102 protein-coding genes and 3 tRNA genes (2 of these 105 only partly in view) are annotated in these 115,343 nt (G+C 43.7%); 54 read left to right on the top strand and 51 right to left on the bottom strand.

Annotated elements, in window-relative coordinates; genetic code table 11:
* Positions 1 to 645, top strand: the 3' end of a protein-coding gene (locus tag NCI00_RS07330) for a Na+/H+ antiporter (RefSeq protein WP_253526347.1). It extends 939 nt beyond the left edge of the window; the window shows 645 of its 1,584 coding nt (coding positions 940–1,584); its start codon lies beyond the left edge, outside the window; it ends in the stop codon at positions 643 to 645.
* Positions 646 to 655: 10 nt separating this feature from the next.
* On the opposite strand, the gene NCI00_RS07325 is transcribed toward NCI00_RS07330, so the two are convergent.
* The 6 genes from NCI00_RS07325 to NCI00_RS07300 all read right to left on the bottom strand — a co-directional run bounded on the left by NCI00_RS07325 (position 656) and on the right by NCI00_RS07300 (position 8,584).
* Entirely contained in the window at positions 656 to 2,416 is a 1,761-nt protein-coding gene (locus tag NCI00_RS07325) for a TIM-barrel domain-containing protein (RefSeq protein ID WP_253526345.1), read from the bottom strand.
* 82 nt (positions 2,417 to 2,498) lie between these two features.
* Positions 2,499 to 3,668, bottom strand: coding sequence for a CPBP family intramembrane glutamic endopeptidase (locus NCI00_RS07320; RefSeq protein ID WP_253526343.1), 1,170 nt, complete (start codon positions 3,666 to 3,668; stop codon positions 2,499 to 2,501).
* 73 nt (positions 3,669 to 3,741) lie between these two features.
* Positions 3,742 to 4,842, bottom strand: coding sequence for a type III polyketide synthase (locus tag NCI00_RS07315; RefSeq protein ID WP_253526340.1), 1,101 nt, complete (start codon positions 4,840 to 4,842; stop codon positions 3,742 to 3,744).
* Between the two features lie 503 nt (positions 4,843 to 5,345).
* The gene (locus tag NCI00_RS07310) at positions 5,346 to 6,431 is read right to left on the bottom strand and encodes a mevalonate kinase family protein (protein ID WP_253526337.1); all 1,086 of its coding nucleotides are present in this window, start codon (positions 6,429 to 6,431) and stop codon (positions 5,346 to 5,348) included.
* 63 nt (positions 6,432 to 6,494) lie between these two features.
* Entirely contained in the window at positions 6,495 to 7,715 is a 1,221-nt protein-coding gene (locus NCI00_RS07305; protein WP_166557485.1) for a sugar MFS transporter, read from the bottom strand.
* A gap of 104 nt (positions 7,716 to 7,819) precedes the next feature.
* Positions 7,820 to 8,584 (bottom strand): SDR family oxidoreductase, encoded by a 765-nt coding sequence (locus tag NCI00_RS07300; protein ID WP_253526334.1) that lies wholly within the window; start codon positions 8,582 to 8,584, stop codon positions 7,820 to 7,822.
* A 73-nt stretch (positions 8,585 to 8,657) separates the two neighbouring features.
* Between NCI00_RS07300 and msrB the strand changes: the two genes are divergently transcribed.
* Positions 8,658 to 9,134 (top strand): peptide-methionine (R)-S-oxide reductase MsrB, encoded by a 477-nt coding sequence (msrB, locus tag NCI00_RS07295; protein ID WP_162793536.1) that lies wholly within the window; start codon positions 8,658 to 8,660, stop codon positions 9,132 to 9,134.
* 20 nt (positions 9,135 to 9,154) lie between these two features.
* Here msrB and NCI00_RS07290 read toward each other — a convergent pair whose 3' ends face one another.
* Complete coding sequence (locus NCI00_RS07290; protein WP_253526331.1) at positions 9,155 to 9,538, bottom strand: VOC family protein; 384 nt, start codon at positions 9,536 to 9,538, stop codon at positions 9,155 to 9,157.
* Positions 9,539 to 9,636: 98 nt separating this feature from the next.
* Here NCI00_RS07290 and NCI00_RS07285 point away from each other — a divergent pair, with 98 nt between their 5' ends.
* Positions 9,637 to 10,092 (top strand): hypothetical protein, encoded by a 456-nt coding sequence (locus tag NCI00_RS07285; RefSeq protein WP_253526328.1) that lies wholly within the window; start codon positions 9,637 to 9,639, stop codon positions 10,090 to 10,092.
* A 52-nt stretch (positions 10,093 to 10,144) separates the two neighbouring features.
* Here the strand turns inward: NCI00_RS07285 and NCI00_RS07280 are convergent, their stop codons facing one another.
* The gene (locus NCI00_RS07280) at positions 10,145 to 10,618 is read right to left on the bottom strand and encodes a single-stranded DNA-binding protein (RefSeq protein ID WP_253526326.1); all 474 of its coding nucleotides are present in this window, start codon (positions 10,616 to 10,618) and stop codon (positions 10,145 to 10,147) included.
* Between the two features lie 136 nt (positions 10,619 to 10,754).
* Positions 10,755 to 11,816, bottom strand: coding sequence for an A/G-specific adenine glycosylase (mutY, locus tag NCI00_RS07275; RefSeq protein WP_253526324.1), 1,062 nt, complete (start codon positions 11,814 to 11,816; stop codon positions 10,755 to 10,757).
* A 173-nt stretch (positions 11,817 to 11,989) separates the two neighbouring features.
* Between mutY and NCI00_RS07270 the strand changes: the two genes are divergently transcribed.
* From NCI00_RS07270 to NCI00_RS07250, 5 genes are all read left to right on the top strand, one after another.
* Positions 11,990 to 12,274, top strand: a complete 285-nt coding sequence (locus NCI00_RS07270) for an HU family DNA-binding protein (RefSeq protein WP_114070131.1) — start codon at positions 11,990 to 11,992, stop codon at positions 12,272 to 12,274.
* Positions 12,275 to 12,308: 34 nt separating this feature from the next.
* Positions 12,309 to 13,154, top strand: a complete 846-nt coding sequence (locus tag NCI00_RS07265) for a tetratricopeptide repeat protein (protein ID WP_253526321.1) — start codon at positions 12,309 to 12,311, stop codon at positions 13,152 to 13,154.
* Between the two features lie 314 nt (positions 13,155 to 13,468).
* A complete protein-coding gene (locus NCI00_RS07260) occupies positions 13,469 to 15,028 on the top strand; it encodes an Rne/Rng family ribonuclease (RefSeq protein ID WP_206023212.1) in 1,560 nt (519 codons plus the stop codon).
* Positions 15,029 to 15,121: 93 nt separating this feature from the next.
* On the top strand, positions 15,122 to 15,631 hold the full coding sequence (locus NCI00_RS07255; protein ID WP_114463625.1) for a hypothetical protein: 510 nt from the start codon (positions 15,122 to 15,124) through the stop codon (positions 15,629 to 15,631).
* 17 nt (positions 15,632 to 15,648) lie between these two features.
* Entirely contained in the window at positions 15,649 to 16,881 is a 1,233-nt protein-coding gene (locus tag NCI00_RS07250; protein WP_253526319.1) for an S-adenosylmethionine:tRNA ribosyltransferase-isomerase, read from the top strand.
* A gap of 83 nt (positions 16,882 to 16,964) precedes the next feature.
* Here NCI00_RS07250 and NCI00_RS07245 read toward each other — a convergent pair whose 3' ends face one another.
* The 5 genes from NCI00_RS07245 to NCI00_RS07225 all read right to left on the bottom strand — a co-directional run bounded on the left by NCI00_RS07245 (position 16,965) and on the right by NCI00_RS07225 (position 20,940).
* Positions 16,965 to 17,813, bottom strand: a complete 849-nt coding sequence (locus tag NCI00_RS07245; protein WP_253526318.1) for a DUF2911 domain-containing protein — start codon at positions 17,811 to 17,813, stop codon at positions 16,965 to 16,967.
* Positions 17,814 to 17,917: 104 nt separating this feature from the next.
* Positions 17,918 to 18,202: an osmoprotectant transporter permease gene (locus NCI00_RS07240; protein WP_253526316.1), complete on the bottom strand. Its 285-nt coding sequence runs from the start codon at positions 18,200 to 18,202 to the stop codon at positions 17,918 to 17,920.
* A gap of 101 nt (positions 18,203 to 18,303) precedes the next feature.
* Positions 18,304 to 18,762, bottom strand: coding sequence for a type II toxin-antitoxin system VapC family toxin (locus NCI00_RS07235; protein ID WP_253526314.1), 459 nt, complete (start codon positions 18,760 to 18,762; stop codon positions 18,304 to 18,306).
* Positions 18,759 to 19,700, bottom strand: a complete 942-nt coding sequence (locus NCI00_RS07230; protein ID WP_253526312.1) for a hypothetical protein — start codon at positions 19,698 to 19,700, stop codon at positions 18,759 to 18,761. The genes NCI00_RS07235 and NCI00_RS07230 overlap by 4 nt, the downstream gene beginning before the upstream one ends.
* A 208-nt stretch (positions 19,701 to 19,908) precedes the next feature.
* The gene (locus tag NCI00_RS07225; protein WP_253526310.1) at positions 19,909 to 20,940 is read right to left on the bottom strand and encodes a DUF6807 domain-containing protein; all 1,032 of its coding nucleotides are present in this window, start codon (positions 20,938 to 20,940) and stop codon (positions 19,909 to 19,911) included.
* Between the two features lie 124 nt (positions 20,941 to 21,064).
* Here NCI00_RS07225 and NCI00_RS07220 point away from each other — a divergent pair, with 124 nt between their 5' ends.
* The 5 genes from NCI00_RS07220 to NCI00_RS07200 all read left to right on the top strand — a co-directional run bounded on the left by NCI00_RS07220 (position 21,065) and on the right by NCI00_RS07200 (position 26,839).
* A complete protein-coding gene (locus tag NCI00_RS07220; RefSeq protein WP_114065649.1) occupies positions 21,065 to 21,697 on the top strand; it encodes a ribonuclease H1 domain-containing protein in 633 nt (210 codons plus the stop codon).
* A gap of 14 nt (positions 21,698 to 21,711) precedes the next feature.
* A complete protein-coding gene (locus tag NCI00_RS07215; RefSeq protein WP_253526309.1) occupies positions 21,712 to 22,452 on the top strand; it encodes a tRNA1(Val) (adenine(37)-N6)-methyltransferase in 741 nt (246 codons plus the stop codon).
* A 33-nt stretch (positions 22,453 to 22,485) separates the two neighbouring features.
* Positions 22,486 to 23,367, top strand: coding sequence for an oxygen-dependent coproporphyrinogen oxidase (gene hemF / locus NCI00_RS07210; protein ID WP_253526306.1), 882 nt, complete (start codon positions 22,486 to 22,488; stop codon positions 23,365 to 23,367).
* Between the two features lie 137 nt (positions 23,368 to 23,504).
* Entirely contained in the window at positions 23,505 to 26,132 is a 2,628-nt protein-coding gene (locus NCI00_RS07205; protein ID WP_256498208.1) for a DNA gyrase/topoisomerase IV subunit A, read from the top strand.
* Positions 26,133 to 26,140: 8 nt separating this feature from the next.
* The gene (locus NCI00_RS07200) at positions 26,141 to 26,839 is read left to right on the top strand and encodes a SanA/YdcF family protein (RefSeq protein ID WP_253526304.1); all 699 of its coding nucleotides are present in this window, start codon (positions 26,141 to 26,143) and stop codon (positions 26,837 to 26,839) included.
* Between the two features lie 93 nt (positions 26,840 to 26,932).
* Here NCI00_RS07200 and NCI00_RS07195 read toward each other — a convergent pair whose 3' ends face one another.
* Positions 26,933 to 27,769, bottom strand: a complete 837-nt coding sequence (locus NCI00_RS07195; protein WP_114463615.1) for a sugar phosphate isomerase/epimerase family protein — start codon at positions 27,767 to 27,769, stop codon at positions 26,933 to 26,935.
* Positions 27,770 to 27,964: 195 nt separating this feature from the next.
* Between NCI00_RS07195 and NCI00_RS07190 the strand changes: the two genes are divergently transcribed.
* Complete coding sequence (locus NCI00_RS07190) at positions 27,965 to 29,155, top strand: class I SAM-dependent rRNA methyltransferase (protein ID WP_253526302.1); 1,191 nt, start codon at positions 27,965 to 27,967, stop codon at positions 29,153 to 29,155.
* A gap of 107 nt (positions 29,156 to 29,262) precedes the next feature.
* On the opposite strand, the gene NCI00_RS07185 is transcribed toward NCI00_RS07190, so the two are convergent.
* Together NCI00_RS07185 and NCI00_RS07180 are read right to left on the bottom strand one after the other, a co-directional pair.
* A complete protein-coding gene (locus tag NCI00_RS07185; protein ID WP_114065655.1) occupies positions 29,263 to 29,727 on the bottom strand; it encodes a group I truncated hemoglobin in 465 nt (154 codons plus the stop codon).
* A 91-nt stretch (positions 29,728 to 29,818) separates the two neighbouring features.
* On the bottom strand, positions 29,819 to 30,250 hold the full coding sequence (locus NCI00_RS07180; protein WP_114463612.1) for a heavy-metal-associated domain-containing protein: 432 nt from the start codon (positions 30,248 to 30,250) through the stop codon (positions 29,819 to 29,821).
* A gap of 167 nt (positions 30,251 to 30,417) precedes the next feature.
* On the opposite strand from NCI00_RS07180, the gene NCI00_RS07175 reads away from it, so the two are divergent.
* Complete coding sequence (locus NCI00_RS07175; protein WP_114065657.1) at positions 30,418 to 30,957, top strand: RNA polymerase sigma factor; 540 nt, start codon at positions 30,418 to 30,420, stop codon at positions 30,955 to 30,957.
* Positions 30,954 to 31,760 (top strand): anti-sigma factor, encoded by an 807-nt coding sequence (locus tag NCI00_RS07170; protein WP_253526299.1) that lies wholly within the window; start codon positions 30,954 to 30,956, stop codon positions 31,758 to 31,760. Before NCI00_RS07175 ends, NCI00_RS07170 begins: the two co-directional genes overlap by 4 nt.
* Positions 31,761 to 31,828: 68 nt before the next feature.
* Here NCI00_RS07170 and NCI00_RS07165 read toward each other — a convergent pair whose 3' ends face one another.
* A complete protein-coding gene (locus tag NCI00_RS07165) occupies positions 31,829 to 32,227 on the bottom strand; it encodes a Dabb family protein (RefSeq protein ID WP_253526298.1) in 399 nt (132 codons plus the stop codon).
* Between the two features lie 425 nt (positions 32,228 to 32,652).
* Between NCI00_RS07165 and NCI00_RS07160 the strand changes: the two genes are divergently transcribed.
* Together NCI00_RS07160 and NCI00_RS07155 are read left to right on the top strand one after the other, a co-directional pair.
* Positions 32,653 to 33,609, top strand: coding sequence for a zinc dependent phospholipase C family protein (locus tag NCI00_RS07160; protein WP_253526295.1), 957 nt, complete (start codon positions 32,653 to 32,655; stop codon positions 33,607 to 33,609).
* Between the two features lie 68 nt (positions 33,610 to 33,677).
* Entirely contained in the window at positions 33,678 to 34,850 is a 1,173-nt protein-coding gene (locus NCI00_RS07155) for an AGE family epimerase/isomerase (protein WP_253526292.1), read from the top strand.
* Positions 34,851 to 34,891: 41 nt separating this feature from the next.
* On the opposite strand, the gene NCI00_RS07150 is transcribed toward NCI00_RS07155, so the two are convergent.
* Complete coding sequence (locus NCI00_RS07150) at positions 34,892 to 35,839, bottom strand: NYN domain-containing protein (RefSeq protein WP_253526289.1); 948 nt, start codon at positions 35,837 to 35,839, stop codon at positions 34,892 to 34,894.
* Positions 35,840 to 35,961: 122 nt separating this feature from the next.
* Positions 35,962 to 36,609 carry a pyridoxamine 5'-phosphate oxidase gene (gene pdxH, locus NCI00_RS07145; RefSeq protein WP_253526286.1) on the bottom strand — a complete coding sequence of 216 codons (648 nt, stop codon included), beginning with the start codon at positions 36,607 to 36,609 and terminating at the stop codon, positions 35,962 to 35,964.
* Positions 36,610 to 36,695: 86 nt separating this feature from the next.
* On the opposite strand from pdxH, the gene NCI00_RS07140 reads away from it, so the two are divergent.
* From NCI00_RS07140 to NCI00_RS07130, 3 genes are all read left to right on the top strand, one after another.
* Entirely contained in the window at positions 36,696 to 38,573 is a 1,878-nt protein-coding gene (locus NCI00_RS07140) for a DUF349 domain-containing protein (protein WP_253526285.1), read from the top strand.
* A 117-nt stretch (positions 38,574 to 38,690) separates the two neighbouring features.
* Positions 38,691 to 38,766, top strand: a tRNA-Thr gene (locus NCI00_RS07135).
* Positions 38,767 to 38,802: 36 nt separating this feature from the next.
* Positions 38,803 to 38,875: transfer RNA gene (locus tag NCI00_RS07130), tRNA-Thr, on the top strand.
* A 204-nt stretch (positions 38,876 to 39,079) separates the two neighbouring features.
* Here the strand turns inward: NCI00_RS07130 and NCI00_RS07125 are convergent.
* Positions 39,080 to 39,277: a hypothetical protein gene (locus NCI00_RS07125; RefSeq protein WP_253526284.1), complete on the bottom strand. Its 198-nt coding sequence runs from the start codon at positions 39,275 to 39,277 to the stop codon at positions 39,080 to 39,082.
* A 48-nt stretch (positions 39,278 to 39,325) separates the two neighbouring features.
* Here NCI00_RS07125 and gyrA point away from each other — a divergent pair, with 48 nt between their 5' ends.
* The 3 genes from gyrA to NCI00_RS07110 all read left to right on the top strand — a co-directional run bounded on the left by gyrA (position 39,326) and on the right by NCI00_RS07110 (position 44,261).
* Positions 39,326 to 41,839: a DNA gyrase subunit A gene (gyrA, locus tag NCI00_RS07120; RefSeq protein WP_253526283.1), complete on the top strand. Its 2,514-nt coding sequence runs from the start codon at positions 39,326 to 39,328 to the stop codon at positions 41,837 to 41,839.
* A gap of 165 nt (positions 41,840 to 42,004) precedes the next feature.
* A complete protein-coding gene (locus NCI00_RS07115) occupies positions 42,005 to 43,444 on the top strand; it encodes a tetratricopeptide repeat protein (protein WP_253526282.1) in 1,440 nt (479 codons plus the stop codon).
* Positions 43,445 to 43,628: 184 nt separating this feature from the next.
* Positions 43,629 to 44,261, top strand: coding sequence for a hypothetical protein (locus NCI00_RS07110; RefSeq protein ID WP_253526281.1), 633 nt, complete (start codon positions 43,629 to 43,631; stop codon positions 44,259 to 44,261).
* A 499-nt stretch (positions 44,262 to 44,760) separates the two neighbouring features.
* Here NCI00_RS07110 and NCI00_RS07105 read toward each other — a convergent pair whose 3' ends face one another.
* Both NCI00_RS07105 and NCI00_RS07100 read right to left on the bottom strand, forming a co-directional pair.
* The gene (locus tag NCI00_RS07105) at positions 44,761 to 45,288 is read right to left on the bottom strand and encodes a helix-turn-helix transcriptional regulator (RefSeq protein WP_253526280.1); all 528 of its coding nucleotides are present in this window, start codon (positions 45,286 to 45,288) and stop codon (positions 44,761 to 44,763) included.
* Between the two features lie 509 nt (positions 45,289 to 45,797).
* The gene (locus NCI00_RS07100; protein ID WP_253526278.1) at positions 45,798 to 46,610 is read right to left on the bottom strand and encodes a 2,3,4,5-tetrahydropyridine-2,6-dicarboxylate N-succinyltransferase; all 813 of its coding nucleotides are present in this window, start codon (positions 46,608 to 46,610) and stop codon (positions 45,798 to 45,800) included.
* A 589-nt stretch (positions 46,611 to 47,199) separates the two neighbouring features.
* On the opposite strand from NCI00_RS07100, the gene gap reads away from it, so the two are divergent.
* A complete protein-coding gene (gene gap, locus NCI00_RS07095) occupies positions 47,200 to 48,213 on the top strand; it encodes a type I glyceraldehyde-3-phosphate dehydrogenase (protein WP_166557454.1) in 1,014 nt (337 codons plus the stop codon).
* Positions 48,214 to 48,387: 174 nt separating this feature from the next.
* Here the strand turns inward: gap and trmB are convergent, their stop codons facing one another.
* The 6 genes from trmB to NCI00_RS07065 form a co-directional block, all read right to left on the bottom strand.
* Positions 48,388 to 49,044 carry a tRNA (guanosine(46)-N7)-methyltransferase TrmB gene (gene trmB / locus NCI00_RS07090; RefSeq protein WP_166557453.1) on the bottom strand — a complete coding sequence of 219 codons (657 nt, stop codon included), beginning with the start codon at positions 49,042 to 49,044 and terminating at the stop codon, positions 48,388 to 48,390.
* 43 nt (positions 49,045 to 49,087) lie between these two features.
* Entirely contained in the window at positions 49,088 to 50,386 is a 1,299-nt protein-coding gene (locus tag NCI00_RS07085; RefSeq protein WP_253526276.1) for a bifunctional folylpolyglutamate synthase/dihydrofolate synthase, read from the bottom strand.
* Between the two features lie 98 nt (positions 50,387 to 50,484).
* The gene (locus tag NCI00_RS07080; protein ID WP_253526274.1) at positions 50,485 to 51,411 is read right to left on the bottom strand and encodes a hypothetical protein; all 927 of its coding nucleotides are present in this window, start codon (positions 51,409 to 51,411) and stop codon (positions 50,485 to 50,487) included.
* 113 nt (positions 51,412 to 51,524) lie between these two features.
* Positions 51,525 to 52,646, bottom strand: coding sequence for an HU domain-containing protein (locus NCI00_RS07075; protein WP_253526273.1), 1,122 nt, complete (start codon positions 52,644 to 52,646; stop codon positions 51,525 to 51,527).
* A 155-nt stretch (positions 52,647 to 52,801) separates the two neighbouring features.
* The gene (locus NCI00_RS07070) at positions 52,802 to 54,466 is read right to left on the bottom strand and encodes a TonB-dependent receptor (protein ID WP_253526272.1); all 1,665 of its coding nucleotides are present in this window, start codon (positions 54,464 to 54,466) and stop codon (positions 52,802 to 52,804) included.
* A gap of 50 nt (positions 54,467 to 54,516) precedes the next feature.
* Complete coding sequence (locus NCI00_RS07065; protein ID WP_253526271.1) at positions 54,517 to 57,534, bottom strand: tetratricopeptide repeat protein; 3,018 nt, start codon at positions 57,532 to 57,534, stop codon at positions 54,517 to 54,519.
* Between the two features lie 453 nt (positions 57,535 to 57,987).
* On the opposite strand from NCI00_RS07065, the gene rpsT reads away from it, so the two are divergent.
* The 4 genes from rpsT to NCI00_RS07045 all read left to right on the top strand — a co-directional run bounded on the left by rpsT (position 57,988) and on the right by NCI00_RS07045 (position 61,327).
* Entirely contained in the window at positions 57,988 to 58,251 is a 264-nt protein-coding gene (rpsT, locus tag NCI00_RS07060) for a 30S ribosomal protein S20 (protein ID WP_114065675.1), read from the top strand.
* A gap of 117 nt (positions 58,252 to 58,368) precedes the next feature.
* A complete protein-coding gene (locus NCI00_RS07055; protein ID WP_253526270.1) occupies positions 58,369 to 59,631 on the top strand; it encodes a lactonase family protein in 1,263 nt (420 codons plus the stop codon).
* Positions 59,632 to 59,720: 89 nt separating this feature from the next.
* Positions 59,721 to 60,533, top strand: a complete 813-nt coding sequence (locus tag NCI00_RS07050) for a purine-nucleoside phosphorylase (protein WP_253526269.1) — start codon at positions 59,721 to 59,723, stop codon at positions 60,531 to 60,533.
* Between the two features lie 230 nt (positions 60,534 to 60,763).
* A complete protein-coding gene (locus NCI00_RS07045; protein WP_310586767.1) occupies positions 60,764 to 61,327 on the top strand; it encodes a DUF6580 family putative transport protein in 564 nt (187 codons plus the stop codon).
* A gap of 55 nt (positions 61,328 to 61,382) precedes the next feature.
* On the opposite strand, the gene NCI00_RS07040 is transcribed toward NCI00_RS07045, so the two are convergent.
* On the bottom strand, positions 61,383 to 62,300 hold the full coding sequence (locus NCI00_RS07040) for a 1-aminocyclopropane-1-carboxylate deaminase/D-cysteine desulfhydrase (RefSeq protein WP_253526268.1): 918 nt from the start codon (positions 62,298 to 62,300) through the stop codon (positions 61,383 to 61,385).
* Between the two features lie 52 nt (positions 62,301 to 62,352).
* Here NCI00_RS07040 and NCI00_RS07035 point away from each other — a divergent pair, with 52 nt between their 5' ends.
* Positions 62,353 to 63,186 carry a hypothetical protein gene (locus NCI00_RS07035; protein WP_253526267.1) on the top strand — a complete coding sequence of 278 codons (834 nt, stop codon included), beginning with the start codon at positions 62,353 to 62,355 and terminating at the stop codon, positions 63,184 to 63,186.
* Positions 63,187 to 63,265: 79 nt separating this feature from the next.
* Here the strand turns inward: NCI00_RS07035 and NCI00_RS07030 are convergent, their stop codons facing one another.
* On the bottom strand, positions 63,266 to 63,682 hold the full coding sequence (locus tag NCI00_RS07030; RefSeq protein WP_253526265.1) for a DUF4783 domain-containing protein: 417 nt from the start codon (positions 63,680 to 63,682) through the stop codon (positions 63,266 to 63,268).
* A gap of 98 nt (positions 63,683 to 63,780) precedes the next feature.
* Here NCI00_RS07030 and NCI00_RS07025 point away from each other — a divergent pair, with 98 nt between their 5' ends.
* Positions 63,781 to 64,278, top strand: a complete 498-nt coding sequence (locus tag NCI00_RS07025) for a phosphoribosyltransferase family protein (protein WP_205319198.1) — start codon at positions 63,781 to 63,783, stop codon at positions 64,276 to 64,278.
* A gap of 84 nt (positions 64,279 to 64,362) precedes the next feature.
* Here NCI00_RS07025 and NCI00_RS07020 read toward each other — a convergent pair whose 3' ends face one another.
* The 3 genes from NCI00_RS07020 to galK form a co-directional block, all read right to left on the bottom strand.
* A complete protein-coding gene (locus NCI00_RS07020; RefSeq protein ID WP_114065682.1) occupies positions 64,363 to 64,683 on the bottom strand; it encodes a heavy metal-binding domain-containing protein in 321 nt (106 codons plus the stop codon).
* 136 nt (positions 64,684 to 64,819) lie between these two features.
* The gene (locus tag NCI00_RS07015; protein ID WP_253526264.1) at positions 64,820 to 66,460 is read right to left on the bottom strand and encodes a glycerol-3-phosphate dehydrogenase/oxidase; all 1,641 of its coding nucleotides are present in this window, start codon (positions 66,458 to 66,460) and stop codon (positions 64,820 to 64,822) included.
* Positions 66,461 to 66,520: 60 nt separating this feature from the next.
* The gene (galK, locus tag NCI00_RS07010) at positions 66,521 to 67,690 is read right to left on the bottom strand and encodes a galactokinase (protein ID WP_310586766.1); all 1,170 of its coding nucleotides are present in this window, start codon (positions 67,688 to 67,690) and stop codon (positions 66,521 to 66,523) included.
* Between the two features lie 132 nt (positions 67,691 to 67,822).
* On the opposite strand from galK, the gene NCI00_RS07005 reads away from it, so the two are divergent.
* The 5 genes from NCI00_RS07005 (at position 67,823) to NCI00_RS06985 (ending at position 73,870) form a co-directional block, all read left to right on the top strand.
* A tRNA-Arg gene (locus NCI00_RS07005) sits at positions 67,823 to 67,896 on the top strand.
* A 253-nt stretch (positions 67,897 to 68,149) separates the two neighbouring features.
* Positions 68,150 to 69,904, top strand: coding sequence for a tetratricopeptide repeat protein (locus NCI00_RS07000; RefSeq protein WP_253526261.1), 1,755 nt, complete (start codon positions 68,150 to 68,152; stop codon positions 69,902 to 69,904).
* 977 nt (positions 69,905 to 70,881) lie between these two features.
* Entirely contained in the window at positions 70,882 to 71,826 is a 945-nt protein-coding gene (locus tag NCI00_RS06995; protein WP_253526260.1) for a hypothetical protein, read from the top strand.
* Between the two features lie 432 nt (positions 71,827 to 72,258).
* Positions 72,259 to 73,479 (top strand): alginate export family protein, encoded by a 1,221-nt coding sequence (locus NCI00_RS06990; protein WP_253526259.1) that lies wholly within the window; start codon positions 72,259 to 72,261, stop codon positions 73,477 to 73,479.
* Between the two features lie 19 nt (positions 73,480 to 73,498).
* Positions 73,499 to 73,870 (top strand): hypothetical protein, encoded by a 372-nt coding sequence (locus NCI00_RS06985; protein WP_253526258.1) that lies wholly within the window; start codon positions 73,499 to 73,501, stop codon positions 73,868 to 73,870.
* A gap of 31 nt (positions 73,871 to 73,901) precedes the next feature.
* Here the strand turns inward: NCI00_RS06985 and NCI00_RS06980 are convergent, their stop codons facing one another.
* Entirely contained in the window at positions 73,902 to 75,479 is a 1,578-nt protein-coding gene (locus NCI00_RS06980; RefSeq protein ID WP_253526257.1) for a bifunctional aminoglycoside phosphotransferase/ATP-binding protein, read from the bottom strand.
* Between the two features lie 240 nt (positions 75,480 to 75,719).
* Here NCI00_RS06980 and NCI00_RS06975 point away from each other — a divergent pair, with 240 nt between their 5' ends.
* Positions 75,720 to 78,476: a 3-coathanger stack domain-containing protein gene (locus NCI00_RS06975; protein ID WP_253526256.1), complete on the top strand. Its 2,757-nt coding sequence runs from the start codon at positions 75,720 to 75,722 to the stop codon at positions 78,474 to 78,476.
* 11 nt (positions 78,477 to 78,487) lie between these two features.
* Here the strand turns inward: NCI00_RS06975 and NCI00_RS06970 are convergent, their stop codons facing one another.
* Together NCI00_RS06970 and NCI00_RS06965 are read right to left on the bottom strand one after the other, a co-directional pair.
* Positions 78,488 to 79,537: a response regulator gene (locus NCI00_RS06970; RefSeq protein WP_253526254.1), complete on the bottom strand. Its 1,050-nt coding sequence runs from the start codon at positions 79,535 to 79,537 to the stop codon at positions 78,488 to 78,490.
* A gap of 1,218 nt (positions 79,538 to 80,755) precedes the next feature.
* Positions 80,756 to 81,988, bottom strand: a complete 1,233-nt coding sequence (locus NCI00_RS06965) for a DUF819 family protein (protein WP_253526253.1) — start codon at positions 81,986 to 81,988, stop codon at positions 80,756 to 80,758.
* A gap of 634 nt (positions 81,989 to 82,622) precedes the next feature.
* Between NCI00_RS06965 and NCI00_RS06960 the strand changes: the two genes are divergently transcribed.
* The 6 genes from NCI00_RS06960 to NCI00_RS06935 all read left to right on the top strand — a co-directional run bounded on the left by NCI00_RS06960 (position 82,623) and on the right by NCI00_RS06935 (position 88,790).
* A complete protein-coding gene (locus tag NCI00_RS06960; protein ID WP_114070137.1) occupies positions 82,623 to 83,099 on the top strand; it encodes an Lrp/AsnC ligand binding domain-containing protein in 477 nt (158 codons plus the stop codon).
* A 246-nt stretch (positions 83,100 to 83,345) separates the two neighbouring features.
* Positions 83,346 to 84,788, top strand: a complete 1,443-nt coding sequence (locus tag NCI00_RS06955; RefSeq protein WP_253526252.1) for an MBL fold metallo-hydrolase RNA specificity domain-containing protein — start codon at positions 83,346 to 83,348, stop codon at positions 84,786 to 84,788.
* Between the two features lie 8 nt (positions 84,789 to 84,796).
* A complete protein-coding gene (locus NCI00_RS06950; protein ID WP_166557371.1) occupies positions 84,797 to 85,750 on the top strand; it encodes an acetyl-CoA carboxylase carboxyltransferase subunit alpha in 954 nt (317 codons plus the stop codon).
* A gap of 13 nt (positions 85,751 to 85,763) precedes the next feature.
* Positions 85,764 to 86,384, top strand: coding sequence for an HAD family hydrolase (locus NCI00_RS06945; protein WP_253526251.1), 621 nt, complete (start codon positions 85,764 to 85,766; stop codon positions 86,382 to 86,384).
* Positions 86,385 to 86,417: 33 nt separating this feature from the next.
* On the top strand, positions 86,418 to 87,575 hold the full coding sequence (locus tag NCI00_RS06940; RefSeq protein ID WP_166557369.1) for a site-2 protease family protein: 1,158 nt from the start codon (positions 86,418 to 86,420) through the stop codon (positions 87,573 to 87,575).
* Positions 87,576 to 87,632: 57 nt separating this feature from the next.
* Positions 87,633 to 88,790, top strand: a complete 1,158-nt coding sequence (locus NCI00_RS06935) for a pyridoxal phosphate-dependent aminotransferase (protein ID WP_253526250.1) — start codon at positions 87,633 to 87,635, stop codon at positions 88,788 to 88,790.
* Here NCI00_RS06935 and NCI00_RS06930 read toward each other — a convergent pair.
* Positions 88,780 to 89,433: a hypothetical protein gene (locus NCI00_RS06930; protein WP_253526249.1), complete on the bottom strand. Its 654-nt coding sequence runs from the start codon at positions 89,431 to 89,433 to the stop codon at positions 88,780 to 88,782. The two genes, NCI00_RS06935 and NCI00_RS06930, sit on opposite strands and share 11 nt — an antisense overlap.
* A 506-nt stretch (positions 89,434 to 89,939) precedes the next feature.
* Between NCI00_RS06930 and eno the strand changes: the two genes are divergently transcribed.
* The 5 genes from eno to NCI00_RS06905 all read left to right on the top strand — a co-directional run bounded on the left by eno (position 89,940) and on the right by NCI00_RS06905 (position 94,372).
* Positions 89,940 to 91,217 (top strand): phosphopyruvate hydratase, encoded by a 1,278-nt coding sequence (gene eno / locus NCI00_RS06925; RefSeq protein WP_114065697.1) that lies wholly within the window; start codon positions 89,940 to 89,942, stop codon positions 91,215 to 91,217.
* 67 nt (positions 91,218 to 91,284) lie between these two features.
* Entirely contained in the window at positions 91,285 to 91,599 is a 315-nt protein-coding gene (locus NCI00_RS06920; protein WP_166557366.1) for an FtsB family cell division protein, read from the top strand.
* Between the two features lie 94 nt (positions 91,600 to 91,693).
* Entirely contained in the window at positions 91,694 to 92,185 is a 492-nt protein-coding gene (locus NCI00_RS06915) for a low molecular weight protein-tyrosine-phosphatase (RefSeq protein WP_253526248.1), read from the top strand.
* 17 nt (positions 92,186 to 92,202) lie between these two features.
* Complete coding sequence (gpmI, locus tag NCI00_RS06910; protein ID WP_253526247.1) at positions 92,203 to 93,741, top strand: 2,3-bisphosphoglycerate-independent phosphoglycerate mutase; 1,539 nt, start codon at positions 92,203 to 92,205, stop codon at positions 93,739 to 93,741.
* A 67-nt stretch (positions 93,742 to 93,808) separates the two neighbouring features.
* The gene (locus NCI00_RS06905; RefSeq protein ID WP_253526245.1) at positions 93,809 to 94,372 is read left to right on the top strand and encodes a hypothetical protein; all 564 of its coding nucleotides are present in this window, start codon (positions 93,809 to 93,811) and stop codon (positions 94,370 to 94,372) included.
* Positions 94,373 to 94,384: 12 nt separating this feature from the next.
* Here NCI00_RS06905 and NCI00_RS06900 read toward each other — a convergent pair whose 3' ends face one another.
* The 3 genes from NCI00_RS06900 to NCI00_RS06890 form a co-directional block, all read right to left on the bottom strand.
* Positions 94,385 to 95,209 carry a lysophospholipid acyltransferase family protein gene (locus NCI00_RS06900; RefSeq protein WP_114065702.1) on the bottom strand — a complete coding sequence of 275 codons (825 nt, stop codon included), beginning with the start codon at positions 95,207 to 95,209 and terminating at the stop codon, positions 94,385 to 94,387.
* Positions 95,210 to 95,347: 138 nt separating this feature from the next.
* A complete protein-coding gene (locus NCI00_RS06895) occupies positions 95,348 to 96,121 on the bottom strand; it encodes an alpha/beta fold hydrolase (RefSeq protein WP_166557362.1) in 774 nt (257 codons plus the stop codon).
* Between the two features lie 419 nt (positions 96,122 to 96,540).
* On the bottom strand, positions 96,541 to 97,110 hold the full coding sequence (locus NCI00_RS06890; protein WP_199563288.1) for a YcxB family protein: 570 nt from the start codon (positions 97,108 to 97,110) through the stop codon (positions 96,541 to 96,543).
* Between the two features lie 160 nt (positions 97,111 to 97,270).
* On the opposite strand from NCI00_RS06890, the gene NCI00_RS06885 reads away from it, so the two are divergent.
* The gene (locus tag NCI00_RS06885; RefSeq protein WP_253526244.1) at positions 97,271 to 98,149 is read left to right on the top strand and encodes a phosphodiester glycosidase family protein; all 879 of its coding nucleotides are present in this window, start codon (positions 97,271 to 97,273) and stop codon (positions 98,147 to 98,149) included.
* A 342-nt stretch (positions 98,150 to 98,491) separates the two neighbouring features.
* The gene (locus tag NCI00_RS06880) at positions 98,492 to 99,592 is read left to right on the top strand and encodes a right-handed parallel beta-helix repeat-containing protein (RefSeq protein ID WP_253526243.1); all 1,101 of its coding nucleotides are present in this window, start codon (positions 98,492 to 98,494) and stop codon (positions 99,590 to 99,592) included.
* Between the two features lie 118 nt (positions 99,593 to 99,710).
* On the opposite strand, the gene NCI00_RS06875 is transcribed toward NCI00_RS06880, so the two are convergent.
* Entirely contained in the window at positions 99,711 to 100,220 is a 510-nt protein-coding gene (locus tag NCI00_RS06875) for a DUF6265 family protein (protein ID WP_253526242.1), read from the bottom strand.
* A 90-nt stretch (positions 100,221 to 100,310) separates the two neighbouring features.
* On the opposite strand from NCI00_RS06875, the gene NCI00_RS06870 reads away from it, so the two are divergent.
* Positions 100,311 to 101,105: a hypothetical protein gene (locus NCI00_RS06870; RefSeq protein WP_253526241.1), complete on the top strand. Its 795-nt coding sequence runs from the start codon at positions 100,311 to 100,313 to the stop codon at positions 101,103 to 101,105.
* Positions 101,106 to 101,228: 123 nt separating this feature from the next.
* On the opposite strand, the gene mfd is transcribed toward NCI00_RS06870, so the two are convergent.
* The 3 genes from mfd to NCI00_RS06855 all read right to left on the bottom strand — a co-directional run bounded on the left by mfd (position 101,229) and on the right by NCI00_RS06855 (position 106,127).
* A complete protein-coding gene (mfd, locus tag NCI00_RS06865; RefSeq protein WP_253526240.1) occupies positions 101,229 to 104,618 on the bottom strand; it encodes a transcription-repair coupling factor in 3,390 nt (1,129 codons plus the stop codon).
* 220 nt (positions 104,619 to 104,838) lie between these two features.
* Positions 104,839 to 105,564, bottom strand: a complete 726-nt coding sequence (locus NCI00_RS06860) for a hypothetical protein (RefSeq protein WP_166557357.1) — start codon at positions 105,562 to 105,564, stop codon at positions 104,839 to 104,841.
* A 110-nt stretch (positions 105,565 to 105,674) separates the two neighbouring features.
* Positions 105,675 to 106,127: a hypothetical protein gene (locus NCI00_RS06855; protein WP_253526239.1), complete on the bottom strand. Its 453-nt coding sequence runs from the start codon at positions 106,125 to 106,127 to the stop codon at positions 105,675 to 105,677.
* Between the two features lie 267 nt (positions 106,128 to 106,394).
* Here NCI00_RS06855 and NCI00_RS06850 point away from each other — a divergent pair, with 267 nt between their 5' ends.
* Positions 106,395 to 106,847 carry an NUDIX domain-containing protein gene (locus NCI00_RS06850; RefSeq protein ID WP_253526238.1) on the top strand — a complete coding sequence of 151 codons (453 nt, stop codon included), beginning with the start codon at positions 106,395 to 106,397 and terminating at the stop codon, positions 106,845 to 106,847.
* A 69-nt stretch (positions 106,848 to 106,916) separates the two neighbouring features.
* On the opposite strand, the gene NCI00_RS06845 is transcribed toward NCI00_RS06850, so the two are convergent.
* A complete protein-coding gene (locus NCI00_RS06845) occupies positions 106,917 to 108,578 on the bottom strand; it encodes an ArnT family glycosyltransferase (RefSeq protein WP_253526236.1) in 1,662 nt (553 codons plus the stop codon).
* A 63-nt stretch (positions 108,579 to 108,641) separates the two neighbouring features.
* A complete protein-coding gene (locus NCI00_RS06840; protein WP_253526234.1) occupies positions 108,642 to 109,829 on the bottom strand; it encodes an acyl-CoA dehydrogenase family protein in 1,188 nt (395 codons plus the stop codon).
* Positions 109,830 to 109,995: 166 nt separating this feature from the next.
* Here NCI00_RS06840 and NCI00_RS06835 point away from each other — a divergent pair, with 166 nt between their 5' ends.
* Positions 109,996 to 110,544 carry a tetratricopeptide repeat protein gene (locus tag NCI00_RS06835; RefSeq protein WP_253526232.1) on the top strand — a complete coding sequence of 183 codons (549 nt, stop codon included), beginning with the start codon at positions 109,996 to 109,998 and terminating at the stop codon, positions 110,542 to 110,544.
* A gap of 76 nt (positions 110,545 to 110,620) precedes the next feature.
* Positions 110,621 to 111,001, top strand: a complete 381-nt coding sequence (locus tag NCI00_RS06830; protein ID WP_114065725.1) for a co-chaperone GroES — start codon at positions 110,621 to 110,623, stop codon at positions 110,999 to 111,001.
* A gap of 87 nt (positions 111,002 to 111,088) precedes the next feature.
* On the opposite strand, the gene NCI00_RS06825 is transcribed toward NCI00_RS06830, so the two are convergent.
* The 4 genes from NCI00_RS06825 to NCI00_RS06810 form a co-directional block, all read right to left on the bottom strand.
* A complete protein-coding gene (locus tag NCI00_RS06825; RefSeq protein WP_114065726.1) occupies positions 111,089 to 111,658 on the bottom strand; it encodes a DUF4136 domain-containing protein in 570 nt (189 codons plus the stop codon).
* Between the two features lie 101 nt (positions 111,659 to 111,759).
* Positions 111,760 to 112,788, bottom strand: a complete 1,029-nt coding sequence (aroB, locus tag NCI00_RS06820; RefSeq protein ID WP_253526231.1) for a 3-dehydroquinate synthase — start codon at positions 112,786 to 112,788, stop codon at positions 111,760 to 111,762.
* 191 nt (positions 112,789 to 112,979) lie between these two features.
* Positions 112,980 to 114,932 carry a threonine--tRNA ligase gene (gene thrS / locus NCI00_RS06815; RefSeq protein WP_114065728.1) on the bottom strand — a complete coding sequence of 651 codons (1,953 nt, stop codon included), beginning with the start codon at positions 114,930 to 114,932 and terminating at the stop codon, positions 112,980 to 112,982.
* A gap of 108 nt (positions 114,933 to 115,040) precedes the next feature.
* Positions 115,041 to 115,343 carry the end of a tetratricopeptide repeat protein gene (locus NCI00_RS06810; protein WP_253526230.1) on the bottom strand. The gene runs 915 nt beyond the window's last position, so 303 of the gene's 1,218 nt are visible here — the last part of the coding sequence; its start codon lies off the right edge, out of view — the gene reads right to left on this strand; the stop codon is at positions 115,041 to 115,043.

The raw sequence follows: 115,343 nt of genomic DNA, 5'->3' as shown, positions 1-115,343 counted from the left end.
ACCGTCATCGTGCGGATAGTTTGGGTGTTTTCTGGGGCTTATCTATCTTGTCGTTTGTCTAAAAAAGAGAAAAGGATGAAGTGGGAAAACGAATTTCTGATTGCTTGGAGTGGGATGCGAGGAGTGGTTTCTCTGGCGTCGGCGCTGGCGGTGCCGTTGACATTGACCAATGGATTAGCGTTTCCCCACCGTGACTTGCTCCTGTTTATCACCTTTGTGGTTATTTTGTTTACGTTGGTGTTTCAGGGGTTAAGTCTCACTTCCATTATTAAATGGCTGGATATTAAGGAGGAAGAAGGTGATGATAAAGAGCAAGAGATCGTGATACGTTTGCGTTTGGCCGAAGCCGCGTTAAACCATCTTCAAACCAATTACCCCGACGAGCTCAATTCCATTGACGCCTACACCCGCATCAAAGACCGCTACGAACGCATGGTCGATATTGCCAACCGCAAGCTGTTGAAGGAAGAAAAAGAAGTAGCAACTCCGCACTTTTTGCCCAAATACCGTCGGATGTTACTGGAGCTGGTCGCCATCCGCAGAAGCGAACTCTACAAACTACGCAACGAAAAACACTACTCTGATGAGTTGCTCAGGAACAAAGAATACGAACTAGATTTGGAAGAAGCGCGGTTGAATGAGTGAAGTGGATAGGCTACCACCAAACTTTTGCTTCGTTGATTATGTCTGTTTTGAAACTTAGTTTTTGTTTTTTTAAATCATATTGAAAGGAGGCTTTTTTTCCACCTACGGTTATCTTTTTAGGTCGTTCAGGAGCGTGTATTGTTAGGATTGAAGGAAGCTTTTTGCCCTTAAATTGTATTTTTAATAGGTTGGCTTGTTGGTCAACCATCAGCGTCGTAGGCGTCTGGTCTCTGGTATCGTAAACCGTAAATTCGCTTTTTCCTTTGGGATAAATGAGCCATGTGAGGTGATTGGCCGAGGTAGAGTCTCCTTTGCCTGTATAGGCGCGTTGGATGTGGAGGGGAACAATGGCCCCTTCTTTTACGTATACAGGAAATTCTTCAAGGGGGAATTTTTTAGTAAAGGTTTTTGGTCCTGTTATAACCTCTTTGTCGTCAAACCAATACCGCCATTGTCCTTCTGGCAAATGGATTTCATTTTCTAATTCATCTTTGTAAATCGGTGCGACAAACAGATTGTCGCCGAATAGGTAGTGATATTTTCCCTCAATTGGTCGCTGAAGTCGTGTGCCGCCGCGATGCGCGGAGACTACGTAGCTGTACATGTAGGGGACCAATTCGGTATGCAGCCATGAAAAACGACGGATGATTTCGAGTTCTTGGGGGCTTCTTTTCCAAAGCGCTCGTTCGCCATGCCCACCATTGAGAAACAACCCACAAAAGGTGGAAAATTGCGCCCAGCGAATGTACAAGCGGGCGGGGATAGAATCTCCCGAAAAGCCCGCCACGTCGGACCCAATAACACTGTAGCCTAATTTGGCACTTTTTAAAATACTTTCAATTGCCGATTCAAAACCCTGTACTCCTTCCAACGCAATGTCTTTTTGAGCTTCGCCCTGGGCGGGTGTTTGACTTTTACTTTGCCAATAATGTTTTTGGTCGCCTACCCAATTGACGGGCGAAGCATCAATAGGAGCAAATCCTTCGGGATGAAACCCCCGATCCATGGCACGGGCCAAGGTCACAAATTCAGGGTTGGTTAGTAGGCCGTTGGCGTATTCTTCGCGGTAGTACAAATCCATATACTGGCGCGTAGTCAGCCAACCAGAATGGGCTTTTTGGTATAAAAAAGGAATGGGGCCGAGTTGTTTCCGAAAGAGGGTAGCGGTGCCGTCCAATTTCCAACCGTCGATGCCGTATTTTAGGACTTTTTGCTGCATGTTTTGCCACCATTGTTTAGCCTCAGGGTGGGTGTAATCAATAAACCCGCCTTTTCCCTTCCACCATTTGATTTCGTTGCCATTCCCCACCAAGTAGCCCTTCTCTTTAGCCGCTCGGTAAAATTCTCCTGATTCTTGAATTTTAGAGTCTTTGCTGTAACTGTCGACCATTGAGGTCATCCATAACACCACTCGATAGCCTTGGTCTTGCAAGCCCATGAACCATTTTTCGTGATTTGGATAACGGCTCGTGTCGGTTTCAAAATCATTGTATCGGAGGCTCCAAGGGCTATCAATCAACAAGGTACGGACTGGAATATCGTATTGTCGGTAGCCCGCTAGTAGCGAATCGGCGTAGGCGGCCGTGTTTTGGTCATCCTCCCACAACCAACATTCCAACGCCCATGCGGGTGTCAGAGGTGGGTTGCCGTGCCGTTGGGCATTGAAAGGCATTCCCCAAAAAGGGAGAATAAAATAGAAATAGCCAAAGACCGCTAAAAAGACCAATGTATAGGCCAAAATTTTGGCGACTTTTTTTAGTGTTCGTCTCATTATTTATTTGTTGTCACGCAAAGGCCCAAAGAGATTAGCAACACCGCGTCTTCGCCCCTTTGCTTCCTGCGTGAATTGTAATTTAAATATGAAAAAGGAATTCTGAAGAATTGACCAGTGCATGTACCAACGCCGCATAAAATACACTGTTGGTTTTCATGTAGGTATACCCATAAGCCCAACCTGCGATGCTGGCCAAGCCCACAAAAAGCAGAGAACCCGAATGAAAATGAACTAAGCCAAAAAAAATGCTCGTAATGGCCAATGCAGTGAAAGAACCCTGAATACCAGTCTGTTGCTTCTCGACAAAATACGCTGGTATAAAAACTAACACCGTTATAAGTACGGGAAACCAAGCCATTTTGAGTTGAACAAAATAGCCCGTTATGAATGATAGCCCGATAAAAATGGCAAATCCCCACTTCCAGTAAACGGGCCATTTTCCGCTTTGAGTTATCTTTTTCGAAAGGATATTTTGAAGTAAACCACGCAGAAACAACTCTTCAAACAATGCCGTACCCACAAAAATACGCACGAAATCTTTGACCCATTCGTAAGCAAATTCAGTGGAGAGAATGTTGTGTCCCTTGAGATTTAGGAAATTTCCAAAATATCCCAAAAGCGCGACCAACCCCACAAAAGCTAACCATACCCAAAGTGCCGTAAAGAGATATTGCCAACGGAAGCTCGGATAAAAGCCCACATCGGGGAGGTTTCGGATGTAATTGAAACTATACACGGTCGAAATCATAATCACTAAACGCATGGCGTTGCTGAACCCCGAGCCATTGAAAGGCAGCGACGTGCCCACCCCAAAGGACATACTTGTGGCGGGGATAACAATCAACAATACAAATACAATGTCTGACCATGTAACGGGCAGAGCTGTTTTTGGGAAAGCTAAAAACCCCAGCGTTGGAAACAACAAATAGAAAATGAACAAACCCGCCGAACCTTTAAAAGGAGTATGCCCATGAACCATTAAATAAGTGTAGAGCACCCCAATTAAAATCAGCGGAAAAATAACCGCCTTTTCGGGGTTGCCTTGGAGAGATTCTTTCCAGTGCGCTACAACATTCGGCTTGCCTACGGTAAAAAGCAGAAAAAAAATGACCAGAAAGTAGGGACTTGAGAGTATCAGTTCCCTCACAGGAAGTTGCCAATTGGTCAATAAAAATAGCCCGAAAAATAGCAGTGTTAAGGCAGCACTACGCAAGAGGGCTTTGGGGTAGGAAGTAGAGGTTTCTTTCATGAAATGATTTTCAGATAGTACTAGTACTACTGGAAAATCAATTGGGCTATTGGTTGCCTAAAAATTCTCACCTTTAGCTGATTGCTATTTTGAAGATACCCGTTTCGAGCGTTAGCCCTGGCCCAAAAGCACAGCTGAAAATATGTTTGTTCACATCTTTTGGTGTGCGTTCTTGAAGCAATTTTTGCAAAACAAATAAAACCGTACACGACGACATATTGCCGTAATCGCTCAAAACCTCGTAGGCATAGCGATTGTCTTCTGGGGTGAGGCCGAGCTGGTTTTCGGCGGCTTCTAGGATGGCCCTTCCCCCTGGATGAATAGCGTAAAAATCAAAGGCGGGTAATGTGGTATTTTGTTGCAGGTGACTCATTAGTTCCCCAAGTCCTCCTTTGACCAAACGCGGTATGTACGAACTCAGCACCATTTCAAACCCAAAATCACCGACGTGCCAAGCCATATCGTTGCGGCCTTCAAATAGTAAATCACAATGGAAAGACTGCATCTCAAGCGACAGTCGTTTTGGCTGCCCTTCAATGATAACCGCGGCGGCCCCGTCGGCAAATAGGGCATTGGAAAGCAGGTAGTTATCGTCGATTTTTTTCTGAAAATGCAGCGTACACAATTCAATACAGACCAATAAAACTTTGGCTTGCGGGTCGGCCTGTACAATGGTGTTGGCCATTTTGAGCCCGTTAAATGCACCGTAGCAGCCCATGAAATTGATGGATGTTCGCTGGACTTGACGAGATAACCCCAACGCTTCAACCAATTCGATGTCCAATCCCGGAGCGTATAACCCTGTGCAACTGACGGTAATGAGGTGTGTAAAATTAGGGATTTTTGAAACGTCGTTGTTGTGCGTTAATGCGGCTTTTACGGCATTTAGCGCCAGCGGCAGGGCGTGTTGTCGATAGGCCAACATCCGTTGAGATACACTCGGAAATGGCTCTAAGTCAACGGTGTTGGGGTAAAATTCAAAGTTTTCTGTTTTGCTGTAGTCATTCAATACGGAATAGCGTTTCCTGATTTTAGTGCTTCGATACAGTACCCGGAGTTTACGTGCCTCATTTGCATCTAACTGCGAAGCCCGAACCATAAAGTCGGCAATGGAAGATTGTTCTATGCAGTTTTCAGGGACAGCTGTTCCGATTGATGTGATGTATGATGGCATTCGTAAAAGTGATAATTGTACAAATAAAAAGTAATAATTCCGTTCCAAAAGTCAGCTGACCGACCGTTTGATAACTTTTCAGTAGAACACGTAGTTTTACGCTAAAGAATGTAAAAAAAAGGTAGCTCCTTTGCAGTGCAAAACCCCCAAAAAAACCATTCCACAGGTTATGAAAACTCAGAAAATCTACCGCATGCCCTCTAATGAGAGGAGAACTCCATTATTTCGGGACCAGAGTCTTTGGTTAGCCGCTTTAACGCTCCTTGTCATGGTGTACATCGTATTTTACTTTATTTATCCAATGTTCAGCAAAGGACTTTTGTTCTAACTTACTAACAGCCGTGAAACTATTCTTAAGAGAGCAGGTGTAAGCCTGCTCTTTTTTATGATTGAAATTTTATTTGTAAATAAAAGAAGGTGTTAGAATCGTTTCGAAAACATAATAAACGACTCAAACACCCCAAAAGATTTTTGCAACCTATCAATAAAACCACCGAATGGCTTTATTGTTCTAATTTCGTTCCTTCATCAACCGTAATAATGTACGGGATTCCTCCTTCCCGTCGTATGGCATCGGCTACTTCTTCGGCACAATTGGGCGCGTACATAAACATGCAGCCACCACCACCAGAGCCATTTATTTTTCCTCCCAATGCACCAGCTTTCATGGAGGCTTCCACCATGCGATTTATTTTTTCGGTAGAGGTGCGTTTGTGGTCACGGAGGTTTTGGAAATGCCGGTAAAGTAATTGACCAAAAGCCGCATCAATGTCGTTGGTTTCTTGGGTAGAAGTGGCCGATTGTTGGAGTAACTTTTTTCCTTTAATCAACAGGTCACGGTCTTCTAGATTGGCTTTCAACAATCCAAGTTCATCCGTTGATAGCAAAGAAGCGTAGTCGGAAGCCTGAGCGAAAGGCGTATGGAAAATCGAAAAAGACGGGTCGTATTCCGTTACTTTATTGATGATGGCTTCCATACCAAACCGACAGCGGGCCAAAATGCCGAGGGTATCTTTGGGTTGCTGTGAGTCTCCCAAAACGAAGGTGCCCAACGTGGGGTGCAATGCTTCTACGTAAATTTTGGGCGTGGATTCGAGGTAAATCACATGACCGATAGCCGTTGAATAATGGTCCATCATGCCGCCGGGTTCCCCAAATTCCAAGACTTCGGCTTCGTTGGCGATTTCTCCAAGTTCTTTGGAAGAAATAACGGCGGGATTGTCGGCGTTTCGACTTAAGAAATTGGCCCATGAAACGATGAGCGCCGACGAACTCGATGTACCCGAATTGATGGGAATATTGCCGTGAACTTCACATTCTAGCCCTCGGCTGAACTCAAATCCACGCCGGCGTAATACATTGAATGTACTGCGAAAATAATCCCGGTCTTTGACGTACGTCGATGCGTTGGAGAGCGTAAAAGTTTCCTGCGCATTGATGTCTGGCAAGTGGATGATGATGTGCTCATCTGCACGATGACTCCCTTCGATGCTGATTCGGCGCGAAATAGCGGCGGCTACCGTTGGCAATCCTAAATAATCCTGATGTTCGCCAAACAAACATATTCGGCCGGGTGTACTGATTTTCATATCTAAAAAAATTCCCTCTCTTTTTGGGAAAGAGAGGGCGGCAAAAGGCCTGTTTAAATGAAATTACCAACTGCGTTTTTTGTAGCCAATAAAAGCATAATAAAGGATAAATAAATAAAGAGGCATCATTATCCAATAAGCTTGTTGGGTGCTGTGGATGGAATCGGCTATGTTACCATAAATCAACGGTAAAACGGCACCTCCTGAAATCCCCATAATGAGCAAAGCCGAGCCAATTTTGGTGAATTTGCCCAGCCCGTCCAAAGCCAAAGGCCACATTGCCGGCCACACAAGGGCGTTGGCGAAGCCTAAAAAAGCAATAAACAAAACGGAAGTGAAACCACCCGTGGTAACGGCAATGACCGTGCCCACAATACCAAGAATGGCAGAAACACGCAAACATGTAACTTGAGAAACATATTTTGGAATAAGGACGATGCCCAAGCCGTAAGCAGCGAGCATTGACCAAAGAGTGTAGGTGCCAAAGGTACTGGCTTCACTTTCGGGAAAGCCCAGAGAGACACCATAACTGATAATTGTATCTCCTGCTATCACCTCAACTCCAACGTAACAAAACAACGCAATGACCCCCAATACTAAGTTTGGAAAAGAAAAAACGCTGTTACGTGTCACTTTAACTGCGTTTCCAGGCACTTCTTCTTGTTCTTCGCTTACCTCTGGTAGCCCTTTTGAAAACCAAATGACCCCCGCTAACACGACCAAAATTGCCGTTAAAATCAAATAAGGCGTTTCTACTTTTTGAAGTTCTTCTTGGGGGGTAGTGGCGGCACCACCTGCCAATAAAAGCCCACCGAAAAGGCGTTGGCTGAATATTCCCGCTAATTTGTTGGCAATTCCTAAAAAACTAATCCGTTGGGCGGCGCTTTCGCGGGGGCCAAGGATGGTTGCGTAGGGATTGGAAGCCGTTTGCAACAGGGTCAAACCGATACCAATGGTAAAAAGACCGACCAAAAACAAAGGATACGAAGCGATTTGTGCGGCAGGTATAAAAATCAGCGTTCCAACGGCCATAATTCCCAGTCCAAGTGACATTCCTCGCTTAAAACCTGTACGTTTTAGCACTTCCGAAGAAGGAATGGCCATGACCGTATATGAGATAAAAAAGGCAAACGTAACGAGGTAGGAGCTGGTGTTGTCGAGGTTAAAGGCTTTCTTGAAAAAAGTAATGAGCGTGCCGTTTACCCACGTGACAAATCCGAATACGAAAAATAATAAACCAATGATAATCAATGGTCCAACGTAGCTTTGTTTAGGTTTTGACATGGTTAGTGTTAGGAGTTAGTAGGTCATTTAGAAGCCGAAAAAATGAATTTTTTTTCGCACTTGAAAGTTTTGGGACGTATTTTTTAAATTTTTTTAAAATTAGCTTAAAATCCATAAACGGCAAAACCGCCATCGACGGTTACGATGTTACCTGTAATGTAGCTGGCAGCGGGCAAACAAAGAAAGGCGATGGCCGAAGCGACCTCTTCGGGCTGCCCGACGCGTTTCATGGGCGTACGCGATAGGATGTAATCGAGGCTTTCTTTGTTGGAAAGTACTGACTCGGTCAAAGGAGTCTCGATGTACCACGGAGCCACGGCGTTGACACGAATACCGTCGGTGGCCCATTCGCAGGCCAAATTACGGGTCAATTGATTGAGAGCGGCCTTGGTCATGCCGTAAATAGAGCCGCTTTTAAGGGAGGTTAATCCCGCTACCGAGGTAACGTTGACAATGCATCCCTGGGCATTTTTTAACAACGGATACAATGCCTGCGACAATGAAAACGCCGAGGTTAAGTTGGTGGATATGATTAAATTAAATTCTTCAGCTGTGTAACTTGTGGTGGGTTTTCGGATGTTAGTCCCTACATTATTGACCAAAATGTCTAATTTCCCCCAACGTAGACTAATGTGTTTGACGAGTTCAGGAATGGTCTCATGGTTGCTCAAATCGGCCACAAAACCCGTTGCTTTAAAACCCTGAGCTTCATAATCGGCAAGTTGACGCTCAATCTCACCTTCATTGCGGGCAACGATGATTACTTCGGCACCCAGTTGCAGTAATGTTTGGGTTGTGGCCTGTCCAATTCCTTTGGTTCCCCCCGTCACCAGCGCAACTTTACCCGCTAAATCCCACTTTGGAAGCATATTTTTGATAATTAAAACTATACAATAAAAGAATACGTTAATATAAGCACAAAACAAGCATAACCTAACAAAGATGAATCGCCGTATTTTCATTCGCTCACTTGGAGGAGTAGTATTGGCCGGACTGCCGGCGCTGGCCCAACAGCAAAGCCAGGAATTGAAACGGGTTGTAAAAACGGACGCGGAGTGGAAAAAACTACTGACTCCGATGCAGTACTACGTGACCCGCCAGAAAGGAACAGAACGCGCTTTTACGGGACCTTACTGGAACAACAAAGAAAAGGGAACGTATAAGTGTGTATGTTGCAACACTCCGCTTTTTAGTTCCGATACAAAATTTGAATCGGGTACTGGCTGGCCAAGTTTTTACGCTCCGCTCAATAAAAAAGTCTTGAAAGACGAAAAAGACAAAAGCTTTGGCATGGAACGCGATGAGGTCATTTGCGCCGTTTGCGACGCCCATTTAGGGCACGTATTTGACGATGGCCCGCGCCCTACGGGCTTACGGTACTGCATGAACGGTGCAGCTTTGGCTTTTGAAAAAAAATAAAGCAAGAAAGGACAACCAACCTAAATCAATTGGTTGCCCTTTCTTGAAAAGAATTCTATCCAATATCCATCGGGGTCTTGGAGAAATATCTGTCGTACACCATCGGGCCGAAATTTGGGAGGGCGGTAGGTTGTATTTGTTGCCTTAAAATGCGCCTCCCACGCGTCCAAATCACTTACTTCCAGCGCAAAATGATTGCTTCGAGAGCCTGATACAACAGGCTCGGTGCGTATGCCTATGATGTGCAACTCTTGCGCGTCTCCGATTTTAAACCAGGCGCCTGGAAAGTCGAATGCTGGCCGGGCCAAGGGAGTTAATCCTACAATTTTTTCGTAAAATTCAACACTTTGGGCTACTTCTGCTACGTAGAGGGCTACGTGGTTAATTCCAATGATTGATAACATTTTTTTACAAAAGATTACAACTAATAAAAAAAAGACTGCGTCTTGTCATTGTTGACAAACACGGTGTTTGTCGGATAAATGTATTATTTATTCTTGCCATGAAAAAAGTAATCTTATTTGCATTTCTAACAGCCATGGGTTGCCAGTCTGAAAAAATTGACGCTGAGCAACAAAAAAACAACGAAAAAGCGGGAGTAAAAGAAGAAATCAGCTTAAGAATCAAACAAAATACGCAAGTGGAGGGGATTAAACTTTCATTTGACGCAGTCGCTGATAGTCGTTGTCCTGCCAACGCGATTTGTATTCGTACGGGGGAAGTAGTCGTTGATTTGGCCGTAAACGACACCCAAAAAATTCAAATGTGTTTGGGAGATTGTCAACAAGTACAACCCACCAAATACAAAAGCCCTGTGAGCCAGGACTCTCTGGAAGTGATGGTGAAAAACGAGAAATATCTGTTTGTTTTGAAGCAGGTATCGCCTTACCCAGGAACTGAGGCTGATGCAGATGCCCAAAAGAACTACGAAGTAAAAATGGAAGTAGTAAAGAAGTAAACAAATGGTGTTGTTGAAACCTGACAGGAATTCCTGTCAGGTTTTTTTGTTGTTAAAACGGTAAATCATCGTCACCACTACCGCCAAGATCTGACGAAATTGGCTCGGCGGGTTTGGGAGCAGGTGCGGGGCGGCTTGCTTGGGTAGCCGCAGCGGGTTGTGCGTGTTGTTCGTTGTTATCTCCTCCTCCGCTGTTTCTGCCTCCTACCAACTGCATCGTATTGGCCCGTACGGTTTTTCCTTCACGCTGTTTTCCTTCTTTATCCGTCCAAGTTTCGGTGCGCAGTTTCCCTTCAATATAGACGGTATTGCCTTTGCGAAGGTATTGCTCGGCGATTTTGGCCAAATTGTCCCAAAGTTCAATTCGGTGCCACTCCGTTTGCTCTACCCGCTCTCCACTGCGATTGGTGTAGGCTTCTGAAGTTGCAATGTTGAAGCGTGCCACCGCCGAACCATTTTCGAGATGGCGTACTTCTGGGTCGCTGCCCAAATTGCCCAGTAGAATTACTTTGTTTACTCCTGCCATTGTATTATATAGATGTTTAAAGTTACGAAGTTTGAATAAGCACCTGACTAAAATCGGGTAAAGACGCTAACGAAAAATGAGCATTTTAATTCCCGATTTTGGGCTTTTTTTGCAGTATTTTCAATCACAAAAATACTCAAAAAAAATGCTCTTTCCAATAAGACGTAACCAGCACGGGTTTGGGTACATTTTCTATTTCTTCTTCGGTTAGAAAAGTCAGTTCAGGGGGTAAATTCAACGTAATTTCGGGGGGAGCTTCAAGTACCCAAAACTGCGCCTGAATACGTTGATGGGTGAGGATATGCGTAAAAATACGGCTTGGTGGCCTAATTGTTGTTTGAGAGAAAATGGCATTAATTGTTTGATTTTCAGTGAATTCGTCTATACTTTGGACGATTGCCTCGGTTTCAATCAGGTAAAAGTCAAACAACTTTTGCCAGACATCTTTGTCGGTTCGTTGTCGCATGGCAATCCGTCCATTTTGGACAATGACAAAATAGTTGAAAAAACGCTCTCGCACCTTGGTTTTCTTGACTTTGACGGGCAATAAATCAATCCTTCCAGTGGCAAAAGCAACACAATGGGGCTGTACAGGACACAACAGGCAGTCGGGGGATGAAGGAGTGCATTGAACGGCCCCAAACTCCATGATGGCCTGATTGTAGGTGGCGGGTTGCTCGCGAGAAATCAGTTCATTGGCCAAATTGGCAAATTGCCGTTGTCCTTCGCCGCTGGTAATATCAGTATCAATCCCAAATACCCTCGACAGTACCCTGTATACGTTGCCGTCTACTACCGCCACGGGTTCATCGTAGGCAAAAGACGCAATGGCGGCGGCAGTGTAAGGGCCGATTCCTTTTAGTTTAAGCAATCCTGCATAGGTGGTCGGAAATGCACCGTTGAGCTCTTCTACAATGTATTTGGCCGTTTGGTGCAGGTTGCGCGCCCGAGAATAGTAACCTAGGCCCTGCCAGAGTCGAATGACCTCTTGCTCAGGAGCATTGGCTAAATCAATGACGGTGGGGTAGGCTTCTATAAAACGTTCATAATAAGGTAATCCCTGAGCGATACGGGTTTGTTGAAGAATAATTTCTGAGAGCCAGATATAGTAGGCGTTGCGGGTGTGTCGCCAGGGTAAATCTCGGTGGTGATACTCATACCATTTAATGAGCTCGTTGGCAAAAAACTTGTTATTCAATGGTTTTCGAATGTTTGTTTTGAAATTAAGGCGTAAAAGATTTTCGCATTTTGTCGAAATTATACTACTTTTGTGCGCTCAAAATAAGCCGATTGTAAAATAGATTGGCTCCGCAGGATTTTGAAACTAATATTACAAAGAATAACAGTTTTATAACCTTAAAGTTTAAAAAAGTGACGAAAGCAGACTTAATTGCAGCAGTTGCCGATCAAACCGGCATCGAAAAAGCACACGTTTCTGAAACAGTTGAAGCGTTTTTCACAGTAGTAAAAGACTCATTGGCCAAAGGTGAGAACATTTATGTTCGTGGTTTTGGCAGTTTTGTTAACAAAAAACGCGCTAAAAAAGTAGCTCGTAACATTTCTAAGAACACTGCTATCGTCATTGACGAGCATTATGTTCCAAGTTTTAAGCCTGCTAAAGTGTTTGTTGAGCAAGTAAAAGGCTCAGAAAAGTAATTCCAACGGCACGAAGGAGCTGCCTGAAAATGTTATGAACCGTTCAATCCTGATTGTTATTTTATTGGCTACTGTACTCATTGGTGGGCTTTATAGTCTGCCAAAAGTTGTTGTTAAAAGTCAAGAGCGAGAACTTTCGGAGGGTAAAGACAGTACTCAGGCATCTGCATCGGGCCAAACCGAAACAACTTCGACCGCTGCGGAAACTCATATTGAGCCATTGACTGCCGAACAGCAAAATTCGGTCGCGGCGCTATCTCAGCAGCTGGTTTCTGCTCGGGATTCAAAGCAAAAAGGAGGAGCGGCTCTAAAACTTTCTGATTTTTATCTGAACATCAGAAAATTTGACAGCGCCGCAAAGTATGCAGAAACGCTTGCTTTGTTGGAGCCTGCCGAGCCTAACTTGCTTCGTGCTGGCGACCGTTATTATGATGCATTTAGTTTTGCTGTTGACACCAAAAAGTCCTCAGCATTAGGTGCTAAGGCGAGAGAATGGTACCAGAAAGCGCTTGATAAGAACCCTGCTCTTCTCAACGCCAAAGCCAACATGGCGATGACCTACGTTTCTACGGAAACACCCATGCAGGGAATCTTGTTGTTGAGAGAAGTTTTGGCAAATGACCCAACCAATGAAGTAGCTTTGTTTAATTTGGGACTTCTATCGATGCGTTCAAACCAGTACGAAAAAGCGGTGGAACGTTTTCGTCAATTGTTGAAAGGAAACCCCATGAATTCAAAAGCTCGTTTTTATTTGGGTGTTTCATTGGCTCAAACGGGAAAGAATAAAGAGGCGTTGGAAGAACTTTCGGTCGTGAAAGGTCAGGAGAAAGACCCTACCATTCAAGCGGCGATTGCGGAGTTGGAAAAAGACTTAAAATAAAACCGTTATTCGCGGTACTCACAAACGAATAACAAGCGGTACATGGCCGCTGTAACATACTAATTAACTTAAAAATTGTAAAGCTATGCCTTGCGGAAAGAAAAGAAAAAGACACAAAATCGCTACTCACAAACGGAAAAAGCGCCTCAGAAAAAATCGTCATAAGAAGAAGTAATTTATCCCAAAACCAAGGTGCTTTTCAACCTTGGTTTTGGGTTTTATATACTTCGTCAAATGCCTTTTTGACTATGTAGTTGTTTTGAGCCATTCGTAAGGTTTACGGAATGGTTTTCACCTTAGATCCTTACAAAACATTGAGTAGCGAATTAATCATCAGTGCCTCACAAAAAGGGACACGCATAGCGCTTTTGCAACAAAAGCGCCTTGTGGAGTACCATGTGGAGGAGTCGGAAAACAGTTTTACGGTCGGTGATATTTATTTAGGAACTGTTCGGAAACTCGTTACTGGTTTGAACGCTGCTTTTGTTGACATCGGATACGAAAAAGATGCTTTTCTACATTACCATGATTTAGGTCCAAACGTCCAGTCGCTTAACAAACTGACCAAGGAGGTCATTGCGAAGCGAATGAATTCCGGCAAATTGAATAACTTCAAAATGGAGCCGGAAATTGATAAACTTGGGAAAATTGACAAAGTGTTGGGCAAAAATCAGCCCATACTGGTCCAGGTTGTCAAAGAGCCTATTTCTACCAAAGGCCCCCGTTTATCTTGTGATATTTCTATTGCAGGTCGTTACGCGGTGTTAGTTCCCTTTTCAAATTCAGTCAATATCTCTAAAAAAATTACGGATAAGGCTGAACGTACCCGTTTACACCGATTAATGACATCGGTGAAACCCGCTAATTTCGGCATTATTGTCCGCACCGTAGCGGCCAATAAAGAAGTGGAAGAACTGGATAGAGATATTCAAAACTCCATTCAAAAGTGGGAAAACGGAATGAAAATGCTCACCGAAGCAAAACCCCGTGACCGAATCATCGGGGAGATGAATCGGGCGTCGTCCATTATGCGAGATTTACTGAACGATACTTTTGATAGTATCACGGTGGATACCAAAGATATGTACGACGACATCAAAGGGTTTATTCACACGATTGCGCCTGATAAAGAGAAAATTCTCAAACTATACAGCGGCAAAAATAAGCTGTTTGAGCAGGTAGGCCTTGAAAAGCAAATTAAATCATTGTTTGGACGCTCGGTAAGCCTTCCGGGAGGTGGGTATCTCATCGTAGAACACACCGAAGCACTCCACGTGATAGATGTCAACAGTGGCAACAAGTCCAATAACGAGGAAAATCAGGAAGACACGGCACTGCACACCAACATCGAAGCGGCGAAAGAAATTGCCCGCCAATTGCGCTTGCGCGATATGGGCGGAATCATTGTGGTAGACTTCATTGATATGAAGAAAGCCGAGCACAAAAAGCAACTATACGACGAAATGAAAGCCGAAATGAAGGCCGACCGTTCGAAGTTTACGTTGCTCCCGCTGACAAAGTTTGGGTTGATGCAGATTACGCGCCAACGGGTTCGTCCAGAAATTAACATTGTGACCCGCGAAGTGTGTCCAACGTGTAATGGAACTGGTACGATTCAGCCCAGTATCCTGATTTCGGATATTATTGAAAATAACCTTGAATATCTCCTTACCCGTCAAAATGAACAAAAGGTGTCGGTAGCCCTTCACCCGTACTTGCACGCGTACTTTACGGCGGGATTCCCGTCGCCCCGACTCAAGTGGTTGTTTAGATATAAATCGTGGGTTAAACTTTTGAAAGACAGCTCATTGGCTGTAACTGAGTTTAAATTCTACGATAAATACGGTGAAGAAATAGAAATCGCAGCAACTTGATTTCTTTAAAACATTGATAAAGGGTTAAGAGTTAAAAGTTAGGGGTTAATGCAAACCTTTAATTTTTGACTTTTAACCCTTAACTTTTTAACTATGAAATTTACAACTTTAGCCATCCGCACGTGGCGTTTTTTTTCAATGATTGCGGTGTTTGGTACATCTATTTACAGTTATAGTCTTTTTAGTGCTGATGTCGGTGTACACTTTGACGCTTTCGGCAAAGCCGACGAATTCATTGGAAAATCTGATGTTTTCTATATTCTGGTCGCTTTGATTGTGGCCAACAACGTTCTTTTCCCCGCTTTGGGTCGTCAACTCATTAAATTACCCAGTCATCTGCTGCCCATTCCGAACCAAACCGAATGGACCGCCCAACGCGATGACCTCAACGAGCATATTCAAAACTGGATTTTTAGCTTGGTAGCCATGATTAATACCATTATTGCCATGACGGTATTTGTTCTTGCTACGGTAAACAACGAATTTACCTTTAAAATCGGCGATTTTGAAGGGTTGTTTTATCTGATTGTGATTTTGTTGTTAATCATTGTTTTGGCATTGCCCATTCGGTTGATGATAAAACCAAAAGTAGAGGAGCTTTAGTGAGTTGAGTACTTGTTATGAAAAATCTTCCCGAAATACCACTCGCGGATTATCATTACGACTTACCCGATGAGCGTATTGCCCGTTTTCCTGTTGAACCACGCGATACTTCAAAACTGCTTATTTTTGACAACGGTCAAATCCAGCACGAGCATTTTTATGATTTATCGCGGTTTTTGCCGCAGCATACTTTTCTGGTTTTTAACAATACGAAAGTAATTCCTGCGCGGGTATTTTTTCAGAAAGCAACGGGCGCAACCATCGAAATCTTTTTACTGCACCCAGAAGCGCCTTCCCGCATTATCAATGACATCATGCAACAGACCCAGTTTTGCGTTTGGAGTTGCATGATTGGGAATAAGAAACGTTGGAAAGCGGGAGAAAAACTCAGTATTGAGTGTGTGGTGCAAGGAACAAAGTGCAGCGTAGAGGCCGAGCTGATTGATAACGAACGAAATTGGGTTCAATTCAGTTGGTCGGGGGGATTGTATTTTGCCGACGTGATTCGGGCATTGGGCGAAATTCCGTTGCCGCCTTATTTGGGGCGTCATGCCGATGCGCATGATTCAGATACGTATCAAACCGTGTATTCAAAAGTAGAGGGAGCCGTTGCGGCTCCCACGGCTGGGCTTCATTTTACGGAAAATGTATTTCAGCAACTTTCCGATAAAGGCATCCACCACGATTTTGTAACCCTGCACGTGGGGGCGGGTACTTTCCAACCCGTAAAGGTTCAGAATGCGGTGGAGCATACCATGCACTCGGAGCAGGTGGTTTTTAAGAAATCCTTTATTGAAAATCTTCTTCTGAACATTGAGCAAGTGGTTGCCGTTGGCACTACCTCCATGCGCTCATTAGAAAGTTTGTATTGGATTGGGGTCAAACTGCTAACTTCGTCTTTAGGCCAAAGAAATGACGGTGAGCATTTTTTTATTGAAAAGCTGACTCCTTACTTGGATTATTCCTTCGAACCCACACCTCAAGCGTCTTTAAAGGCTATTTTGGCTTACATGGAGGGGGCTCAACTTGAAGAATTGGTGGGGGAGACGGAGATAATGATTTTTCCAGGCTATCGTTTCAAAATATGTAAAGGACTGATTACGAATTATCACCAACCAGGCTCAACGTTGATGTTGTTAGTGGCGGCTTTTTTGGGTCCACAGTGGCGTAGCGTTTATCAAGCAGCTTTGGCCAACGATTATCGCTTTTTGAGCTACGGAGATTCTTCGCTGTTGTGGCGAGTCGATTAGAAAATTTCAATTTGTTTATACACACAAAAGGGTTGAAAGTTAGACTTTCAACCCTTTTGTGTATGAGTGAGTTATACAAGAGTTTATTTGCCGCAAGCTTTCAACACGTTGGTATGGTTTAGGATGTAAGCCCCGTCGTTGGCTTTTTTTGCCAGTTCTAAGCCTTTTTGGGCATCGGCGATGGCTACGTCGCATTTTCCGATTTTAGCGGCAATTTTCCCCCGCAGGTAGTAGGTCCAGTATTCTTTTTCTTTCTCGACCACCTTATTGGCCCATTCGTAGGCTTTGTTCAAATCGCGGTTGGTGTCGTAGTAATAATTTGCGGCATCTGAGTACGTACCTTCAGTGACCGTAGGCGCGTTTATTTTTTGTTGAATCTCCGTCATGATTTGCGCATCGGGGTCGTGCGAAATGCTGAATTTGGCCTGTAAATTCTCCCAACGAATGGCGATTTTGGCCGAATTGGGTGTAAAGTCGGTAAATTCAATCGTGAAATACTCTTCTGTTTTCGCCGTTTTTTCGGCTTTTACCTTAAACCTGAGGAGGTCGTCGGTTTGTTTATAACCATACGCCCCCCATTGATTAGGGTTTTTGCTCAGAATAATCGTCCATTCGGTCTCAGTCGGGATGGTAAACAAACCATACGTTCCCGCAGGTACTTTTTGTCCTTCGAGGGTCATTTCTTGGGATAAAATCAGGTTGGGCACTTTGTTGGCGCCCGTTCTCCAAACTTGACCGTAAGGGGCCAAAGGGGTGCCGAATAACTTACGGCCTTTCAACGCTGGGCGGCTGTATTCTACGGTTACATTGGCCAAACCGATGCTTTGTACCGCCGTGGCGGCGGGACTGGCGGCGGGGGTTTTGATTTGGGCGTGCGCCATTCCTAGGCATAGACAAAGGAGGAGCGTGCTTGCGGAGGAGAAAAGTTTCATTGCAAATCGTGTTTTTAAGTTGTTAAAGAGACTGTAAAACAACAAAAACCTTTTTCGTAGAACAACTCCCCCCGACTGAATCGTCAAAAAAACGGCCTGAAAGGTTAATTCCAGCGCGGTTTGGTAATAATTATCATGAGCATAAATAAGGCATACAGTAGCCCGGGTACGGCCAAAATAGCCAGAACGATCTTGGCTATACGGAGATAGTCATTTGATTTTAACCACAGACTTCCCAGCATAATGGCGCCGATACCCAATAAAATCATGACCCATAAGCCCATATTGAAGGAAGAAACGGAGCCGTCTACTAAGCCAATGAAGAAAAAATACAGCACCACCAGCGATATTACAGCGTCGATGCCCCAAAGAACCCAAAAAAGTATCATTGTGTATATTGTCTAGCGGTTGAATATCTTAGTATTAATGTGCTGATTGTGTTGTTATTATACTTTATAGGTTACGGTTTGGTGCATTCGGCTTTTTACATTTATACAATTTTAATAACTTCCATTAGCGTCTCGTTTAAGTGGTCGAAATCACTGTCAGTAGTCATCAATGGAATATCAAGTGAGTAGGCAGTTGCGGCAATCCAAAGGTCATTTTTGCCCATTTTTTTTGCAGAACCTTTGAGAAGGTTGCCATTCTTATCTTTGGTTTTCCGCTTTGAAAAAGAGTCTATTTCGGTATATGATTCAAGCAATAATTGGTCAGCATTAGAAATGTCGATATAGGTTATTGCTTCAAGTATTTTGTTGAGCTTCTCGATTTTAGGCTTACCCCAATTGTTTTGTGCAATAAATGATTCCAATTCAGCCTTAGTAACAACGGAAATTATAACATTGGCTGCTGTATCATACTTTTCAATTTTATCAAGGCACTTTTTTCCTGTGATTGTATCTCTTATTATGTGAATGAATACACAGGTGTCAATAACGATGTTTTTCATCTGTGTATGTCTTTAAGCATTTCTTGAAATTGTTCTTCGCCAATTTCATCTCTCAGCAAGCCCGAAATACTTTTTAGGGCTGAAAGTGAACTTGACTTTTTTGATTGTTTGGCCTGAAACAGTAATTGTTGGTGGGCTGTCATAGCTGTTGGCTTTTTCGAGAAAAATTTATCTCTTGCGCCGGGTTTGCTATATTCTTGAATCTCTACAAAACTCAATTGTCCATTAGGTTTGTAATGTGCCATTCCCGAAATGGTTACTTCCTTACCCATAAAGCCAACAATGTTTTCTAAGATGGTTTTGTCATTAGCAAACACATTCACAAAACCTTGTTCTGTTTGCAAGCCAAGCTTTCCTTTAGAAACTTTCATTTCATCCAACTGCCCGTGTACAATTACCTTTTTAGGCTCAGGTATGCTGTCTTCTAATCGCCCAATTTTTTGGAAATCATCTTTGGTCAACCGAACTTCTGCAATCGTTCCCCGATTTGCCATATAGAAAATTTCATTATCGCTTATGAAATTCTTTTTGAAACTCATCAATGATTTCAAAAGCGGTTTGTCCAAATCGGCATCTTCACTATCATCATTCAAGGCGGATTGAAAAGATTTTATCACCAAAGCCATTGGGGTCAATTGCAAAACTTCTTCTTGAGGCTTGAACATATCCATTTGAACCCCTTTGATGGTTTCCGAAAAGTGTATGCAGTCAATGGTTAGTGAAGTGCCGTCATGTCCGCTACCAGAAATACTTTGCAATCGCATCGCTAAAGCCTTTTTTAGGTGTTTATCGGGTGTGATATCACTAAATCCTCTTAACCTAAACATTAAAGCTTTGGTAGCAATGTCTTTGGTAGATTTTGTCAATAATTTCAGTCGGTCAAATTCCAACAGCCCATTGTCTTCGTCCTCACCCAATATTTTTATATCGTAATTCATTGTTTAGTGCTGTTTTGAATTGAAAAATTCTTCCTAGCAAAGTTACTAATTCTGCCTGTTTGTTGTAGATTGTTTTGTTGGCATAGCATCTGTATACGCGACACTTAATCCCTTATTCCATTTCGTCAGGCATTTGAAGCGTTTTGAGTCAAGCCACTCCGTTATAATTAACGAATTAGCTCGACTCAAAAGTGATGTATACAAATCGCTATTTTACTTTGCCAAAATCAGCGGCAATCTGATTGATTCTGTCGTCTGATAGTGTCTCCGACGCAATCACGGTGCGGTAACGGAAGGTGGTTGACTCGCCGTTTTTGAGTTGGAGGTTCATTTCTTCTTTTCCTTGGCTGAATACCTTCATTCCGAGGGGGTTGGCCGCAAAAAGCCCGTAGCCCCGGGCGTGCCAGTAGGTAGGATAACCTGCGTTTTTGGGGTGGTCGAGAATCACTAGGTTAACGGTTTCGTTGCCCATTGTTCCGCGCAAATTACACCAACGCGCGCGTTTGCTCCATACCTCTTCACCTTCAATGCCCTCACTGTTTCGATAGCTGCCCGATACGCCAGTATTGTCCATCACGGGTACTTTTGTAGCTACTCCCGACGCATCCGTAAATACCTCGGGGCTTTTGGAAGGATGCTCTAATTGCCGGGCCACCCGAATCGCAAACATACCATCTTTCACGTCTTTGAAAGTGACAAGGTCAGTTTTGGCCGTGAGGGTGGTGATGCGATCCACGGTGCGGGTGGTGGCGTCGCCGCTAAATACGTAGGTGGTGATTTCGGTCAGCATCAGGCCACCGTTTTTGTCGAGCCAGTCGGCCGTTACGGTCAATTCACCCTGCTTTTTGCCGCTTTTTAGGCTTTTGATGCCCGTGTGAACAATCGTGCCGTAGGTGCCTTTTGAGCTGGGAGGGGTCAGTGAATTGTTCCAAAAATCGTGCCCGTTGACGGCCTCATAGTTGAGCCACATTCCTACGTGGTGAGGGTGGTCAACGCGCTCACCTGGACGCGGGTCAAGCGGCCATCCGCGGGTAATGTTGGTGCCTTTGGCCGTAAGAAGAGGATACAACACGGCTTTTTTGAGGACGGAAGGGCCAGGGTAAAAATAATTCGTGAACGGTTTGCCATCAATGGTGACTTCCACTTTTTTATCCGCAGATTTGTCCGTCAGTACAACTCCCTTTTGGGCATAAGCGCCAAGGGATAAAAAGGCTAATGCAGTACAGAAAATAGATTTCATGTAGGTTGTGCAGTGGTTAATTTTCTTTCGTTTGGTAGTATAGTGTACGAACGAACACTAAGAATAGACTACGATTAAAAGCCCGTATTCGCTTTTTTTACCCGCACTTTTGTAAGTTTGTGGCATGGCTAAAAAACAAAAATATTATGTCGTGTGGGAAGGGCGTAAACGAGGTGTATTTACGGACTGGACCGATTGTGAGGCCCAAATCAAGGGTTTTCCTGAAGCAAAATTTAAGTCATTTGACACCATTAAGGAGGCAGAAGAAGCCCTGAAAGAAAATTATTGGGCTTTTATTTCTCCCAAAACGGCCAAAGCACCGCTCAAAGAAGCACCCGCTAAAATTGGCAATCCCAACCTAGAAAGTATTGCGGTAGATGCCGCTTGGAACACCGCAACGGGCGATGTAGAATACCAAGGGGTGTACCTCCGCACGGGACAAAAAATATTTCATCAAGGCCCGTTTCGGGATGGAACGAACAACATCGGGGAGTTTTTGGCGATTGTCCACGGGTTGGCATATCTACAAAAACACCAAAGTAATCTACCGATTTATTCGGATTCTCGCACCGCAATCAGTTGGATAAAACGTAAACATGCCAACACTAAACTTGAAGTAACCCCCGCCAACAAGCAAATCTTTGAACTGCTCCAACGCGCCGAAGAATGGCTCTCCAAAAATAAATTTACCAATCAGATTTTGAAATGGGAAACGGAATATTGGGGAGAGAATCCGGCAGATTTTGGGCGCAAGTAACCGCCTAATCACCCATGCCAAGAACTCCTGCTCCTTATTTTCGATTTAAACAGTTCACCGTTTGGCACGACCGCAGTGCGTTGAAGGTCTGCACCGAAGCCTGTATTTTGGGCGCATACGTAAAGGTAACGGGTGCGACACGCGCTTTGGACATCGGGACTGGAACTGGGCTGCTGGCGTTGATGGCGGCGCAGCGAAATCCCTTGATGTGCATTGAAGCGGTAGAAATCGAAGAACAAAACTTCCTGCAAGCCGTTGATAATGTGGCCCAAAGCCCTTTTGCGGAGCGCATTGCAGTGCATCATACGGCGATTCAGGATTGGCCGAGGAAAAATGAAAATCTGGCTTCAAACTTTTCGGACTACGACCTGATTATCAGCAATCCTCCTTTTTTTGCCAATCATTTGCGGTCGCCGTCGGCAGCGCGCAATCTGGCGTTGCATACCGATACGCTGTCGTTAGAAGAGTTGGTGGATTCGGTGGCGCGGTTATTGGCAGTAGAGGGACGTTTTGTGGTACTTTTACCCGCGTATGAAACCCAATTGTTGACGGAGATTGCCGCGGGTGCAGGACTATGGCCGACCCATCATTTGCAGGTTTTTCAACGGCCCGATAAGCCGCTTTTTCGAATGATTACTACTTTTGAGCGTCATCATACCGAATCTATTCTCGAATCTCTCTATATTCACCACCTTGATGGGAGCTATTCTGACGAGTTTCGAACTTTATTGAAAGAATACTACTTGATTTTTTAGGAGTTAATCAAAACCACCCCAATACTACAATTCATGCGCGATACGATTGCCACTTACTTTCAGCACTTACAAGATACGATTTGTCAAGCCCTCGAAACCGCCGACGGCTTGGGGAAATTCAAAGAAGATAAATGGGAACACCACAGCGGCGGTGGCGGCCGCTCACGGGTGCTCGAAAATGGAAACATCATCGAAAAAGGAGGGGTTAACTTTTCGGCCGTGCAAGGCCAAACTTCCGAAGCACTTATGCGTCAGATGAACCTGACCGAGCAGGCCGACTACTTTGCCACGGGCGTTTCGATTGTGATGCACCCAAACAGTCCGAAAGTGCCGATTATTCACATGAACGTGCGCTATTTTGAAATGTTAAACGGGGTGAGTTGGTTTGGCGGGGGTATTGACCTGACGCCGCATTACGTGGTGGAAGAAGATGCCCGTTGGTTTCACCAACAATTGAAAGCCACTTGCGATAAACACGACCCTGAGTATTATCCCCGATTTAAAAAATGGGCGGATGATTATTTCTACATTCCCCACCGTCAGGAAACGCGTGGCGTGGGAGGTATCTTTTTTGATTATCAGAAGTCAGAAGACAAAGAGAGCCTCTTTCGTTTTGTGCAGGCCGTAGGAGAAACCTTTGCTCCGACCTATACGCACCTGATGTTAAAAAATAAAGACATTCCTTTTACCGAAGCCGAAAAAGAATGGCAGTTGGTGCGTCGGGGAAGATATGCCGAATTTAATCTGGCATGGGACCGAGGTACAAAATTTGGACTCGAAACGGGCGGCCGTACGGAATCTATTTTGATGAGTTTGCCGCCCTTGGCGCGTTGGATTTACGATTATCACCCACTGCCAGACACGCCCGAGGGGCAAACAATTTTATTGCTTAAAAAGGGGATTGAGTGGGTCTAAATTCAAATTTTAACGCCTTTTTTTTGTATATTTACGTTTTAAATTTTTGTGATTTGCGGGCAATTCCGTGGGGAGAGCGGAAACTAAGAAGCCATTTTTTGCAAAACCGAAAACCCCGAATCACGCAGTAAAAGACAATGAGCGAAATCAACGAAACCTTACCTGAAGACAAACGCCCTAAGAAAGATGCCCTCCATACTCAGTCGGATGTGGGGGATATGTACCAAAATTGGTTTTTGGATTATGCCTCCTACGTAATTCTGGAGCGCGCAGTGCCCGCGATTGAAGACGGCCTTAAACCGGTTCAGCGGAGAATTTTGCACGCTTTGCGTGAAATGGACGACGGGCGCTTTAACAAAGTGGCCAACGTCATCGGAGCCACCATGCAATACCACCCACACGGCGATGCCTCCATCAACGAGGCTATCGTGAACATGGGTCAAAAAGAATTGATTTTTGACACGCAGGGAAACTGGGGGGATATTCGTACGGGCGACAGTGCCGCCGCCCCTCGTTACATTGAAGTAAGGCTTTCGAAGTTTGGTAACGATGTTATATTTAACGATGACACGACCGAATGGCAGTTGAGTTACGACGGTCGTAAGCGCGAACCCGTTACGCTACCCGTTAAGTTTCCGTTGCTTTTGGCAACGGGGGTGGAAGGAATCGCGGTAGGGCTTTCGACCAAGATTTTACCGCACAACTTTATTGAATTGGTAGAAGCGTCGATTGCGTTGCTCAAGGGCCAGCCGTTTCAGCTGTACCCTGATTTTCCAACGGGTGGGCAAATTGACATTACGAATTACAACGACGGCTTGCGCGGCGGTAAAGTTCGGGTGCGGGCCAAGATTGAAGAGCTGGATAAGAAAACGCTCATTATTCGCGAAATTCCGTTTAGTACGACCACGACCTCCATCAAGGACTCCATCATTAAAGCCAATGATGAAGGGAAGATAAAGATACGGAAAGTAGAAGATTTGACCTCGAAAGACGTTGAAGTACTGGTGCATTTGGCCCCCAACGTCTCGCCCGATATTACCATTGATGCCCTGTATGCATTTACGGAGTGTGAAGTGAGTATTTCACCCAACGCCTGTATCATTATCGCAGATCGGCCGCATTTTGTGACGGTATCCGAAATATTAAGTGTTTGTAATGACCAGACCGTAAACTTACTCAAAAGGGAGCTGGAAATCAGGCGCTTTGAGTTGAAAGAAAAGCTACTTTACAGTTCGCTTGAGAAAATTTTCATTGAAAACCGAATTTATCGTGACATTGAAGAATGTGAGACTTTTGAGGCCGTTATTCAAACCATCGACGCTGGCCTGACGCCTTTTAAAGCCGATTTTTACCGTGAAATAACCGAAGAAGATATTTTACGCCTGACGGAACTGCGCATCAAGCGAATTTCGAAATATGATGGCTTCAAAGCAGAGGAAGCCATGCGGAAGCTGGAAGATGAACTGAATGAAGTAGAGGATAATCTGGCTAATTTGACGCGTTTTGCCATTGCTTATTACAAAGACTTACTGAAGAAACACAGCAAAAATCGCCAACGTCGTACCGAAATCCGTTCGTTCAATACCATTGCCGCTACCGTTGTGGCGGCGGCCAACCAAAAGTTGTACGTAAACCGCGAAGAAGGGTTTGTGGGCTATGGCTTGAAGAAAGACGAGTACGTAATGGATTGCTCCGACATCGACGACGTGATTATCTTCCGTCGCGATGGAAAATACAAGGTCGTACGCATAACGGAGAAAGTGTTTGTTGGAAAAGACATTATCTACGTGGCGGTGTTCAAGAAAAATGACGAGCGCAAAGTATACAATGTCACTTATTTGGACGGCAAATCGGGGGCCAGCTACGCCAAACGTTTTGTAGTGACGGGAATCACCCGCGACAAAGAATATGACGTGACCCTCGGAACGCCTAAATCCAAGATTACGTATTTTACGGCCAATGACAACGGCGAAGCAGAGGTGATTACGGTCAGCCTGACGGCGCAGAGTACGGCGCGTATCAAACTTTTTGATTTTAATTTTTCCCAACTGGCGATTAAAAACCGCTCGGCCATGGGAAATGTGTTGACAAAGTACCCCGTTCGTAAAATAGTCTTTAAATCAGCGGGGGCTTCAACCCTCGGTGGCGTTGATTTATGGTACGACAGCGTGTTGGGACGCCTGAACCGCGACGACCGAGGGCGGTATTTGGGAAATTTTGACAACGGAGATTTGATTTTGGTTTTATACAAAGAAGGGACGTACGAATTGACGACCTACGACCTGACCAACCGGTACGAACCCAAAGACATTCTCCAAATTGAGAAGTTTTTGCCCGACCGTCCCATCACGGCGGTTTATTTTGAAGCAACCCAAAAAAGCTATTTTGCCAAAAGGTTTAAAATTGAAACGAGTACCGTTGACAAGAAGTTTTCTTTTATTGGAGATACCAAGGGCTCGAAGCTGATTTTTGTGTCGCTCGATGCCCATCCGCGGATGGAATTGCTGATTGAAAAAAGCAAAACCGAAACCCAAAAGGAGATTGTGGTACTCGATGCCTTTGTGGACGTGAGGGGTTGGAAAGCACTGGGCAACAAAGTGTCGGGCTTAAAAGTAAAAGAAATAAAACAGATCGACTCGTTGCCCGAAGTTGAAAAAGCAACCAATAATACGATTTTAGAACCTAAGAATGAGCTTGAAGAAGAAACTGATGCCCCTGATGAGGCATCTTCGACTGACGAAAATGGACAGTTAGGTTTATTTTAACCAATCAAATGAAAGAAGGATTGCTGCATATTAACGCGATACGACGCTCCAAAAAGCTGCAAGTCTCCCTGGTGAAACAACTCATTAAGGGGGGCTTCTGGAGCGTGTTTTCTGTCGTTGTGTTAGTATTGTTATGCAATTGGATTGTGGTTGATACGACGCGTTCGAAAGTCTTTTTTGATATAAATACCCTCCCTTCCAACGATGTAGGTTTGGTGCTCGGAACGAGCAAGTACGTAGCGCGTGGCAAAGAAAATCTCTTTTTTCGGTATCGCATGGAGGCTTCTGCGCGGTTATTTAAAGAGGGGAAAGTAAAATACCTGATTTTGAGTGGCAACAAAGAGGCCGAAACCTACGACGAGCCCAAAGCCATGAAACAGGCTTTGACCAAACTTGGGGTGCCCGAAGATGCCATGCTGTTGGATACGGCTGGGTATCGTACTTACGATTCGGTGGTTCGTTGTCGAGAAATTTATGGACAAGAACGCGTAACGGTTATTTCGCAAAACTTCCACAATGCCCGTGCTCTTTACCTCGCCGATCATGAAGGATTGAATGCCGTCGGATTTGCCGCGCAGGATGTCCCCAATGGCTATTCGATTAAGACCTTAATCCGTGAATACCTGGCGCGTCCTAAAGCCATGTTGGACGTGTACATTTTGAAACCAGAAGCAGGGGTCAGAGAAGGGGCTTCCCAAAAAGAATGAATGGCTATTCGTTTTTGAAGTTGAATGGATAAATACCAAAAAGCGCGAAAAGGGAAATCCCTCTTCGCGCTTTTCTTTTTTAGCAATAAGTCCTTAGATGGAAAGTTTCTTCATCCATTCGGCATCTACTTTCATGCTTTCGATGGATGAAACGGGATATTCTTCCTGCTCTACGATATAATACTTGATACCTGCTTTTTTGGCGGCTTTGAGGATGGTTGGATAATCGACGGAGCCTTTGCCGAAATCTTTTTGAACTACTTTTCCGCCTTCTTTCACCATGTCTTTGATGTGAACGAGTTCATAGCGATTTGCATACTTATTGAGGTGAGCAACGGCATCTTGGCCCGAAGCGATAACCCAGCACAAATCCAACTCAAACATCACTTTTTTAGGATCGGTGTTGGCGAGTAAAACTTCGTGAGGAATTTGTCCTTCGAGGGGTTTAAACGAATAATCGTGGTTGTGGTAGCCAAATTTCATGCCTGCTTTGGTGACTTTTTCGCCTACTTCGTTGAATAAGTCGGCTTTTTTCTTCCAAGCATCGATGGTTTTTTGCGCACCGATATACGGGCAAAGCATGTATTTGAGTCCCGCCTCGGCACCCCGCTCAATATTTTTGTCCAAATCTTTGTTGATGTCAAAGTGAGTACTGATCATTTTGACCCCCAAGTCGCCCAAATAGGTTTTGCACTCCGATGGACTCATGCCCCACAAGAAATCAGGGCCTCCGTAGCTTTCAAATTGTGTGTAACCCAGTTCGGCAAGTTTTTTCATTGTCCCTTTCGGGTCTTTTGGCATCAGGTCGCGAACGCTGTATAGTTGAACCCCAAAGTTTTTAAGTTTTTTAGCTTCGGCAAAAAGGCTTGGTGCCAATACCAAACCAGTACCCAAAACGGCAGATTGTTTAATAAAATCCCGACGATTCATGAAATTAATATGGTTAGTTGTTTCCAAGATAAAAACGAAAAGCCCTCTTTCTACTTGTTTTGGGGGACGTATATTTATGCAAAATGATGCAGTAAGATGCTTTAATTATTCTTATATCCCCCATCTTTGCGTAAAATTCTCCGTAATGATAGGCGAATGTAGCTTTCATCCGTGGGTGTACATTAAATTAAATCAATGACTTTTCCGCAAATAGTTCTCAAATCAAACCGTGACGAAGCCGTTCGTCGTTTTCATCCGTGGGTATTTTCAGGGGCCATTGGCTCAATGAAAGGCCAACCAGCCGACGGCGACATCGTAGAAGTAGTAGATAATCGCAATAAATATTTAGCCACGGGCCATTACCACAATGGCAATATTGCGGTAAAGATTTTCAGTTATGAAAAAATAGTGCCTGATGTGGCTTTCTGGAAGCAAAAACTCCAAAATGCTTTAACCGTACGGAAAGTTATTTTTGCGAATCAACCCGACAATCTAACCAATTGCTACCGGTTAATCCACGGCGAAGGGGATGGGCTTCCGGGTTTAATTATTGATTATTATGATGGTGTTTTGGTGATACAAGCCCATTCCATTGGAATGTATCGCGTGCTGGAAGATATTTCGTTGGCGTTACAGGAGGTTTATGGCGGCGACTTAAAAGCCATTTATCACAAAAGTGCGGATACTTTGCCCGAAAATTTTGCCAAAAACGTGCAAAATGGCTATTTGTACGGCAACTGTGCCGTGCCTCATCCCGTCAAAGAAAATGGACATACATTTTTGATTGATTGGGAAACGGGTCAAAAAACGGGCTTCTTCTTAGATCAGCGCAACAACCGTGATTTGTTGGCGTATTATGCCAAAGGCAAAAAAGTCCTTAATGCGTTCTGTTATTCGGGAGGTTTTTCGATTTATGCGCTGGCGGCTGGTGCCGAAAGGGTGGATTCTGTGGATGTTTCTAAAAAAGCCATTGACCTGACCAATCAAAACGTACAAGCCAATTTTGGCGATATTGCTACGCATCAATCGTATGCGGAAGATGTCATGGCATTTTTAAAACAAACTTCCGATACCTACGATGTAATGGTGCTCGACCCTCCCGCTTTTGCCAAAAGTATGGCCGCTCGTCACCGGGCTGTTCAGGGATATAAACGACTGAACGCCGACGGCATCCGACATTTAAAATCGAACGGGATTTTGTTTACTTTTTCGTGCTCTCAGGTCGTTGACCGCGAGTTGTTTTATAATACCATTGTCGCTGCCGCGATTGAAGCCGGTCGCCAAGTAAGGGTATTGCATCAAATCACGCAACCACCCGATCACCCAGTCAATTTGTTTCATCCTGAAGGCAGTTATCTGAAAGGGTTGGTGCTTTGGGTAGAATAACATAAAAAAACAGGGGCAAGTAACTTTGCCCCTGTTAACCTTCAACTATCCAACCTCTATGGTAACTATCTCAATAGTTTACCACCCTCTTACTGGATAGCTGAATACTATTTACCTACAATTTGTCCCTTCAATCCACCTAATACCCCTAAAAGCTCTCCTTTTTCGGTGGCGGGTACTTTAAATTTGTCTAGTGCAAGTACCAAGTCATTGACCAATGAATTGAATTCAGTTTCTGTAATGTTCATGCCTGCATGAGCAGTCACCATGTCTTTGCCTTTGTACATTTGAGGCCCACCGCTGGCTTGGCCAATTTGGTCGATTAAGTTGTTACGAAGCGCAGTTACCCGGGCTGTATTTCCTTTGGCAACATCATCCAACAATGGTTTGAAGGTGCGTACCATGTTGGGGTCAGCGGCTACGTTTGCAATAAATTGGTCAACCACTGCTGAGATGGCGGTTACTCCGCCCAAACGGTCATACAACGAAGGTGCTGGTGTTTCTTCCTCTTTTTTACAACCGCTCAAAACTGAAATAAGGGCGAAAGATAGGACAAGAATTCTCTTTTTCATGTGTGTGTAATTGATTTAATTGATATATAAAATAGATTAAAATTGCTCTTTATGTTCAAAGTAGGAGTGTGTTGCAGTTCAAGGGATTATTTTAGCGGAAGCAAAGCGCGTATTTTACTTTTTCAAACGCCATTATGTATTCTTGTGGAACAGGGCATTGGGGACTTGGCGGCCCATCGGTCTTAAACACCGCCGCCTGTACTGGCCGACCTGTGATATTGCCCACCAATTTGCGAAGTGAACCTTCCGAAGTTTGGTCTGGGTCGAAGGTGATGCTGACCAATTCACTCACTGGATTTGCTCCGCAGGCGGTTACCCCGTCATGTAGTGACACTTTTTCTTTCACTGAATTTACCTGCTCAGGGCTCGTCAGTCCGTCTACCTTAAAAATGGTCATGCTGATAGGCTTAACGTAGGAGTGCATAGGGGCAGGTTCAAGATTTGCATATACCACAAAGGCCAAAAAGAGCCCCAGGAGAGTATATCCAATCCGTTTGGTTGCTTTTATGAATGTGTTTTCCATAATTGAAGTTGGTTTTGCTTCTACTTACGGGAAAAGGATTTACAATAGATTTAGATAGTTCTTATTTTTTTTTGATATTGCAATCATTAAAAAAAGTAAAACCTAAGTCCATTTTCGCAAGTTGAGTGTGTATACTCGAAATATTAATAAGGTCTTAACCGTACTATATGGGATTAAAATTGCCTAAATACGATGAAGGCGAACTCGTTGAAATGCTTCGACAACAAGATCGAAAAGCATTCAGCTACCTCTATGATAACTATTCCGACGCTTTGTACGGGGTAGTACTCAAAGTAGTTCGCTCAGAAGAAACGGCGCAGGATTTGCTTCAGGAAATCTTCGTTAAAATCTGGAAGAATATTGCTCAATACGATGTAGGTAAGGGGAGGTTGTTTACGTGGATGCTCAACATTGCACGCAATACGTCCATTGATTATCTACGGGTAAATCGGCCGGAAATCCAAGACATTGAATCCGCCGTATATTGGGTTGAAGAGCATCAGGAGATTTATAACGAACTGGATGCCAAAGAACTGAGGGAGGTGGTCTCTCAGCTCAAACCGGAGCAGCAAACGCTGATTGAAATGGTATATTGGGGAGGTTATACCCACGAAGAAACGGCGCAGCGGCTAGAGATGCCGCTTGGTACCGTCAAAACCCGTGTGAGAAGCGCCCTTAGGGATTTAAGAAAATATTTTGGTACATGATTGACATAAAAGCATATATCGAATCGGGGATTTTGGAGGACTACCTTTCTGGGAATGTAACAGACCAGGAACGGCGGGAAGTAGATTGTCTTTCAAAAATATATCCTGAAATTAAAACTGAGTTGAATCAACTCAGTGAAGCCGTCGAACGTTACGCATTTGCTCACCGGGTGGCGCCGCCTGCTGGGCTTAAAGATAAAATAATGGCGCAATTAGAATTTGCCGACGATGTTAAGGAGGTTTCAGTGAATGACTTTCCTGCTAATAAAGCCACTGAAGAAGAGGCTGATGAAACACCTGTTTATAAACTTGATTCGCGCCAACCGTCGTTTCAGTGGGGATGGGTAGCGGCGGCGTCAATTGCGGCACTAATTGGCTCGGCGGTTTATTTCAACGCTCGTTTGGATACCCTCAATACTTCTTTGGCGCAGCAAAACGTTGAACTGAGTCAAAAAAATGAGCTGATTGCGAATCTAAATAACGCCGATAATCAGTTTGTTACCTTGAAGGGGGTTGATAAGTCGCCCAATAGTGCGGTACGGGTGGTTTGGAATCCTAAAACGCAAGAGGTTCAGTTGAATGTTCTTTCACTGCCCGCTCCAGCGGCAGGAAAGCAATACCAGCTTTGGGGTCTTGTAGGCGGAAAACCCGTTGATTTGGGGGTTTTTGACGTCAATGGCGTGATGCAAAAAATGAAAAATGCACCGCAGGCCGAAGCATTTGCCGTGACGCTCGAAAAGAGTGGTGGAAGTCCAACCCCTACTTTATCTGAAATGTATGTGATGGGCAAAGTATCAAGTTGATTACTTGCTCATCATTAAGCCATAAAAAAAGGCTGCTTTTTCAAGCAGCCTTTTTTTATGGCTTAATGTTACTTCTGGATGTTGGCATCGATTACCAGTTCCTTTTCCCAAATAGCCTGATTTTCTTTTACAAACGCTTGGTATTTAGGGTGGTTCTGAAAAGTCGTGATGTCATCTTCCGTCCTGAATGTTAAATAATGCATGGCGTCATATTCTGACTTGCCAACGACACTAAGTGTTTTTCCACCGCTGTATGCAACCATCTGAGGAATTTCACGTCTCAACTGAGCAAACTGATTCATGTGGCGTTCTACGTCAGTAGCGGGAGTGCCCGGTTTGAATTTGATGCAAACGATTTTTTGGATTTCTGCTTTTTGGCTGGGAGTGTAGGCTCCGTAAATGATGAGCATAAAAACGCAAAGTCCAACGATCGGTTTAAAGTATCCTATTATTTTCTTCTTATCCATGGTAAGTGACTAATTAAAAGAGTGCTGTTGACTTAAATATCTGATTTTTGAATACGATGCAAAATTAACGAATGTTGTTTTAAAATTGTATATTTTTTATAAAAAATTGTAATAATTCTGTTAAAATGTAATTTTGCCAAATCAAATTATGAGACTATTTCCAACCGCAAAACAAGCTTAGGAGGCCCCTTTGGCATAGTATTGTACTTTCTGTTTGTGTTTTAGCCATTTTTGCTGAGGGTTAGGGATTTAGAAGAACTAATTTTTTCACTTTTAACAATTTCAAACACTTTTAAACGCCATTTTAAATGTTACCAAAGCCTATTTTGCAAAATTTCAGATTTACGACGTACAGAATAATATTTTGTGTAAGTGAGGTGTTTAAACATAAAAAATGGGCCGTTAAATCAATTTTTATCTTTTTGTTGCTGATAAGTACCCCCTTTCTAGCCTATAATTCGTCGATTGTTTGGGGTTTTTGGGCGCATCAGCGCATCAATCGCTTGGCTGTGTTTTCGCTTCCGCCCGAAATGCTGGTTTTTTTTAAGAAACACCTTGATTATCTAACCGAAAACGCCGTTAACCCCGATAAGCGACGTTATGCCGTTGTGGGAGAAGCGCCAAGACACTACATAGATGCCGAAGCCTATGGCGATAGTGCTTTGTACAAGTTGCCGTTGTACTGGAATGAGGCCGTAAAAAAGTACGGCGAAGATACATTGGCGTTAAATGGCACCGTTCCCTGGGCGATTCAACAATACAAATCACAATTGACGGAAGCCTTTCGACAAAGAAATCCTCGACGTATTTTACGCGTTGCCGCAGATTTAGGTCATTACATTGCCGATGCCAACGTTCCATTGCACACCACCCGAAACTACAACGGACAACTAACGGGTCAGGAAGGAATCCATGCGTTTTGGGAAACCCGGTTACCTGAGTTGTACGCCGAAGAATACGACATGTTTTTAGGGGCGGCGGAATACGAACAAAAAACGGCCTTGCGCGCTTGGCAAGCGGTTAGACAGGCCAATGCCGCCTTGGATAGTGTTTTACAGTTTGAAAAAAATGCATCATTGCAGATGAAACCCGAACTGAAATATGCGTTAGAAGATCGCAATGGCGTGGTCATTAAAACCTATTCGCGCGAGTTCGCCAAGAAATACCATCAAATGCTTGACCGACAGGTTGAGCGACAGATGCGTGCTTCCGTAAAAATGGTGAGTGATTTCTGGTTTACTTGCTGGGTAGATGCCGGTCAACCCGATTTGGGGCCTTTGGCATCTTTTGAATGGGATAAGGCCGAAAAAGAGCAGGAGGAAAAAGAAAAGCAAAATTGGTTTCAAAGACTTTTTAAGGTGAGGCCTGAAAATGATAACTAAACAACCTGATTATATTCACGATAGCTCGGGCTTTTACCATAAAATTATCATCACCTTACGCCTGTCACATGGAGCAATTTGCCCGCGAAAACTTAGCCGAGTGGAAACGTATTTTGGCCTATTGGGAAAAATATTCGCCTGATTATCAGCGCGGAGGCTTTCATGGTCAGGTAAATTATGACAATCAGCCAGTTTTGGATGCTCCGCGCTCGATTATTCTGGTCAGTCGTATCTTGTGGACCTTTTCGTTGGCGTATCGGCATTTTCACCGTAAGCGCTATTTGGTCCTTGCCGACCGAGCGTACCATTATTTATACAACCATTTTAGAGATGCCAAAAATGGTGGCATGTATTGGTCGGTCACGGCGGCGGGGGCTCCACTCGAAACCCGAAAACAACTCTACGGCCACGCTTTTGCGATTTATGGATTGAGTGAATACTATGCCGCTTCAAAATTTACCCCTGCGTTGGATTTTGCGCAAGAGCTATTTAAAACCGTAGATAAGCACGGACATGATGCCGACAAGGGCGGTTATTTCGAAGCGTTTGGGCCAAGTTGGGAACTTGTTGATGATTTAATTTTAAGCAAAATGCCCTGGAATAAGTCTCAAAATACCCATTTACACATCATCGAGGCTTTTACCAATTTATACCGCGTTTGGCCCGATGCTACGCTTCGTCAGCGCGTTGTGCATTTGACAGACGCTTTTATGGAGAAATTGGTCAGTCAGAAAACGTATCGTTTACGTTTGTTTTTTGACCAAAACTGGAACCCCAAGGACGAAACAATTTCGTACGGCCATGACATTGAAGCTTCTTGGCTGTTGTGGGAAACGGCCGAAGTGTTGAACGACCACGAACGGAGCGAAAAAGTGAAACAATTGTGCATCAAAATGGCCGAAGCCGCCTGTACTGGGTTGGGAGCAGATGGTGCGTTGGATTATGAATTTGACCCCGCCACCAATCACCGCAACCACGAACGCAGTTGGTGGGTATTGGCCGAACAAATGGTAGGATTTTACAATGCGTATCAGCTGACAGGTGAGGAGCATTATAAAGATAAGTCGCTCAAAAGCTGGGAGTTTATCAAAAAATACGTGCTAGATACCCAGAAAGGAGATTGGTTTGGAACCGTTAAACCCGACTTGACACCCGTTCGAAACGCAAAGATAAGTTTTTGGAAATGCCCCTATCACAACAGCAGGGCGTGTTATGAAATTGTCAGACGATTGGGAAAATAGACAGGCAGGAGAAAATCATCCTCCTGCTTGCCGATAATCAATTATTTATTTTCCTGCAACACAAGGACATCATGTCCAACGGCGCGTTTACCATCTTTTTCATCAAGCGTAAATTGCACCCGATCACCAATCACGAGGTCATTAAAATCATAATCCCGAAGGCTGGTATAATGAAAAAAGACATTGTTGGGGGGATACTTTATAAATCCAAAGCCTTCTTTGAGGGATAAAATAAAACTTTCTTTGCGTTCTTCATCGTTGAGCAGCGCAGTGTTTGACTCTTCAATGGTATTTTCGGAGGGTTCTTCCCCTTGTTTTGTAAATACTTTGCCTTTATTACGTGGAACAAACAGGTTGCTGTTGAAGGTTTCACCACGACTGTTAATAATGTCTTGCATGGCTACTGGATAGGTTACTTCTGCCAACAAATCCTGAGAAGTACGCGTATAAAAACGACTACCCTCTTCATCGGTATATTCAAAATCCCAGCCCAAGACCATTACCCGCGTACCAAGGGTGTTCAGTTTTCTCACCAAGGGGACATAATCGCCGTCTGCCGCGATAAGTACCAATACATCGAACCGTTTGTAGAAAGCCATTTCAAATGCTTCCAGCGCCAGCCAAACGTCAATACCCTTTTCGTGTTTTTTGCCCAGAGTACTCCTTACCGGTAAATAATGGGTTGTAACCCCTTCCGACATTAGGATGTCGTCAAAGACCCGTTCGTAGTAGAGCAAATCGCCGCGTTGACTAGCTTCCCCTGCCGTAAGTCGCCCTCTGAAATAATGAGCATCCACTATTTGGCAGAGGCGTGGCTCATTTTTCTCCACTTCTGCTACCTTCTGTCGTATAAAATCATGCAAGCCATTGATGCTGATTCGACTGCGGCGTTCGTGCGTGTAGTTATAGTAATTGCTGACGTGCAAGAAATAATTACCATCATAAAATACACCGATACGAGTTAAACTGTTCGGATTTCTGTGATTCATAGGTTCAAATAAAATTTAGGTAGGGTAGGGATGCTATATGAGTATTATTGGTGTTATATGTTATTTCTTTATGCATTTATTTAATTAATTCAGAATGGGTTAACTATACAATAAACTTTATACTATGGAGAAAGGCGTTCAATTTTCCACGCATCATCGGCGTCGATTCGGTAACGAATGCGGTCGTGTAAGCGACTGGGACGGCCTTGCCAGAATTCAATTTCTTTGGGGATAACCCGGTAGCCTCCCCAATGGAGTGGTCTAGGTACAACTTGATCCGAAAATTTTTGTTCCAATAGGGATAATTTTTTTGTTAAAACATCCCGATTCTCAATGACTTCACTTTGTTCAGATACCCAGGCCCCCAATTGACTGTTTCGAGGACGAATGCTGAAATAAGCGTCGGATTCAGCGTCAGAGACTTTTTGTACATCCCCAAAAATGCGAACCTGACGTTCCAATTCTGCCCACCAGAAGGTAAGCGCCGCCACGGGGTGGATGGTCAAATCTATCCCTTTGTGACTGTTATAATTAGTATAAAACACAAATCCCGTCGAATCTACCTCTTTGAGTAGTACTACGCGGCTATGCGGGTAGCCATCACCGCCGAGTGTGCTGAGAATCATTGCATTTGGTTCGATTACCTCGGCTGATTGGGCCTCTTCAAACCATTTTTCAAACTGAAGGAAGGGATTTGCTAAAACATCCTCTTCGGTTAATCCGTTTAGACTATAATCTTTTCGTAGATCAGCCAGTTTTTTACCTGCCATTTTGGGTTAATTTAGATTTAAAATTGAAAAACCGGTTTTGAAACATCGAAAAACGGTCATTATTATTATTTTTGCAAATCTAAGCGATGACTACCACATTTACGATGATTAACGACGGAGCAGAATTAAGCGAAAGCGAACAACTCACTCAGCAGAGTGTTGCAGCCATGGAAGAACTTGACGTGGTTGAAGAACAGTCAGTTGATTATACTCAACTTGATAAGAAGGGGTTTGTGAATTTATTAGAAAATCAACTGGTAATTGCCAAAAGTGAGGGGGCCAAACCCGCTGATTTTAAGCGAACAGACGAAATTCTCAAAGAAGTAAAAGTTTTCTTCGACCAAATCAAAAAAACAGAACGTGATGAGGCCGAACAACACTATATAGCTGAAACAGGCTCAGATGAGGGTTTTGAGTTCAAACCAGATGATTTAAGTCAGCGTTTTGATTCCCTATACCGCCAAATTAAGGACGTTAAGAATCATTACTTTCAGGATTTAGAGAAATCGAAAGATAAAAACTTTACGGTTAAGACTCAACTCCTCCAACGCCTGCGTGAATTGGTTGATGCCGATGAGGCAAACTCCATGAATCCCGCAACGAGTTGGCAAGAATTTAAGAAAATTCAAGATGAGTGGAAATCGGCAGGAAACATTGCGTCTCCCCACAACAGCACGCTTTGGGCCACATTCCACGCGTTGATTGATCGATATTACAGCAACCGCAATATTTATTTTGAACTAAAAGAACTTGATCGCAAGAAAAACTTGCAGCTCAAGGGCGAATTAGTTGAAAAAGTAGAAGCGCTTGCCAAAAGTTTGGAAGGTAAAGCCCTTAGTCGGGGTGTGTTGGAAGAAGCAAACGCGCATTTTGAAGAATACAAACACATCGGGCCAGGACCCAAAGCGGAGCAAGAGTTGCTTTGGCAACGTATGAAGTCAGCGTTGGATGTCTTATACGATGCGCGTCGTGCCCAAACGGAAGATCAGAAACAGTTGCTCTCCCAAAATTACGAAATCAAATCCAAGATATACGAGGCATTGGTTCCGTTTACGGCATTTACTTCCAGCAGCATTAATGAGTGGAACGAAAAGACCAAAGAAGTGGTAGCACTTCAAGAGCAATGGGTCAATGCCAAAGGACAGATGTTGCGTGACGAAGGTCGTGAGTTGAGCAAAAAGTTTTGGGCAACCCTCAAAACGTTTTTTCACAACAAAGGGGAGTTCTTCCGTCAATTGGAAGCCAAGCGCGAACAAAACCTGAAACTGAAAACAGAACTTTGCGAAGCAGTTGAAGGGATTTTGGCAGCAGGTGAAGACTCCTCTTCCAATACCGATAAAGTGATTGCGCTTCAAAAACAATGGAAGCAGATTGGGCAAGTTCCTGAGAAATTTAAAGATTCTATTTTTGACCGATTCAAGAAAGCCTGTGATGCCTATTTTGACCGTAAGCGGGCTAAGAATTCTGAAGTAGAGAAAGAGTTTGTTGAAAACCTCACCAAAAAACAAGCCCTTTGTGAAAAAATAGAATCAGGTGCAAAAGCTGGCGAAGCAAGCTTAAGTGATTTGAATGCATTCAAGTCAGAATGGGCGGGCATTGGATTTGTGCCAAAGAAAGATATGCAGGCCATCAACAAGCGCTATATTGACGCGGTCAATGCGTACGTGAGTGCTATCGGGAAACTCTCTTCTAAAGAGCGTGAGCAGGTTATCCTTGAGAATGAAGTGTCGATGGTGGCTGATGGCGAATCATCACGCAGTCTCCAACGTAAAGAAATGGACATCCGCCGCCGGATGACCCAAATTGAAAACGATTTGACGATTTGGCAAAATAACATCGAATTCTTTGGCCGTTCTAAAAATGGCGAAAAAGTTCGTGCTGAGTTCGTAAAAAAAATCGAAGTTGCCCAAAAGCAACTGGCTGATTTTAAGCATCAATTGAAAATTATTCGCGAAGCTTTGTAAAAAAAAGCAAACTAAATTTGTGTAAAGTAGTAGAAAATACTACTTTTGCACCACGAAATATGAATGTCTTTAACGCTTACCATTTGAATCATTAAAGATATATTATTCGTGAATATTGCCTCCATAGCTCAGCTGATAGAGCAACTGACTTGTAATCAGTAGGTCGCTGGTTTGATCCCGGCTGGGGGCTCCAAAGTGTTACTATTTACACTCTAAACAAATAGAAAAAGCCTCCATAGCTCAGCTGATAGAGCAACTGACTTGTAATCAGTAGGTCGCTGGTTTGATCCCGGCTGGGGGCTCTAAGCCGATACGAGAGTATCGGCTTTTTTTATTGCCCATTTCAGGCGGTAAATGCCCATCGGATTTTGAAACTGCCCATTTTTGTAAACGCCTTTCTAATAACTTTTTTGTACTTTCACTTTTGAAAAAGAAGGTGACCCATTTTAAAACATTGCTTTAAAATGAATAAAAGGCTGTCCATTTTGTTGGTATTGATGTGTGGTTTAGGGGTTGGAGGATGTTGGTATCGTCAATGTCCAATCAAAGGCTGCAAAGTGCGTCATGAGCATAGTCATGGCAGGAGTATTGTGCGTGGGAGAGGCACTTTTCCCAAGCCCCATTTCTTTGGAAAGCCGAGGACTGCGGCCGAAAAAAGAGAGCAAGCAAACGAAAGACGGCGTAAGAGGAGCTAGTTTTGCCATTATAAAGTATTTGGTGTATTTTTGTACAAAAGCATTTAATTTTTGTTTATGTCAGAAAACACCGGTAATATTATTCCTATTAACATTGAGGATGAGATGCGTACGGCTTACATTGATTATTCAATGTCGGTCATTATTTCTCGTGCACTCCCTGATGCCCGCGATGGATTAAAGCCTGTTCACCGTCGGGTGCTTTATACAATGTTTGAATCGGGCTTTTTGCACAATCGCCCCTATAAAAAATCGGCCCGTACCGTCGGTGACGTGATGGCCAAGTATCACCCCCACGGCGACGCTTCAATCTACGATACCATGGTGCGTATGGCGCAACCTTGGTCACTTCGTTACATGCTGGTTGATGGTCAGGGAAACTTTGGTTCCTTGGACGGCGATTCGCCCGCTGCCATGCGTTATACAGAATCAAGGTTGAAACGAATTGCCGAAGAGATGTTGCAAGACATCAATAAAGAGACCGTTAACTTTCAGCCTAACTACGATGACTCAGATGAAGAGCCGACCGTATTGCCCGCCAAATTGCCCAACCTACTTTTAAACGGTTCTTCGGGTATTGCCGTAGGTATGGCCACCAATATGGCCCCTCACAACCTTACGGAGGTCATTGATGGGACCATTGCTTACATTGATAACAATTCTATCACTGTTCAGGAATTGATACAATACGTCAAAGCCCCTGACTTTCCTACGGGAGCTATTATCTATGGCTATCAGGGAGTTAGGTCTGCTTATGAGACAGGAAGAGGTCGGGTTGTGATGCGTGCGGTGGCTACTTTTGAGCAAACAAAGACAGGACGTGAGCAAATTGTGATTACGGAGATTCCGTACATGATCAATAAGGCAGACATGATCAAACGGATTGCCGATATGGTCAATGACAAACGTTTGGATGGGATTTCTGCCATCCGCGATGAGTCAGACCGTGACGGGATTCGCATTGTGTTTGAGTTGAAAAAAGATAGTATTCCCAATATTGTTTTAAATCACCTTTATAAGTTTACCCCCCTTCAATCATCATTTAGTATCAATAACGTTGCCTTGGTAAAAGGCCGCCCTGCGTTGTTGAACCTGAAAGATTTGATAAAGTATTACGTGGAGCACCGGGTGGAAGTGATCACCCGCCGTACCCAGTACGACCTTCGGGAAGCGGAAAAACGGGCCCATATATTACAAGGATTATTGATTGCTCTCGATAACCTAGATGCGGTTATTAAATTGATTCGTAGCGCCCGTGACCCCGAAACCGCCCGGAATGGTCTGATTGAACAGTTCAGTTTGAGTGAGCCTCAAGCCCGGGCTATTCTGGAGATGCGTCTACAACGCCTTACGGGAATGGAGCGCGACAAAATCATCGCCGAATTCGAGGAATTGATGAAGCTCATTGCTGATTTACAGGATATTTTAGCCAACGAAGTTCGTAAGTTCCAGATCATAAAAGACGAGCTTACTGATTTGAGAGCTCGCTACGGTGATGCCCGTCGCTCAAAAATTGAGTACGCCGCCGAAGAGTTTGCGGATGAAGACATGATTGCGGATGAAGAAATGTTGATTACCATTTCGCATCAAGGATACGTAAAACGTACCCCAATCGGCGAGTACCGTACGCAGGGCAGGGGAGGAGTTGGCTCAAGAGGGGTTACTACCAAAGATGATGACTTTACAGAGCATTTGTTCTCAGCAACTATGCTCAACTATCTGCTGATTTTTACAGAATTTGGCAAGTTGTTCTGGCTCAAAGTATACGAAATCCCTGAAGGTTCAAAAACGGCTAAAGGTCGACCCATTCAAAACCTCATCAACATTGAGTCGGGTGATAAAGTAAGAGCCGTCATCAATGTTCGTACTTTAAGTGATGCTGATTATATCAACAATAATTACATCATCATGTGTACTGAAGACGGGACCATCAAAAAGACATTGTTGGAAGCCTATTCGCGGCCACGTGCCAACGGTATTGCGGCCATTACAATCAATGAAGGTGACCGTTTATTGGATGTGGCACTGACCAATGGAGATAACCACATTATCATTGCTTCAAAGGAAGGAAAGGCTGTTCGATTCCATGAGAGCCGAGTTCGTCCAATGGGCCGTACTGCAGCTGGTGTGAAGGGAATCGAATTGGGTGGTGAAGGAACCACAAATAAAGCGATTGGAATGCTGTGTGTCAGTAATTTGGAAAAACAACTTATGGTTGTATCGGAAAATGGATACGGTAAACGATCACAGATTGAAGATTACCGTGAGACCAACCGAGGTGCTAAAGGTGTAACAACGCTGAATATCACGGAAAAAGTCGGAAGTCTGGTGGCAATCAAAGAAGTCTCGGATAGTGATGATTTGATGATTATCAATAAATCAGGAATCGCAATTCGTATGTCAGTCACTGAAATACGCGTTGCGGGCCGAAACACCCAGGGAGTCCGGTTGATTAAATTAAACGAGGGCGACGAGATTTCATCCGTTACCCGCATAGAATCAGAAGAAGCGGTTATTGATGGAAGTGAAGAGGGAGGTGCTGCTGCCCCCGAACCACCAATCGAGGCCTAGATTGGATGATATATTTGTGATAAGAAAGTAGATTTTAGGGTATAATTTTGTTATTTATCCAACAATCTGCTTTCTTATCCTTTTTTTTAAATTTATTCAATCAACAATAAGTCAATTTTTATCCCGTTTTTTGCTCAAATTTTAAACTTAATAACTTACCTCAAAATGAAAAAGTTGATCGTAACATCTGCTTTTAGTTTTTTTGCTATTTCTGCCTTTTCTCAGGTAGACAAATTACTACTGGAACAGAAAAAGAAAGAAAAAGAAAAAAGCGACAAAGCTATCACAGACCCCAAAGCAGGTGCAAAATCGAGCACTTGGCTAGATCGGGGCAAATTGTATGATGAAATCGCCCGTCTCTATACTGAAATGGATTCAAGTGCTGCTTTAGTGGCTTATGAGTCATTTAAAAAAGCAGTAGAAGTAGATGCCGCAAAACCAGGTAAGGTGACAAAAGAAGCTCAAAAGTTTCTGACAGGAGGAACCGATGATAGTGGCGTGAACTTGGGAACGTCACTTGTAAAACAAGGTGCTGAGAAATTCCAAACCAAAAAGTACGATGAGGCAATTAAATTTTTTAACATTGCCCAAGAGGTAAATCCGAAGGATACGCTGGCACCTTTATACGGAGCTTACAGTGCCATGCAGAGTCAGAAAAATGACATTGCTGCGACTATGATGGAGCAATACATTGAAAAAGGAGGGAAGGACGCTGGGAACTTCGCTTTATTAGCCCAATTGTATCGTATCGAAAAGAAGAACGATAAAGCACTCGCAATCTTGGATAAAGGAATGGAAATATTGCCTGCAAGCAAAACTTCGTTCAAAGCCGAGCGCGTGAATGTGCTTTTAGACACACAACGTTTAGAAGAAGCCAAAGTTGGTCTGAATGAATTGATTGACTTAGATCCCAAAAACGCGCAATATGCACTTAACCTGGGTATTTTGAACGACAATGAAGTACAACAGATTACGGCAGAAATCAGAAAATTAGCCGAAACATCTAAAAAAACAAGTGGGGTGGATCGGAAAATAAAAGAAGCTGAAGAGACTGATAAAGTTTTTGCAGACGAAGTAAAAAGAATTTCTGGACTGATTGCAAAACAACCCAAAAATGCTGATTTGAAACGTCAGAAAGCAGAGGTTGAAGCAAAGCAGAAGGAAAACAAAGTTGCCTTAGAAGAAGCAAAAGCAGAGTTGGTTAAGACAAAAGAAGAAATTGCCAAACTAGGAGATCCTTCAGCAAAAATTGCAGAACTTAATGCAAAACTCACAAAGGCACGTGAAGGGGCAAAATCTGCTTATGACAGAGCACTCAAGGCAGATCCCAACAATTACGATGCACTGTTTAACATGGGTGTATTTTATTTCAACGAAGCAGTTGAAATGAAAAGAGAAGTAGATGCCATGGACATGAAGGATTATAATGCAAAAGGTAAAGACCTTGAACCTAAGGTTTGCGGAAAATTCAAACAATCACATCCTTATTTTACAAAGGCTAAGGCGATTAAAGAAGAAGAAGCCGTTGTTGAAACACTGAAACAATTGGATGTCATTTTGAAAGAATTTGAAGGAAAGAAAATTGTTTGTGAAGAAACAAAATAATAAAATAAGGAGTGGGTTCAACTCACTCCTTATTTTTGAATGTTTTATTTAACATAATGTAAATTATAATACACATATTTTACTTTAAAAGAACATACTTTAGGTATATTTGGTACAATTTTTGATGGAATTTAAGTTGTTATTTTTATATATAAATGCCCGTTTGTGTTAAATTATCCTACCTATGAAAAATGAATTTTTTACTTCTAAAAAAGTGCCAAAGATTAAAAACCGTCGTCAACAACTGCCTATGCCCAATGACATTCATGAATATTTAATGAATGCAGACGAAATGGAAACGGAAACGGCGATTGAGAATTCGCAAGAAGAATTGATTATAGGCCAAAACAGCAATGTGCGTCATCTATGTGGCAAATATGAAAGATATTCGCTCTGTGAGGACCAAAAACGCCTTGTAAAAGATATTGTGACCATTTATGCAGATGGAAAAGTGATTGTACGATCAATGGAAGGAATTCAGAAAGGTGTTGCGTCGTATTTTATGAATTCAATCTTAGCCATCAATTTAAATACGCTAAATGATAAAGACGCAATTAGTACTCATTTATTGATGTATGTCGGACGATTTGAATACAAAGATATTGAGTGCCTACATGCGGTTTGTTCTACGATCAATAGCCACAACATACCCCTTTCCCGTCATGAAGTCTTAATTCCGACGAAAACACTCGGCATTCTATCCGAAATTATTCAGATAGAATCTCAAGCATTTTACAAATTGAATTATAAATATCCTCAATTGCTAAAATCTCTCCAGGCGCGTCCGTTGCTTACCTCCAATCGAATTTCATGGTAATTTCACCCTTTTACTACGTGTTTTTTTAAAAAGCTGATTACCAGATGTTTACATATTCACGTGAAACGTTGTGAAAATTTCGTGAAACAAAATATGTTATTGTATTAACAGACAGTCATTTGTGCTGGTAAAAACGTTTCACGCTCAGTGTTTTTATGTTTAGTATTCCTGTTTTCGGGAATACTTCTTCAGGTATTCGAGGCGCAATCATGAAAGTTTGGGTGAGGCCAAAAAAATAGTTGTTTTGCGGTGTACAAATTTTAAAATCCACCGCCAGAATTACCATGCCAGCAATTGTCAAGGGAAACCCGTTGCGTCTGAGATCGATGTTCTGCAGAAAAATCCCAACAGTATCCGTAGTAAAGTTTAGGAGGAAATAATCGCACGATTTCACGTCGTAAAATTAGCATAGTATACATGTAAATTTAAGACCTCCCCTCTTCGCTCACTGACCAGACCTACACTTAATGGGGTTCATTAAGTGTGGCACTTTGCAGATTTATTGTCCTAGAAATTGATTGAACTTAGAATTTGGATCTACGGGTATAACCTGAGAACTGCCATCGTCATAAACAATGGTTATAAGTACCGCACGACGAGGTTTTATCAATTCAAGAGAATGTGAATGATTTGCGTTTATTTCGGGCTTGCTTTGAGCGTTTCGAGAATCAGCTGAGGTCGATATCTTGGTCACGTGGTTTCTTTCACGTAAATCTGGCGTCGTTACATTACTGACTTTTGCACCTCCATATCCCTGATTCTCAATTAATTGTGTGATAATCTGGGCCTCTTCTGGGGATTGAGTTCGAAACCATTCTAAGTTGTATTTTTCATTCCAAGCCACAATTTTCTCTAAAATGTCATGACTTGGCCGATTACGATAAGCCAAAATGTGTGAAATGGTTGAACGTTGTACTTTTATTGCATCCGCAAATTGAGAAGCATTCATATTGTTTTGATGTAGAATGACCCTAATCTTATTGTTCTTCAGGTAGCGGACATCTGTAAAATCTGAAAATGTAGCCATGTTGTAAACATTGAAAGTTATTTTACAAAGGTACTATTGTTTACACAAATAACAAATGTTTACATGGTAAAAATTGTGTGTTTACAAATATGCTGATTGTATACGTGTGTAAATTATAATTTGTTTACAATAGTATACTTTGTGTAAATTTGTGTAAATAGTTTATGTTGTTGATAATCAACTAGTTATGTCATTTTTAATGAAGTTTTTGGAATAATAGCTGCCTCTATTTAAGAAGTAAATTGAATAATGTAATTTTTGTAAATAATTGCATTATTATTTGGAGTTTACAATATCTTTTTATTACATTTGTATAAGTCAAACAGAGAAGCACAATATTTGGTCAGATAGTGCGGATGGTTGTGAAGAAGGAAGCCGATTTGCTCGAAGATTTGTGGTTTGCTTAAGTCGGGTTTTTCCGATAAGACAGTAATTTTATGGGGTAAATGAAGCACGTAAAAAAGCCACTCGATTGAAGTGGCTTTTTCGTTTTAAATATTTCTCCCCTCTTAAACGGCTACATTATTCTCTCGTAGTGCCTCATTAAGTGAGGTTTTTAGATCAGTACTGGGTTTTCTTTTCCCGATAATGAGTGCGCATGGCACCTGAAATGTCCCTGCGGGGAATGATTTTGGATAACTTCCTGGAATAACAACGCAATCATTGGGTACGTATCCTTTATATTCAATGACCTCCTCTCCTGTTACGTCCAGGATTTTCGAGCTACCAGTAATGGTTACTCCAGCTCCTAGTACGGCCCGCTTACCTATGTGTGCTCCTTCTACTACGATACAGCGCGAACCAATAAATGCACCATCTTCAATGATAACTGGTGCTGCTTGTGGGGGCTCAAGGACTCCCCCTATTCCAACTCCACCGCTGAGGTGTACATGTTTGCCTATTTGGGCACAACTTCCTACAGTAGCCCAAGTATCAACCATGGTACCTTCGTCTACGTAGGCACCAATATTAACATATGAGGGCATTAGTATGACTCCTTTTGCTAAGTACGCTCCATGCCTTGCTACAGCTGGGGGGACAACCCTCACTCCTGATGCTTTGTAGCCAGTCTTTAGTTTCATTTTATCATGGTACTCAAAAATCCCTATTTCTTTTAGTTCCATTTGTCGAATAGGGAAATAAAGCAGGATAGCTTTCTTAATCCAGTCGTTGACAATCCAGCCGTTGTCTGTGGGCTCTGCTACTCTGATTCTACCTTCGTTCAATGCGTCTATTACATTCTCAATAGCTTGAATGACTTCTGGTTCTTTGGTGAGTTCTCTATTGTCCCAAGCGGCTTCTATTTGTACTTTTTCGTTCATTTGTAGTTAAAGTAAAACTTGATTTGTTTTGATTTAATAATGTGATTATAAGGATTTTAAACTTAAATAATTACCTAATTTATTTGAGATTATAAAATGTATTATTATTAGTGTATATAATGTTCGGTTTTGTAATTGAATGGTTTAGCGTGTTTGTTTTCAATTCTATATTTCATTTTTGGTTGTTATACCCCTACTCTATTTCTTATATACTAGGGTGAAATTTGTTTTGTATGTAATATTACTAATTTATTGGCAAATGATGTAGTTTTTGATGTATTTATTGCCTTGAGTACTTATAATGACCTATAGTAATGTTTAGCAAACACAATTTAGTGTTTATTTAGCAATTCAAATATACTTTACCTTATTTAGCGTTCATTGCTAATAAATGTTGCTATATTTAGCATAAAAGCTTTGTAGTTACTAAAATAATAGGTAAAATTTAGCAATAAATACTAACGATGCTAATTCGGAAATGGTATTTTACTAAAAAAACAATGGAAATGTATGCCTGCTATAAATAAAAAATATATAGTATCTTTGCCGATGAATTAATGATGTTCCATTAAACCACCAAAAAATACCCATGACAAAAGTAAAAGTAGCCATCAATGGTTTCGGACGAATTGGTAGACTTGCTTATCGCCAAATTTACAACATGCCAGACATTGATGTAGTAGCCATAAACGATTTGACCAGCCCATCTGTATTGGCTCATCTTCTAAAATACGACACTGCACAAGGAAGATTCAACGAAGAGGTAACCTCAACCGATAATAGTATTGTTGTAAATGGCGACGAAGTACGCATCTATGCACAAAAAAACCCTGCAGAAATTCCTTGGGGAGCCCATGAAGTAGATGTTGTACTCGAATGTACAGGATTTTTTACCGATAAAGATAAAGCAGCAGCTCACATTACCGCAGGTGCCAAAAGAGTCGTTATCAGCGCTCCCGCAACTGGCGATTTAAAAACGGTTGTTTTTAACGTAAACCACAGCATTCTTGATGGCAGCGAAACCATCATCAGCTGCGCAAGTTGTACCACAAACTGTCTTGCACCCATGGCCAAAGCCCTTAACGACGCTTTTGGTATCGAAATAGGAAGCATGACTACCGTACACGCTTATACAAACGATCAAAATACCCTTGATGCTCCTCACGCTAAAGGTGATTTAAGACGTGCAAGAGCTGCAGCCTCAAACATCGTTCCTAATAGCACTGGTGCAGCTAAAGCAATCGGATTAGTATTGCCCGAACTAAAAGGAAAATTGGACGGCGGCGCTCAGCGTATCCCTGTTATCACTGGAAGTTTAACCGAATTAACCGTTATTTTAAATAAAAAAGTAACGACCGAAGAAGTTAACGCCACCATGAAAGCAGCAAGTAACGAAAGCTTTGGTTATAACGAAGACGAAATCGTAAGCAGCGACATCATCGGAACTTCATTTGGAAGCCTCTTTGATGCCACCCAAACGAAAGTAATCAATGTTGGCGATAAGCAATTGGTAAAAACTGTAAGCTGGTACGATAACGAAATGAGCTATGTAAGCCAACTCGTTCGTACCGTTAAATACTTTGCTCAGTTAATCTCGAAATAAGTAAACCTGAGTTATAATTTAAGTTATTGAAACTGAAAAAGGCACTAGTGATAGTGCCTTTTTCTATTACTCCCCTCTCATTATAATTATTGTTAAACTTCTGACAATTAGACACTTAGGTTATAAGATGAAAATTAATTCATTTTTGAATATTTATTCATTTAACAACCTGAGTTACAAAAAACGCCCCCTTAGATAGTGAACTGGAAACCCTTTTTCGGTAAAAATTTGCTCAAAACGCGTCTTAATTCCATGGTGATCATCGTGCATTTCAGATTGGTAGAGGTCAAAAGTGGCTTCTAAATCCTTCACCCCAAACTGCGTAAGTTCTTCTAATGTGAAATCAAACAACTCACGATTGTCGGTTTTTAAATGCAACAAACCTTCTTTCTGCATCACAGCACGGTATTTTTCCAGAAAATGCGGATGGGTTAATCGCCGCCGAACCCGTTTTTTGAGATTGAATGGGTCGGGAAAAGTAATCCAGATTTCAGAGACTTCCCCTTCTTCAAAAAAGTTTTGAAGAAACTCAATGTTCGCCCGGAGAAACGCCACGTTGGTCAAACCGAGCAGTGTGGCCTGCTGACTACCCGCCGCCAGTCGGTCACCTTTAACATCAATGCCAATAAAATTCAAATTGGGATATACTTGCGCTAATCCAACCGAATACTCTCCTTTTCCGCAGGCAAGTTCAAGAACGATGGGATTTGTGTTCAAAAAGTAACTTTCGTTCCACTTTCCTTTGATGGTTTCGTAAAGAGGTTTACCAACCTCTAATACATTGTCTGCCAGTGCATTACTCGCAAATTTAATCAGTTTCTTACGGCTCAAGGTTTTAATAATTTTGATAAGACAGTAATTAGGTACAGTATATTCAAATCTCAGACAGTTCAGAAAACACAAAAGTACTGCCCCCAACGTAAATAAAATCATTAGTGGTGGCTTTTTGTCGGGCTGCACTCAATGCCTCGTTTACATCTCTATATATACCACCTATTAAACCAACTTTATCTGCTATATAGACTAATTCGCTTGAAGGCAACGCCCTTGGTGAATCAAAGCTGCAGAAATAGAAATGGGCATTTGTCGGAAAAAGCCCCAAAACCCCTTTTACGTCTTTGTCTTTGACAAATCCCAGTATCAAGTGGAGTTGGTCGAAATCGTATCTTTTGATTTGGTTAATGGTTTCGCTCAATCCGCCATAATTGTGGGCAACGTCTGCAACAGTCATCGGCGATTCACTCAACACTTGCCAACGCCCTTTAAATGAGGTCAGGGTTGTGCAATGCGCCATTCCTGATTTTACCGCATCCAATGGAATATAAAAGCCTTGTTGTTTTAATAATTCAACACTTTGCCATACCCCCGCCACATTTTTAAGCTGATAGTTCCCGACCAAATCCAGCGTTATTGTATTTTCTGGCAAGGAGACCTCTTTTTTACTTTCTACCGATACGACACGCTTACCTTTTTCTACCGAAAGGGAGTTGACATAGTACTGTTGGTCAGCGAAATAAATCGGAGCGTTCAATTCCTCGGCTTTTTGAATAAAAACGGGGGCCGTTTCGGGCTGGGTTTCCGATATGACGACGGGGGTATCAGCCTTAATAATTCCCGCTTTTTCAAACGCAATTTTTTCAAGGGTATCTCCTAACAAGTCAGTGTGATCAAAACTGATGTTAGTAATGACCGACAAAAGCGGAGAAATAATGTTTGTGGAGTCCAAACGCCCCCCCAAACCGACTTCAATGATGGCAATATCCACGTTTTGCTGTGCAAAATAATCAAATGCCAAAGCTACACTAATTTCAAAAAAAGACGGCTCAACCCTTTCGATGAGGCTATTATGCTTTTCGACAAAGTCGACCACTACCCTTTCGTCGCACGGCTGGCCATTTATCTTAAAACGTTCGGTATAGGATTTTAAATGGGGTGACGTATGCAGGCCTACGTTATACCCCGCGGATTGGAGAATGGCCGCCAACAGATGAGAGGTACTCCCTTTCCCGTTGGTACCGCCAACGTGAATGCTTTTAAACCGCGTTTGGGGGCTTCCTAACGCCTCGCAAAGGGCCATAATGTTCCCTAACCCTGGTTTCATCGCAGCGGCTCCTACGCGGTGAAAAACGGGCAATTTCTCGTACAAATACGCAATGGTTTCCGAATAGTTCATGACCGATTTTAAATGAAATAAAGGCAAAAATAAAGCGTCAAGAATTAACTTCCTGACGCTTTGCGCAATGTTTTAAATTATTTTACGAAATCAAATCCTTATCGAGATTTGATGTTGAACGTAATCGTGCCTTTGGAGGTCGGTGGTACATTTTCCGATTTTGGCACGAGTTTCATTCGACTTACCGCCCGTTTGTATAGGTCGACAATGGATTGGCTCACCGTCGATTCTTTAACCCGTACGTTTACAATGTCACCCGTATCGTCAACGGTTATTTCAAAAACAATGCGGCCCGATTCGTCAGAATCATCTTTCACTTGCGGGCGCGCCCCCATCCCCCAGCCTGAAACATTTAGCGCCAATCCCGTTGCTGAGCCGCCTGGCTTACCGTACAAACTTTTGGCGTCAATTTTACCGTTGGGGTTTCCTTGATCTCCTACGGTTCCTGGTTTGTCGCCATTATTATTCCCCCCTGTGCCCGAAGCGGTTCCCGTGGTTCCGTTGCTGCCTTTTCCACTCCCTGATGATTTTTTAAATAGCGCATTCTCATCCACTTTTTTTGGTTCAGGAGCGGGCTTTGCGGGGGTAACGGGCGCGGGAGTTGTTGCTTTAGATTCGGTTTTAACGGGTTTGGTTTCTTCCTTAACTTCAACCGGACTTTCTACCTTACTCGTAACGGGAGGTTTGACGGGCGCCGTCTTGACGGGCTTCGGGGTTTCTACTTTGGTTACGGGTGGAGGCGTCACTTTGGGCGTAGGCGTTGCCTTCACTTTGGGGGTATCGTCCGATTTTTTGACATCTTCCGCCCGGGGTGAATCACTGGCTTTGTTATACGTTTGAACTTTTCCGTAGCCTGCCGCGTCGGTTCCAAAGTTTACTTCTACGTATTCAATGGTTTCTACTTTAGGAATGGTTTGGTATAATTTCACAAAAAATAAAGTCACTAACAGCACCGACGTTACGATTGTTGAGCCGGCAAAGGCAACCATTTGGTGTTCGCGATCTTGGGGGCTGGTCACTAGCATTGGTAATTCTTTGATTGATTTTGTCTAATTAACGCAAAATAAAGGGAATTTGTATACTGACAAAAAAAAAGGGGCAATTAGCCCCTTTTACTATTTTCGATAAGTGTGATTCCTTATTGACGAAATACGTAAGCATTGGCTCCCGAAAGGAAACTTACACGGGCTAACTGTGATTTTGCTTTTTTAGAATTCTCACACCCAATCGCCGCCACAATGATTAATTTCCCCTCAGTGGGTTCGGGGTTGAGAATGTGGGCGTTCTCGTATCCGTTCCGTCGCAATTTTTGCTCAAGTTTACGGGCGTTTTCAATGTTTGAAAATCCGCCTGCAATCACCAAAAAGTCAGATTTCTCATCCGATTTGTAAGAAATTGGTGCGGGTTCTTCGGTGATAGGCTTTTCGATAACTTCTTTTTTTACGGCAACGATTTCTTTCACTTCTATGGGCGTAACTGCTACGGCAGGAACCGACTCTTTAGGCGTTACAGCCTCATTTTCAACGGGTAAAGCCGATGTCTGTTTGGGGACCGAGTACTGTTTTTTAACGCTGTTAGATTTTATATCAGTCGCAAACCATGCTTTTACGGCAGGTACAATGTCAAAAGGATTGAGGCTTGACTTTAAACTTTCGGAAGGCAACTGGGTAATTCCCGCTACCAACGCGCAACCAGCAATCAAAAGACCTCCAATGTACATTCCGACGCGTGAGCGACGACGACGGGGCAAATCATACGTTAACTCCTTAGCCGCACGGTCGGTCTCGGTCCAGTTGTAAGCATCCGCAGTTTCGGCAATTTTCAATGCGGGGTCTACCTGATTGACATGGACGGATTTCAAACCATAGCTCTCGGCGTAGAAATTAACCAAGGGCAAAGGTTCAAATTGAAGTTTACCTTCTTCATTGTTGGCCAAACTTCCAATGCCTTCCAACATAAAACTACCACTCTCCTGAATGGACTGTTTGATGTCTTCCACAAATTTCCGAATTCGTTTCTGTGCTTCTTCACGGGAGATTTGCTCATTGATGGTCAGGTAGTGCGCCAATAATCCATCGTCCAATTTGAGCGCTTCATTGAAGGCTACCCTTTTTTGGGGTGCGTGGTAAAGTGCATTTTGCTCGCTGTAAAAAGCGTGGCTGAAATACACTAAAAACCCGCCTAGGTCAGGCAGAACAACACAGTCGTGTTCGAAAAGTAATTTTCGGGTATAATCCAATACCGATATCATATCTTTCATCAAACCGTTTATGGGGAATTGGGTACTAAGGTACACATTCAAAAAAAAAAAAGCAATAGTCCGAAGACGATTGCTTTTTAAATTAAGAGAGAATGATGGCTAATTGCTTCTTATAGAACACTCTGAGGCATCTGCTTTTGCAAAAGTTTTTTTATTTAGAACTGAAGCGATAATCCAGCTAAGAAATTAAGGCCCTGTTGCGGATAATACAAATACCGCTCGTAGCTTTTGCCCAGCAAATTGTTGACCGAAGCAAAGATAGAAAAGTTGCGCGTCAGCAGATAATCCACCTTCAAATTCAAATCTACAATGGGTTTCAAGGCTACGGTTTTTCCCGTCAGGAAGTTCCGATTTTTGATTCCGCCGATGTAATAGGCATCAATGGTCGCGAACATTTTTTTGCTGAAAACAAAGTGGTTATTCCACGTGACCGTGGTCGTTGGACGCCCCCAAGGCTGTTCGAGGCGTTTGACCCCGTAATCATAAAAATCGCCGCGCAAGGTAGAACGAACAATGTTTTGGTATTGATAGCCTACCTGGGCCGAAACCGTCAGCACGTTGATATAATCGGCATCATACACGACGGCAAACTTGGTCGAATCTAGCCAATCGTTGTTGAATCCGTAAAAATTCTTAAACAATGCGTAAGAGACTTTTCCTTCAAACTGGAACGAGGGTCCTACTTCTCCTTTTAACCCACCGTAGATGTCTCGGCTTCGTTCGGTATTGGCAATGGTCACATTGGGGGCTAACCAACGGTTTTCGCCCAATAATGAGCGGAGCGTGTTACGACTCATATCTCCCCCGTAACCCGCAAAAATATGTACTCCGTTAAAAGGAACAGCATCCACTTCCAACTGCGGGAATCCAACGGTACGGTTAATTTTAAGGCGGTCGTCGGTTTCGTTGACAGCTTTGAATGCCGCCGTTACCGTGAACGCATTATAGGCAAATTTGAACGCGGGCTTGATGCTGAACAAGTTGCGTTTAAAAGTTTCGGCATCGACGCGCTGCGAAACAAAGGCATCGGCGTTTAGCAGCGCAAATATGTTTTCAGTAATCGGAATCGAGCCCGAGAAATTGGTTCCCCAGTCGGTTTCGCCCGCATTGTAGCGGTCGCTCAAACGATACAAAGAGGTTTTGAGCGCGTAGTCAATGAATTTGTTGTTGTCAATATTTTCAAATCCTACCTGAATACCAAAGGTGTTGAGCGTTTGGCGAATGTTTGCCTTTTGAACTTCGGCGTTAGGTTGGTTGCGGTTGGCGTAGAAATAATAATTGTCGCGGTCATAAAAAAGCGTCCCCCCCAACTTAAATGTACTGCCCAAATACTGGCCGTTGATTTTCAGGCGGTTCTCACTATTGGCCGAATTTTTCCCGTCTACGGGCCCCGTTTGATTGGAAAGATGTTTAAAATGAACATCATACCCAAGGTCTTCGGTTTGGCCTCCCATGAATCCTTCGCCGTACACCTTACCGTAATTACCCCCGCCGAGTTTTACGTAATTTTGCAGGTTACCGTCTTCTTCGGGTTTCTCATTTCCGTTGACGGGCAACACATTGGGGGTCATCTTTGGCGCACCAAGGGTAAGTTTGGGCGCTCGAAATTCATAATTTAACTTTCGGTCGTCGTCCTCGTTGGTAAACGGCTGTAATTTATTGTACAGGCGGTTGGCTGGTGGCAATTCAATTTTTTTCTTTTTTTCAATTTCAAACGTCTGACTATCAATCTCTCCCGTTGGTTTTTGGGCCAAAACATCTTGGGAAAGAAAGGTATATAGTGACTGGCTGACTAAGAGCGATACGAGTATTTTTTTCATCGTTTGTCCGTTTCGATTGGGTGATCCGTTTCCTGTATGTGCGGTGTGGGTTATTGTAATGCGGCCAATTTTGCCTTGGCCATTTCGAGGGCCTGCGCATCATCGGTGTTTTCAATCACTGATTGGAGCGTGGCTTTGGCCTGATCGGGGTCTTTCAATCCCACATATACATCGGCCAATAAGATAAAGGCCCTTACCCGCCACTTTTCATAGTCGGCAAATTGCTTATTCAATTCCATCACCGACGCCTGTGCTTCTTTGTATTTTTGCTGGCGATATAAGGCGTCGGAGGCCCAATACTTCGCTTCTGCCCCAAATTCATCCTTGGAAACCGCCAGAATTTTCTTCAATTCGGCATCGGCAGTTTTATAATCTTCTTTTTCGATGTACACTTTCGCGGTTTGCATTTGGGCTTTTTTGGTTGAACCCGGAATAACGTCTCCCGCGTTAATCACCTCACGGGCAAAATACAGGGTCGAATCGTATTTTTTCATCACAAAGTAAGTATCCATCAACCGCATCAATCCCGTTACGCGGTCAGTTTTACTATCTGACTGCGCAAACACGACGTAATAATTACGCACGGCATTGGGATAATTCCCCTGTTGGTTTTCAATATCTCCCGCCCGTAACGCTGCTTTGGGGGTAAACCGCTCGTCTGCCTCCCCAATTACGATGTTAAACAGTTTGATGGCATTAGGGAAATCGTTGGAACGGTAAAAGCTTTCTCCCGCCAAATACCGTGCTTCCGTGGCCGAACCGCTGTTGGGATAATCCCGGATAAAACTTTGCAGGGCTTTGAGGGCTTGGGGATACTTTCCATCGGCGTACAATCCTTTAGCCGTTTCAAATTCCAATTTTTCAGTTTCGGTACTTTGCGGATTTTTACGTTTGTAGTCAGAAAGCACATCCGACATTTCCTCGGTCCGTCCCGCATTTTCGAGCGTAGACTGCAGCCCCAACAAGGCTTCTTTGGCCGCGGGAGCGTCTGAATACTCACTCAAAATACGTTTGTAATCGCGCACGGCTTCTTCGTACACCTGAATGTTATTGTAAGCCAACGCCCGTTTCAAAAGGGAGGGCGGAATCAAGTAGCTACGGGGTTTGTCTTTGATCAGGCGGCTGTAAGCCCGAATGGCGGCTTGGTAGTTTGCCCGTTCCATGTCAATGTTGGCCGATTGAAAAAGGGCATCATCGGCGTACCGCGACGTCGGGAATTGAGCAATCACCTTATCGAATTGGGCCTTAGCTTCTACGTCTTTTTCCTGATAGGTGAGAATCAACCCTTTCTGATACAAGGCATAATCGCGGTCTAAACGGCCTTCACTGAGCGCTTTGTCGTACATGGCCATGGCCTGTGCGTAGTTTTTATCCGTCAGGTAAGAATCTGCGATTCGAATCGTGGCGTCTTCGAGGGTCTGGGGGTCGCCGACGGTTTTTCCTTTGGCAACGTATTGCTGGAAATTAGTCAGGGCAGATTTGTAGTCTTTGGTGTTGTAATAAGCGTATCCTAACGAATAAAGACTACGAATGCCGTAAGGAGAACCTGAACTGCCACGAACCAATTGCTGATAAATGGGAATGGCTTCGCCATAGCGATTCATGGCCGAAAAAGCTTCCCCTTTTTGAAAATTAGCGGCTTGTTCAATGTCACGGTCGAGGGGATATTTAAGGGATTTATCGAAGTTAACGATGGATTGAGCATAGCGCTCCGCGTTAAAGTCGGCAATGCCCAAATTCATGGTTTGGCGCTGATATGCGGCTTTGGTAGCCTCATCCAATTTCTTCAGTTTCTCAATGTACGCCACCGCCGCCGCACTGTTGTTGGATTTGGTCAGCGACAAAATGGACAGCTTAGTGGCTTCTTCTTCAAAGCTACTATTAGGGTATTTTTTCAAAAATTCCTGTAATTCAGTAAAAGCGGCCGAATGGTTATTCAGTTCAAGCTGCACTTTGGCGTGGTTGAAGGTCGATTCTTCCTGAATGTTTTTATTAAACGCCAATTTGGAAGAATTATCCAGCGCCGTCAACGCCGCCTGCGGATTTTTGTTTTGTAAATGACTGATTCCGATGACGTAAGACGCAAACTGACCCGTCGTATCTTTCCGGGTCGAAACACTTTTCAATTGGTCAATGGCACCCGTATAGTTACCCGTGCGAAAAAGGGAATGACCATACCTAAACTGAACGGGCGCGGGGGCGGCGGTTTCCCGTCCTTTCAATTGCGAATACAAGGCGTAATTTTTGGCAGCCTCGGCATAATTTCCTTTCCCATAATACACCTCAGCGGTGTAAAGTGCCACGTCATTGAGTTTCACACCTCCCCCTTGCTGACGACGCAACAACGGCTCCGAATAAGCAATGAGTTCGTCATAACGCTCCGCTTGGTACAGCGAAGCCACAATCCAGTTGGGAATATCAGCTTTAAACTGCGGATTTGTCTCGATACTTTTGAAACTACGATACGCATCCATGTACTTCCCGTTTTGGTATTGAATTACCCCCGCATAATACGAAGACGGGGCAAAATAATCGCTCGTAGGGTCGCGTTGTACTTCGGCAAAGTACTGCAAGGCCGCATTGTATTGTTTTAAGCTATAATACGACAGGCCCAACTTATAGCGGGTTTCGGCGGCGGCGTAGTAATTGGCACTGCGTTCGAGTGCTTTTGTCAGGTAGGTAACCGCGTTTGAATAATCACCCCGGTCAAAGTAGTACTTTCCCAAGTCACTGTAAATCACCGCCGCTTTGGGATGCTCGGGGTGGTTTCGCACAAAACGATCCACGGCCAACTCCGCTTCGGGGGCATCGGCATACAGTGCACACAAGGTCGTGTAATATTCGGCGTTTACGGCCGTGTAGTCGTTGGTATTGAGCAAAGCGGGCCGTTTCTCTAAATAATACCTGAACTCTTGTTTGGCGGCCGAATAATTTGATTTTTCGAATAGCTCTACGCCATTACGATAATGTACGTCGGCCTCGGTGTATCCGAGGGTATTTTGGGCATTTACCCGGATAAATAAAAGGAAACAAATGGATAGTGGAAGAACGCTGCGTCTTAAAAGCATGATGAGGGAATTAGGTTTCTTCAGTTACGCAATACTAATAAGTTATTCTGATAATTTTGCCAAAGAACGAAAAACCACGCGTAAAACGTATACAATAGCCGTTTTATCTACCAGCGTTGGGGGCAAAAACGAACCCTAGTTTGGGTCGATAATGAGTCGTTTTTCGCCCACGTAGCGTATGGGCAATTTCTCCGTCTTGATTAACGAGAAAAGACCCTACTCCCCACTATTTAATGCTCCCCAAAAATCCGCCACCAACCAATGAGTGTTACATGAATCTACCTTCCTAAGGGCGTCAACTCTAGCGAGGAGGAAATCCCTTCTGCTTTATAAAATGCGTGAAATGAATTTCAGGCCACAAATTTCAATAAAAACTTGTTTTTTTAGATGAGAGGCTGTATTTTTGCGCTCCTTTTGTAGAAATCAAGACAATATATATTTTACAATAAACCAATGGCAAATCATAAGTCAGCATTAAAGAGAATTCGGGCCAACGAAACAAAACGCCTTAGAAACCGTTACCAACACAAAACAACCCGTACCATGGTTCGCAAACTGCGCGATACCAAAGACCAGGTTGTGGCATCAGAACTTTATAAAACGGTGTCATCTATGTTGGATAAATTAGCGAAGAAAAACATCATCCATAAAAACAAAGCAGGTAACCTCAAATCGAAGTTAGCAAGATACGTAAACGGTCTTGCAGCCACTGCTTAGTTCTTTTTTGTTTTATAAAAACCTTCAAAGCGAGTAGTTTTGAAGGTTTTTTTGTATTTATGCAAAATTAACTATTGAATCAAATCGTTGTATAACCTGAAACCACTGTAAAATTCCATGAAAAACTTGAGTGCAACATTGGGTATGGCGTTGTTGAGTGTGACCACTGCCTTGGCCCAAAAACCCACCATTGAGTTTAATGCCCGCGGTATCCTTGCGCTGTCTGACGGTGACATGGCCGCCTCGGCAAGTGTAGACGGCAAACTATTAAAACAAGTTGGCGTAAAAGATGCATTGACGGTTTATCCCCTCCCGCTTAAACTAGGTCAGGAAGTAGGCTCATCGCCCGTTCCTAACTCCGCTTTTGGCTGGACCCGCAACGCCACCATTACCTCAGATGGTCGGTACGCCTACGTAATTGAGTCCCGCGCCCAAACAACTGATAGTTTAAAAACCGTCAAAAGTATTGCTGAGTTGCCCTCTGGCATTAACATGTACATCGTGGACATCTCAAACTTGGCCAAACCTTCGGCCCGTAAAGTACCCGTGGGTAAAAATCCAACGGCCGTTGATATGTTGGGTAGCAACCTGCTGATTACTTCGGAAGAAACCGGCAAAGAATTACGTTTATTCGAAATCGGGGCGGGCGGCCTTCCTACCCGGAACGTGCCCATCGCGTTGAACCTCCAAAATGCTCGGGCAACGGACGTTACGTGGCACCCCGACGGCGAATTTGTGGCCATTACGGTAGAAGAGACCAAAGAAATCTGGCTTTTCAAAGCCAAGCGTAACGCGCAAAACAAAATTGCTACGTTTGAGCCCTTCGGTACCCCCGCAAAAATTACGGGAAAACCTGGCCCTGGCGCATTTACGCCCGATGGTACCTTATTTATTGTTTCAGATTTGAAGGATGGCTCAGCTGCCAGCGAGTTGACAGCCATTCAATTCAATACAACCGCCGAAGACCCAAAAACCGCTGAGCATAAAGTTCTCGGTTCAACGGCCGTAGGAATCGGCGCTGAAAGCTTTAGCATCAGCCCCGATGGAACCACCATCGTAACAGCCAACAAAAATGCTTCGGCTCAACCTTGGGAAGGCAACGTTGGCAAAGCAACCCTTTCGTTGTTAACCTTGGCAAAAGACGGAAAAATGGCAAAAGTAGCCGATTACGACTTGGAGGGCATTGCCCCTGAAAGCGTCATTTTTGATAAAACAGGCGACAATTTGGCCGTTTCGTTATACGAATATTTTGACTATGGCAATCGTAATGGTGGAATTGAGTTTTTTAAAGTCACCAAAGGTGGAACCCCTGCCCTGACCAAACAACTCGCCAAAATCAGCGCCCCTAAAGGTTGCTATACCGTAAAAATCATTCCTTAATCAAGGATATTAAAACCCCAAAAGGGAAGTCGTTTCTTGATGAAGCGGCTTCCCTTTCTTATTTTTGCCCATTCTCATCCCCTTTTTCCATGACATTACAACAAATACAGGAAGCGACCGAATTTCTTCAACAACATACGCAACACTTTACGCCAACCACCGGAATCATCTTGGGTACTGGTTTGGGGGCTTTGGTACAAGACATTGACATTGCGTACAGTATTGACTACGAAAACATTCCCCATTTTCCCGTCTCAACCGTCGAATCGCACAAAGGGCGCTTACTCTTTGGAACGCTGGTCGGTAAGAAAGTAATTTGTATGCAGGGGCGCTTTCACTATTACGAAGGCTATTCAATGCAGCAAGTGACGTTTCCCATCAGGGTTATGAAATTGTTAGGAATCCAGCAATTAATCGTTTCAAATGCCGCGGGTGGACTCAATGAAAACTATCAGGTGAGCGACTTGATGATCATCAACGACCATATCAGCCTCTTCTTGCCTGAAAATCCGCTCATTGGCCCCAACCTTTCTACCCTCGGTGACCGCTTTCCCGACATGAGCGAACCTTACGAAACGACCTTGGTTGAGAAAGCACTCCAAATTGCCCAAGCCAACGGAATCCGGGCCCACGCAGGCGTGTATGTAAGTGTAACAGGTCCACAACTAGAAACCAAAGCCGAGTACCGGATGCTGCGATTGCTGGGAGCTGATGCCGTAGGGATGAGCACCGTACCAGAAGTGATTGTGGCCCGCCACATGGATTTGCCAGTGATTGGTATTTCAGTCATTACGGATATGTGCATTCCTGAACAACTTGAAAAAGCCGAAATTCAGAAGATACTGGCCGCCGCTTACAAAGCAGAACCCCACATGACCTTCATCATCAAAGAATTAATTTAAAGCTGATACTTAAAAGGCCAAAAACATATTTGTATTAAAAACGCCCAACCCGTTTTGACTTAAAAAACCTTTAAAGTCTCATTTTGAGACAATCAAAAGACATTGGTTTAATTTTTACGAATTTTTATCGTTTTTTTTTGTCACTTCTTGCATTTTTAAAAAATATCATTTTATCTTTACACCCAAGTTCGATATAAAAGGGACAAAAGAAAATTTAACAATACGTAATATTGAGAGAACGTTTTACTACAGTCATGAATTTAAGTGTGTCGAGATTTAGTACAGTAGTTATACTTATCGTAGTAGCTGCACTTTCTCGGATAGTACCCCATCCGTTCAATTTCACTCCTATTGGAGCGATTGCCCTATTTGGTGCTGCACAATTTAATCGCAAATTATTTGCATTCATGATTCCGGCAGCGGCTATGCTTTTAAGCGACGCCCTCCTTGGTAACCCATCTCTCCCAACCTACCTTTCTTTTGCACTTATTAGCGTTTTTGGTTTAGTTTACTTGAAAAAAGTGACAGTAAGCCGCCTGTTTGTTTCAAGTTTGGTGGCTTCCATCTCGTTCTTTTTAATAACAAACTTTTTTGTGTGGTTTGGAGGTAACATGTATCCGCAAACAGGACTGGGATTAATCGCCTGCTATACTGCGGGGTTGGCCTTTTACCAACAAACCTTATTTGGTAACTTATTTCTGAACACAATTATGGGAGACTTGTTTTATACTTCCTTGCTCTTTGGTTCATTTTATCAAATCAATAAAATTGCTTTCAAGCCCACCGTGGCATAAAAATATTTGTTTTCATGGCTGTTAATAGGTAGACAAATAGCTCCGATCTTCGGAGCTATTTTCTTTTACCTTGTAGCCCTCCCGAATGTAAAACTACAACGACATCTCCCTGGTTAAAAAAACCTTTGCGCACCAAGTCCACGACCCCGAACATCATCTTTCCTGTATAAACCTGTTCTAAGGGTATGGTGGTTTTCTGCTCAAAGTCGTCGATGAACTGGTTAAGTTCTTCGGTTTCTTTCCCGTACCCCCCAAAATGATAGTCCGTAAAAATATCCCACGTTTTGTCATGCAGCGGAACAAATGCCGCTAGGTGCGCTTCTACTTCGCGCTTTTTAATGTTCAAACTTGAAAAAACCAGTACTTTAGCCGATACGGCGGCCGATAGCAATCCAGCCGAAGTACCGCCTGTACCAAAAGCCGTACAAAAATAGTCAACGGGAGCGGCAAGTTGGGACTGAATCTCTTCTACTGCTTCACCTACACCTTTTATTGCCAATTGATTGGAGCCGCCTTCGGGAAGAAGGTATGAATTGTCGCCAAATTGACTAATCAACAATTCTTTGTCACGGTACGCGGTCCGGCTGACAAATTGCAGGTGCATTCCGCAATGAGAAGCAAATTGCAAGGTTTGGTTTGAGTCGGCATGAAGTTCATCCCCCCTGATAATTCCTAGCGTTTCGAAGCCCATGGCCTGCCCCGCCGCCGCAACCGCCGCAATATGATTGGAATAAGCCCCGCCAAAAGTTACAAGCCGCTTAAAGCCCAGTCTTTCGGCTTCCCGAAGGTTGTATTTTAGTTTACGCCACTTATTCCCCGATACGAATGGGTGTAGCAAATCATCCCTTTTCATGTAGACCCTAACCCCATGCTCGGTGAATAAAGGCAGTTGAACGATTTGAAGGGGAGATTGGGCGGCATTTTCCCAAAATCTATCTACTCTACTCACAATAACATTTGGTTTTATGTACATTTGTTTGTTTCAAACGCAAGTTTTAACACTTTTCACTCATCCTAATACAATCATGAAAAAAATATTTTCAACCCTGTTATTTTTTGGGGTCATGCTCAATGTTTCGGCACAGGATACCCCTACCGCCGACGCCATCATTGATAAGTACCTTTCGGCCATTGGCGGCAAAGATGCCATCGCTAAAATCGAGGACCTGACCATCGGAACCGCCGCCGAAACCCAACGCGGCACCATGGAAGCTGAAATCAAGGTAAAGAAGCCCAACAAATTCTCATCGGTCAGGTACATGATGGGCAACGAGGTAATGCGTTCCACCAGCGATGGGGCAAAGGTCGAAACCGTGTCGGGATTTGGCGGCAATACAAACAATCGGGTAGCCGAGGGCAAAGATGCCATCGCCCAGATTTTACAAAATATTCCATTTCCTGAATTGCTTTATGCAGAATACGGCATTATAAAAACAGTTGCTGGCAAAGAAGCCGTAAATGGCAAAGACGCGTGGAAAGTAGACTTTGAAATTCCTGAAGGAAGAAAATGGAGCGAATTCTTTGACGTTGAAAGTGGCTTAAAAGTAAAAAGAATGGCCAATATGGAAGGAATGAGAGGCGGTGGCCAACGCCCGCAAGGGCAACCAGGCGGGACAGGAGCTGGACAGGGACAAGCGCCTGGCGGTCAAGACGGGCAGCGACCTGGAGGCGGGCAGCGCGGTATGGGCGGTGGCATGATGAATGTTACATTCAGTAATTACAAAGAAATAAAGGATGGCAACGGGGTAAAAATTCCGTACACCCGCGAACAAGGCAACGGGCAATTCTCGTCCAAAGAGGAAGTGCAATCCGTGAAAATCAACAAAGGCATCAAAGAAAGCAATTTTGTAATCAAATAAGCCTTATCAAAAAACGAAAGGGCGCTGGAATTCGGAATGTATTTTCCTGAATCCAGCGCCCTCTTTTTATTTCGTTTTCCTACTCTTTCTTAAAATGCAGGGTATTGATTCGGTAGTCTTTTTCGGTAACTCTCATCAGAATATATACCTGAAATTTATTCCCATTAACGGCCTGATAAGTTGCGGTGCAATAACGCACTTTTGAAGCCGTACCTTGAAAACCATACTTAAAGTCCTTTGGGGGATATTTTTTAAAGAAATTTTTCAAAATTAGCTCCGCTTGAGCCTCGCCTACCCGACGGAAATCCACTCGTTCGGCATCAATCACTAATTCAAGGTTATGCTCGAAGTGATCCGCCAACGTATGAGCATTCCCCGTTTTGATGGAGCCTTTGATCAACTCGGCAATTTCGGCCTCTCGGTTCCCGATTGACGTAAATCCACACATTGTTCCCCCAATTAATAGTACCAAAAATATATTTCTGAAAATTTTCATAATGAATGAGCCATTTGAGTTTGATTTCAGGTAGTAGTTGGCTAAAATTGTGCCAAACTCAAATTCAATCTCAAAAAAAGCATCAACGCAAAATGTCCATGCATAAAACAATCCTTTCGTCCGACCAAACGCTCCAAAAAATCAAACGCATTGCTTTTGAGATTTATGAAAAAAATTTCGAGGAAGAAAGCGTCGTCTTAGCAGGGATTAAGGGAGAAGGATACGAAATGGCGCGGTTGTTGGAGGTTTTCTTAAAAGAAATATCCCAATTGAAGGTTCATCTTATGCAAATCGACCTCAATAAAGACCATCCGCACACCAGCCCCGTTCAGTTTGATTTAGATAAACAACTCCTGAGCAGAAAGGTCATCATTGTGGTCGACGATGTACTGAATACGGGGCGCACACTGGCTTACAGCCTTTCGCCCTTTCTTGGGGTATCTTTAAAACGCCTGCAAGTAGCCGTGATGGTCAATCGGGCGCATCATTCTTTCCCGATTTTTGCCGATTACGTGGGCTATGCGCTGAGTACTACCTTAAACGAACACATACAGGTTAAGCTCACTGGCGACGAAATCGGGGTTTATTTGAGCTAACACTTCATTCACTTTCGGGCATTTTTTTCCTTTACCCGAAAGTGATGATTCATTTCTAATGACTGAATTTCAGACCCTTCCCAATTATTCACAGACAATAGCCGTGCCATTGGCGCTAACCATGAGCATGGAACCGTTGCCGCCAATGGTCTGAAAATCAAGGTCTACTCCGATGATGGCATTGGCCCCCAGACGCTGGGCCTGATCAATCATTTCTTTGAGGGCAATGCTTTTGGCTTCACGCAGGCCTTGCTCATAAGCACCCGAGCGCCCCCCCACAATGTCACTTATTCCAGCAAAAAAATCTTTGACAAGATTCGCGCCAATAATGGCTTCTCCGTTGACCAAACCAATGTACTTGGTGATTGTTTTTCCTTCAATGTTGTTGGTAGTAGTAATGAGCATCGATGTAACGTAGAATGGTTATTTGTTGATGCAATATACGTCATATTGAAAGACTGTTACGATAGAAAACAGGAACAACGGTCTTTGTACCTTACTAGCGCATTAAATTATCCATGAACATGCATGGATTCTATCCTTATTCGGCCGATTTGATAAACGACTGCACCAATTGAAGGTACTCATCGATTTGCTTTTGTTTATGGGCTTGCGTCCAACCCAATTCCTGCGCCATCAGGTTTGCCACTACGGGCACGGCCTCTTGGGTTGCTTCCCAATCCATGATTTCAAGACGCATCCGCCGCGCCAATACATCGCGTAGCGTACAAGCCATTTCTTCCCGAACCTGATAAATCACTTCGGCCTGAATGAAAGGGAATTTTTCTACCAAACGCTGCGACCATACGATATTTTCCTGCGTCAGTCGGGCTACTTTATGGGCCCGGCTACCGTATTTTCGGATTAAGTGTTTGGCGATGTCTTTGGCCAAGCGGTAAACTGTTTGAATAATCTTCCAATCCTCAAAAGCAAAGTCCTCTCCACCCACCAGCACATGGTCGGCCGTTAGACACGGACGCTCGACCCCGAGCAATTCACCCGCCTTATCGATGGTTTCTTTGGCCATGTACCGATAGGTTGTCCATTTACCGCCCAACAGACTCAGCAGATTGGAAGATTCGTCGTATTCTACTTCATGGTCGCGTACGAGTTTTTTGGTAGAATCAGATTCCGACGCCGCCAACAACGGGCGCAAACCGCCGAAACCCGCTTTTACCTGACTCTTATCGGGGCGCTTGGCCAAATACGGTGCCAATGTATCCAACAAAAATTCAACTTCTTTTTCTTCCAACAGGGGTTCGTTCTCCAATTGAGTATAGTCGGTATCGGTGGTACCAAGCAGTAATTGGCCTTCAAAAGGAATGGCAAACACCACCCGGCCGTCGCTGGTCTTCGGAATCAGCATGGCATCGTCACTTTTCAGCACTTCATACGGCAACACAACGTGGACGCCCTTACTGGGACGAATCCGACGAGAAAGCGTAGGATTGGCTTTCAGACGAATATGGTCCGCCATGGCCCCCGTACAATTGATGAAAAGTTTGGCTTTAATCGAAAAAGGTGGCTCAACGCCGTTATCTAGTGTAGAAGATACCACGGCCCCTTCCAGTTTTCCACTGTTATCTTTCTCAAAATCAATCAGTTGCAAATGATTAGCAACCGCCACACCCGCCTCTGCCGCCGCGTGGGCAAGGCCCAGGCAATAACGGGCATCATCGAGCTGACCGTCGAAGTAAAGAACCGCACTGTGGAGTTTTTTGGCGTCCAACGAAGGCATCCGCAGCATGGTTTCTTTTTTGCTCAACCACCGGCTTTTGGGCAAGGAATCGCCTTTGGCAAAAAAATCATACATCCGCAGGCCGATGCTGAAATAGAGTCCTTCCCACCAACTAAACACGGGCGTCAACAAAGGCAGAGGTCGGGCAAGATGCGGGGCATTTTGTAACACAATCTGCCGCTCTTCTAACCCATGACGCACTTGCTTCAACTGCGCAAAGTCAAGGTTTTTAAAGGCTTGCTCCAAATACCGCACGCCGCCGTGAATCAATTTCGTTGATTTTGAGGAGGTTTCGGCCGCAAAATCGTTTTTCTCAATTAAGGCAACTTTGAATCCCCGCAGGGCAGCATCCAGCGCACAACCCGCTCCACTGGCCCCTCCACCAATAATACAAATATCAAACGTTTCTTTTTGCAGTCGTTGAAGGTCTTGGGTACGGTTCATGGAATTGGAAGTAAGTAATGGTAAGCGAGATGATGATATAAATAAGTATATGCGATAAAACTAAGCGACAACCCCTACGCCATCGGTAATGGTAACGACGTAGGTGGCCAAACTTCGTTGGTATTTGTTGGCATAAGCGAGCGACATTGATTCGATAAAACGGTCTACGCCTTCGGTTTTTACGATTGAAATCGTACAACCGCCAAAACCACCACCCATCAATCGTGACCCAAGCACATCCTCAACGGGCAATTGATGCGCCTGTTGTACCAAGAAGTCCAATTCGTCACAACTCACCTCGTAGTCTTTGCTTAGGCCTTCGTGGGTAGCGTACATTTTTTGACCAAAGGCAGCCAAATCACCCTTTTGTAGGTCTTCACAGGCCGCCACCACCCGCGCTATCTCGGCCGTAACGTAACGGCAGCGGCGGTAAACATTGTCGGGCATCGCGGCCCGATGGTTTTCAACCTGCGCCAAGGTTACATCGCGGAGGCTTTCAATGGTGGGGTAAAATTCCTTTAAAATCGCCACGCCTTCCTCACATTCAAGGCGGCGGGTATTGTAGGCCGACTCGGCCAAGGTGTGTTTTACGCCCGAATTACAGAGTACTATTTTGTAATGAGACAAATCAAACGGAAAGTATTCAAAACTCAAATCACGGCAATCGAGACGAATAACCGCATTTTCTTGGCCGTGGATGGAAGCAAACATATCCATAATGCCGCATTGTAGCCCCGCAAAGTTGTGCTCTGCGCGTTGGGCAGTCAGCGCCAACTCCAAACGCGGGACATTGAGCGCAAACATTTTACTCAACGCAAAGCCCATCCCACTCTCCACCGCCGCCGATGATGAAAGCCCCGCCCCGTTGGGCACATCGCCGCCAAAGGCCACTTCAAAGCCTTTGTCAATGACGTGGCCGCTCGCCCCCAGCTCGCTGACCATTCCAATCAGATAATTTGCCCAGCTTTTAGAAGATTTGAGCGGTTTATCGACCGCGAACTCGTACGCATCGTCCAAATCGGCCGCGTAGAGTTTGCACAGGCGGTCGGTACGAGGAGCAATGGCAAAATAAATGGCCTTGTCAATCGCAGCGGGCAGTACAAACCCGTTGTTGTAATCGGTATGTTCGCCAATCAAATTGATACGGCCGGGGGCACGAACAATAAACGAGGGCTTTTTACCAAAAACGTGCACAAATGCTTCGGCAATCTTATCGGGGTAGGTATTCACGGGCACAACGATGATTTATGGGAGACAGTTGAGGCCACAAAAATAGAAAGTTTGACGGGGGATTTACAATTTTTTGCAGGATTGTTGCCAAAAACCCATAAAAGGCTTACTTTTGCGGTCAGATTTAAAAACGGTCCCATAGCTCAGTTGGATAGAGCAACAGATTTCTAATCTGTCGGTCTTTGGTTCGAGTCCAAATGGGATCACAAAAGCCTCAAAACAGTGTGTTTTGAGGCTTTTTTTGTACATATCTCAACAAAATAGAAAAATATAATAATAAATTCCCATTCCCTTTCCATCTCCCATCCTCATTGATAAAGCCCCAAATGGTATAAAAAACAGAATACGCATGGTTTTTTCATGAATTATGGGTATATTTATAAGGTCTTTTACCCGAAATAGTCCCCGTTACTCAACTTCTACCGCTCAAAAAACGGGAGGAACCATCTCTCTACCATAATGATGACTGCAAATAGACCTCAAAGGCACCAACTGTCGGTGTGGGTTTTGCTCTACTTAGGCCTCTCCATGGCTTGTCAACCCCAAAAGGAAACCAAAGCAACCTCCGATAGTCAAACAACGGCCCAAATTATCTGCGGGACCGCCCCCAGCGACAAAGCTTGGTATAGCTCGGGGCAGAAAGCGGCCCGTTTTGATAGTCTAGGCGACCTGAGTTTTCCCATCACCACCAAAAGCCCCGAGGCGCAAAAGTTTTTTAATCAGGGGCTTATGTTAGCCGTTGGCTTTAATCACGCCGAGGCAGCGCGTTCGTTTTACGAAGCCATTCGGCTGGATTCCACCTGCGCCATGGCCTACTGGGGCTTTAGCTACGTGTTGGGGCCCAACTACAATGCAGGGATGGAACCCGACAACTACGAGCGTGCGTATAAGGCAGTGAGGCAGGCAATGCAACTTTCGGCCAATTGTACCGATAAGGAAAAAGCTTTGATTAATGCATTGGACAAACGCTATTCCGCCAAACCAATAGAAGACCGCAGGGCCTACGATGAGGCTTATTCGAAAGCAATACAGCAAGTTCACGAACAATTTCCCGACGATGCCGACATTGCGGCCCTCTACGCCGAATCGCTGATGGATTTACACCCTTGGGATTTGTGGGAACACGACGGCCGCCCAAAGCCTTGGACGCCGGGCATTATTGCGGCTCTCGAAAAATTGCTCGTTCGCAACCCCAACCACATTGCCCTCAATCACTATTATATACACGCCGTTGAAGCCTCACGAACGCCCGAGCGCGGACTGAGGAGCGCCGCAATTCTCGGCAAAGTAGCTCCCCGCTCTAGCCATTTGGTACACATGCCTTCGCATATTTATATCCGTACGGGCAACTACCACGAAGGCTCATTGAGCAACTGGCGAGCCGTGGAAGTCGATAGCCTTTACCTGATGCAAAACCACGCCCAGGGCGCTTTTCCGCTGTATTACTTTCCGCACAACTATCACCTGTTGGTGGCCACGGCTACCCTCGAAGGCAATTATCAATGGGCCATGAAGTCGGCGCAAAAGGTGGCCGAAAACACCCACAAAAAATTGATGGCTGATCCCGCCTGGGCTACACTTCAGCATTATTATAGCGTTCCTTATCACGTGGCAATCAAATTTTCAAAATGGGATGAGCTACTCAGGATGTGCCAGTCGGATACCGTTCGACTTAAATACCCGACTGCTATCCGTCACTACGCCCAGGGAATGGCTTTGGCTGGCAAACACCAACTGGCACAGGCGAAAACAGAACTCCAACAACTCGAAAAACAAATGGCAGACCCTGACATAGCCCAACTGACCATTAGTGGAATCAATCACATGACTGCCATCCTCAAAATAGCCCATCTAGTCTTGAAAGCAGAAATTTTGGTGCAGGAAGGGCAGCTTCCTTCGGCCATCAAATGGCTACGCGAAGCCGTCGTGATGGAAGATGCCCTGAATTATCAAGAACCCCCAGATTGGTTCTTTTCGGTGCGCCATCATTTGGGCGCGGCGCTCCTAAAAGCCAAAAGTTACGATGAGGCGGCAACCGTATACAATGACGATTTAGTGGTATTTCCGCGCAATGGTTGGGCGTTGACGGGCCTTCATGAGGCACAGATGAAGATGGGAGCCGTTGAAGAGGCAAAAAAAACACAAACATTATTGAATGATGCTTGGAAATGGGCTGATAAAGACTTGAAATCAAAAATGCTGAACGATTTTTAAACTTTATAAGGATTATGCCTGAAATCAAGTCAACATTTTTTTGTACCAAAAATCAGGTCTTGGACTACATAATTATATGATTATTAGCAATCTAACATTGTAATTTTTCAAGCTCATTATCCATGACTTTGTAGATTAAAGAACGGAATTGTTAAAATACCCCCTCGATAAATCCCGTCTGTTTTCGAAGTAAAAAAATACGCTTATCAGAAATGAAAGAACCCGTATGGCATCGCCACACGGGTTTCTTTAATATACTCAACGTTATGAAAATAAAATAAATTATTTCACTTATCCAAAAATAGTAAATTATACCTAAAATATAAAATAAATCTTTAACGAAATTTTTAGCTACCGCAATTTTACGCCTATTTCGTTGATTTTCTAACGTATAGCGCCCTACCGTGAGCATTATTTTATGCCTAATACGTCTAGCCAAAAGTAAAATTTTTATAGCCCTTAAAAGACAATACTCCGTAAAAGTAGAATTATAATATCCCTACAAAAATCGCACTTCGTATCACATAACCAGCTGCGTAATCATACAAAATCTCCAAAGATGAGCTTTATTATGCAGGCGGACAGGCAATGATGCCCCAGCATCTGTTTATACATTTAGTATATTGAAACATCCTGATAAACGACAGTTTTTTTTACCACAAAAAATGCTGCGTAATAGGCAGGTAGTAATTACCTCATAAAAATGAATTAAAAATAGATACCAAAAATTTATTTTATATACCAATAAGAAAATTCAGGTAACTAAATACCCAAAACATTCAGGCTGAATTACGGCCTAGAGATTCCCCTAACATTGTACATCCTACATTGAAAATTTTAATTTTAAAATTAACTCGGTAACTCACTCACTATCAGGCATAAATATACCTATACGGCCATTTATCTACTTTTTGGCACAAAAATTGCGATTATTTCAACAACCATTGCTTACAAAAGTATACTAAAGTTACCCCCTTATGAAAATAGCCTATTACCTAAATCAAGGAAGGCAAAAAAATCTATACTGCCAGATTATTGACGATACTGAAAGAATATCCTTTTCACTGAATCAAACGATTGTGGAGGAAGAATGGAATTCTTCAAAAGAAAGAAGCCCCCACACTGAGTCTTACTTTACAATGCTCACTAACCTCAACAAATACCTGCTAACAAAATACAGTGAATTGAAAAAAACCGAAAATCAGGGCGTACTGAAAATGCTCAAAACAAATGTCAAGACCCTTATTGACGGGGCGGGCATTGAAAGTATTTCTAATAAAATGGGCAAAAAAAGACCAAACCAAACCGTGATTCCGCCAATCAGTCACTTCGTACTTGCCTTCCAACGCTACTCAGGACTGAAAAAAGGAGAATTCAGGACCATAGAAAAAGAAGAGAGGGTCTATTTTCGTACCAACGAAAATAGCATATACACGATTGATACCTACCCAGGACTTACCAATCGCTTGACTTCATTAATTCAGAACCGTGCCTATGAACACCTCCGTAAAACAACTGACGAAAGCATTTGGAATGCCGTTTTTGAAGGAATAAAAGTCGACAAGCAAACCCTATTGGCCAAATTACAACAAGAATTAGAAATCTTTCGGCAACATTTACCCCATGAAGAGCGCTCGAAAATAGACCATTTATCACCGCAAAAATTTCTTGAAAATTTTAGCTCCTTCAAAACAAGTTATCAAGGAATAAAATCTTGTGCATCCTCAGCCTGTTCGTTAGAGAGGCCCCTTTTATTTCCGCTGATTGTTTTGGCTCTGATGAATTACTTCAATCCCGCTATATTTTATGAACAATATTGCGCCATTGAATTTAGCGGAGAAGAATGGGAAGGAATTATAACTGATGAAAACGAGGGGGAACATCCAACGTTATTTTTTATAAAAACGGTTGATCGGTTTTAAATCTATCCGTTAAAAATGGGCCCTACGACTGCCTAATCAGTCCTATCCCCAACCTGCTTGTCATTTTAAACACATAACCTATCGGCAATTCTACTTCTGCCTGAACGAGGCTTTCGTTCAGGGCTTTGTGCTTTACATTGTTTTGAAAATTTCTATTTTTACCCAACCAAAGGGCGTGATTTATTGCGGTTTTGTCAATACCTTTATACGTATTTCGTATGTCTTTGACCCGATAACGTTTGATAAAACTCTACCATGAACCGCTTTAAAATCACAAGAAAGCTATTGCCCTACTTCGCCATTTTTTTTCTATTTCAAATTGCAAAAGCCCAAGAAATAAAACCCGTATTTGAAGGGTACAAATTGATGCGAAGCGATGAAAATGAGGACTTTTGGCGAAAAAACAAGCCAACAAAGCCCTTGTTATACCCATTGAAACTAATTCCACTCAACCCTTCTCACAGCGTTAATTTTACGATTGGCGGCCAAATACGAACCCGTTATGAAGTTTTCCAAAACGATACATGGTCAGACAATCCAAAGCAAGACAAGGGTATCTACGGGCACCGACTTGCCCTTCATACGGGCTTACAATTAGGCAAACACTTCCGGGTTTTCGGCGAATTATACCACGGCTTTTACGGGCAAAAAGTTTTTTCTCAATACGAAAAACTAGACCTGCATCAAGCATTGGCCGAGTTTACGTTGCCGTTGGAAACCACCCAGTTGAAGTTAATCGCTGGGCGGCAAGAATTCAACTGGGGTACGGGTCGGATCGTTTCCCTCCGCGAAGCGCTGAATATGCGCCGGAGTTTTGACGGAGCGAGACTAATTTCGAAATCCCATAAATTAAAAATTGAGGGATTTTATGCACTGGAAGTCATCCCTCAATTCGACCCTTTCAACAACAGTTCTCGTCATGCGCCCAAGTTTTGGGGAGTAAATTTCGCTTTTGCGTTACCGAAAAAATTGGGCAACCTTGAGTTATACTATTATGGTTATCAACGAATTAACGCCAAATTCCAAAATGCTTCTGGCCTTGAAACGCGTCATTCACTGGCATTTAGGGCCTCCATTGAAAACGGCAAACACTTTAACCATAACTCGGGTATTATTTACCAGTTTGGCAGCATCGACAAGTCGACCATCAGTGCGTGGTCGTTTCAATCCGATATGCATTATATATGGAGCGAAGCCCGCTACAAACCCAATCTAGGACTCAAATTAGAGTACGTAACGGGCGACAAAAATGCCTCCGATCAACAATTAAATACGTTTAACCCCATGTTTAACAACCCTTCCTATTTTGGTTTGTTGAACAAGATGACTTCTATGAATTTAAAAGGCATCCATCCTTCTTTTCAACTGAATCTCAAACCCACGTTGAGGGTTAAGGCAGAAGCCAATTTTTACTGGAGAGCAAACAAAAATGACGGACTGTATGCCCCGTCGTTGGCCAACATCAGAGCTGGAAAAAATACGCAGGATAGTTACATCGGTACGCAGTTGGGGGCTTCATTTGAATGGGATTTGAGTAAAAATGTCACTTTTTCCAATGAATTCGCCTATTATGTAGCGGGTAAATACCTCGAAGATAGCGGGGGGGCCGAAAATATAACTTACAACGTAACAACCCTAAATTTTAGATTTTAGACTCTATAGAAAAATTTCGATGAAACCTTTCTTCCTCAATCCCCTTGCTACCGTTCATCAGCTTTATCAACAGTGGGAACGGCATTTTCCATTTCTAAAATTACGAATTTACTCCCCTTCCTATCAACTGATGGATGAAAATACTCCCCAAGTTTCTTTACAAGCGCTTTCATCAACTGCTGAGCATCAAACAGAACTCCAAGTTGACCCTAACATGAGCGTTCGTTTGTTTCTTGAAACCTTCCAAAATACTTTTGGACTAAGGGCGGAAGTGCTTCGTCATTCGGGTTATTCGTGGGATGAAACCGAGAATACCGACCTTTGGACATTAACGGAGCAAAACCAAAAGGGTAAAGAGCAATCTCAGATTTACCGCACAAAAGAATCCTAACGGAAGTTAAAACACACTAAACACCTAAAAATCAACCCATAAGATAGGGTATAATGTCGTCATTGATTAACGTTTCGATGCTGTGCTGGGTATCGACTTTGATTGAAAAGTCAACGTAGTCTTCTATTGAATACTCAATTTCAAAACGAGTGGCGACGTAATCACTGTTTCTTAAATCAGAAATGGTGGGTTCGGCCTCCCGTTTTTTCAGTCGTTCTCTGATTGTTTTCTCCGTAGCCATGGTTTGAATCACCACCAAACGACCCCCTTTTTGCTCACAAACCACTCGTAGCTGCTTCAAGTATTCTTTGTTACGATAGGTTGCATCCAAAATCACGGCCCCAAATTTGTCGATTTCAGCTAAACCTTTCTCCGCCAATGCTTGATAAACACCCTCGGTCACTTGTGCTTCGTATAAGTGTGCACGTTCAGCATCGGGCAAGCGTTTGTAAAGGTCGACGCCTGCCTGTTGTTTACGAATTATATCCGAACTCAAAACCGAAAGGCCAAACTCGTTGGCGAGCGCAGTGGCCAGCGTTGATTTTCCCGTAGCGCCGCCCCCCATACAAACAATCACAGTCGACATCGAACCCAAAACCGCGTACCGAAAAGCCAGTTGGAAATAGCGAACCGCTTTTTGCTGACTTTCCAGCCGTACCTCTGTCGATACTTCTGTTTCTCTGAATTTGATGGTATCAACCTTGCCCCGAACACAGGCCCGATAAATTTTGTAAAAATTCAACAACAAACTCACATCGTCTTTTTCCAACACCGCCAGCAGTTTATGTTGAAGATAAGCCGCCTGCGGATAGCAGTGCCGATATTCCAAATCCATCAAAAGAAAGGCCAAATCATTGAGCCAGTCGAGGCACCTCAACCGCTGGCTAAATTCAATGCAATCGTAAACAGTCACGGTATTGTGCTCGATATGAACATGTTCTGAGCGTAAATCTCCGTGCCCTTCAATGATTTTACCCAGCTGTATGCGCGCTTCCAGAGGGCCTTTATTCCTTTCAATGAATTGAAACAAAGCGGTTTGAATCCATCGAGCCGCCAAGGGGCTCAGTGTTTGTCCAGTGGAATCAGGAAAATCAGACGTAATTTCCAGCATTGTTGTTTTAATGGATTCAATGCTTGCGAAGGCCGAAATTTCGGGTGAAGTAGGCGTATTTTGATAAAACGTAAGCAGGCGATTGGCCAATAAATCCATTAGGGACATCGGAAAATCAGGCGATTTCAGACGATTTATCAATAAATTTTCGTCAGAAAGCCGTCGCATTTTAATCACATATTCAACCACTTCGCCCTCCGCTCGAAAACTCAGTTTGTTCCCATCCCAATAAATGGGTAAAATCCCTAAATACAAATCCGTACTAAGCCGTTGGTTCAGTCGAACTTCTTCTTGACAATAAAATAAGCGTTTTGTGAGAGTAGAAAAATCCAGAAAGTCAAACAGAACACTTTTTTTTAATTTATACACAAACTGCCCCGTAAGAGATACTACCGAAATGTGGGTTTGAAGTATTGAGACCTCCTCCGTAGGAGTGTCATAAGACGTTTTGTCTGACAAAAACTTGATAAAATCAACAAGTACGGGAACAGAAGCCATAATGCTTACAAGGTTTGTTACAATTAAGGCATAAAAACCAACATTTTACTAAACGCCTGAAAGCATTATAGGATTAGCAGCCACGAGCATAAAAAGTTTACAAGCCAAAATAGCGCATTTCTCTGAATATCAATCATTAACCTGAGTAATATCATGTTTAACTCGTTACCAAATGTTTAAATTTGTTGGTCTGCGATTGCAAAACAGCGATAAGAGTAGAACATCTTTAATCCAATGAGCATGAAACCCAAGATAGTTTTCCCCCAAATGTACTTTTGGGTTCTAATTTTATTTCTTGCGCATCCTATTGTACTTATTGCTCAAATCCCCTATTTGACCGCTGAAAACAGTCAAAGCGACATTTATCCCGCCGATACCCATTCTAACTTTCTCCCAAAATCTACGGCTCAGACGGCATCTTCAAACCCTCCAAGGGTGCGAATTGCTTACATTGTTCCATCCAATCGAACTCCTCAACCGAATTATGAGAAGAACCTTCAGTTTGCCATTGAAATGGCCCAAATGTGGTACCGAAATGCAATGAATCAGAATGGATTTGGACCAAAAACGTTTATCTACGAACCGGAAGAAGATTCTCCAAGGCCCAAAATACACCTCGTAAATGTTCCCGAAACAGATAACGTTTTAAGGGGTGCCGAAAACGATGGGTACGGATTATTTGATAGGACAAAAGCAGCAGCCAAAAATGCAGGTCTTAGCGTAGATTCAGAGGGCGAGGTATGGGTATTGATTCCAGAGACCCATGTACAAAGGCCCAACGGGAGTTTTTATGGCACACTTGCCTTGGGCGGTGGAGGCGGAAGCGGCAATAACTCAGGCGTTGCTCAACTAGGAAGCAGCGTCATTCCACTATTTGACCCTCAAGGATTGATAGATGATACTCCCTACGCAGGGCACATAATTCCCGAATTAGGACCTTATCCGTTGGTGCAAGACAGTTCGTTTGTTTGGTTTGAAGGCCACACCTTCAGTACGGTTGCCTCTTCCTATTTGGGAGCACTATGCCATGAAATGGGCCATGCTTTTGGCCTTAGCCATGATGCACGGCAAGACAATAATTTTTTTGGAGGCCTGATGTACAATGGTTTAAGGGGAATTAGAGGCAGTTTTTTTCCTACACTTTTCCCCAACCACTACACCCGTTTAGAATACGGCTCTTCACTACAATTGAACGTAAGCCATTATTTTAACCGAGATAAAAAAATTACTACAATACCCACGGTGTATACCTTCACCTCAGGTACAGTCACTCCCATAAATGGACTCTTAAATATTCAAATGGCCGCGTATGATATTGACACCCTCTCATACGTTTTGTTATACGATAAATACGGAGACGTGATTGACGAAGTATCGGTCAACTATACTAGTGTTGGGCTTACCTTACAAACCCCTTACTACACCGCAGGGGTCAATAATGAGTTTTTTATTTCGGTGGGTGACAAACAAGGGAATCGAAAATTTAGCCCTAAATTCTACATCTTCGTCAACGCTGGTGGCAACCAAGCCCCCAAACCATTTTTAAAGATTTTGTATCCCAATGCTCCGTCTCAAGGCAAAAGTACTGTTTTTAATAGCAAAAGTTCTGATGACTTTGAGAAAGGTTCTTACACCACCGAATTTGATATAAACAACGACGGCACTTACGATACTCCTCCACTCGCGGCCAACGAATATTCCCATGAGCTTACCCAAACAGGCCCCTACATGGCACGAATCAGAGTAACTGACGCCGCAGGTGCTTTCTCGGTTTCAAGCCCAATCAGCGGAAATTTTGGCAATACATGCGGCGTTGATCCACCAAGAATCACTGGTAAAAACAAAGTTTGTCCCAGCTCTCCCGTACAACTCACTGTTTATGGTTGTTATGGTACATTGGTGTGGTCAAATGGCGAAACAACGGCTTCCATAGTCGTTACGCCAACTACAACAACGGTTTATAGCGTTAGTTGCAGTTATGGATGTTCGGCTCAAACAAGTCTGCCCTTCACGGTCGAAGTCACTCCCAATACTGTTACGTTATCAAATATCGCCACTCCAGGCCCTCAAATTGCTGCTCAAACGCTCATTTCGACCCAGCAAATACCAGCGAGCACCACTGTTTCTTACTTTGCTGGCAATAGTATTGAACTTTTGCCTGGATTTTATGGGGCCAATAGCAGCGTTTTTACCGCGCTCATAAAGGATTGTAATACCCCTTTGGCCAACAATGATTCTTTTAATGCTGTACCAGGCTTCGCCCGCACTTTGAACGTATTATCCAATGATATTAATCCCGATGGCCTATCGGATGTGTTACAACCCGAAATATCTGTTCACCCCACAAAAGGAACGGTTACGGTTAACCCCAGCGGTACTATTACTTATACCCCGAATGAAAACGCCAAAGGTACCGACTCTTTTGTCTATTCTTTATGTAGTAAACTCACTCCCTCTTTATGCACTAGTGCACAGGTGAGCATCGACTTAAACTACCTAAACCCCGTTGTCAACGCGGGTTTTGATACGCCAGTTACCTTCAACAATCCTCCTTGGCAAAAAGGTGGCTGGAAAACCTATCAGGCTGTATTTTCATGGCTATCTGGTCAAGGACGAAACGGTTCAAATGGCATCAAGATTTATTCAGGGCCTCCTGATGGGCCCGTAGTAAGCAACGATGTGTACGTATATCAGGCAGTAACATTGAGCCCCAATACCAATTATATAGTATACGGCTGGGTAAAAACAGAAAATGTAACCACCAATTCCAACCCAAACGGAGTAGGTGCTTGCCTTAGCTTGATTATTGCGGGCAATAACTGGCCCCCAATAAGTAGCCATTTAAAAGGCACGAATGATTGGACTCGGCTATCGCTCTCGTTCAATTCGGGGGCAACAGGTACTGTTACCATTGCCTGCCGTCTGGGCTACGCCAATGCTGACTCTGAAGGCACTGCTTTCTTTGACGATTTGATCATCGTTCCTCAATTTCCATAAAAAAACAAAACCTACCAATGGGCCCGACGTAGTTTATCAGGATGTAAAATTTGGATACCACCAGAGGTTGACATCTCAATCAGCCCATCTAGCTTAAATTCACTTAAAGTCCGAATCAGCGACTCCGTTGCCGTACCCACCATGGCCGCCAAGTCATCCCGAGAGAGCTGAATTGCTTTGGCCGAATCAAGGTTTTGCAGACGCAGTAAAGTATCGGCTACTCGCCTACGTAGGGAGTTATACGCCATGACCAACAGTTGTTGTTCTCGCTGTTCTAGCTGGTAGGCCAATAATTTAACAAACAGTTCACTCACCTCGTGGTCGGTCAGAAGCAATTGTTGAAATTCGGTTTTAGGGATATAAATTAATTCAGAATTGACCAACGCCACGGCCGAGTCCATGTAGTCACTACCCTCCAAAAGCGCAGTATAGCCCAAAAAGTCACCCGTATTGTAGATGCCTGTAATCAACTCTTTCCCCTCGGCATTGGCCCGTACCGTTTTAACTTGGCCCGACTTGACATAAAACAACCGCACTGAATCATCGCCTTCTAAATATACGTATTGCTTTTTTTGAACGGCATGAATTTTTCGTTCAGATAAAATACGTTGTAGATTCCCCTTTTTGGAAGACTTTTCTGAGACATTATTCGAAATTGTCAGTTCTGAAGCCTCATTGTTGGCCTTTAGATGAGATACTCGTTTTAGCCGGCTGTCGATGGCACTGAGCAACTCACTTTCTTCGAAGGGCTTCGTAATGTAATCATCTGCCCCCAAATCCATTCCTTTTCGAAAATCATTACGATCCGTTTTGGCGGTCAGAAATATAAAAGGCACACAGCAAAGTTTAGGATTGGTATTAAAAATTTGGAGAACTCCGTAACCGTCCAAAATGGGCATCATAACATCACAAATGACCAAATCTGGTTTATTTATCAACGACTTTTCTACCCCAATCTTCCCATTTTCGGCAGTTTGAACATTATATCCAACCATTTCCAAAATCTCAGCTGTATTTTCACGAATCCCTGGGTTGTCTTCAATTAAGAGAATAGTTTTCATAAAGTTAAGTTAATCATGGATTGTGTCACAATTCAGTATTTGAAATAAAGTACCTGAGGAAACTCTAATTTATATACCGAATTAGAATCACAATAAATATCCAAAACAGACATACCAACTTTACTGACAAAAATCAGTGTTCTAAAAATAAAGTAATACAAACGCCCCAAAAGGGACAAAATAGTACTCCTTCCCATTAATAGTCAACATTTTACAATACACAACCCGAGTTAATTACCCTGATTTATCTTCCGTCCTTCAAGTATTCACAAATTAACCTATTGGTATACATTCATTTTAGAAGATATGCCTTTTGATGAGAGGGTCAGGAAGTAAAACGCCAGCGTATAGGCATTTTTCATTTCAATAAAAAACCTGCACGACATGGTCATGCAGGTTTGGAAGTATTACTCAACGTTATGAAATATGACATATATACGAAGGATTTCAAATTTTAGATGTTGTCCTTCATTTTTTTAACCCCACAATATCAAAAGCAACCAACTTTTCATCGCCTATTTTCATCAAAAGGTATTGAAAACAAAGCACTAAAAAGCATATTTTAAACACACACTTAAATAGAGTCAATAAAATATGGAAATAATAATATTAAAGTAAATGGGTACATTTATTTGGCATTATCATGGCCTAAAAACCTTAAAATAATCAAAATAAGAGGGCTTATCATCAAAACTTAACCCTGACAATATCTTACCGAGAAGGATATTAAAAAAAAAGAATACACTTGCAAAATGTCATATTAAACTGTAAGTTTGTAATATATATCCCTGAATCTTTTTTATAGCACCCAAAAATATCCATGACAGTATTTTAGAAATATTCTATTTCGCCCAATTCCTAGATTAAAAAATATTGTACTTTATTACTACTACAAAGTATATTCCAATTAAAAGAACAGCCTTGAGTAGTACGATAAATTGAAAGTATCGTTATAGCTATATACGTTCCTTAAATAAAAGTACCAATAACCTAACTCAACATTATGGAATCGCCCATTTTAACCCCTACTAAAGAGCAGAAATGCCCTTATTGTAAATCTGTTGCCATTGACCGACGAAGACGCCCTCTTTTTGTACGAAGTGTTTTATTCTTTTTGCCCCTAAAATACTACCGATGCGATAGTTGCCAGCGGCGTTTCTATCTTTTTAATTGATGTTAGCCCACGCCCCTAGCCCATAAGTAATTCCCACACGGGTCTTATGACGCAACCCATTGCATCATAAGACCCGTTAAATATCCACAATAAGTCCCTAAGGCATAGCCCAAAATTGAGAGCAAAACCCCAACGGGAGCCAATGAAGCATGAAAAGCCGCCGCCACGACAGGCGCCGAAGCTGCTCCACCAATATTGGCCTGTGAGCCCACCGCCGTGAAGAAAAAAGGCGCTTTCACCAGTTTTGCCACGCTAAGCGTAATGATGATGTGAATCGCCATCCAAATAATACCCACCAAAAATAGCCCAGGATTTTCGGCTACCGCAAACAAATCCATTTTCATTCCGATCGTTGCCACCAAAAGATACAAAAACAGAGAGCCTATTTTGGAAGCCCCCGCAAATTCAAGTTTGCGAAGCGGCGTAAATGACAAAAGAATACCAATAAACGTAACGATTGAGACTATCCAGAAGAAAGTAGAAGTCAAGCTCAATTTTTCAAGGGAAGGATAGTTAGTTTTGATAAAAGGAGCAATAAAATCGGCCAAAAGGTGTGACAAACCCGTTGCACCGAATCCGACCGCCGCAATCAAGACGATATCGCGCAGGCTAAAAATCCGCTGAGAGGCTTTCTGTTCACTATCGAGCCGGTGTCTCAATTCATCAATGGCCGAAACATCCGCCTTAAAGGCCCGGTCGATGCGGGCCGAAAAACCAACTCCGTAAATCAATACCGCCATCCAGATTTCGGCCGTAATGACATCTACCGCAATGACCTGCGAGAACAGACGGTCGCTGGGCTGAAACACTTCTTTCAACGCCGTTTGATTGGCCCCTCCCCCAATCCAACTTCCAGCAATGGTGGCCAATCCCCGCCAAACCGCATTGGCGCCTTCACCTCCCACTATCTCTGGGTTTATGATTTTCACTAGCCCAACCGCCACGGGCCCACCCACCATAACCCCCAAAGTTCCCGCCAGAAACACCATCAATGCCTTCGGGCCAAGTTTCATAACGGCCTTAAAATCCATTCCGAGGGTAAAATAAACCAAACACGCGGGCAACAAGTACTGTGAAACCACAGGATAAAGTTTTGATTCTTCGCCTGATATTACCCCAAAGGTATTTAAAAGCCCTGGCACAAAATAACAGAGCAACAAGGGCGGTACAATTCCATAAAATTTTTGCCAGAAGGGATGTTTGAGCGAAGCGGTGTGAAAAATAAGTGCCAAAACTACAAAAAGAAGACCAAGCACTGCCGCGTCGGAATGGATCATGTGTATAAGAGGTTAGGAAAATGAAATGCAAATCAAAGCAAACTTTTGCAGTCGTCCCAACCTCAGCGGTCTTAGTTGGGCACAAAAAAAACACACAGGCCTCAAAATTGAGCCTGCGTGTCGCAATTACACTTCATCAACAAACTAAAAACCAAATAGTTTTATTTTTAGAGATTGTGTCAAAACGACACGTCACTTTATATTTTAAAAGGATAACAAGTGGAAATAGATATAATCCAACAAGCTATCCTTCAATACGATTCAGTCAGTTGGCACTGCCTGAGTTTGCTTGCTGTAGGAGGGGGATTCGAACCGCCCACGGTGCAGTTAGCCGCGATACAAAGTTTGGTGGTCTACCCCAGTCGACTAGAGTGCCGGCATTATATCGTGTTTGTCCTGTTGTCACCACCCCCGAGACAGGAGGGCATGGCTGCCAAGTTTCATCATCCTACAGTATAAAAGAACTTTACTTTTTGAATTTACTGACTAAGCGCTGCTTTTCGGTAAATTGACAATGCAAAATTAATAGAGTTTCTTATTTATTGCAAATTTTACATAAATATTTTTAAAAATTTTGATTTCTTTCAACAAAACGGCATTTTTGTTGAAAGAAATCAAAATTTATCACTTCATCATGGACAAAAATTTAGAAATTGATAAAATTGACGGAACCGACCTTAAAATCCTCGCTATTTTACTCGACGACGCCCATCTTCCATACACCGAAATAGGCAAGCGCGTACACGTATCTGGAGGCACCGTGCACGTGCGCATGAAAAAATTGGAGCAACTAGGCATTGTCAAAGGAGCACAACTTTTGGTAGACCAAACAAAATTGGGCTGGGACATCAGCGCATTTTTAGGAATTTACCTTGATAAAAGCTCGATGTACGAAGACGTGGCTGTGCAGCTCGAAAAAATCCCCGAAGTGGTCAATATACACTATACAACAGGCATTTACAGTATCTTTGCCAAGATTGTCTGTCGCGATACCCAGCACCTTCGACAGGTATTACACGATAAGATTCAAAAAGTCAGTGGTATTCAACGCACCGAAACGTTTATCTCTCTCGAAGAGCGCATTGCGCGCTCCATTCCGTTGGATGTATAAAATCAAATAGCCCAGTTAGTACATATTCTCTTCCTTTTCTTTAGTCTTCTGAACACTTCTCCGTCTCAGATGGTTAATTGTTGGTGCTGTAAGAAATCCGAGGCGGTTCTATTGGTAAAATACCAGAATTACGTAGTTTTTGATACATTTGCGTAATCCATTCTTCAATGCCTCATGCAATAGGCCTGTCCCATTATGTTGAAGAATGAAACAAAACTCCCCTTGGGATCGGGGCATCTGACATATATGAAATTAACGTTTTGGGGGGCTGCCCAACAAGTGACGGGCAGCATGTACCTTCTCGAATTAGATGATGATTATCGGATTTTGATTGATTGTGGTTCCGATTTTGAGAGCGGTGATCGTAAGCGTAACACCAAAGAAGCCAGCCCATTTCCCAATGCCTTGTTCCCGTTTGATGCATCTGTCATCAATCTTGTATTGCTCACCCACGCCCACATTGACCATTCAGGAAATATCCCTAACCTGTACCGCGACGGATACGAAGGTCAAGTGCTTTGTACCGCCCCTACCTATGGGTTAACGGCCATTCTGTTGAAAGATGCCGCCATGCTTAATCAAAAGCGGCTAAACGAAATCAACAGCGCCGACAGTCAAAAAAAATACCGAAAAGGACGCAAGAAAAAAGAATTGCCCAAAGATTTATACTTGGAAAAACAAGTAAAGGATGCGCTCGAAAACTTCGTACCACTGGCGTTTAATCGCCGGTTCAAAGTAGCTGATCAGTGTTTTGTTACGTTTGTTCCAGCAGGGCATTTGTTGGGTGCGGCTCATATTTTGATTGAAGTATGGGAAAACGGCCAAAAGAAAACCATCGGTTTTTCGGGAGATATTGGTCGAAAAGGCTATCCTTTGTTAATTGACCCGGGCGTTCTTCCACCCGTAGACTACCTCGTGTGCGAGTCTACTTACGGTAATCGTGTCCATGAGAACAACCTCAGTCCCGAAGCCGCATTGGCCGATGTCATAAAGCGTACGTGCGTGGATATTCCCGGGCGGCTCATTATCCCTTCTTTCAGCGTTGGCAGAACGCAGGCGTTGCTCTACACGCTCAATAAACTATACAACGAACATAACCTCCCTCCCATCAAAGTTTTTGCCGATAGCCCCCTAGCTTTTGAGAGTTCGAGGGTGTATCAACGAAACATCCGGATGCTCAATCGGGAGGCCCGCGAGTTTCAGGAAGAGAACGAATCCTTGTTTGATTTTGAAAATTTAATTTACGTCGAAAAAACAGAAGTAAGCCGTAGCATTTCCAATCATGCCGAGCCTTGTATTATCATTTCATCTTCGGGAATGATACAGGGCGGACGAGTGGAATACCATGTGGCTCAGAACATTAGCAATCCTTACTGCACTATTTTGCTCATTGGATATTGTGCCGAAGGAACCCTTGGTTGGCGCCTAATGAATGGTCAAACCACGCTACGCATCCGGGGGAAAGACGAACAAGTATTGGCCAATATCGAAAAAATTGACGTATTTAGCGGTCACGGAGACCGCGACGACTTGGTCGAATTTGTCCAAAAGCAATCGCCCGACCACTTGAAAAGAGTATTCCTTGTTCACGGAGAAACGCCAAGTATGGAGGCGTTTAAGGAAACCCTAGAATCAGTCGGTTACAAAAACATTGAGATTCCCCAAAAGGGACAAACATTTGAATTGTAAGCAACTCTATGCCAACTTATTTAGATTTTGAAAAACCGGTGGCTGACCTTGAATCAAAGCTTATAGAGCTCAAAAAATTGGCCGAAACGACACAAGTAGATGTCTCGGAAGCGGTAGCCCGACTCGAAGACAGCATCATACAACTGCGGCAAGATACCGCCCACAACCTTACTCGGTGGCAACGGGTGCAACTTTCGCGCCACCCCGACCGACCGTATACACTCGATTATATCGAGCTGATGTGTGAGGAATTCATTGAACTCCACGGCGACCGTACCGTCCGCGATGACCCTGCAATGGTGGGTGGATTCTGTAACATGGATGGTCAAACGGTGATGGTGATTGGTCAACAAAAAGGACGCAATACCAAGCAACGGCAGCAGCGTAACTTCGGAATGGCGAATCCAGAAGGATACCGCAAAGCCCTGCGACTCATGCTGTTGGCCCAAAAATTCAACAAGCCTATCGTAACGTTGATTGATACCCCAGGTGCTTTTCCAGGACTCGAAGCTGAGGAGCGCGGACAGGGTGAAGCCATTGCGCGTAACCTCAAAGAAATGTTTATGCTCAAAGTGCCCGTGGTATGCGTCGTCATTGGCGAAGGTGCATCGGGTGGTGCGCTGGGCATTGCCATCGGTGACCGGGTATTGATGCTCGAAAACACGTGGTACTCGGTCATTTCGCCCGAAAACTGCTCAACCATTCTTTGGCGTAGCTGGAATTTTAAAGAACAAGCCGCCGAAGCCATGAAGATAACAGCCAAAGACATGCAAATGGCCCGTTTGGTCGATGGCATTGTGGAAGAGCCGCTTGGCGGTGCGCATTTGGACCATAAAACGATGGCCGAAACGCTCAAAAAAACCATTTTAGGGCACATTAAAGAACTCCAGCAATTAACCCCCGAAGAACGCATCAACCAACGCATTGACAAGTTTTGTGCCATGGGCGTTTTCAGTGAGTAAGCAAATACGCTTTATGATCAAGAATATCATTTTCGATTTAGGGGACGTTATCATCAACATTGATGTGCCAAGGGCTGCAAGTTCATTTGCGCAGTTAAGCAATCAATCGTTGGATAACGTCCACTCACTTATCCAACAAAACGACGTTTTTAAGAAATTCGAAACGGGCAATTTAACCCCTCTCGCCTTTCGCAGTTTAGTCAGGGATTTGTTTCAAACCCCCGAATGGACTGACGCCGAAATTGATACGGCTTGGAACTCCCTGTTGCTTGATATACCCATTGAACGTATTCATAAGATTCAGGAACTTTCGCAAAAGGGCTACCGGCTATTCCTGTTGAGCAACACAAGCGCGATTCACATTGATGAAGTAAACACTATTTTGCATCGTACGGCCGAAATAGAACATTTGAGCCATTTGTTCGAAAAACTGTTTCTATCTTACGAAATGGGTATCATGAAACCCCATCATGACATCTACCGTCAAGTTTTAAGCAACGCGGGTATCGAAGCCAGCGAAACCCTTTTTCTGGACGACAACCTCGACAACATTCGCGCCGCGGCCGAATGCGGCATTCAAACCATCCACGTTCAAAAACCCACTTCCATCGTGGAATATCTGCGTGATTATTAATGCGTTGCCCCTTTCCCTTTTTAATAAAGCATTATGAAAAATCAACGCACTCTATTCCTGCAAATTTCCCTTTTCATTGTTACACTGGCAACGACCTCGTTGTCGGGCGCGGAATGGATGTTTGGGCGGCCGTTTGATTTACCTTTTTTCAAAATTGAAAATCCGCTTGGGTGGTCTGAATTCTGGCAAGGGTTTCGATTCTCTATTCCTTTTCTTGGTATTTTGACCGTGCACGAATTCGGGCATTATTTTGCGGCAAAACGCCACCATGTACGCGTCACTCTTCCCTATTATATCCCGCTCTGGCTTGGTTTTGGGCAAACCATTGGAACTTTGGGCGCATTTATTCGCATCAAAGAGTTTATTCGCTCCCGGGTAAAATACTTTGACATCGGCATTGCGGGCCCGTTGGCAGGTTTCGTGGTAGCGGTTGGGGTTTTATGGTATGGATTTGCCACCCTCCCAACGCTGGATTATATTTTCAAAATCCACCCCGAATACCAAAAATTTGGAATGGGTTTTGCCCGCGTGGTGTATGCCAATCAAAACATGACGGGCAATATCTTATTGGGCGACAACCTGTTGTTTTCATTCTTTAAAAACTACGTCGCCGACCCTACTCGTTTGCCTCCACCGCAAGAAATCATGCACTATCCGCTGATTCTGGCGGGATATTTGGCGTTGTTTTTCACTTCGCTCAACCTCATCCCAATTGGTCAATTAGACGGCGGGCACGTGTTGTACGGACTCATTGGCGGCAAAAATTTCAAAATTGTTGCGCCAATCCTTTTCTTTGTTTTTATCACGTATGCGGGTTTAGGTTCGTACCGCCCCGACGAATTTGCCATTGCCGATGACGGTGCTTTTTGGCAAAAAATCGGTTCATTGGGCCTGTACATTCTCTTTTTACAAATCTGTTTCAGTCGCATTACCGACGAAAACCCACTCACCAGCTGGATGTTGGCGTTGTTGTCGGTCGCCATTCAATTTGGTACTTCAATGCTCTTTCCCACTTGGGAAGGATATTCTGGATTTTTGGTTTTTGGGTTTTTATTGGGGCGTATTTTAGGCGTTCACCACCCTCCCACCGAAGATATTCTACCGTTAAATCGTACCCGTCAAATTTTAGGTTGGCTGACTTTACTTATCTTTGTGCTTTGTTTCAGTCCAAAGCCGTTTGTTATCATGTAAATTGGGGCTTAGCACAAAGCTTCCAATAGCTTAGGTCTATCGTCCAACGTCACATCAATGATTATTTCGCTCGCCCAACGCGCTACCCAAGCCCAAGAATATTATTTTTCAGTCAAACTCGCCGAAGTCCGTAAGCTCATCTCGGCGGGGCATGATGTTATTAATATGGGTATCGGGAACCCCGACCAATCGCCCTCCGAAGCCACCATCGAAGCCCTTCATCGTTCGGCTTTAGAAGCAGGCAGTCACGGGTATCAATCTTACAAAGGGATTCCAGCATTGCGCCAAGGCATTGCGCAGTGGTACCAAAGAATCTACGGTGTTACATTAGACCCCGAAACCGAGATTTTGCCATTGATTGGCTCCAAAGAAGGCATCACTCACATCAGCATGACGTTTTTAGACGCAGGCGATGAGGTCATGGTGCCCGAACTTGGCTATCCTGCCTACCGCGCCGTGAGTCAAATGGTGGGTGCCAAAGTCCTCGAATACCCACTGCTCGAAGACCAAGGCTGGCAGCCAGATTGGGAATTCATGCATTCGCTGGTAGGTCCACAAACCAAACTGCTTTGGCTCAACTACCCGCACATGCCAACGGGTGCCCCCGCCACCAGAGAATTGTTTGAAAATGCCGTAAGGTTTGCGCACCAACACAAAATATTGCTCTGTCACGACAACCCATATAGCCTGATTCTCAATCAGAAACCTCCCATTAGCCTTCTTTCCATTGAAGGCGCTAAAGAAGTGGCCATTGAGCTCAATTCCATGTCCAAATCACACAACATGGCGGGCTGGCGCGTGGGCTGGCTATCGGGCGCAAAAGCCTACATTGATGCAATATTAACCATCAAAAGCAACGTGGATTCGGGTATGTTTTTGGGAATTCAACAAGCCGCTGCCGCTGCCCTCCAAAATACCGACCAATGGCATCAGGCTCAAAACGAGGTCTACCGCAGTCGACTAGATGCCGCAAAAGCCTTTTTGGATGCCCTGAATTGTACCTATGACGAAAGCCAAGAAGGGATGTTTTTGTGGGCAAAACTACCCGAAACCATCGCTTCTGCCGAACAGTTAGTGGATGAGTTGTTATACCAAAAATACATTTTTATTGCACCGGGCTTTATTTTCGGTCCCAAAGGTCAACGCTATATACGCTTGTCGCTGTGCATGTCGGCCGAACGGATTTGGCAGGCTGTTCAGCGCCTTAAAGCATAACTACCTCCGTTTGTTGTCCTTTTTCAAACGGTAATTGTCGCATAATTCGTTCTTCTTCCAACGCGTTGAAGAACTCAAATAGGCGTAGCCAGCTTTCGGTGCTGTTGTCTAATCCGTTGCGGGCTCTAAATACTTCAAGTTGGTTACGCCAAAGGATTGTTTTCTGATGAAATGATTTTCTAAGAAACTCCTCCATCGTAGACTGATAAAGCCCATTGTGAACATAGTAACGAAAAGCATTGTGGTCCACTCTTTCTTCAGGAAAAAAGTTATAAAATTGCCGACCGCGATTGTTTTTGCTGTACTTAATACTTCTCAGTACTTCAAGCGGTCCATCAAAAACCACCTCGACAATCTCCTCCCGTTTACTATCGGGCAACACACTCGTTTTAAAACGTCGATTAAAATTTTGACGATTGTCCCAAAAAACAAACGACTCTACCTGAGAAGCATTAAACGCCTTTAGGGTACCGTTGGGCATTTTTAAGGATACCACCTCGACATCGGCTGCAAATATAATCTCTCCCTCCAAGTGCTCTCCAGTGGCCAATACGACCTGTCCTTTGTACCAAGGTTCTTTCAATTGGGCATGTGTAGACAATACCATCCACCCCAAGCCCAAGCTCAGTAGAAATTTTTTCATGTTACTAATAATAATGTGGTGTATAAAATAAAACTATTTCAAGAATAGCTATTGTTTAGCCTTTACAAAAGCAAAGAATAGCCGTATTTTATTCCAAATATATAAACATAATCAATATAAACAATAGGTATATAAATGATTTTCAATATATTATTTGTTTTAAATAACACATTCACCAAATAATGCAATTGTATTTTTTAAATACGCATTCTTTCCAAAAATTGTTGTCGATAAATAATGTTTATTCCTTCGCTCTGCCATAATTATTGATTTAATTTGTACAATGGCTATCAAAGCGGACACCAGCTTTGCTTTAACAGTAAGGTCAATATCTACTTTTGGAATTTTGGACTCGACTTTATGCGCTTTTTTCGCGCCTCTGCGTCGAAATCAATCGTTCAAAAAGGGACTGTCAAACAACTTATTTCTTTCAATGCCTTTTATTTTTTATTTACTTTGTGTTTAATTTTTCAAACCAATAATTTTTTAACAAAACCTACCTGCAAATGAGTACAATTCAATCGGTACATGCTCGGCAAATCCTTGATTCTCGCGGTAATCCCACTGTTGAAGTGGATGTTCGCACCGAAAATGGTTTCTTAGGCCGCGCGGCGGTTCCTTCAGGTGCTTCTACAGGCGTACACGAGGCTGTCGAACTCCGTGACGATGATAAAAGTGTATACCTTGGAAAAGGAGTTTTGAAAGCGGTTCAAAACGTCAACGAACTCATCTATCCCGAACTTTTGGGTCTTTCCATTTATGAGCAAAATCTGATTGACAAAATCATGATTGAGCTTGACGGCACGACCAACAAAGGCAAATTAGGTGCAAATGCCATTTTGGGGGTTTCTTTGGCAGTAGCCAAGGCAGCTGCCCAAGAAGCAGGCATGTCGCTTTTCCGTTACATTGGCGGTGTAAATGCAAATACACTTCCTGTACCGATGATGAACATCATGAACGGTGGTGCTCACGCTGACAATGCCATTGATTTTCAAGAATTTATGGTTATGCCCGCCAAAGCAGAAAGCTTTTCGCAGGCGTTGCGTATGGGAACCGAAGTATTCCACGCGCTCAAAGGCGTATTGAAATCAAAAGGATATTCAACCAACGTGGGAGATGAAGGTGGTTTTGCCCCCAATATCCAATCCAACGTAGAGGCCCTCGAAACCATTTTGATTGCCATCGAAAAAGCGGGTTACAAACCTGGTGAGGATATGTTTATCGCCATGGATGCTGCCGTTTCTGAACTATGGAACGAAGAAAAAGGACGCTACGTGTTCAAAAAATCAAGCAAAGAAGAGTTAACTTCTGCACAAATGGCTGATTTCTGGACGGATTGGGTCAACAAATACCCCATCATTTCAATCGAAGACGGTATGGCCGAAGACGATTGGGCAGGTTGGAAGTTACACACCGACGCCATCGGCAAAAGATGCCAACTGGTAGGTGATGACTTGTTTGTAACCAACGTAAAACGTTTGCAAATGGGTATTGAGCAGGGTGTGGCCAATGCGGTATTGGTAAAGGTTAACCAAATCGGTTCTTTGACCGAAACCATCGACACCGTCAACCTTGCCAAACGCAATAGCTACAAAAATATCATGTCGCACCGTTCGGGCGAAACCGAAGACAGCACCATTGCTGACTTGGCAGTTGCGCTCAACACTGGACAAATCAAAACGGGTTCTGCGTCACGTTCTGACCGGATGGCCAAATACAACCAATTGCTTCGTATCGAAGAAGAATTGGGCGAAACGGCTTATTTCCCGGGATTGAAATTTTAATTTTCAACATTGCAAAGGGTGAATTCCGCAAGGATTCACCCTTTCTTTCTTTTCCCCTTTGCAAAACATGAATTTTTTGTCCCGCTTCCGCTTTCTCAAAAACTTTTACCTCGCCAGCGCCGTAGGACTGTTGGTTTGGTTACTTTTTTTTGAAATGAACAGTATTCCCGAACAAATCAAAAATTGGTGGAAATTACAGAAGTTGGAAGACCAAAAAGAGTATTATGTAGAGCAAATTGAGTTATTGAAAAAAGAACAAGCCACTACGCTCGGCAATGATAAACTCATGGAAAAATATGCCCGGGAAAAGTACTTTATGAAAAAAGACAGCGAAGATGTGTTTGTGCTCGTAGATGAAAAAGGGGAACCTTTTGAGAAGTAACAAATAAGGAGTGAGAAAACCGTAGGAAACAGCAAGTAGCATTTACATTTTTCACTACTCTATACTCACTACTCTGTACTGACTCCTACCTCTTATGATTAATGTTTTATTTGTTTGCCTCGGCAACATCTGCCGTTCTCCGCTTGCCGAAGGTGTATTCAGAGCACTAGTGGCTCAACAGGGCCTTACCGAAAAAATCAAATGCGATTCGGCTGGTACCCACGGCTACCACATCGGGGCCCTCCCCGACCGCCGCGCTCGACGTGTAGCTGCCGACTACGGAATTCAGCTCACGCATACTGCCCGTAAGTTGTCCAGCGATGATTTTGCCAATTTTGACTACATCGTGGCCATGGATGAATCCAACCTCGAACATATCCAAACCCAAAGCTATCGTTCTACGGGTTTTTATCCCGAAGAAGGGCGCATTTTTACTTACCGCAATTTTGACCATCAGGCCGACGAAAGCGGCGTTCCTGACCCTTATTACGAAGACATTGCCGCGTTTGAAAATGTCTATCAAATCGTAACGCGCTGCGGAGAGCAATTTTTGGAGTACTTGATCAAAGAACATAAATTAGCCTAAAATTATAACCCACGACAATGAGTCAAAAAGTCATCTTAATCATCATGGACGGTTGGGGCATCGCTAAAAACGGTGAAGAAAACCGCTCAGCCGTCATCGCGGCAAATACGCCTTTTTACGACCGTATTCTGGAACAATACCCTCATAGTAAACTGGAAGCCAGTGGTTTAGCCGTAGGTTTACCAGATGGACAAATGGGAAACTCGGAAGTAGGACACACCAACCTCGGCGCAGGGCGCGTGGTATACCAAGATTTAGTAAAAATCAATTTGGCCGTAGAAACGGGCACCTTGGCCCAAGAGCCCACGTTGGTGGAAGCGTTTACGTATGCCAAAAACAGCGGCAAAAAAGTGCATTTTATCGGTCTGGTGTCTGATGGTGGGGTTCACTCACACATCAACCACCTGAAAGGCCTGTGTACCACCGCGCAAAATTTCGGGCTCAGCGATGTCTACGTTCATGCGTTTACCGATGGGCGTGATTGTGACCCCAAAAGCGGCCTCGGATTTTTGACCGATTTAGAACAACATTTGGCCAAAACAACGGGGCAAATCGCCAGCGTTACGGGTCGTTTTTACGCCATGGATCGCGATAAACGTTGGGAACGTGTGGCAAAAGCCTACAATGCCATGGTTAAAGGAGTCGGAACTGCACAATGTACCGCCGACCATGTTTTGACTTCCGTACAGGAAGCCTACGATGCGGGTGTCACCGACGAATTTATCGAGCCCATCGTGGTCGTAAAAGAAGATGGCTCACCCGTAGCAACCATCGACGAAGGCGATGTGGTGCTGTGTTTCAACTTCCGTACCGACCGCGGACGTGAAATTACGGAAATGTTGACCCAACAGGATTTTCCAGAGCAAGACACCCAAAAGTTGAACCTGTATTACCTGACATTAACCAATTACGACGACGCATTTGTGGGGGTAAAAGTCATTTATGACAAAGACAACTTAGAAAATACCCTCGGAGAGGTAGTATCAAAAGCGGGAAAAACGCAGATTCGCATTGCCGAAACTGAAAAATACCCGCACGTTACATTTTTCTTTTCAGGAGGCCGAGAGTTGCCTTTTGATGGTGAAAAAAGGCTTTTATGCCCGTCGCCGAAAGATGTAAAAACCTACGATTTAAAACCCGAAATGGCCGCGTTTGACATCCGTGACGCCATTATTCCCGAAATCGAAGCCGAAACGGCCGATTTTATTTGCCTTAACTTTGCCAACCCCGACATGGTGGGTCATACGGGCGTTTTTGAAGCAGTGGTCAAAGCCTGCGAAACCGTTGATCAATGCACCGAAGCCGTTGCTACGGCGGGAATGGCCCACGGATATACGTCAATCATCATTGCCGACCACGGAAACTCAGATTATATGCGCAATGACGACGGCACCCCCAACACCGCCCACAGTACCAATTTGGTTCCTTGCGTTTTTGTCGGGAATGAATACAAAGGCCAACCCAAAGATGGCAAACTCGCCGATATTGCCCCGACTATTTTGGCGTTGATGGAAGTTCCTCAACCTGCCGAAATGACGGGGGTGAGCTTATTGTAATTCCATCCCTAGTTTCGTTAGAACTTTTTACCTGCTTCTTGGGTTAATTCCAAGAAGCATTTTTTGTATGAAGCACCTCCTATTATTTATTTTCAGCTTATTATTATTCACCAGCTGCACCAATCCAACAGATACGGCGTCGGTTCAGAATTACTTTAACCTCAAAGGGTTTATTGAAAACCAAATCACCGAATTGAACAAACGTAAGCCTTTGGTAAACAAAGAAATGGCTTTGGGGGATAAAAACGAAAATAAGCAAACCAATGAAATTGACTGGCGGCAAGAATTGGAGTTGTTTACCCAAGCCGACCTTAATAAACAGGCCTACCAACTCAGCTATACCATTTCCCAACCTAGCTCGTCTACTTTCCTCTATACCTTAAAAAGTGGCGAGAAGCTTCCCGTAAAATCATTAAAAATTGTGTTAGATGAAGTTTCTAAACAGCCCAAGCTGGTTGAGGCTTTATTACAAGAAGAAAACAGGCTATACGACTCCGAAAAGAAGCTGCAATTAACCTGTACAATGCGGCCAGAGGGCGTTTGGCTCGTTAAAACCTACGAAATCAACGGATTTCAGCATTTAACCATCACCGATAAAAAAACTTTTTCGGTGAAAGGAACGATAAACTAGAAGATTGAGAGACTACTCTTCTTTCTTCATCCAAATCATTTTTTCGGGAATATCCTGTTCGATTTCTTTACGGACCCATTCTACAATTTCTTCCACGCTCATCGAATCGTCGAACTTAATCGGTGCTTTGAACCGTATGCTCAACGTCGTATTTCTTTTTTTAAAACGAAGTCCTTTTTTGTCAAACGCCCGGCGAAACCCATTGATAACCACGGGTACCACAATCGGTTGATTTTCCAACACCAAATGGCCCGTTCCTTTACGAATGGGCGCGTACGGGCTCGTCGTTCCCTGCGGGAAGCTCACCACCCACCCGTGGTCCAGCGCCTGTGAAACCTTATTGGCAGCCGATGTATCACGCTCCCGCTTTACGTTTTGTCCTTCAGCCCGCCACGAACGTTCGACGGTCAGAGCCCCTCCCAAGCCAAACAACTTAGGCACAATCCCTGCTTTCATGGTTTCGCTCGCCGCCACGTAATAACTCCGCGCCCGGGGCGCCAACAAATACAACGGTGGCACAATGGTACTCTTAAAACCCCATTTTACGCTTGAAAAAATGTGGTAAAACGAAATCACATCCGCAAAATAAGTTTGGTGATTGGACAAAAACAGTACCCCGTTTTCAGGCAGGTCTTCGAGATGTTCAATCCCTTCAATTTTGGTTTTATTCACGACCGTAAAACGCCAATACGTAAACCAGCCGATAACGGAAATCATTATTCGTTTGATAAACAGAGAATTACCGAAGGGGTCGCGTTCGAGAAGGCCTAGAAAATCAAGCCATGCGAGCCATTTAGGAAGATAACTAAACCGAGTAAGGGGTCGGTTGGAGGTCATAGAGTACGGGGTTGGAATACTATCAACTACGTAAAAGTAATAGAACCCCGTAAATTTGCAAGTAAAAGCCCGTTTTGAGTATCAATTGCCGTAGAATAATTTTCGAGAAGAACCGAAAATTATTCTACGGCAATGCTGCTACGCCAATTCAGCAATAGCATGTTTGACCAAAAAACGGTCAAGCAACTCATTAAAGCGCTCAGGATGTTCCATCATGGGCGCGTGGCAACATTTATCGATGAAGTATAATTCAGAATTGGAAATCAAGCGGTTGAATTCATGGCCGACGTGAGGCGGCGTAATGGTATCATTCAGTCCCCAAACCAATAAGGTTGGCGCCTCGATTTTGTGTAATTCCTTGGCGACATTGTTACGCTGCGCCGACTTGGCGATGCCAACAATGCTCATGCATTTAGGAATGCTTGACGTAGTTTCAAATACTTCGTCAATCAGCTCTTTGGTAGCCACTTTTGGGTCGTAGAAAGTATACGCAACGCGCTCAGAAATGTACTCATAACTGCCGCGCTTTGGATACGAGCCCCCCATACCATTTTCAAACAAACCTGAGCTACCCGTCAATACCAATCGTCTGACCTGCTCAGGATGCGTAAGTGTATACAGAATAGCAATATGCCCTCCCAACGAGTTTCCGATGAGGGTCATGTCTTTCAATTCCTGCGAAGCCACAAATCCTTCCGTAAAAGTCACCAATGCCTCCAGACCCGCTTCACGGGGACTCATTTCATAAATGGGGAGCATCGGAATAATGATGCGGTAATCTTTTTTGAAATAATTAATGACGCCGTCCCAGTTGCTCAATGCACCAAACAAACCATGCAGCAGCAACAGCACCTCTCCCTGCCCTTCATCTATGTAGCGATAGCCATTAGATTCTTTTACCAAGTAGCTCATAATCAAGGAATAAGTTTCAAAAATATGGGATAAATCAAAGGGGAAATTAAAGTTTTCTTTTGTTTTCCCGACGACTTACACACAAATATAGTTAATTTAAAATCAACCTTTTTATGATATTTTCGTTAAACAGGGAATAATACCACACTTTCTAAACGAAAGTCAAATTTTACAACTATTTGTGTATAAAGCTTTTAAAGCAAATATTCTATCTGTATGCAAACATACTAAAATTGTACTTTTTTTATTCCATAATCATAAAAAATATTTTTTACTACATAACTTACAGAAACATAGACTATTTAAGGCTTGATGTGCATACTACATACAGCAATTACCCCCGAAAGGGGTACACTAGGGGAATAAAAAAGTGGCGGTGAAAACACCGCCACTTCAAAATCGCAAAAAGAGATAATAAGTTATTTTGCCACCTCTTTGACATCAGGAAGCAGGTTTTTCTGTTTCAGAATACGTTCAAAAAGTCGAAGGTCATGTTCTGAATTAAAAACGGAGTGCGGAAAATGTAAAAACTGACCGCGCGCCATCATTAAAATATACGCATCTTTGGTTCTATAAGCGCTCTTAATTTGCTCCCACTGCATAATTCCGCCTTCTTTTGGGTTGGTTTTTACCAAAATTTGACGGCTATCAATCTCATACAAGTACTTATCAAACAACTGCTTATATTGCTCTAACTGCGTAACGCCCGTGAATTGTACCCACCAAAAACCTACGTACAACAACGCACCTAGGATAATGACAATGTAAGCCCAAATGTTTGGATAAACACCCGTAATCCCCAAGATAGCATTCACTAAAAGTAAGCCTAAAGGTACAAGCGTCCACATTTTTTGTTGCTCCCACAATTGACCCATTGCAATGTTGACGTACTTCTTTTTATCCAACGCAAATTTTTTGGTCTTCACCGCCAACGGTGAAGTAGGCATTTGATAGACAGGCTGATGTTTGTTTACCGGAACTTTTGCCATCGATGTTTTTTTGTTAACTGATTATTAAATTGTGGTCGCCGTACCAACGCTTCGCCGTTGTCACAGCTATTTGTCGTTTTTATTGCGAACTTTACTCCGTTGAAATGGATACCCTTCAAATTGATTTTATTTGAATCAACGCACAAAATTAGAAAATAAAATGAAACCCATTGTCTTTTTATTGTTTGCAACCATCACAACTATTCACGCCCAAACAGCCGCCGATTCGGTTGTCCTCTATAATGCAAAATGGGATATTCAGGAAATTGACCGAGGAATAAAATGGCGTAAAACCCATTTCAACGAAAAACAGCTTTTCAACGCCAATCAAAGCATTAATATTTTAGAAATACCCTTCAAAAGTCGAAAACATCGTTGGGCCATCGTTACCGCCGATTCATTAGACAAAAAGAACAAAGCCCAAGGCCAATTACGCCCCACGAGTACATTAGCCAAGGAAAACCAAGCCCTGCTTGCCATCAACGGCGGCTTTTTTGACGTAAAAAACGGTGGTTCGGTTGATTTTATAAAGGTGAACGGAAAGGTAGTGGATACCACCCGATTGGGCATTGGCAACCAAGCCGCTTTTCATGGGCAAGCCGCCATTGTCATCCACCACAATCGATTACGTATCATCAAAGGGGCATCTACTGTGGGTTGGGAATATACACTGCAGTACCAAAATGTGATGCTTGCAGGGCCTTTATTGCGGTTGAACGGCACCGATGAAGCACTCCCTAAGAATGCTTTTAACGACAATCGTCATCCCAGAAGCTGCGCCTGCATTACCGACAATAAAAAGGTATTACTGATTACGGTAGACGGTCGCTCGGCGGAATCGTACGGAATGAATTTGGCAGAGCTTACTTTTTTGGCCCGTCAACTCGGCTGCCGCGATGCCCTCAACCTCGACGGCGGCGGCTCCACTACTTTATGGATTGAGGGCAAAGGCGTCGTAAACTATCCCAGCGACAACAAAAAGTTTGACCACGAAGGCGAACGAGCCGTCAGTAATGCGTTGGTGGTGAAGCGGAAATGACCAAAAAAAGTAATTAAAAAAACCTCAATACTCCATTTTTCTATACACACTTACCGCTTAATAAGATTACTTGAAATAATAATTTATCAATAATAATTTATATTATTTTTATTAATATATTTATAGACTGGCTATTCTTCACCTGTACCATTTCCAATATTTCGTGGTCGAGCTAACTTAGTATTTTAAGTTTAACTAATGGACGACGTATGTTGTATTCAGGTTTCGGACCTACGAAATCTGGTTTCATAGTACTTTTTTGTTGATTCTTACGCTGTCTTTGCCCGCTGTTTAAGAATACATTTTCTATTCCCTTTACCTTACACTTAAATGATTATTTTCATGAAAAACTTAATTCTTCCTCTACTCACTTTATTACTTCTCATCGGCTGCTCGAAAGATGAAGTAACTACCCAACAGTCCGCTCCAAATTCTGTGCAGACTGAACGATTACAGACTATAGGGAAGCCCACCGCAGTGGATATTAACAAAGCCATGGCCGAGTTTCAGCAAATAGTAATGGCCGAACGAGCCCGGCTCGCTAAGACGAACCGAGCCAAAATAGCTTGTATGAACAACATTCAGGTTCCCACAGATTTTGCTACTATTCAGGAGGCCGTAGACAATGCTTGCGACGGGGCTGTAATTGTCGTAAAACCTGGCACTTATACAGAACTTGTAGTGGTGGACAAACCAGGTATCAAGTTCAAAGCCAATGGGGACGTAACCCTGACTGGTGGGTTTGTGCTTAATGAAGGGGCTGATGATATCACTATACAGCAATTTACGATTGTGGTGGGTGCAGGTAATATCCAAGCCATAAATGCCACTAATGTTAATGGAGGTAAAATTTTCCAGAATACCATCTCCGATCCAGCGCATAAAAATAGTACAGCCGTTCGCTATATTAATGGCAGTAATGTGACTGTGCATGGAAATAATATTTCTGGAACAGGCTGGGGGGTATTTTTTGGGAGTACAGCAGTAAACGGAAGTAGCCATGACAATACCATTTCCAATAATCATATTACTGGGTTGACAGTTGGAAGTATTATTGGCTTACAGGGAAACTGTGACAATAATTTCATCAATGAAAATACGCTGGTAAACAATCAGACACGTAGTAACGCAGGCGTCCTGTTCTATTCTAGCCAAGGTTTAGGGGGATATTGTGATAATAATGTTGTTAAAAATAATATAAGCTCTAACGGCTACTTGGGTGCCTGGTTTTTTAACGGGGGCACAAATAACAAAATAGGGCCAAATAACACCTTTAATAACAATCGGACTTATGGCGTCTATATTGATGGGTCTGCGACAGGCAATACAATTTTTGATAACACGGCACAGGGTAATGTATTTTGTGATATTGTCAATCAGGCCACGGATCTGTTAAGCAATACGTTTAAAAACAATACCGCTACTTGTACGCAAGGCTTGTAGTGTTCCGCTGATAGGAAACTTCTTTGTGATTTCAAAGGCTATAAAATAAATCGCCCCAGAGGAGATACATCTTCCGGGGCGATTTTATGCTGATTCAGGTGATTTCTAAAAAAATGAGTTAACGTACCCGATTAAAAACAAATAAGTCAACAAAAACCCATTTGCCGCCTTCCTGCTTGCCGCGTTGGATGACCAATTGGTTTTCGCTGCGTTTTTCGTAAATAATCCGCACCGAGCCGTCTTGTTTTTCAAAAAGCGCCTGACCCTTTTTGGCCTCTATAAAACTATAACGGTCCGAAATCTCTTTTTCTTCCAGCGCAACGAGGCCCGGTTTGAAGTGTTTAACCAAGACGATGGGTCCGTTGGCGGTTTGTTCAAAAACCAACATTTCGTACATCGTAACTTTGTCTTCTTTCATCATACGCATAAAACCCGTGAGATTGTCGCCCGCAGGAGCCGCCCAAAAGGCTTCAATCGGCCCGCCATTGAAGTTTCCTAGCCAATGACCCTGCATAAAGGCCACGTCTTGTAAAGAGGCCGTTTTGGATTGCGAAAAGCCAGAAAATTGAAAAAGAGTTACCAAAATAAAAATGAAAGATTTGGTACGGATGCGTGTCAAAGAGATCATTTAAGTAATGTGATTTTTAGTAGTTAAATTGCCTCTATAAGACGGCCAACGCTAAAAATTACTTTTACCTTTACGGCAAACTACTGCCTTATGAATAAATCCTATTGTGCTTTCGTCCTTCTTATAATGCTCTTTTCGGCCACCGTCCAAGCCCAGCAAGCCAAAGAAATCAGGCGTTTTCAATTGAAAGAAGTAAAACAGGGCGTAGCCGTGGATGCTGTTCATTTTTACGTTATCAACAACAGTTCCATTTCCAAACATACCAAAACCGACGGAAAACAGGTAGCTTATTGGAAAGACACAACGGGGATATTCAAGCACCTCAACAGCGGTATCATTATCGGTAATAAACTCTACTGCGCCAACTCCAATTACCCCGACAAACCCATGGCGAGTTCCATTGAAATATTTGACGCGGCCACGCTCCGGCACATGGATACCCACAGTTTTGGGTTGTTTCCCGGCTCGGCCACGTGGATTGATTTTCATCAGGGCCATTGGTGGGTGGCGTTTGCCAACTATTCGGATAAAAACATGGACGGCGGACGCGACAATCGGTGGACGACTTTGGTAAAATTCACGGCGCAATGGCAGCAAGTGGAGTCGTGGGCCTTTCCGCAAGAGGTGTTAGCCTCATTTGCCCCCAAAAGTACATCAGGCGGTGCGTGGGGAAAAGATGGGCTGTTGTATTGTACGGGCCACGACAAGCCCGAAATGTACGTGCTTCAACTGCCCAAGCGCGGGCCTACTCTACGCTATTTAAAAACCATCCCCACCATCAGCGAAGGACAAGCATTTGCTTTTGACCATAGTGCTAAAAATGCCGTTATATTTTATGGTATTACCCGAAATGACAATTATGTGGTGGTTTCGAAGATTGAATAATTTGTTACAGTCTTCCGAAATATTCATTCAAAGATTACAAACCATTTTGGAGATAACAATTGGAATAAATTCCCCTTTTTTTTCATAATGTCTACTGGCTATGTAAGAAAAACGATTAATGGATTATACAATCGTCAGCTCTTCCATAATCTTTCGCATTTCGGAGATGTTTTTCACCTCCGAACAAGTCACTAACAACCTGTTTTTGAGGTCTTTTAAAGAAAAACGTTTTGGATTTCGCTGAATGTGGCTGATGATGTGTCCAAATTTATCGGACTGGAAGAAGGCGTCGTTGCCCGTTGTCAGGAAGTACCCTTTCAACGTATTATTTTTCAAAGTCAATTTTTCCATAAAAAGCGCTTCGGCCATCCACCTGATTCTCACCATCTCTATCAAACCTTTCACTTCCTCAGGGAGCGGACCGAAGCGGTCTGTAACCTCATCACCAAACGCGCTTAACTCATCTTCACTACTGATGTTGTCCAGACGAGTATATAACGACAAACGTTCAGAAATATTTTTCACATAATAGTCCGGAATTAAAATTGCCAAGTCTGTTTCAATCTGGCAGTCGGTTCTGACCACCTCTGCAATCTCTCCCAAATCAAACAAATCTTTGAAGGTCGTTTGCTTCAACTCCTGCACAGCTTCGTCCAAAATCTTGTGGTACATCTCGTAGCCAAGGTCATTGACAAAACCGCTTTGTTCGGCTCCCAATAGGTTTCCCGCCCCGCGAATGTCTAAGTCGCGCATGGCTACTTTGAAACCGTCGCCCAGCTCCGAAAACTCCTCCAATGTCTGCAAACGCTTGCGGGCGTCGGAGGTTAAATGGGATATTTGGGGAGTCAATAGATAACAAAAGGCTTTGCGATTGCTCCGCCCTACCCGACCGCGCATCTGGTGCAAATCCGACATTCCGAAGTAATGCGCCGAATTGATAATGATGGTGTTGGCATTGGGAATATCAATCCCCGACTCTATGATATTAGTACTGACCAACACATCGTATTCGCCTTCAATAAACTTCATCATCACTTTTTCCAGCTTTTCGCCTTCCATCTGACCGTGTGCCACTCCGATGCGGGCTTCGGGCACCAATCGCATGATAATATTACCGATGGTGTCAATGTCGTTTACTCGATTATGGACAAAAAACACCTGTCCGCCCCGATTCAACTCATAGCTGACAGCGTCCCGAATAAATACTTCATTAAAAACGTGAACTTCCGTCGTAACTGGTTGACGGTTGGGCGGCGGCGTACCAATCACCGACAAATCGCGCGCGCCCATGAGCGAGAAATGCAACGTACGCGGAATAGGCGTGGCGGTCAACGTCAGAACGTCAATATTAACCCGCATTTCCTTCAGTCGGTCTTTTACTTTTACCCCAAATTTTTGTTCTTCATCAATCACCAGCAGCCCTAAGTCCTTAAATTTGATGTCTTTATTCACAATTCGGTGGGTACCAATCAAAATATCAATCCTCCCCGCTTCCACTTCTTTCAGTATTTCTTTGATTTGTTTGTCGGATTTGAATCGGTTGATATACTCGACCCGCGCTGGAAAATCAGCCAAACGCTCGCTGAAAGTTTTGTAATGTTGCATGGCCAAAATGGTCGTGGGCACCAGTACGGCCACTTGTTTACTGTCCGTAACGGCCTTGAAAGCGGCCCGAATGGCTACTTCGGTTTTCCCGAAACCCACATCGCCGCACACCAAACGATCCATAGGATGCGGTTTTTCCATGTCGTCTTTTACATCCTGGGTTGATTTGGCTTGGTCGGGAGTATCTTCGTACAAAAACGACGATTCTAGTTCGGCCTGCAAGTACGTATCACGCGAGAACGCAAATCCATTGGCCGAGCGACGTTTGGCATACAACGCAATCAATTCCTGCGCAATGTCTTTCAACTGGCGTTTTACCTTCGATTTTTTATTCTCCCATTCTGGCGAGCCCAGTTTGCTCATCGTAATGGCGGTGCCTTCTTTGCCCGTATATTTGGCAATTTTGTGCAAGCTATGGATGCTCACAAAAAGGATGTCGTTGTCGCGGTAAATGAGCCGAATCGCCTCCTGCTCTCGGCCACCCACATCTACTTTTTCCATACCCGCAAATCGCCCGATACCATAGTCGACGTGCGTAACATAATCGCCTGACTTCAAAGATTTTAACTCTTTCAACGTCAGCGCTTTAGACTTACTAAACTTTTCTTTGACGTGGTATTTGTGAAACCTAACAAAGATTTGGTGATCGGTATAACAGACGATTTTGAGTTGCTCATCAATAAACCCTTCGCGCAATGACACATTCATGGGTCTAAATCGCACGTAGGGGTCTAGCTCTTCAAAAATTCGCTCCAAACGTTCCAACTGCTTGGGCGATTCGGCCGCAATGATGTTGGTATAACCTTGGTGTTGACGCTCCGACAAATCGTCAATCAGTCGCTTATAATCTTTGTTAAAAGAAGGCTGTGGCTTGGACGAATACAGAATTTTAGTCTCATTCCGTTGGCCGTTGGAGGGCCCAGATTCGTCTTCGCTTTTGGAGTTGGTGTCTTTAAAATAAAAACGCTTTCCGAATTCAATCGTTTTAAATGTCTTAATCTGATTCAGAAAACCACGCCTTGTCTCAAAAATCTGATTGGGGTCGGCTACCATTTGAATGTCACCGCTTTTGACAGTTTCAAAGGCTTTTTCGGCTTTTTCGTAACATTCTTCAATCACTTCCAATGTCAGCTCCACGTCCTTAAACCACAATAACGCATTGGTAGGCAGAAAGTTAAGAAAAGACTCGCGGGTTTCAAGCGTGAGTTTATTCTGAATATCGGGTATGATATTTACTTGGCTGACACTCTCCACCGAGAGCTGGGTTTCGGGATTGAAAGAACGAATACTTTCCACCTCGTCGCCAAATAATTCAATCCGGTAAGGATACTCACTCGCGTACGAAAACACGTCAATAATTCCCCCACGTACCGAAAACTGCCCCGCTTCATACACAAAATCCGTAATCTCAAAGTCGTACCCCAACAAGAATTCGCGCAAAAACTGCGCATCCAACCGCTCGCCCACTTTCACCGAAAAGGTATTGGACAACAACGAACGTTTGTTGATTACTTTTTCAAACAATGCTTCTGGATAGGTCACAATCACCAATTCTTGCGGCGCGGTCACGTTGAGTTTATTCAGAATTTCGGCCCGCATCAAAACGTTGGCATTCTCAATTTCTTCGTAATGATACGGCCGTTTGTAGGAAGTTGGATAATACAACACTTCACGCCCCAACAGATTTTGTAGGTCATTTTGAAAGTAAGAGGCTTCTTCGCGGTCGCTGGCCACCAACAAGCACAGCCTTGGAAGGTGTTGGTAAACTACCGCTGGCAACACCGCATCTAAGCTACCCGCCAAACCTTTGACCTGAACGTGGGGCTGTTTACCAGAAATCTGACTAATAATCATTTGAACGAGAGCATCGTCCGAATATAATTTAAGAAAGTCTTGAGTTGAAAGCATTTACGTACTGAAGCGCGAAGGGTTGAGCCGCGCGGTTAATTGTTAAGTGGCAACTTTATATTACTAATCCTCAATCAGTTAACTGACTTTTTACCGCAAATGATGCTTAAAATTTCCATCAAATAGACAAACACCATCAAACAGCAAAAGGCCGACGAGGGGTTTTCTCTCATCGGCTCTTTGGTTATAACAAATGTAAAACAAAAATGATTTAAAAAAATCAGAAAGCAAATCGCAGACCGCCCGTCACATTGAGAACGCCTACGTGCTGCTCAATATCAACGAGCTGATTAACAGTAGGAAAGCCCGCCGTGGTGATTTGATTACTAACGTTTCTAAAAGTTGTGCTGATTAAAGTAGCATCGGTATTGACCACCATCGAAAGGCCGCCAATGAGGCCAATATTAAGCGTTGCCCCTGCCCCATACGCCCAATCAGCTGAGTTTTGCGTTTGGGTACTTACCGTTATATTGTATTTTTGGTAGGACCCTGTAGTCACAAACATTGGGCTGTTGACCACGGCGTAACCCACCAGCAAGCGCCCTTCCAAGCCCAATCTTCGCCCCCCCAATCGCAGAGAAGGGCCAATCATGGCACTCGTGGCATTCCAACCTTCGGTAGATTCAACCACGGGGTTTTCTACTCCATAGTTTGCTGAGGCAATCAATTTTATTCCTTCCTCGCGGGTTCGGTTTTGATTGTATGAAAAACGGGTAGCCAACCCCAATCGGCGGGTGGGATAATATGCCAACACCAACTGAGCACCGATGCCATCGTCGGCAAGCTCACCTCCTCTTGTTCTTCCAAAGACTTTGGTAGCCAACTCGCGCACAGAAAGGCTTTTGCCCCCCGCAATATTTATCGAAAATCGGTCGTAATCCTGCGCCTGGGCAGCCCCCATTGCCAACCCTGATATAACAATCACTAATCCCCAAAAACGAACCATACTTGATTTGAAATTTTGTAATTCAACGATAGCATTTTGCGTTAATTGTGCCAATACACACTTAAAACGACTTTTTTCTTTTGACGAAAGTACTTAAGAAAAGCCACTTTTTATTTCCCGCAAGTTGCTTTTTTTAAAATTAAGGTACTATTAAAATTTAACGCTTTTGGGTTTTTAAAGTTCACTTTTTCATCAGTTACTTCAATATCCCCATAGCCCTCCACCCAATTATCGCCTTGTTTGAGAAATACTATTTGCCGAACTGAGTTTGTACCTTCTGAATTAAAAATATAATTAACGAGTAGGGTATCTCCCCTTACCTCCCCCTCAATTGTGCCTTGATTGGGGTCTTTTTCATACAATTTATAAGCCAAATCACCGCTTACCTTATTTCCCAGCCGAAGCAGGTTCATCTGAATGGTATCTTTTTTACTGGTATACATATAACAGTTTGAAGTCATCTCAATCCCTTCATTGTTAGCCGCCGTGCCTTCACTGCCTTGGGTCGTGCAAGCTACTAAAACGCTGAGCATCAATAGACTTAAAATATCTAAGATTTTCATATTTGAATAAATAATTTACTTTTACAAAAAGGCCTTACTAGTATCAAAAAACTCTTTTATTCAATGGGTTATTTTTGAACCGATAGAAGCACCTAATTAGATTTACTTTAAAAGCATTAAAACTTCGTGCCGGGGTATGGTCAAGCAGCTACGTGGAAACCAAATTGGGGTTATTTGGGGAAATAACAGGGAGGCTTGCCACTATTGATATTTTTGAGTAATATATCCAAACCCATTTTTTAGCGTTCTATTTTCAAAAAAGATGCTATGAATCCAACCGTTGAAAAAAAACAAACCCTATTTCCCGCCGTGGCAGCCGCAATATTTAACGAGCAAGGAGAGATTCTGCTTCAAAGACGAAGAGATGTCGGCCAATGGGGTGTTATATCGGGACATGTTGAATTTGGCGAAACAGTCGAAAGTGCCATTCTACGAGAAATCAGGGAAGAAACAAATAGAGAAGCACACATCAAACGCTTAATTGGGGTTTATTCAGCTCCCACGTCTCAAACGTACCATTACCCTGACAGGTCAGTCCAATACGTGACGACTTACTTTGAAGCCCAATTGACGGAAATGATAAGTAAAGACTTTTCAAGAGAGGAGACGTTAGAACTTCAATTTTTCAAAACTGACCAACTTCCCGATAACCTTGCCATGATGAATCCGCATTGGTTGCGAGATGCCCTAAATCAAACAAGTCAGGTTTTTATTCGCTAAAACAATGAAGCAGTCCCTTAATTAAGAGACTGCTTCGTGCAAATTTATTTATCACGGTAGGCTTCTTTTTCAATCGGCCATCAACAAATACCGAGGGTGAGTTTCGGTGGCGCGTAAGGCAGGATTCAAAAAGGGCAATGTTAACCCCGTAACGTGGAAATTTTGGACCTTATGCACTTCTTTAAACCGAAGTCCTGCCGTATTTAGCGATTTCAAGCCTTGCTCATCGGTGTAAATAAGGGTACCTTTAGGCTTAAAATGCTGTTTTACTTCGTTTAGAGAGCGCAAAACGGGCGTAGTACGTTGGGTATAATAATCCAAGGCACTGTGAAAAATATTGTATTCATCGGCAGGTGCCAATTCATAAATATAAAAGTCCGGAACATTTGCGGCATAATCTTCGGCTACTTTCTGCCCAATCACCGACCCAGCCTGATATTTCAATAAGCTTGGATAAAAATGCGCGTTCATCAGCAGATTGATGCCAAGGCCCGTCAGAAAAGGAGCAAAAACCAATTGAGAAAAGCCGGGCCGCTTACCACTGTATAAGCGCACAATCAGAACCAAAAACAATACCGCGACAATCAACAAAGGGATATTTTGCAACGGAAACGCCCAAAAACAAAGTCCAACGATGGCAATAAGCATCACGCACGAAGTCACGATTAACCCAAGGCGGGTCCAGCGAAAAGACGCGGTTTCGGGATGCTCAATGAGTTTATCCAAAAAACGGGCGGTCAATACGGCCGCCAACGGAAATACCACAAATGTATAATGCGGCAATTGGTATTGAGCCGTAGAGAGTGCCATAAATGGCAAGACAAAACCTCCTACCGAAATCGCTTCGTCGGCCACTAGAAGTAAAAATCGTTGCTTGATGATGTCCCGCACCCTCGTCACAAGGCCAGGTATAAATGCCAAAACCCACGGCAAAAAACTCCAAAGAAAATTATGCGATTGAAAAAAAAGGCCGGGACTGTTGTCCCACTCGCTCTCGCCCGTAATCCGTCCAAAACTTTGTTCCCAAAAATAGAAATAAAGTCCATCTGAACCGTACTGACGATAAAGCCCGATGCAATATGGCAGCAAAACCAACCCGATAATGGGTAGACCCAGCAACCAACGCCAATCAAAGAGCTGTTTCCACTGTCGTTTTAAGGCAAAATCAACGAAAAATGCGGCTCCAATCACAATCAAACTGATGGGCCCTTTGGCCAACATTGCCAGTCCAGCAAAGACAAAACCAGTCACGAAGTGTTTCCAATTTAGGTTTTTAACGTATTCAGCTACTTGCCAAATGGAAACCATAACGCAGTTGGTGAGCAACGTATCGCAGCGTACATCATGGTTCATCAGAAAGAATGCCTGACAGCTTCCCATCACCAACGCGGCAATATAAGCCGTACGCTCCGAATAGTATAATTTACAAAACCGATACAGGGCGTACATGCCCAATAGCGTGGAAAGAATCGGAATCAGGCGATAAGAAAAATTTGAGATGCCAATCACCTTAAACACAAGGGCCGAAAGCCAAAAAAGCAACGGCGGCTTGTCCAAATAATAATCTTTCCCCCGAAATTGAACTTCCAAAAACTGACCATTATCGGCCATTTCGCGGCCAATGGAGGCATATTGGGCCGCATCAATATCCATAATATCAATCTTTACGGCTCCGATAATATAGACCACAATGAGTCCTAAAAAGGGCAAATACTTATTATTCCAACGCATAAAGTGGGTTTAAACGGCAACGCATTGCCGATCATGACTAATGTTCAAATCTATTTTGGCGCCTTATTTAAAGGCTTGAATCCCCGTAATTTCGTGTCCTAAAATCAACAAATGTATGTCGTGTGTGCCTTCGTAGGTAATGACCGACTCAAGGTTCATCATGTGACGCATAATGGGATAGTCGCCCGTGATGCCCATTCCTCCGAGCATTTGTCGGGCTTCGCGCGCAATGTGCAGTGCCATGTCGACATTGTTGCGTTTGGCCATTGAAATCTGGGCGGTGGTGGCTTTCCCGTCGTTTTTGAGGGTTCCTAGTCGCCAAGTCAATAGTTGCGCTTTGGTGATTTCGGTCAACATTTCGGCCAACTTTTTCTGCTGTAATTGAAACCCTGCAATGGGTCGGCCAAATTGTTCACGTTCTAACGAATACTTCAATGCCGTTTCATAGCAGTCAATAGCCGCGCCAATAGCACCCCACGCGATGCCATAGCGGGCATTGTCGAGGCAGCCAAGCGGACCACGCAAACCTTCGATGTTGGGCAAAATATTTTCTTTGGGTACCTTCACATTATCAAATACCAGTTCTCCCGTAACACTCGCCCGAAGCGACCATTTGTTGTGAATTTCGGGCGCCGAAAAGCCTTCCATTCCCTTTTCAACAATCAAGCCGCGAATCCGTCCCTGTTCGTTTTTGGCCCATACTACCGCAATATCGGCCACGGGGGAGTTAGTAATCCACAATTTTGAGCCATTCAGCACCACGTGGTCGCCTGCATCCTTAAAGGAGGTCAACATTCCTCCTGGATTTGAGCCATGATTGGGTTCGGTCAGGCCAAAACAACCCACCATTTCACCCGATGCCAATTTGGGCAGGTATTTCTGGCGCTGTTCCTCCGAGCCGTAGGCATAGATTGGCCACATCACGAGCGAACTTTGCACCGACACGGTTGAGCGCATTCCCGAATCACAGCGTTCGATTTCTTGCGTCATTAAACCATACGAAATATAATCAAGTCCACCACCGCCGTATTCAATCGGCAGAGTAGGGCCAAAGGCGCCAATTTCGGCAAACTTTTGAATCAAATGAGCGGGAAACTCCGCCCTTTGAGCATACTCTTCGATGATGGGCCGCACATCGCGGTTAATCATTTGCTGAACCGCATCCCGAACCATCTTATGCTCTTCGGTCAGCAAATCATCTAGTTGATAAAAATCGGTTTGTCGAGTTGATGTTGATAAAGTAGTACTCATGATTTTTGGACAGTAAATCGGTAAATGTTATTACGTAGGTACGATGCCCAAAATTACCACAAAATCTGCCTAATTTCACAAAATTCGTCGAAACCTGTAACCAAAGTCTCAGTCAAAACGTTATGAAACTGTAACTTTAGCTACCACCGATTACCGCCCAAACATCGTGGAAACGTTTTTGCTGATTTTTTTACTGATTCCTTACCTCGTACTTCGGTATTATCTTACCGACCACGATACGCCTGCCGAAAAAGAGCGAAAACGCTTAGCCGAAGGTATTGAACTATTCAACAACGGGGAATATACCAAAGCACACGATTATTTTAACCAAAAAATTAAGGAGTACCGCAAATCAGCCATCGCTTACGCCTATCGCGGTCAATGTAACCTCAAAGAACAAAATATCTACTCTGCCCTATACGATTTTGCCGAAGCCCTGAGTTTTGATAATACGCTGTCAGAAGTGCATTTGCAAAAAGGAATGGCCCATTTTCAATTGCTAGAATATGAAACCGCTTTTTTATCGTTCGATAAAGCCGTTTGGTTTTCGCGCGGAGAAGAACCACAAGCGCTCCGTTGGCGCGCCCTTGCTCGTATGAAATTACATCAGCTTTCGCAAGCCGAAAAAGACTTGTCCAAAGCCGTTGAACTCGGTGATGAAAACGCGGCTTACGTACTCAGTCAGCCCCCCTTCCGTCGCAAAGTGATTCTTTAATTCCTCAACTTTTTTTCAAAAGTTTGCGTTAAAGGATGGCGAACCCTAAGGTTTATCATCAGTAATCATTTAAAACATGTTAGAAGTAACCTCAGACAATAAGCTTAAACGCCTCATCGTGGTAGGCGACCGCGTTCTGATTAAACCCAAAAATCCCGTAGACCAAACGCCAACGGGGTTGTATCTCCCTCCTACTGTTACCGAAAAAGAACAAGTACAGACTGGGTATGTCATCAAAGTAGGGCCTGGATTTCCAATTCCTGCTCCTACTGAAGACGAGCCTTGGAAAGAAACTGAGGAAAAGGTAAAATACATGCCGCTACAAGCGCAGGAAGGCGATGTGGCCATTTACCTGCAACGCAACGCCATCGACGTCATGTACGGAGACGAGAAATACGTCATCGTTCCTCAATCAGCCATCCTGATGCTCGAACGCATCGAAGATTTGTTCAATTAGAATGGGGCAATAAAAAAATTCCCTGCGTTGATTTTGATAAAATTAACGCAGGGAATTACTATTTTGATGAATATGGGGATGTAATTTTTATCTTCCGCTTTCTTGAGGGCCGCCACCACGGGGGTCATAGCCAGAAGCAAAGAGCGGATATTGATCAAAAATAGACCGAACTACGTTTCGATAGTAGCTGTTAGCAGCATTGGGATTTTTGAAAATACCCGCGGCATAACCTCTCCAAACCACCTGATCGGTGTCGGCGTCTATCAGAGAAATAATAATCGTTCCTTTGTCCAATGAGTAGCGAATCGGCTCGTATTTAAAGGAGTCATCTTCGGTATCAACCCAGTTTTTGATAACGGGCTGCATGTATCCCTGATAGCGTAAGTTGTCGTAGAAAATTCCGTAGTTTACCAGAAGCGTGGGCTTACTTGTACTGAGGCGATAACCGCGTGCCTGCATTTGTCGGTGGATGGCATTGTATACTTCAGTACATACGTTACCCGTATCACGTTCACATTCCAAAAAGGCGTATGTGCTGTAGGCTTTAAAGTTAGTTTCATAACTGTAATCGTGCTCCACAAAAATTCGACGATTGGTATTGCAACCCGCCGCCCACACAACGACGCACACAAAAGGTAAAAGTTTAGCAAGCTTCATGATGGATGTTAGAGTTTGGTGTTATACCATTTTTGTTTGGATAAAAATACGAAATTTTCTACAAAAGCAAATTATTTATTGTAAATCTTAGCAATTATAAATTATCCTACGTAATACGCGATGGCCTGCTGAATTTCAACCGGGGTTACTTTAATATCAAACCCACATCTTCCCACACCCGTCAGCAATGAAAAACGCAACTCCCCACCTTTGTTCTTTTTATCCTGCTGCGCCAACTGAATCACCGTAGCCACATCCGACATTTGCAACGCTACTTTGCCGTATACCGAGAATATAAACTCCTCAATCTGTTCTAATGTTTGTAAATCAATCATTTTTTTTCGGTACGCCACGTAAGCCTCCATTATCATCCCTGCCGCAATGGCTTCTCCGTGCAGGAGGCGCTCTTTGGGGGGCTTATTGAGAAAATAAGTTTCTACCGCGTGCCCAATGGTGTGCCCGAAATTCAAAATCTTGCGTAAGCCTTTCTCCGTTGGATCTTCGGCCACCACTTTTTTCTTGATTTCGACAGAATGCGCAATCAGATCGGGCCAATTCTGTTCCTCAAAATCTTTTTTGCGAATTTCTTCCCACTTAGCCGCATCGGCAATCAAACAGTGCTTCACAATCTCGGCAAATCCAGACCTTAGTTCGATATACGATAAGGATTGCAAAAAGGATGCGTCGATTAAAACATTTTTTGGCTGGGTAAAAACGCCCAAGTGGTTTTTAAATCCCTGAAAGTCTATTCCTAGCTTCCCGCCCACACTGGCATCCACCTGAGAAAGCAGGGTGGTAGGAATCTGCACAAAATCAATTCCCCGTTTATAGGTAGCCGCACAAAACCCGCCCATGTCACCGATTACGCCGCCACCGAGATTAAATACGACCGCGTGACGGTCTAGTTCCAAGCGCGTCATCTCACTCCATATTTGTTCGCAGGTGGTTAGGTTTTTATGTTGTTCACCCGCTGGAACAACGATGAGATGGTGCTTTGGCAAATACGGTTTTAGGCGAGGATAACAGTGTTTACGGGTGTTGACATCGGCAATGACCACATATTTTGAATACTCTTTGGTCGCTAAAAAAGCCGCGAGTCCTTCCTGAATTGGAGCGATGGTTACAGACATACGTGCGTGTTAAATTAGAAATTCAAATGTAAAACTTTTACGGTAATAACGTGCTTAGGATATTCTTTGGAGTTATTCCAAAATATGTTGTTTGACATAAAAACCTGTTTTGGACGCTATATTTAACAAACAATCCCGCACTGTACAGCGCGGGATTGTTTGTTATGGTTAATGTACTATTTGAAACAAAATCAAGCGCCAAACGTGGCAATACCGCTCTGTATTTCGGTTTTGAAATAGGTCACAAAGTCTTCCAACTTCATGGAGCCCATATCTGGATGGCCCTTGCGACGTACAGAGATGGTTCCTTCGGCCTGTTCTTTGTCGCCCACAATCAACATGTAAGGCAATTTATGAACTTCCGCATCACGGATTTTACGACCAATTTTTTCGTCACGGTGGTCAACATACCCGCGTACGTCGGCCTCCTGCAATTGAAGGAAGATGTCATTGGCGTAATCCATGTATTTTTCGGAGATTGGCAATACCGCAATTTGGTCAGGCGAAAGCCACAAGGGAAAATTTCCCGCGGTGTTTTCAATCAGAATCGCGATGAAGCGCTCCAATGAACCAAACGGCGCGCGGTGAATCATCACGGGGCGGTGTTTGGTACCATCGCTGCCCATGTATTCAAGGTCAAATCGTTGCGGCAGTTGGTAATCCACCTGAATCGTCCCCAATTGCCACTTACGGCCGAGGGCATCCCGAACCATAAAGTCGAGTTTGGGCCCATAAAAGGCGGCTTCTCCTAGTTCGGTAACGGTATTTAACCCCTTTTCGGCCGAGGCTTCAATAATTGCCGATTCGGCGCGGTTCCAGTCTTCGTCTGTTCCGAAATATTTCTCGGGTTTTGCGGGGTCGCGGAGCGATATTTGCGCACTGTAATTCTCAAATCCCAACGACCGAAACACATACTGAACCAAATCAATAACGCGTTTGAATTCGTCTTTCACTTGGTCGTTACGGCAGAAAATGTGGGCGTCGTCTTGCGTAAAACCACGTACCCGGGTCAGCCCGTGAAGCTCTCCGCTTTGTTCGTAACGGTACACCGTGCCAAATTCGGCCAAACGCAACGGCAATTCACGATACGACCGTGGACGTGCTTTGTAGATTTCGCAGTGGTGAGGGCAATTCATGGGTTTAAGCATGAACTCCTCCCCTTCTTCGGGGGTATGAATCGGCTGGAAGGAATCTTTACCGTATTTTTCCCAGTGTCCTGAGGTTACGTACAATTGTTTGCTACCGATGTGGGGCGTCACCACGGGCGAATACCCCGCACGTACCTGCGCTCGACGCAAAAAGCTTTCGAGTCGTTCGCGCAGCAAAGCGCCTTTTGGCAGCCAAAGCGGCAAACCAGCGCCTACCTTTTCAGAAAAAGTAAACAATTCCAGCTCTTTGCCGAGCTTGCGGTGGTCGCGACGTTTTGCTTCTTCCAGTACGTGCAAATAGTCGTCCAGTTCTTTCTGTTTTGGAAACGTCACGGCATATACCCGCGTGAGCATGGGGCGTTTTTCGTCACCGCGCCAGTAGGCTCCTGCCACATTCATAATTTTGATGGCCTTAATAAATCCCGTATTGGGGATGTGCGGCCCCCGGCATAAGTCCGTAAAATTACCCTGCGAATAGAACGTAATTTGACCATCTTCCAGTCCATCAATCAGTTCAAGCTTGTATTCATCCGCTTTTTCGGTAAAATATTCAATGGCATCGGCTTTACTTACCGATGTTCGCTTGTACTCGCTCTTCTGGCGCGCAAGCTCAAGCATTTTATCTTCTACTTTTTTAAAATCTTCCTGCGAAAAAGGCTTACCACCCAAATCAATGTCGTAATAAAAACCCGTCTCGATGGCAGGTCCGATGCCAAATTTTGTACCCGGATACAACGCTTCAATGGCCTCGGCCAATAAGTGCGCGGAGGAATGCCAAAAAGTAGCTTTTCCATCGGTATCGTTCCAAGTCAAGAGTTGAAGATTGGCATCCGTATCAATGGGTCGGGTGGCATCCCACACCTGTCCATTGACTTTAGCCGCCAATACATTTCGCGCTAGTCCTTCGCTGATACTCAGCGCAATGTCCATACTTGACGAGCCTTGAGGGTACTCGCGCACACTGCCATCAGGTAGGGTGATTTTAATGTTACTCATGTTAATTAGTTATGTTTAGTCACGCTTCATCAACATCTGCTATTACAAACTAGCATGAATCGTTGATAAATTTTCTGCAAAAATGGTTGTTTTAAACGTTACTGCCAACTATTGCCTGATTTTCAAGCTTCGAACGGTATCACTTTTCGTTTTCAATTCAAGTCGGGGAGTTAGAATATTGACCTGAACCCTTTCACGCTCGGGGGCAATTGGAGAAACATCCTTCTCATTATCAGCATCAGAAGTTATTTCGGGAGAAGCTGGCGGTAGGGTACCGTAGGTGTCAAGGTAATATTTTCGCTGTTGCGCCCGGTAAAGACGCCCGCGCGAACGCCAATCAGCCGCATCTATTTGCGTAGCCAGCGTATATTGTTCAATGGCCCCTTCGATGTTCCCATGTTTGTCGTAAGC

This window comes from Runella salmonicolor (assembly GCF_024158025.1).
In the GTDB taxonomy this organism is placed as follows: domain Bacteria; phylum Bacteroidota; class Bacteroidia; order Cytophagales; family Spirosomataceae; genus Runella; species Runella salmonicolor.
Note: the sequence above shows the minus strand (reverse complement) of the source record. Positions and strands in the feature narration are given on the sequence as shown.

What these genes read in the sequence shown, in the direction of transcription:
- NCI00_RS06950 (WP_166557371.1), top strand. Translation starts at nt 84,797, where the DNA reads ATGCCAACTTATTTAGATTTTGAAAAACCGGTGGCTGACCTTGAATCA.
- NCI00_RS07215 (WP_253526309.1), top strand. Translation starts at nt 21,712, where the DNA reads ATGCCAAGAACTCCTGCTCCTTATTTTCGATTTAAACAGTTCACCGTT.
- NCI00_RS07205 (WP_256498208.1), top strand. Translation starts at nt 23,505, where the DNA reads ATGAGCGAAATCAACGAAACCTTACCTGAAGACAAACGCCCTAAGAAA.
- NCI00_RS07040 (WP_253526268.1), bottom strand. Translation starts at nt 62,300, where the DNA reads ATGTACATAAAACCAAATGTTATTGTGAGTAGAGTAGATAGATTTTGG.
- NCI00_RS07110 (WP_253526281.1), top strand. Translation starts at nt 43,629, where the DNA reads ATGAAAAATGAATTTTTTACTTCTAAAAAAGTGCCAAAGATTAAAAAC.
- NCI00_RS07100 (WP_253526278.1), bottom strand. Translation starts at nt 46,610, where the DNA reads ATGAACGAAAAAGTACAAATAGAAGCCGCTTGGGACAATAGAGAACTC.
- NCI00_RS07015 (WP_253526264.1), bottom strand. Translation starts at nt 66,460, where the DNA reads ATGAACCGTACCCAAGACCTTCAACGACTGCAAAAAGAAACGTTTGAT.
- gyrA (WP_253526283.1), top strand. Translation starts at nt 39,326, where the DNA reads ATGTCAGAAAACACCGGTAATATTATTCCTATTAACATTGAGGATGAG.
- NCI00_RS07070 (WP_253526272.1), bottom strand. Translation starts at nt 54,466, where the DNA reads ATGAAAAAAATACTCGTATCGCTCTTAGTCAGCCAGTCACTATATACC.
- NCI00_RS06890 (WP_199563288.1), bottom strand. Translation starts at nt 97,110, where the DNA reads ATGGCAAAAGTTCCGGTAAACAAACATCAGCCTGTCTATCAAATGCCT.
- NCI00_RS06855 (WP_253526239.1), bottom strand. Translation starts at nt 106,127, where the DNA reads ATGAAAATCTTAGATATTTTAAGTCTATTGATGCTCAGCGTTTTAGTA.
- NCI00_RS06885 (WP_253526244.1), top strand. Translation starts at nt 97,271, where the DNA reads ATGAAACCCATTGTCTTTTTATTGTTTGCAACCATCACAACTATTCAC.
- NCI00_RS06985 (WP_253526258.1), top strand. Translation starts at nt 73,499, where the DNA reads ATGAAACCTTTCTTCCTCAATCCCCTTGCTACCGTTCATCAGCTTTAT.
- eno (WP_114065697.1), top strand. Translation starts at nt 89,940, where the DNA reads ATGAGTACAATTCAATCGGTACATGCTCGGCAAATCCTTGATTCTCGC.
- NCI00_RS07190 (WP_253526302.1), top strand. Translation starts at nt 27,965, where the DNA reads ATGACTTTTCCGCAAATAGTTCTCAAATCAAACCGTGACGAAGCCGTT.
- NCI00_RS07105 (WP_253526280.1), bottom strand. Translation starts at nt 45,288, where the DNA reads ATGGCTACATTTTCAGATTTTACAGATGTCCGCTACCTGAAGAACAAT.
- NCI00_RS07150 (WP_253526289.1), bottom strand. Translation starts at nt 35,839, where the DNA reads ATGAATCACAGAAATCCGAACAGTTTAACTCGTATCGGTGTATTTTAT.
- NCI00_RS06935 (WP_253526250.1), top strand. Translation starts at nt 87,633, where the DNA reads ATGATTATTTCGCTCGCCCAACGCGCTACCCAAGCCCAAGAATATTAT.
- NCI00_RS07290 (WP_253526331.1), bottom strand. Translation starts at nt 9,538, where the DNA reads ATGTTATCAATCATTGGAATTAACCACGTAGCCCTCTACGTAGCAGAA.
- mfd (WP_253526240.1), bottom strand. Translation starts at nt 104,618, where the DNA reads ATGCTTTCAACTCAAGACTTTCTTAAATTATATTCGGACGATGCTCTC.
- NCI00_RS06995 (WP_253526260.1), top strand. Translation starts at nt 70,882, where the DNA reads ATGAAAATAGCCTATTACCTAAATCAAGGAAGGCAAAAAAATCTATAC.
- NCI00_RS06955 (WP_253526252.1), top strand. Translation starts at nt 83,346, where the DNA reads ATGAAATTAACGTTTTGGGGGGCTGCCCAACAAGTGACGGGCAGCATG.
- NCI00_RS07185 (WP_114065655.1), bottom strand. Translation starts at nt 29,727, where the DNA reads ATGAAAAAGAGAATTCTTGTCCTATCTTTCGCCCTTATTTCAGTTTTG.
- NCI00_RS06965 (WP_253526253.1), bottom strand. Translation starts at nt 81,988, where the DNA reads ATGATCCATTCCGACGCGGCAGTGCTTGGTCTTCTTTTTGTAGTTTTG.
- hemF (WP_253526306.1), top strand. Translation starts at nt 22,486, where the DNA reads ATGCGCGATACGATTGCCACTTACTTTCAGCACTTACAAGATACGATT.
- NCI00_RS07245 (WP_253526318.1), bottom strand. Translation starts at nt 17,813, where the DNA reads ATGAAACTTTTCTCCTCCGCAAGCACGCTCCTCCTTTGTCTATGCCTA.
- NCI00_RS07065 (WP_253526271.1), bottom strand. Translation starts at nt 57,534, where the DNA reads ATGCTTTTAAGACGCAGCGTTCTTCCACTATCCATTTGTTTCCTTTTA.
- NCI00_RS06840 (WP_253526234.1), bottom strand. Translation starts at nt 109,829, where the DNA reads ATGAGTACTACTTTATCAACATCAACTCGACAAACCGATTTTTATCAA.
- NCI00_RS06905 (WP_253526245.1), top strand. Translation starts at nt 93,809, where the DNA reads ATGAAGCACCTCCTATTATTTATTTTCAGCTTATTATTATTCACCAGC.
- NCI00_RS07195 (WP_114463615.1), bottom strand. Translation starts at nt 27,769, where the DNA reads ATGAATCGTCGGGATTTTATTAAACAATCTGCCGTTTTGGGTACTGGT.
- NCI00_RS07250 (WP_253526319.1), top strand. Translation starts at nt 15,649, where the DNA reads ATGAAAAATCTTCCCGAAATACCACTCGCGGATTATCATTACGACTTA.
- NCI00_RS07265 (WP_253526321.1), top strand. Translation starts at nt 12,309, where the DNA reads ATGAACCGTTCAATCCTGATTGTTATTTTATTGGCTACTGTACTCATT.
- NCI00_RS06975 (WP_253526256.1), top strand. Translation starts at nt 75,720, where the DNA reads ATGAAACCCAAGATAGTTTTCCCCCAAATGTACTTTTGGGTTCTAATT.
- NCI00_RS07115 (WP_253526282.1), top strand. Translation starts at nt 42,005, where the DNA reads ATGAAAAAGTTGATCGTAACATCTGCTTTTAGTTTTTTTGCTATTTCT.
- NCI00_RS07170 (WP_253526299.1), top strand. Translation starts at nt 30,954, where the DNA reads ATGATTGACATAAAAGCATATATCGAATCGGGGATTTTGGAGGACTAC.
- NCI00_RS06850 (WP_253526238.1), top strand. Translation starts at nt 106,395, where the DNA reads ATGAATCCAACCGTTGAAAAAAAACAAACCCTATTTCCCGCCGTGGCA.
- NCI00_RS07025 (WP_205319198.1), top strand. Translation starts at nt 63,781, where the DNA reads ATGCATAAAACAATCCTTTCGTCCGACCAAACGCTCCAAAAAATCAAA.
- NCI00_RS07240 (WP_253526316.1), bottom strand. Translation starts at nt 18,202, where the DNA reads ATGATACTTTTTTGGGTTCTTTGGGGCATCGACGCTGTAATATCGCTG.
- NCI00_RS06945 (WP_253526251.1), top strand. Translation starts at nt 85,764, where the DNA reads ATGATCAAGAATATCATTTTCGATTTAGGGGACGTTATCATCAACATT.
- NCI00_RS06830 (WP_114065725.1), top strand. Translation starts at nt 110,621, where the DNA reads ATGTTAGAAGTAACCTCAGACAATAAGCTTAAACGCCTCATCGTGGTA.
- NCI00_RS07310 (WP_253526337.1), bottom strand. Translation starts at nt 6,431, where the DNA reads ATGAAAATCAGTACACCCGGCCGAATATGTTTGTTTGGCGAACATCAG.
- NCI00_RS07035 (WP_253526267.1), top strand. Translation starts at nt 62,353, where the DNA reads ATGAAAAAAATATTTTCAACCCTGTTATTTTTTGGGGTCATGCTCAAT.
- aroB (WP_253526231.1), bottom strand. Translation starts at nt 112,788, where the DNA reads ATGTCTGTAACCATCGCTCCAATTCAGGAAGGACTCGCGGCTTTTTTA.
- NCI00_RS06860 (WP_166557357.1), bottom strand. Translation starts at nt 105,564, where the DNA reads ATGGTTCGTTTTTGGGGATTAGTGATTGTTATATCAGGGTTGGCAATG.
- NCI00_RS07000 (WP_253526261.1), top strand. Translation starts at nt 68,150, where the DNA reads ATGATGACTGCAAATAGACCTCAAAGGCACCAACTGTCGGTGTGGGTT.
- NCI00_RS07220 (WP_114065649.1), top strand. Translation starts at nt 21,065, where the DNA reads ATGGCTAAAAAACAAAAATATTATGTCGTGTGGGAAGGGCGTAAACGA.
- NCI00_RS06845 (WP_253526236.1), bottom strand. Translation starts at nt 108,578, where the DNA reads ATGCGTTGGAATAATAAGTATTTGCCCTTTTTAGGACTCATTGTGGTC.
- NCI00_RS07050 (WP_253526269.1), top strand. Translation starts at nt 59,721, where the DNA reads ATGACATTACAACAAATACAGGAAGCGACCGAATTTCTTCAACAACAT.
- NCI00_RS06970 (WP_253526254.1), bottom strand. Translation starts at nt 79,537, where the DNA reads ATGAAAACTATTCTCTTAATTGAAGACAACCCAGGGATTCGTGAAAAT.
- NCI00_RS06915 (WP_253526248.1), top strand. Translation starts at nt 91,694, where the DNA reads ATGATTAATGTTTTATTTGTTTGCCTCGGCAACATCTGCCGTTCTCCG.
- NCI00_RS07155 (WP_253526292.1), top strand. Translation starts at nt 33,678, where the DNA reads ATGGAGCAATTTGCCCGCGAAAACTTAGCCGAGTGGAAACGTATTTTG.
- NCI00_RS07030 (WP_253526265.1), bottom strand. Translation starts at nt 63,682, where the DNA reads ATGAAAATTTTCAGAAATATATTTTTGGTACTATTAATTGGGGGAACA.
- NCI00_RS06895 (WP_166557362.1), bottom strand. Translation starts at nt 96,121, where the DNA reads ATGAGCTACTTGGTAAAAGAATCTAATGGCTATCGCTACATAGATGAA.
- NCI00_RS07235 (WP_253526314.1), bottom strand. Translation starts at nt 18,762, where the DNA reads ATGAAAAACATCGTTATTGACACCTGTGTATTCATTCACATAATAAGA.
- NCI00_RS07280 (WP_253526326.1), bottom strand. Translation starts at nt 10,618, where the DNA reads ATGGCAGGAGTAAACAAAGTAATTCTACTGGGCAATTTGGGCAGCGAC.
- NCI00_RS06940 (WP_166557369.1), top strand. Translation starts at nt 86,418, where the DNA reads ATGAAAAATCAACGCACTCTATTCCTGCAAATTTCCCTTTTCATTGTT.
- NCI00_RS07315 (WP_253526340.1), bottom strand. Translation starts at nt 4,842, where the DNA reads ATGCCATCATACATCACATCAATCGGAACAGCTGTCCCTGAAAACTGC.
- NCI00_RS07055 (WP_253526270.1), top strand. Translation starts at nt 58,369, where the DNA reads ATGAAAAACTTGAGTGCAACATTGGGTATGGCGTTGTTGAGTGTGACC.
- NCI00_RS06825 (WP_114065726.1), bottom strand. Translation starts at nt 111,658, where the DNA reads ATGAAGCTTGCTAAACTTTTACCTTTTGTGTGCGTCGTTGTGTGGGCG.
- NCI00_RS06930 (WP_253526249.1), bottom strand. Translation starts at nt 89,433, where the DNA reads ATGAAAAAATTTCTACTGAGCTTGGGCTTGGGGTGGATGGTATTGTCT.
- NCI00_RS07320 (WP_253526343.1), bottom strand. Translation starts at nt 3,668, where the DNA reads ATGAAAGAAACCTCTACTTCCTACCCCAAAGCCCTCTTGCGTAGTGCT.
- NCI00_RS07225 (WP_253526310.1), bottom strand. Translation starts at nt 20,940, where the DNA reads ATGAAATCTATTTTCTGTACTGCATTAGCCTTTTTATCCCTTGGCGCT.
- rpsT (WP_114065675.1), top strand. Translation starts at nt 57,988, where the DNA reads ATGGCAAATCATAAGTCAGCATTAAAGAGAATTCGGGCCAACGAAACA.
- NCI00_RS07080 (WP_253526274.1), bottom strand. Translation starts at nt 51,411, where the DNA reads ATGCTAGTGACCAGCCCCCAAGATCGCGAACACCAAATGGTTGCCTTT.
- NCI00_RS06960 (WP_114070137.1), top strand. Translation starts at nt 82,623, where the DNA reads ATGGACAAAAATTTAGAAATTGATAAAATTGACGGAACCGACCTTAAA.
- NCI00_RS06870 (WP_253526241.1), top strand. Translation starts at nt 100,311, where the DNA reads ATGAATAAATCCTATTGTGCTTTCGTCCTTCTTATAATGCTCTTTTCG.
- NCI00_RS07180 (WP_114463612.1), bottom strand. Translation starts at nt 30,250, where the DNA reads ATGGAAAACACATTCATAAAAGCAACCAAACGGATTGGATATACTCTC.
- NCI00_RS07285 (WP_253526328.1), top strand. Translation starts at nt 9,637, where the DNA reads ATGAAAAAAGTAATCTTATTTGCATTTCTAACAGCCATGGGTTGCCAG.
- NCI00_RS06900 (WP_114065702.1), bottom strand. Translation starts at nt 95,209, where the DNA reads ATGACCTCCAACCGACCCCTTACTCGGTTTAGTTATCTTCCTAAATGG.
- NCI00_RS07165 (WP_253526298.1), bottom strand. Translation starts at nt 32,227, where the DNA reads ATGGATAAGAAGAAAATAATAGGATACTTTAAACCGATCGTTGGACTT.
- NCI00_RS07020 (WP_114065682.1), bottom strand. Translation starts at nt 64,683, where the DNA reads ATGCTCATTACTACTACCAACAACATTGAAGGAAAAACAATCACCAAG.
- NCI00_RS07325 (WP_253526345.1), bottom strand. Translation starts at nt 2,416, where the DNA reads ATGAGACGAACACTAAAAAAAGTCGCCAAAATTTTGGCCTATACATTG.
- NCI00_RS06920 (WP_166557366.1), top strand. Translation starts at nt 91,285, where the DNA reads ATGAATTTTTTGTCCCGCTTCCGCTTTCTCAAAAACTTTTACCTCGCC.
- NCI00_RS07255 (WP_114463625.1), top strand. Translation starts at nt 15,122, where the DNA reads ATGAAATTTACAACTTTAGCCATCCGCACGTGGCGTTTTTTTTCAATG.
- NCI00_RS07305 (WP_166557485.1), bottom strand. Translation starts at nt 7,715, where the DNA reads ATGTCAAAACCTAAACAAAGCTACGTTGGACCATTGATTATCATTGGT.
- NCI00_RS07075 (WP_253526273.1), bottom strand. Translation starts at nt 52,646, where the DNA reads ATGAAAGATATGATATCGGTATTGGATTATACCCGAAAATTACTTTTC.
- NCI00_RS07085 (WP_253526276.1), bottom strand. Translation starts at nt 50,386, where the DNA reads ATGAACTATTCGGAAACCATTGCGTATTTGTACGAGAAATTGCCCGTT.
- NCI00_RS07200 (WP_253526304.1), top strand. Translation starts at nt 26,141, where the DNA reads ATGAAAGAAGGATTGCTGCATATTAACGCGATACGACGCTCCAAAAAG.
- thrS (WP_114065728.1), bottom strand. Translation starts at nt 114,932, where the DNA reads ATGAGTAACATTAAAATCACCCTACCTGATGGCAGTGTGCGCGAGTAC.
- NCI00_RS07125 (WP_253526284.1), bottom strand. Translation starts at nt 39,277, where the DNA reads ATGGCAAAACTAGCTCCTCTTACGCCGTCTTTCGTTTGCTTGCTCTCT.
- msrB (WP_162793536.1), top strand. Translation starts at nt 8,658, where the DNA reads ATGAATCGCCGTATTTTCATTCGCTCACTTGGAGGAGTAGTATTGGCC.
- gap (WP_166557454.1), top strand. Translation starts at nt 47,200, where the DNA reads ATGACAAAAGTAAAAGTAGCCATCAATGGTTTCGGACGAATTGGTAGA.
- NCI00_RS07300 (WP_253526334.1), bottom strand. Translation starts at nt 8,584, where the DNA reads ATGCTTCCAAAGTGGGATTTAGCGGGTAAAGTTGCGCTGGTGACGGGG.
- NCI00_RS06980 (WP_253526257.1), bottom strand. Translation starts at nt 75,479, where the DNA reads ATGGCTTCTGTTCCCGTACTTGTTGATTTTATCAAGTTTTTGTCAGAC.
- NCI00_RS07230 (WP_253526312.1), bottom strand. Translation starts at nt 19,700, where the DNA reads ATGAATTACGATATAAAAATATTGGGTGAGGACGAAGACAATGGGCTG.
- gpmI (WP_253526247.1), top strand. Translation starts at nt 92,203, where the DNA reads ATGAGTCAAAAAGTCATCTTAATCATCATGGACGGTTGGGGCATCGCT.
- NCI00_RS06880 (WP_253526243.1), top strand. Translation starts at nt 98,492, where the DNA reads ATGAAAAACTTAATTCTTCCTCTACTCACTTTATTACTTCTCATCGGC.
- pdxH (WP_253526286.1), bottom strand. Translation starts at nt 36,609, where the DNA reads ATGGCAGGTAAAAAACTGGCTGATCTACGAAAAGATTATAGTCTAAAC.
- NCI00_RS07140 (WP_253526285.1), top strand. Translation starts at nt 36,696, where the DNA reads ATGACTACCACATTTACGATGATTAACGACGGAGCAGAATTAAGCGAA.
- NCI00_RS06875 (WP_253526242.1), bottom strand. Translation starts at nt 100,220, where the DNA reads ATGATCTCTTTGACACGCATCCGTACCAAATCTTTCATTTTTATTTTG.
- NCI00_RS07175 (WP_114065657.1), top strand. Translation starts at nt 30,418, where the DNA reads ATGGGATTAAAATTGCCTAAATACGATGAAGGCGAACTCGTTGAAATG.